This window comes from Pseudoduganella sp. SL102 (assembly GCF_027856995.1).
Lineage (GTDB): Bacteria > Pseudomonadota > Gammaproteobacteria > Burkholderiales > Burkholderiaceae_D > Rugamonas > Rugamonas albidiflava.
Genome location: NZ_CP115554.1, coordinates 7341520 through 7443147 on the forward strand (window position 1 = coordinate 7341520; position 101628 = coordinate 7443147).

A 101628-nucleotide genomic window follows, 5' to 3' on the forward strand; every position below is an offset into this window, starting at 1 on the left:
GCCCGCGCCCAGCCGGTAGCGGAACTTCAATGCGAAGTCGTTGACCTTTTCATCGCTGCCTTCGCGCCAGCCGCTGCCGTCGATGCCGGAATACAGCAGCGCGACACCGAGGCCATTGTCGAGCTGGCTGCCGACGAAGGCGCTGTACTGCGTGCTGTGGCCACCCTCGCCGAAGTGGTTATAGCGGATCGACGCGTCGCCGGCGACACCAGGGGCGTCCGGAATCGAACGGGTGGTGAAGTTGATGATGCCGCCGACGTTCTGCGGGCCATAGCGCACCGCGCCGCCGCCGCGCACCACGTCGATCGCTTCGATGTTGTTCAGGCTGACGGGGGCGAACGACAGCTGCGGCTGGCCATACGGCGCCACCGCCAGCGGCACGCCGTCGAGCAATACCGTGGAGCGCGGCGAGTAGCGGCCCGTGAGCCCGCGCACGCCGATGTTCAGCGAAATGGCGCTGCCGGCGGTGCCGGAGTTGTCCGTGCTTTGCACGCCCGGGATGCGGCGCAGCACGTCGCCGATATTGGCCGCGCCGGTGGCCTCGATATCTTCCTTCTGCACGACGGTGCGCGCGCCGGCGAAGTTCTTGACGCTGTTCTGCAGGCCCGAGCCGAGCCAGTTGCCCGTGACCGTCACGGTTTCCAGGGGCTCGCCGCCCTGTTGCGCGAAGGCGGGAGCGGAAATCGCAAAGGCCGCGCATACAGCGGCGGCGCAGCGGGACAGGCGGAAGACGTGGGAAGGCATGGCGGCTCGACGATGGACAAACGCAAATGGTAACACTTCTCATTTGCAAGTTCGAGCCATGACGCCCTGCCTGCCGCCCCTCGTCCCCTGCTTATTCTCCCTGCCGCAACGCCGCCACAGGCGTCACCCGCATTGCCACGAGGGCGTGACGCAGCGTGGCGCCGAGTGCCGTCAGCGCGCCGATCAGCAGCGCGGCCGGCAATGCCCACCACGCGTAGGCGGTGACCTCGGCAAATCCGGCCAGGTAATGGGCGATGGCGAATCCGGCCGGGGGCAGTGCCAGTGCGGCGGCGGCCAGCAACAGCAGTGCGAACTCGGTGCCGACCAGCAGGCCGATCGCCCGGCCGCCCGCGCCGTGCAGCTTGCGCAGCGCGATTTCACGGCCGCGCCGCTGCACGCTGCCGGCCGCCAGCACGTAGATGCCGAACGCGGCAATACCGGTGGTCACCGCGGTCCCCAGTGTCAGCAGGCGGGCGATGCGCCAGTCGTCGGCGCTGCCATTTTCGTAGACGGCACGGGCCGGCTGTACCCAGACGGACGGCCCGGGGAAATAGCGCGCCATCAGCGGTGCCAGGGTCTTTTCCAGCGTGCCGACGTCCAGGCGGGTGCGCAGCATGACCAGGTTCGCGTTGGCCTGCTCCACCGTGTACACCATGGCCGTCACCGGATAGCGGGAACCCTTGTGGCGCAGCGGCGGTGCGATGCCGGCCACGCGCAGCGCCTTGCTGCCCATCGTGACGACCTGGCCCACTGCGGCAGCTTCGGAAGCGAAACCAAGCGCCCGCGCGGCGGCCCCGTTCAGGATGATGTCGTCCTGTTGCGCCGCCGCCGGGCGCGTGCCATCGAAACCGCTCCCCGCCACCGGCACGATGCCGGTCACGGCGAAGAAGTTCGGGCTGACCAGGCTCATTTCAAAACGCTGCTCCACCCCGGAAGGCCCGCGGAACGCGGTGCTGTTGCGCACCATCGGATAGCCGAACGGCAGGTCGATGGCGGTTGCGCCGGCGATGCCGGGCAGGCGTTCCAGCGCTTCGCGGAACGCCTGCCGCGTGTCGGCAGTGGCTTCCTGGCGCAGGTGGAGCAGCATGAATTCGTCGACCGCGAAGCCCGGGTTGGCCTGCGCGGCGAAGCGGGCCTGCCAGCCGATGGCCAGCGCCAGCGCACACAGGCTGATCGCGGCGGCGAACTGGAATACGGTCAGCGCGCGGCGCAGCCAGGCGCTGCCCGCCGGTTCGCTGTTGGCCCGTCCGGCCAGTGCCCGTGCCGGCAGCACGCGCAGCGCCATGCGCGCCGGCCAGATACCGCATGCCAGGCCGGTCGCCAGCCCGATCGCCAGCGCGGCCAGCAGCGATGCCGGCGACAGGAACGCGGTCAGCGGCCGGTCCATCAGTTCCGAAAACATCGGCAGCAGCAGCCAGGCCAGCAGCAGGCCCAGTCCGGTGGCAGCCAGCGCCATGGCCGCCGATTCGGCCACGAACTGCGTGGCCAGGCGGCCGGCGCTGGCACCCAGCGTCTTGCGCACGGCGATCTCGCGGCCGCGCGCCAGCACGCGCAGGGTAGCCAGGTTGACGTAATTGGTGGCGGCCAGCGCGAGGATCAGCAGCGCCAGCCCGGCCAGGGCCAGCACGCGCGCCTTCGATGCGCGCGGGCCGCCGTGGAAGACCGCGACGTCGGTATCGAAATAGGCGTCGGCCAGCGGCGTGACAGCCACGTCCACCATCGTGCCGCCCACCTTGCGCATGGCCTCCTCTCCCACCATCGCGGCCACCACGCGATTCGCTTCCAGCTGCATCGGCGCGGCGAGCGCCTGCGGCGTGACGCCCGGCGCCCTGGCATACAGCTTGCCCGCCAGCGCCATCCAGTTATGGCGCTCCCGTTCGCGCTCGCCCGGCTTCCACAGCACCGTGCCTTCGCCCACCAGCGCGATATACGGCAGCGTGGTATTGGGCTGCGGTTCGGGCAGCAGCGCCGACACGCGCAACATGCGGCCGTCGACGTCGAGCGTGCGGCCCATTACCGCCGTGGTTCCGAACAGCTCGCGGGCGCCGCGCGGCGTCAGCGCGAGCCCGTCCGGGCGGGCCAGCGTGGCCGGCAGATCGCCCTCCACGGCGCGCACGCCGAACATGGCGGGGAATGTCGCGCTGACTTCGCTGAACTCGATCTCGCGCGGCTTGCCATCCACCTTGACCGTCTTCTTGTGCGGAACCACGTTGCACAGCGTGAGCGGCAAGCCGCTCTTGACCATCACATCGGCGGCCGGCAGCGGCATCTGCTCGATCCACTGCGGCTCGGCCAGCAGCTTCAGCTTGTGCTTGTAGACGTAGACGTTGCGGTTATCCGGCACCGCGCTGTCATAGCTGAACGAGTAATGGACGAACCCCAGCAGCAGGAAGGCGGCGGCCAGTCCCACCGCCAGCCCGAGCAGCATCGCGGCCGTGTGCAGGGGCTGGCGTGCCAGCACCCGCCAGCCAATGCGGAAATCAGGCAAGCGCATGATGGTCTCCATAGTGTTTGTTCCTGTCGACAGTGCAAGCAATATGCCAGGACCTTCCATGGGCAGGGAACGACAAGGCTGTCCGGCGCCGGACATTCGAGGTGTTCGCTAGTGAACAGTATCCGTTTTCTCGAAGATAACTATTCACAATTCGTATGGCTGGCATCACAAACTAAAAGTTTATTTATGGCCGGGGTGTCCCTATACTGCACTGCAACAACCCTTATTTCAGGAGCTAACATGTCTACCGCCCTCATCACCACTCCGGCCACCCGCGGCTATCTGGATAGCGTGGGCCGTGTCGCCATGAATTTCTTCGGCAAGATGCTTGCCTTCGCCCCGTTTGCCGCAGGTGCTTCGCACGGCAGCGCTTCGCAGACTTCCTCGCTGCGCGAACGCGAATCCCTGCTGCGCCTGGCCAAGAAGTTCGACACGCTGTCGCCGAGCCAGGCAGCCGAGCTGCGCAACCTCGCAGGCCGCGACTAATCTACTGCGACTGCTACGCTGCGACTGCCCTGCTCTCGCGCATGATGAAAAAGCCGGCATTGCCGGCTTTTTATTTTCCAGGATGCATTCGGCTTCGCCAATTTACTGGCCACATTGCCCCGGCAACGAATACGTCGCCATGAATTGAATCGCCGTTTTATTCCATGACCCGGCGATGAATACCCGCGGGGTAACGCCTTTCAACGTTTCCTTATTATTTCGCCCCGCGGTGGAGTGCCGCTGGTCAGTGAATTCCCCGCTAATCTCCTGTTTACCTGATCAGTCGATCGGCGGCCGCACGCGAGTATTTTCCAGTCTTCCCCCCAATGACGCTGCTCCTGCAGCAGACGCTTCTAGGGACGCGATAGCTTCGCCATTTCCATTATTACCGTTCCCGGCCACGGTCATGCCGCAGGGTGATGAAATGCCTTTATTTGTTGTGCCATTCATACGATTGGCGAATGGATCACATCACAAATCAAAAGTTCGTTTATTTCCCGGGCAGCCCTACACTGGATGCAACAACGTTAATTCAGGAGACAGCCGCGGCGATATCGCCAGGCTAACTGTCATTAACTTCAGGGGAAAATCTCATGTCCAATAAAATGTTCGCCAACAAGCATTACCTGGGTCTGGTCGCCGCGCTGCTGTTGTCCGGTGCCGCTTCCGCCATCGAAGTCCCGGCCACTCCCGACAGCCGCAATTGCAAGGCGGACTATCCGCGTGCCGCGCTGGCCAATGAAGAGCAAGGCACGGTATCGATGTCGCTGCTCGTGTCCGCCGGTGGCGAAGTCAAGGATTCGCGCATCAACAAGTCCAGCGGTTCCCGGGCGCTCGACAATGCCGCGCTGCGCAAGCTGGCTGCCTGCAAGTTCGCGCCGGGCTCGAAGGACGGCGCGCCGGCCGATACGTGGACCCGGGTCGACTACGCGTGGAAGATCGACTGAAGCGATTCGCCCCCTCTCGTCGAGAGCCGGCATATGCCGGCTTTTTTTCGTTTCATGCAAGACAACCGGGCCGACCTTTATACGATCCAGTGATGGCAGGGTATTCTCGTGCGTTATAAATAGTTGCGATATGGAAACCACAACTATATGGTTTGCGTATGGCGCTCATCACAAATGAAAAGTTTTTTTATTTCTGTGCGCGCCCTATACTGCACTGCATCAACGAACAAATCACTTCAGGAGCTTAGCCATGTCGACCGCCATCATCACCACCACCGCCACCGCAGGTTCCCTGGACAGCACCGGCCGCATCGTGATGAACTGGCTGCGCGGCCTGCTGCGCACCACGCCGGCGGCACTGGCCGAAGTCCAGGGCAGCAAGTCGAAGCCGGACGCGGAACTGCCGTCGTACTACAAGGTCGGCGTGCGCATGTCCCTGCTGCGCTGGGCCGACGAACTGGAAGCGGAAGCGCCGCACGAAGCCGCCAAGCTGCGCGCACGTGCCGCCGCGATCTGATCGTCGAATCCCGTTGCACATGAAAAAAGCCGGCATTGCCGGCTTTTTTACGTCTACATATTCAGGTATTTGTCGAACCACCCGACGATCCGCTTCTTCAGGTCCCGCTGGTGCTCGGGATTGCGGATCGCGTGACCTTCATCCTGGTACACCACGAACGTGGTCGGCACGCCGAGCGCCTTGAGCGCGTGCCAGAACTCCATCGATTGCGCGGCGGGCGTCTCGACATCGCGCTCGCCCACGTAGACCAGGGTCGGCGTCTTCGCATCCTTCACATATTCGATCGGCGACAGCTTGCGGTAGATGGCCGGATCGTCGTACATCGTGGCGCCGAAGAACGGCACCATCCACTGGTCGATGCCGTTCTGGCCGTAGTAGCTGATCCAGTTCGCCACGCCGGCACCGGCCACGGCAGCCTTGAAGCGGTCGCTGTGCGTCACGCCCCACATCGTCATGAAGCCGCCGTACGAGTGGCCCATCAGGCCCAGGCGCGCGGCATCGACCGGCGCCACCCCGGCCGCGGCATCCACGCCGGCCAGGATGTCGCGCAAGTCGCCGCCGCCGAAGTCGCGGCGGTTGGCGCGGGCGAAGTCCTGTCCCTGGCCGAAGCTGCCGCGCGGATTCGGCATGAACACGAAGTAGCCGGCGTCGACCAGCGAGCGCACCACGGAATTGCCCGCTTCGCCGGCCTGGATATAGCGCGGCGTCACGGCCGACGCGGGGCCGCCGTGCACCTGCACGATCATTGGATACCTCTTGCCGGCCACCGGATGCAGCGGGCCCACCAGCCAGCCCTGGTTGGCGAAGCCTTCGTTGGTCCACGCCACGTTCCGCACCGCGACCTGCGCGGCCAGCCGGTCGTTGTCACGCGTGACCTGCCGCGGTTGCGCCAGCGTGCCGGCCACCAGGCGCGGTGCGCTGGCGAAGTCCTCCACCGCGCCGGCAAGCACGCTGCCGTCCGCGCTGAACGACAGCCGGCCATCCGTGCCGCCGGCCGCCGTGACCGGGGCATGCCATTGCTTCGTTGTTTCACCGCTGGCCGCATCGATGGACAGCACCGTCAGCTGGTCGCCCATCAACGCGGAACCGACCAGGCCGTTCTTGCGCCAGGCCAGGCCGTGGAAGGTGCCCTTGAACCCGGGCGTGATGTTCCTGGGTTTGCCGCCGGCCAGCGGCACGGTCCAGATATCGCCGCCGATCGAGCCGAAGTCGCTCATCAGGCCGCCCACGTAGGCCACCGTCTTCCCGTCCGGCGACACGCGCGGCAGGTTCAGCTGCGTGGCCGGCGACGCGATCACGCGCAGCGCGCCGCTGGCGGCATCCACGTAGGCCAGCTTGGCCACCCACCAGTTATTGTCGCCGTTGCCTTTCGCGCCCGTGGCGACGAAGCCCTTGCCGTCCGGCGTCCAGTCGAATTCGTAGATGAAGGTATCGCCCGGCGACAGCAGTTTCACGGTGCCGCCGGCGGCCGGCACGGTGGCGATGCGCTGCGCATCGTCGTCGCTGCCGATCTCGCCGACCAGGCGGGCGCCGGCCGCGGTGGCGCCGGTTTCCTTGCGCGCGCCGACCGTGGCCAGCAGCGCCAGCGTTGCGCCGTCCGGCGACCAGCGTGCCGAATTGGCGTTGCCCTCCACGCTGGCCAGCGCCCGCGTGCCGACATACAGGGTGGCCTTGCCGCCCATGCTGCCGATGAAGGCCACGCGCTTGCCGTCCGGCGACCAGCCGGGGCGGTCGTAGCTGCAGGTCTTGCACGGATCGTATTCGTGCACGATCTTGCCGCTGGCGGCATCGCGCACCACCACCACGGCATGCGGCCGCTGGCCGGGCACGCCAGTGTCGACCGATTCGAGCGCGGCGATGCGTTCGCCGGTGGGCGACAGCGCCACCGCCTTGTAGTCGCGCATGGCCAGGTCGGCCGGCGCCGCCAGGGCAACCGCCCCGGCCGACGTGGCCGCGGCCACGAAACTTGCGAGGGCGATTGCTTTGACCTTCATGTCGATCGACTGCATATCAAACCTTGTTCAGGCGGGCTTGTTCAGCCGGGAATTGCGGATGCCGTAGGCGAAATAGGTGAGCACGGCGGCGGCCATCCAGATCGAGAAGATCACGCGGGTGGTGTGCGACAGGCCCACCATCAGGTACAGGCAGGCCGCGATCGACAGGCCAGGCACCAGGTAGGGACCGAGCGGCACGCGGAAGCCGCCTTTCTTGTAGGTGCCGGCGCGGCGCTCCTTGAGGCGCATGACGGGCACGGCGACCGATACCACGATGAATGCCGTCAGCGTGCCCATGCTGACCATGTCCCACAGGAAGGTGGCGTCCACGAACCCGGCCACGCAGCCCACCACGATGCTGACGATGATCGTGTTCAGCACTGGCGTGGCGGTGCGCTGGCTCACCTTGTGGAATCCCTTCGAGATCAGGCCGTCGCGCGAGATCGCGTAGAGGATCCGCGTCTGGCCATAGATGGTGACGAGCGTGACGGAGAACACGGAAATCACGGCCCCGGCGGACAGCACCAGCGCCGGCCACGCGTGGCCCGTCACGTTCTGCAGGATCACGGCCAGGCCGGCTTCCTGCCCTTCGAACTTGTGTGCCGGCTGCGCGCCCATCGCGGCCACCGCCACCAGCAGGTAGAACACGGTGACGATGCCCAGCGCGGCCAGGATGCCCAGCGGGACATTGCGCTTCGGGTTGTGCACTTCCTCGCCGGCGGTGGCCACGGTATCGAGCCCGATGAACGAGAAGAACACGGTGCCGGCTGCGGCCGTCACGCCCGCCATGCCGAGCAAGCCCTTCTCGCCTTCGCCCTTGAAGAAGGGCGTGAAGTTGGCGGCATCGAAGCCGGTGAAGGCGATGGCAACGAAGAACAGCAGGATCGCCAGCTTGATGATCACCATGATCGCGTTGGTGCGCGCCGATTCCTTCGCACCGCGCACCAGCAGCAGGCAGCACAGCGCCACCAGGATGATCGGCGGCAGGTTGACGTGGCCCCAGTTGAACACCACGCCTTCCGGCGAGGACACGATCATCGGCGTGCGCAGCAAGGTGGGTATCTGCCAGCCGAAGGCATTGGCCAGGAAGTTGTTCAGGTAATCGGACCAGCCGATCGCCGTGGCGCTGGCGGCCAGCCCGTATTCGAGCAGCAGGCAGGCGGCCATGATGAAGGCGAGGAATTCGCCCACCGTCGCATAGGCGAACGAATAGGAAGAACCGGAAGCGGGAATGCGGTACGCCAGTTCGGCGTAGCACAGCGCCGTGAGCCCCGCCGTCAGCGCGGCCAGCAGGAACGACAGGATCACTGCGGGGCCGGCCTTGGGCACCGCCTCGACCATCGTGAAGAAGATGCCGGTGCCGATGGTGGCGCCGACGCCGATCATCGTCAGCGAGAACAGGCCCATCGAGCGGGCCAGGCCGCCGGGAGCGTGGGGCACTTCCATGCCGATGCCCGGCGTGCTTTCCGCGCCCGTATCGGCAGTGGCGACGATCGGCTTGGTACGGGTCAGTTTCTGGACCAGCGTCTGGCTCACAGGCATTCCTTGTTCAGGGTGTCAAAGCCGCAGCGCTCGTGACGCCGGGCAAAGTCGCGATTATAGGGCCAAGTTTCGCGACTTCCCTAAAGGAATTTGGAGTGGAAAAGACAAGTGGTAATAATGTTACGTCAATGAGTTACGACACTCGATTCCGGTAGTGGTTTACGACATCGAGTTATGTCACCGTGTTATGTCACCGTGTTGCGTCATGCGTTACCCCGAGGCGGCCGCGTCAATGGCTTATCGGGTATGCGAGCCGCGCCGCCATCTCCGCCACGCTGTCGAACATCAGCTTCGGTGCGCGGGCGCGCAGCGCTTCCGGCTTGGCATATCCCCAGCCGACCGCGCCGAAGTCCAGGCCCTCGGCATGGGCCGCGTCGATGTCGCACACTTCGTCGCCCACGCACAGCACGCGCTCGCCCGCCACGCCGCTGCGCTGTACCACGCGGCGCAGCCGGCGGCGCTTGCCGAACAGCGCCGCGCCGCATTCGAAGTGGATGAACAGGCGCGCATCGTCGCCCAGCACGGCGCGCACGTTCGCTTCGGAATTGGAGCTCACGATCGCCAGCAGCACGCCATCGGCGGCCGCGCTGCGCAGCGCCTCGCGCATGCCGTCGAACAGGCGGATGCGGCCGATGCTTTGCGCCATCAGCGCGCGGAAATGCATCGCCACCGGCAGCAGCTTCCAGCGCGGCAAACCCACGTGGCGCATGATGTGCGGCAGGTCCGCACCGCGCAGCTCGTCGAGGTGCGCGCGGTCCAGGCGCCGGAAGTGGTGGGCATCCGCCAGCGTGTCGAACACTTCGAGGAAAAAGGGAAAGCTGTCGGCCAGCGTGCCGTCGAAATCGAAGATCAGCAGGTCGTAGCGCATCGTTCCCCTTGTCGTTTAACCCGCTGTCGTCGAGCCCATGTCGTCGAGCCCATGTCGTCGAGCCCTTTGTGCTCGTGCTCCTTGTCCTCGTGCCGGTCAGCGCTGGCCCAGGCGGGTCGGGCCGAACAGCTGCTTCTGGTCGTGCGGCTGGCAGCGCCAGTATTGCGGCGGCGCGTCCACCTGCGCACCCAGCTGCGCGGCGGCGTGCCACGGCCAGCGCGGATCGTACAGGATGCCGCGGGCCAGTGCCACCATGTCGGCCTGGCCGTCCGTGACGATCGCCTCGGCCTGCGCCGCCTCGGTGATCAGGCCCACGCCGATCGTCGGCAAGCCCGTCTCGCGCCGGATGCGTTCGGCAAAGCCGACCTGGTAGCCGGGGCCGACCGGGATCTTCTGCAGCGGCGACACGCCGCCGCTGGAAACATGCATGAAGTCGGTGCCCAGTTGTTTCAGTTCGTTGGCGAACACCACGCTCTGCTCGATATCCCAGCCGCCTTCTACCCAGTCCGACGCCGAGATCCGCATGCCCACCGCCACCTCGCGCGGCACGGCCTCGCGCACCGCCGCAAAGATCTCGAGCGGGAAGCGCATGCGGTTTTCCAGCGAGCCGCCGTATTGGTCGGTACGCTGGTTGGACAGCGGCGACAGGAACTGGTGCAGCAGATAGCCGTGCGCGCCGTGCAGTTCGATCCCTTCGATGCCGAGTTCGTGCACGCGGCGGGCGGCGGCCACGAAGTCTTCCTTCACTTTCGCCAGGCCCGCGTCATCCAGCGCCAGCGGCACGGTTTCATGGTCGGCATGGGGCACGGCCGAAGGCGCCACCGTTCGCCAGCCGCCCTCTTCGATGCTGATGTTGCCGCCGCCTTCCCACGGCACGGCCGACGACGCCTTGCGGCCGGCATGGGCCAGCTGCACGGCCAGCGCGATCGGCGAATGCCTGCGGATGGCCGCCACGATCGGCTGCAGCGCCCGCCGATGGTCGTCCGACCACAAGCCCAGGTCCTGCGCCGAGATGCGGCCTTTCGGCGAGACCGCGGTGGCTTCCAGGATCAGCAGCGCCGCGCCGGACAAGGCGAGATTACCCAGGTGGATCATGTGCCAGTCGGCGGGCAAGCCGTCGACGGCGGAATACTGGCACATCGGCGCGATCGCGATGCGGTTCTTCAGTTGCAGGGGGCCGAGGGTGTACGGAGAAAATAGCTGGCTCATGATGTCCTTTCATCGAAGTAGCCGCGAGTGTAGCCAAGATCGCCACCGTGCGTCGTTACATGTGCTTACTTTTGATACAGGGAAAAGGTAGATCGCTTATTGGTATAAGGATAATCTTGCACGTACCAAATATTTCCGCACAAGCCGGCAAGAACAGGAGGAAGAGATGACGCTGTACCAGAAGATTCCGACCACTTCTTCGCGCATCGATCCGATGATGCTGGTGGCTGCCGCCGGCATCGTGCTGCTCTCCGTCGTGGCGACGGCGATGATCGTGCGCTGGCTGCCGGACGAAGGCCGCACCGGCGATGCCTCGGTTGCGCCACCTGTCCCGGCCACGGCCGCGCGGGCGTCGTCCGCGTCGTCGTCGGCCGACCTGCCGGCCACGCCCGTCACGCGCAAGGTGCGCGACCAGAATTCCCAGGCGCGGGCCACTCAGTTCGCCTCCGCCTGAACCAGGTACCGGTTTCACACGCCCTCTTGAGCCACCTTCGCGGTGGCTTTTTTTACCCCCTGTGCAGGTCAGCCGATCCGCACGACCATCATGCCGGCACGCAGGCCGATACGGACGTCGGGGTTGGGAAACACGACGAATTCCTCATCGTGTTGCACCGTGTAGACGGTGTCGCCGTCGCGGGCGATTTCATCGCCTTGCCGCAGTGGCGTGAAGTTCTGCGTTTCCTTGCCGAAGGCCATCGTGAAGCGATCGGACAGCTTGATGATGTTCTGCGCCACCCGGAAGAGGTGGGGGACCGGGAATGGCGCCTGCGCAGGTGGCTGCCCGCGCAGCAGGCGGTCCAGGGCGGCGGAGGCGGCGGCGAATTGCGCCAGGTCGTTGCGGCCCAGCGTGCCGATGCGCCCCAGTTCCACCGTGCTGCCGGCGGCGCCGTGGTGCTCGGCCGTGTGGTAGCTGTAGGTGCCCGCCGTTTCCCGGTTCAGGATGACGGCGCCGATGCCCGCCTCGCCCAGCCAGCCGATCAACCGCTCGCGCGCCGTTTCCCCGATCAGTTCCGGCACGATCGCGAACGTGGGGTAGTGCGACGCGCGGATCGCCGTGTGCAGGTCGAGGTGCCAGCGCTCGGCGCCGGCATCGGCGAAGAAGGCCGCAGTGGCGGCGATCATCTCGTCCGCCCGCGCCGCCTCGGCGGTGCCGGCCAGGCTGCCCCGCTCGGCGCGGAACATCCGGTTCAGGTCGGCGTCGATGAAGCGCTTGCCGGCGCGGATCGCGCCGATGCTGCCGACGCAGACCATCAGGTCCACCGCCAGCGCGGCCGGTTCCCGCGCCAGCGCATCGAGCAGGTAGGCCGTCAACTCGATCGGCCCCGTTTCATCGCCATGCACGCCGACCGACAGCAGCACCGCCGGCTGGCCGCTGCCCGGGCGGCGGATCGTCAGGATGCCGTCCGCCGGCTCGGCAACCGAAAACCCGGCGCCGCCGAACGCCTGCGCGACGGCCGAGAAGTCCGCTTCCGCCAGGGCCCGCACGGGGGGCGGCAGGCCGTCCTGCAAGGTTTCGTTCATGTCACGCCGCCTTCTGCATGCCGTAACCGCCGGTGTTGACCGCTTCGGACAAGGTCCAGACATCCAGCATCGCCTGTTCCAGGTCGGCCGGTGCGCTGAACACCGGCAGGTTCAGCGACGCGATCACGGCATCGACCGCGCCGCTGCCGTGGCCTGCGGCGCGGGCCAGCACCTGTGCCAGCAAGCGCTGCTGCGTGCGCCGCAACGCCTGCTGCGCATAGCTGCGCAACTGCTCCTGCGAGCGGCTGGTGGCCGGCAGGTGCAGGCCGCGCTCCAGCGCATCGATGCCCGCCTTCGCGCGCAGCGTGGTACCCAGCGCCAGGAACGCCGGCAAGTCCATGCCATCCGGCCGCTGCACCGACAGTGCCGCGAACAGGAAGGCCGACACGCCTTCGATGCCTTCCAGCGCCCTCCATGCCTCGGCGAACCCCGGCTTCAGGTCCGGCACCGCATCGGCCTCGGTGGCCGTGCCGGCCGGCGCGAGGCGGCCGGCCATGCCCGGTTCGGCGAACAGGCGGGACAGTTCGTCGATGCCGCCGCTGCCCTGCAACTGGTCCTTCGGCACCGCCAGCACGCCTTCCAGCACGGCGCGCAGCGCCGAACGGCTGCGCGCATCGACGGCCATCGCCACTTCGCGCGGCACGGCCAGCGCATCGGCATCGAGCGTATCGAATACCGGGTTCAGGTTCAGCGCCGACCATGCCTTGCCCCACGCCAGGATCACGTCCGTCTCGGCCACGCCATGGTCGTGCGCCAGGTTGCGGATCATCAGCGGGCCGCAGCGGTTCACCACCTCGTTGGCCAGCACGGTGGCCAGGATCGCGTTGGCCAGCGGGTGCGCCAGCGGCGAACGGGTGGCCACCAGCAGCTCGGGGAAGTACGGCCGCAGCACGGCTTCGGCCCAGCTTTCCCCGGTCAGCGGCAGCACGCCCAGCAGGCGCTTGTAGCGGTTCTTCACATTGGCGATGACGACGGCCAGTTCCGGTGTCGTCAGGCCGCGGTTATCGCCTTTGCGGCGTGCCAGCTCGGCCACCGACGGCAGCATCTCCAGCTCGCGCGACAGCGCGCCCTCTTCTTCCAGGCTGGCGATCAGCGCCGCATAGCCCTTCTGCACCGTGACATCCGATTGCGCCTGCAGCTCGCGCACCAGCAGGCGTGTCTGCTGCGTGTTGTCGCGCAGGACCAGGCGCACGATATCGTCCGTCATGTCGTTCAGCGTGCGGTTGCGCTGTTCTTCCGTCAGCAGGCCGGCATTGACTTCCACGTCGAGCCAGATCTTCGCGTTCACTTCATGGTCCGAGCAATCCACGCCGGCCGAGTTGTCGATCGCATCGGTGAAGATGCGCCCGCCCGCCAGCGCGAACTCGATGCGGCCGGCCTGCGTGGCGCCCAGGTTGCCGCCCTCGCCCACCACCTTGCAGCGCAATTCGCCGCCATTGACGCGCAGCTGGTCGTTGGCGCGGTCCTTCACCTGCGCATTGGTTTCGGTGGAGGCCTTGATGTAGGTGCCGATGCCGCCGTTGTAGAACAGGTCCACCGGTGCCAGCAGGATGCGGTGCATCAGTTCCTCGGGCGTGAGCGAGGTTTCGGCGATCTGCAGGGCTTCGCGCACCTGCTGCGACAGCTCGATCGTGCGCAGCGAGCGGGCATACACGCCGCCGCCCTCGGAGATCAGGCTCTTGTCGTAATCCTCCCACGAGGAGCGGGGCAGCGCGAACATGCGCTGGCGCTCGGCGAACGAGCGGCCGGTGTCCGGGTTCGGGTCGAGGAAGATGTGGCGATGGTCGAACGCGGCCAGCAGGCGGATCTTGTCCGACAACAGCATGCCGTTGCCGAACACGTCGCCCGACATGTCGCCCACCCCGACCACGGTGAACGGGGTGGTGGCCATGTCGTGGCCCATCTCGTAGAAGTGGCGCTTGACAGCTTCGAACGCGCCCTTCGCCGTGATGCCCAGCTTCTTGTGGTCGTAGCCGTTCGAGCCGCCCGAGGCGAACGCATCGCCCAGCCAGAAACCGCGTTCCACGGCGATGCCGTTGGCGATGTCGGAGAACGAGGCCGTGCCCTTGTCGGCGGCCACCACCAGGTAGGGGTCGTCGTCATCGTAGCGCACGGTATCGGCCGGCGGCACGATCTTGCCCAGCACGCGGTTGTCCGTCACTTCCAGCAGGCTGGCGATGAACATGCGGTACACGGCCTCGCCCTCGGCCGCCACGACTTCGCGCGGCGCGCCGGCCGGCATCTGCTTGCACACGAAGCCGCCCTTGGCACCGGCCGGCACGATCACGGCGTTCTTCACCATCTGCGCCTTCACCAGGCCCAGCACCTCGGTGCGGTAATCCTCCATCCGGTCCGACCAGCGCAGGCCGCCGCGCGCCACCGGGCCGCCGCGCAGGTGCACGCCTTCGAAGCGGCGCGAGAACACGTAGATCTCGCGGTACGGTTTCGGCTCGGGCAGGAAGGCCAGGCGGCCCGTGTCGAACTTGAAGATGACCTTGTCGCGCACGTCCAGCACGTCCGGGTTCTGCAGCTCCGGGCTGGGCTGGAAGTAGTTGGTGCGCACGGTGGCCAGGATCAGGTCGATCAGCGCGGCCAGGATCACTTCCAGGTCGGCATGGTTCACCTGCGGCACGCGGGCCTTCAGCGCCACCAGCTGCTCGCGGGCCGCCGCGCGCTCTTCCTCGCCGCGCCGCGGATCGAAGCGGTGCTCGAACGCGTCGACGATCTCCTTCACCAGGGCAGGCTGGCGGCGCAGGCTTTCGGCGATGTAGCGCACCGAGAACTGCGTGCCGGTCTGGCGCCAGTAGCTCATGTAGGCGCGTACCAGCTGTACCTGGCGCGGATTCAGGCCGCCTTCGACCACCAGGCCGTTCAGGCGGCCATCCTCGATGTCGTCGTTGAACAGCGCGGCGAACAGGTCCTCGGCCACGGCGGCCACCCCTGGCCGCGCCAGCTTCTCGGCCGAAGTGGCATCCACCGCCAGGCTGGTCACGTAGTGGCGCTGGCCGTTGGCCGTCCGGATCGTGTGCGCGCGTTCCCGCTCGATCAGCACGCCGGCGTTGTGCAGCGCGGGCAGGATCGACGACAGCGTCGGCGTCTTGTCCAGCGTGTAGATGCGGATCGTGGCGGGATTGGCCGCCGACGCCAGCTCGATGCGCACCGTGGCGCGGTTCGAGGCGCCGTTGCGCAGGATCGTGTCCAGGTCGTGGAAGGCCACCGCCGGCGGCGTGGCGGCGACGTAGTCGACCGGCAGCGTGGCGCACAGGCGGCGCAAGTCATTGCGCAGGTATTCGTCCGGCACCGCGTCGGCCAGCTCGGAGAAACCTTCGTGCCAGCCATCCAGGATCGACAGCAGCGGGCGCTGCACGTCGCTTTCCAGGTCCAGCGGATAGCGCGCCGCGTGTGCGATCAGGTACAGGCGCGCCAGCGGGCCGTCGGCCACCAGCGTCTGCGAACTCACGTGCGCGGCGCCCGAACTGTCCTGCAGCGCGCGCGACAGGGCCTGCGCAACGCTGGCGCTGTAGCGTTCGCGGGGCAGGTAGACCAGCACGTTCAGGTGGCGCGCATAGACGTCGCGCCGCGCGAACACTTTCGTGCGCGGCTGCTTGTACAGCGAGACCACGGCGCTGCACACTTCGGCCAGCCATTCGGGGTCCGCTTCCAGCGCCTCGGTGCGCGGCAGCGATTCCAGGATCTCGATGAATTTCTCGGCGCGGAAGCCTTCCTGCCGCAGGTTGGCGATCTTCAGCACCTGGGCGATGCGGCCGCGCGCGAACGGCAGGCGTGCCAGCGGCGTGAGCAGCGCGGCACGCGTGAACAGGCCGATGAAGCAGTGTTCGCCGAGCACGTTGCCGCCGGCGTCGGCGGCGCGCACGCCGATGAAGTCCAGCTGCTGGTCGCGGTGCAGCGTGCCGCCCACGTCGGCCTTGACGATCGACAGGATGTGGCCACGGCGGTTCAGCGTATCGAGGTCGCCGGGGATGTTGGCCAGGCAGGTGCCATACACGGGGTGCGCGGTATCCTGCAGCACGCCGATGCGGCTGGGCAGGTCGCGTTCCAGTTCGTGCGTGCCCGGCTTTACGTGGTAGTAGGCATAGCCGTGTACCTCGAAGCCTTCGTCGCGCGCCCAGTGCAGGAAGGCGGCCGCCTCGGCGCCTTCGTCGCCCTGCGCCTGCACGGAATCGGCGACGGTGGTGAAGCGGTTCTTCATCGTCGGCAGGTCGCGCTTGACGACGGCGGCGTCGCGCGCCACCGTTTCGATGCCCTCCTGCAGCTCGCGCAGCGGCGCGTCGGCCAGTTCCTCGGCCAGCAGGCACAGCACGTAGGACTCCAGGTGCGCGGCCGAATCGCCGGCCGCCGTCACGGCGCCAGCGGCATCGCGGGTGACCGGCAGCACGGCATTGAGCACGCCGTTGACCTGCACCTTCTGGCGGCGCAGCACCATCACGATGGAGTCGACCAGGTACGGCATGTCGTCGTTCAGGATCAGCAGCGCCGTGGCGTTGCCGCCGCGGCCATCCGCATACCGCAGGGTGGCGATCTGCGCGCCTGGCCCGGTGCGGCGGGCCGCTGCGGTGAAGCCTTCCACCAGCACCGGCGCGAGGCTGGCGGGCAGCGTGTCGGCCAGGTCTTCATCGTCCAGGGACTTCAGCCAGAGCGCGATCAGCGCGCCGACGGGGGCATTGCCCGCCGCATGGTCCATGGCCCCGGACGTGTTCACGAGTTCCAGCGTTTCACTACGCAGTTGCTGCGGCATCTTTGTCATCTGCTTCTCCAGTTATTCCAGTGTGCGTGATGGGTACTGCGCGCCGGCTCGTGGCTGGCGCATGTGCAATGGGGCCGAGGATCGCTCAGCCCCACTCTTCATTCAATCTGCCAAACTCAATAGAGGCGTCATGTGATGTCTAGCTCAGATCATACAACCCCGGCAAGCCGAGCAGGCGCTCCAGTTCCTCCAGTGCGGCGGCGATCTCGATCGCCAGCGCGGGGTCGGCCAGGTCTTGCGGCGCGAGTTGGTCGCGGTAGTGCCGGTCGACCCACGCCACCAGCGTGTGGTACAGCTCCTCCGTCATGACCACGCCGCCGTGCATCGCGGCCGCTTCCTCGTCCGTCAGCGCCACGCGCAGGCGCAGGCACGCCGGCCCGCCGCCGTTGCGCATGCTCTGGCGCAGGTCGAAGTGCACCAGCTCGTCGATCGGGCCGCCGCTGGCCACCAGGCCTGCCAGGTACTTCGACACGGCGGGGTTTTCCTCGCATTCGCGGGGGATCACCAGGGCCATCCTGCCGTCCGGCTTGGACAGCAGCTGGCTGTTGAACAGGTAGCTCTGCACCGCGTCGGCCACCGGCACCTGGCCGGTCTCGACGCGGATCGGGCGCAGTTCGGCATCGACACCATCCAGCGCCTGGCGCAGCTTGAGCAGCGCGCCCTGCTCGTCGGCGAAGGCTTGCTCGTGGTAGAACAGCACGTCGGCATTGCCGACCGCGATCACGTCGTTGTGGAACACGCCCTGGTCGATCACGGCCGGGTTCTGCTGCACGTAGACCGTGCGCGCTTCCCGCAGCCCGTGCAGCCGCGCCACCGCTTCCGACGCTTCCAGCGTCTGCCGGGCCGGGTAGCGTGTCGGCGCCGGCGCGGCGGGGTCGAATTCGACGCGGCCGTAGACGAACAGTTCGATGGCGTCCGCGCCATGCTCGCGGCACAGGCGCGTGTGGTTGGCCGCGCCCTCGTCGCCGAACGCCGGCGTGGCCGGCAGCGCATCGTGCACGGCGAAATGGCGCTCGTCACGGAAGATCGCGCGCAGCGTGCGGCCCGACTGCACATGCTCGTGCGAGCGGTGCAGCTTGTTGTTCAGGTTGGCCGGCGTGAAGTGCACGCGGCCGTCCAGCGTGTCGCGCGACGGGCTCACGGTGGCCGCGTTGGCCGTCCACATCGGCGATGCCGAATACGCGCTGGCCAGCAGCACCGGCGCTTCCTTGTACGCCCGCGCCAGCACGTCCGCATCGCTGCCGGTGAAGCCCACGCTGCGCAGCAGCCGGAAGTTCGGCCGCGCCTGTGGGGGAAGCACACCCTGCGCGAAGCCGCGCGCGGCCAGCGCACGCATCTTGGCCAGGCCCTGCAGGGCGGCCTGCTTCGGGTTCGAGGCGCTCTTTACGTTGTTGAACGAGGCCACGTTGCCGAACGACAGGCCGGCATAGTTGTGCGACGGGCCGACCAGGCCGTCGAAGTTGAATTCACGCGTGCTCATGGTTCTTTCCCGATTGGTTCTTTCCCCACTTTTTACTCAGAACGCCAGGCCGGGCGACAGCTTGGCGGGCATTTCCAGTGCGCCGTTCTCGATCGAGGCGACCGGGTAGGCGCAGTAATCGGCCGCGTAGTAGGCGCTGGGGCGGTGGTTGCCGGACTTGCCGACCCCGCCGAACGGCGCCGTGCTGGCCGCGCCGGTGGTCGGGCGGTTCCAGTTGACGATGCCGGCGCGGGCGCGCCGCTGGAAGGTCTTCCACAGCGCTTCCTCGTTCGACAGCAGGCCGGCGGCCAGGCCGAATTCGGTGTTGTTGGCGATGCGCAGCGCCTGGTCGAAATCGTCCGTGCGGTACACCTGCAGCAGGGGGCCGAACCATTCCTCGTCCGGGATGCCCTGCGCGTCGGTGACGTCGACGATGCCGGCGGATACGAAGCCGGTGTCCGGCTTGAGCTGCTTCATTTCCAGCAGCAGCTTGCCGCCCTTGCCTACCATGTCATGCTGCGCCTGCACCAGTTTCTCGGCGACAGCGGCCGACACCACGGGGCCCATGAACGGCTGCGGCTCGGCGTGCGATTCGCCCACCTGGATCTTTGCCGCCACCTCGACCAGCCGGCGCAGGAACGCGTCGCCCTGCTCGCCCTTCTGCACCACGAGGCGGCGCGCGCAGGTGCAGCGCTGGCCGGCCGAGATGAAGGCCGACTGGATCGCCATGAACACGGCGGCGTCGATGTCCTGCACATTCCAGACCACCAGCGGGTTGTTGCCGCCCATTTCCAGCGCCAGCAGCTTGCCCGGCTGGCCGCCGAACTGGCGGTGCAGCGCGGCGCCGGTCTGGCTGCTGCCGGTGAACAGCACGCCGTCGATGTCGGCGTTCTGGCCGAGCGCCACGCCGGTATCGCGGCCGCCGTTGACCAGGTTGATGACGCCGGCCGGCACGCCGGCCTGCTCCCACAGTTCCACGGTCTTCATCGCGGTGCGCGGCGCGTATTCGCTGGGCTTGAACACCACGGTGTTCCCGGCGATCAGGGCCGGCACGATGTGACCGTTCGGCAGGTGGCCGGGGAAGTTGTACGGGCCGAACACGCCGAACACGCCATGCGGGCGGTGGCGCAGCACGGCTTCGCCATCGGCCACCTTGTTGTGCACCTCGCCGGTACGGGCGTTGTAGGCCTGGACCGAGATATCGACCTTGTTCGCCATCGTCGTCACTTCGGTGCGCGCTTCCCACATCGGCTTGCCCACTTCCTGCGCGATCAGTTCGGCCAGCGCCTCGTTGTTTTCCTTCAGCAGGTCGCGAAAGCGCGTGGCGATGGCGATGCGCTCTTCCAGCGGCCGCTCGGCCCAGGGCTCGAACGCGGCGCGGGCGGCACTGCAGGCGGCGGCCACGTCCTGCGGCGCGGCGGACTTGCCGCGCCACGTTTCGTTGCCGGTGGCCGGATCGACGGTGATCAGTTCGGCGCCGCTGCCGGCTTGCCAGCGGCCGGCGATGAAGTTGGAGAGCTGGGTGGACGAGGCGTGTTCGGTCATGGTCTTCCTCACTGGTTTTTCTTGACGTTCAGGGGCAGCGTGCGCACGGTGGCGCCGGTGCCGCAATGCAGCAGCTTCTGTTCGGCGGACGACAGGTCGATGCTGCCGTTGACGTTGACCGCCTCGGTGATGATCATCCGGAAGTCGCGCAGCGTGGTGTTCGATACCAGCGTGGGCTCGGTGTTGGCCGGCGCGCAGGCGTGCACCATGTCGTCGTCCGGCGCGATGACGGCCAGCTCGCTGTCGCGCAGCGCGCGCAGTTCCGACACGCGCGCCTGCAGCACCGGGCCGGCGTCGAAGATGTCGACATAGCCTTCGTAGTGCAGGCCTTCCTGTTCCAGCAGGCGGCGCGCCGGCGCGGTGGACTTGTGCACGGCGCCGACGACATCCTGCGCATCCTGCGGCAGGTAGGCGATATACAGCGGCTGGCGCGGCATCAGTTCGGCGATGAACGATTTCTTGCCCAGCGCGGTCAGGTCGTCCACGTGGTGGAAATCCATCTTGAAGAAATGCCGTCCCAGGCCTTCGTAGAACGGCGAGCTGCCATCGTCGGCCTGATAGCCGCGCATCTCGGCGATGATCTTTTCCGTGAACAGGTGCGGGAACTGGGCGATGAACAGGAAGCGGCTTTTCGACAGCAGCTTGCCGTTGTGGCCCACCCGGTAGTCCGGGTGCAGGAACAGCGAGCACAGTTCGGAAGATCCCGTCAGGTCGTTCGACAGGTACAGCGTTTCCATCTTCGTGAACACGTTCAGCTCGCGGCTCGAATGCACCAGCGTGCCGATCCGGTAGTTGTAGAACGGTTCGGTCAGGCCGACGGCGCCCTTGATCGCGCAGACACCGGCCAGCCGGCGGTTCGCGGTGTCTTCCATCACGAACAGGTAGTCGCGCTCTTCCGGCGGGATGGTTTCGGCAAACGAGGCGCACGCGGTGGCCAGGCGGTCGCCCAGCATCTTCATGTCGGGCTTCAGCGTGGTCATGCCGGTGCCGACCTGGCTGGCCAGGTCGAACAGGCCGTCGAGGTCGCCCTCGTGGATGGCGCGTACAACAAGCATGGGTCTCTCCTCAGATGCGTACGCAGGTCACGCTGTCGCCCTCGGCGACGCGCAGGATGTCCTGGATCTCGGGCGACAGCGCCACGGCGTCGCAGCCTTCCAGGTCCGGGCAGGGAATCGCCACGGCGCGGAATGCCGCGCTGTCGTCATTCGACACCGCGTAGTTGAACAGCGGGCCTTCCCTGGTGCGGGCCACGCCGGTGCGCACGCGCAGCTTCTGCGAACTGGTGAAGGTGCGCAGCGCATGCTTGTGGGCCTGCAGGATCGGGCCGCCGTCGAAGATGTCGATGTATTCGTCGGCCTCGAAGCCTTCGGCCGTGAGCAGGTTGAAAGCCAGCTCGCCGGAAGGATGGATCTGGCCCATCGCGGCTTGCGCATCGCCCGGCAGCAGCGGCACGTACACGGGGTAGTGCGGCATCAGCTCGACGATGAGCGTGCGGTTGCGCGCCCCGCCGATGACGCGCTCGGCGTCGAGGAAATCCATCTTGAAGAACTTGCGGCCCACCGCGTTCCAGAACGGCGACTGGCCATCGTCGTCGGTCACGCCGGCCAATGGCACGAAGAAGCGGTCGCCGAAGCGCCGCGGGTGCTGCGCCGCATACAGCAGGCGGGAGCGGGACAGCAGCGCCGCCTCAGGGCCCTTCTGCACTTCCGGCGCAACGTAGAACGACGACAGGTGCGAGTAAGCGGTCAGTTCCGAGCACAGGGTCAGCGCGTGGACACTGTGGCAGATGTTCAGGTCGCGCGAGACCTGCTGGATCACATCGTTGCGGAATGAAAAATAGGTGCCGTTCGAACCGGCCGAGGCGAAGATGGCGGCGGTGCCGCAGATGCGGCGCTCTTCCACCGATTCCAGCACGAACAGGTACGATTCCTCGCTGGGGATGTCGACTTGCGCCGCCATCGATGCCAGCGATCGCTCGACGGCCATGACGATCTTGTCGCGGCTGCGGGGCAGCGTGTGCAATCCGGGGATTGTCACCGCGGCCAGCGATTCGAGCGCGGGGATATCCGCGGTTTCCACCGGTCGGACAACGTACATAGGCACTCCTGGTTTGAATGAAAACGCCGGCACGGTGCATGATCGGCAAATGAGCGGAAATGCACCGCGCCGGCGGCATGGACGACACCGTGAAAAACGGGCTTGCGCCCGCGGAGCTGGTACTGCCGTGCCGCTGTCTTACTTCGCGGCCAGCAGCTTGTCCACGCCCTTGCGCATCAGCGCGATCGCTTCGTCGATCTGCGCGTCGGTGACGATCAGCGCCGGCGCCATGCGCACGACATCCGGGCCGGCGATCAGCACCATCAGGCCTTCGGCCTCGACGGCGCGCTGGATATCCTTCGAGCGGCCCTTGAATTCCTCGCTGACGACGAGGCCCAGCAGCAGGCCGGCGCCGCGCACGGTGGTGAACACCTGCGGGTAGTCGCGGATCAGTTCTTCCAGCTTGCCGATCAGGTACAGGCTGGCTTCCTTCACGCGTGCCAGGAAGGCCGGCTGGTTGATGGTTTCCAGCACCGTCAGCGCCACCGTGGCGGCCAGCGGGTTGCCACCGTACGTGGTGCCGTGCGTGCCGACCGACAGGTTCTTCGCCAGCTCTTCCGTGGTCAGCATCGCGGCGACCGGGAAGCCGTTGCCCAGCGCTTTCGCGGAGGTCAGCACGTCCGGCGTCACGCCATAGCCCATGTAGGCGAACAGCGAGCCGGTACGGCCCATGCCACACTGTACTTCGTCGAAGATCAGCAGGGCGCCGGTCTTGTCGCACAGCGCGCGCAGCTCCTGCAGGTATTCCGGGTTGCCCGGCATCACGCCGCCCTCGCCCTGCACCGGCTCGACGATCACCGCGCACACGTCGTCGCCGATGGCGGCGCGGGCCGCTTCGATGTCGTTGTACGGAATGTGGTCGATCGACGGCGGCAGCGGCTCGAAGCCTTCGGTGTACTTCGGCTGGCCGCCGACGGACACGGTGAACAGCGTGCGGCCGTGGAACGAGTTCAGGCACGACACGATGCGCGACTTGTGCTCGCCGAACCTGGTGTGCGCGTGCTTGCGGGCCAGCTTCAGCGCCGCCTCGTTGGCTTCGGCGCCGGAATTGCAGAAGAACGCGCGGTCGGCGAAGGTGGCTTCCGTGATCGCCAGGCCAAGGCGCAGCACCGGCTCGTTGGTGTAGCCGTTGCCCAGGTGCCAGACGGTGTTGGCCTGGCGGGTCAGCGCCTCGACCACGACCGGGTTGCAGTGGCCCAGCGCCGCGACGGCGATGCCGGAGGTGAAGTCCAGGTAGCGCTTGCCTTCCTGGTCCCACAGGTCCAGGCCCGATGCTCGCACCGGTACCATCTGCGCCGGTGCGTACGTTGGCACCAGGACTTCGTCATAAGTCTGCCGGGTGACAGGGCGAGTGGTAACAGTCGAATCAAGCTTGGCGTTCATTGGCATTCCCCAGGAAAAGAAGAGGTACGGCCGCGGCAAGTCCACGGTAAGTACGCATTTTAAAAGCGGCGATGCTAAAACTCTTTTGAAGATGCGACAAGAATTTTTCTTTTTATATGGTGTCGGACACGGTTCTGGGTGCCTGGTGTCGAAGCCGGCCACACGGCAGCATCGCGCGACAACCGGTGTCAGACACTTTTCCCAAGGGGAAAAATGTCTGACACCAATGCCTCTCACGCGGCGGCGAGTTTTCTCTGCCGCTCTTCGCGCGGGGTATTGCCGAACAGGGTGCCGAACGCGGTGGAAAAGTGCGAGCCGGACGAGAAGCCGCACATCAGCCCCACCTGCACGATGGAGTGGTTGGTTTCCAGCAGCAATTGCCGGGCGCGCTGCAGCCGCAGTTCCAGGTAATAGCGCGATGGCAGGCTGCCCAGGTATTGCTTGAACAGGCGTTCGAGCTGGCGGCGCGACAGGCCGACCAGGTTGGCGATGTCGTCGGTCGACAGCGGTTCCTCGATGTTCGCTTCCATCAACGTCACCGCTTCGGACAATTTCGGCTGCAGCACGCCGAAGCGGGCCTGCAGGGCCACGCGCTGCCGTTCGTCGGCGCTGCGCACGCGGTCGATGCACAGCGCTTCCTTGACGGCGGCACAGGTGCCGCTGCCGAGCAGGTGCTCGATCAAGGTGAGTGCGAAGTCGATGCTGGCCGCGCCGCCGCAGCAGGTAACGTGCCGGCCATCGCATTCGAACAGGTGCGGCGTGAGGATGGCCTGCTCGGCGATCTCGCCGGTATCGCCGTACAGGGCCCAGGGCAGCGCGATGCGCACGCCGGTGGCGTGGCCCGCCGCGGCCAGCCACAGCACGGCGGCGCCGACACCGCCCCAGGTTTCCGCGCTGCGGCAGCGCTCGAGCACCGCGTGCAGCAGCCGGGCGGGCAGCGCCGCCTGCTGCTCGTCCGCGACCAGCAGCGCAACGTGCCACCCGGCGGCACCGGCGGCGGCCACGGCTTCCGGTGTGCGGACATCGAGCACGAATGCCTCGCCCAGCAGGCGCTGCGCCAGCCGCAAGGGCTGGACCAGGCCGGACCAGGTCAGGCTTTCGGCATCGCCGGCATTCACGAGCAGCATGCGCAGCGGCCGTTCGCGGCCGAGCCGGGCGAGGTTAGCGAAGGACATCGGACATGCGGGTGCCAGCGGGTCGAGGGAGACGGAAGACTGCTATGGTAACAGCTCGGGCGCGGGCGCCGGCGGCGGGCGCCCGCTATAATCCGCCCATGGGTGAACGTTATCTGAAAAGTATCCGGCTGCTGGCGGAATGCATGCAGGCCTTCGAGCGCCTGTCCGGCCGCCACGTGCGCGAGAATGGCCTGACGCACGCCCAGTTCGACATCATCGCCACGCTGGGCAACACGCCCGGCATGTCGTACAAGGAGCTGGGCGAGCGCACGCTGATCACGAAAGGCACGCTGACCGGGGTCATCGAACGCCTGGAACAGAAAGGCCTGGTGGCGCGCGAGCGCAGCATGCTCGATGCGCGCAGCTGGTTCATCCGGCTCACGCCGCGCGGCGACCAGACGTTCCAGGACGTGTTCCCCCGCGTGACCTCGCGCGGCGGCGCGGTGTTCGCCCATTACACGGAGGCCGATTACGCGGAACTGGAACGGGTGCTGGCGCGCCTGAAATCCGTGATCGATGCCTCTCCCGAATCCACTCCATCCTGAAAAGACGATGCTGAAAACTACCCTGATCGACGGCTTCACGCCGGCCAAGTTCGACAAAGAGATCGCCGGCAACCTGTTGCTGGAAACCGCCACCGAGGACGAAGTGCGCGCACAGAAATTCCTGATCGGCGTGCGCAACGAGGATGGCGACATCTACCGCCTGATCGGCGCCACCAAGCACAACAGCTTCACCAATGCCGTCGAGGAACTGGAAGACCTGGAACTGACGGATGAGCTGGCGGACATGGACGGCACCACCCACGAAGGTTGCGACGCCATCTTCCGCCAGGAGTAAGGACAGCCGTCCAGGCGCGGTGCGGCGGGTGGAACGCTGCCCGCGAAGGCCTGGCGCGGCGCTTCCACGCAACACCCCGCCGCGGCGCCACCTGCCCACGTGATTTCTTATTTCCACATGGCAATATTGTGGGTATAATTTTTCGATGGACAGAATCGAAGCCTTCAACACGATCGCAGCCCAGGCCGGCCGCGGCGAGCTCGCTTTCCCCGCCAGCGTGGATGCTTCCATCAGGCTCCAGCAGGCACTCGTCGATCCCGACTGCCATGTGGACACCGCCGCGCGCCTGATCGGCGCCGATCCGCTGCTGGCCGCGCGCACCGTGGCCATCGCCAATTCCGTGGCATTCAACCGTTCCGGCACGCCGATTTCCAGCGTGCGCGCGGCCGTGCACCGGCTGGGCGTGCGCACCCTGCAATCGCTGGTGGCGGCCCTGATCGTGCGCCAGCTGGGCAGTGCGCAGCCCGACGCCGGCCTGCGCGCGAAGGCCGATCGCCTGTGGGCGCACACGGCGCACGTGGCCGCGCTGGCCCAGGTGATCGCCCGCCGCGTCACGCACGTGGATCCGGACACGGCACTGTTCGCCGGCATCGTCCACGAGGTGGGCGCGTTCTACCTGCTGTCGCGCGCGGCCGACTTCCCGGGACTGGTGGACGGCATGGTGGAAGAAGCGCCGGACGACTGGATCGCGCATGGCGAAACGACGATCGGCCGTTCCGTGTTCGGCGCGCTGATGGTGCCGGAACACGTGGTGCGCGCCATCGAGGCCATGTGGACCGGCATGCGCGCGCTGCCGCCGGAAACGCTGGGCGACACGCTGCTGCTGGCCGACGACCTGGCACCCGCCCCCTCGCCGATGCATGCGCGGCCCGGCGCGACGACGCCGCAGGCGGCCCGCACCATCGACTTCTCCGTCGGCGACGGCACGCTGCAGGCGATCCTCGACGAGTCGCGCGTCGAAGTGCAATCGCTGCATGCGGTGCTGATGCTGTAGATGCTGTAATCCGCGGCATGCCCCGGATGATGCTGTCGCCCCGCGGCACGGCCCCCTGATCCCGCATTCCGGCGAATTTCGGCGATAATCGGTTTTTTTGCCTTGCCGACAACATGAAGAACCTTCTCCGCGCGCTCGCCGCCGCGTGCTGCTTCGTGGCCGGCGGCGCGCTGGCCCAGGGCGCCTCGATCGCGCTCGAGGGCGCGCCGTATGTGCTGGAAGGAACCGAGGTGCGCACCGTGCGCGCCCGCGAACTGCAGCGCGATTACCAGATCTATGTGAGCCTGCCACCGTCGTATGCCCGCTCCGGGCGCAGCTACCCGGTGGTGTTCGTGACGGACGCTCCTTACGCCTTTCCCCTGACGCGGGCGATCGCCAGCCGGGCCGGCCGCAAGGGGCGCGCGATCGGCGAATTCATCCTGGTGGGCCTCTCCTACGCGAACGGCGATACGCCGGAATACAGCCGCCGCCGCGACTACACGCCAGGCCCGCCCGACGATCCCGACGTGCGCTCCGACATGCCGGGCCGCGAACCGAAGTTCGGCGAGGCGGCCGCGTTCGCCCGCTTCATCGCCAACGACGTGTTCCCGTTCGTGGCGAAGCACTACCGCGCCGACATGCACCGCAAGACCTTCATCGGCCATTCATATGGTTCGCTGCTGGGCCTGGAAATGCTGTTCGGCGAACGGGCGATGTTCGAGAACTATGTGCTGGGCAGCCCGTCGCTGTGGTTCGGCCGGCGCATGATGTTCGAGCGCGAGAAGGCCGTCGCGGCCAGCCGCAGGGATATCCGCGCCAACGTGCTGCTGGCCGTGGGCGAGTACGAAGCGATCCGGCCGGGGCCGCGCTTCAACAAGCGCGAAGACCTGGTGCGCGACATGCGCGCCTTCAAGGCGGCGCTGAAGTCGCGCAATTACCCGGGCCTGAAGGTCGATGCCGACGTGATTCCCGAGGAAGACCATCTCACCGTGGGCCCCGCTGTCATCACGCGCGGCCTGCGCTGGGCGCTGCCGGGCAGCGAAGAGTAGCATCGGTACCGGCGGCGGCCCAGGCATCGAGCCGCCGCCGGCGGTAACGGTTGAACAGGCGGTCCGGGCCGGCGCCATCGGCTGCTTCCCAGCCGGCTGCCTGGCGTGGCTCCGCCTTCGCATCGGTCTCCCGCTCCGCCGCCTCGTGACGCAGTTGCGGCCGCCCCAGCAAAATCTCGTACCTGTCGTTCATCCCCGGCTCCTGTTGCGCGGCGCACCGATGCGCGGGACAAAAAAAATGCCCGCTCGAAAGCGGGCCAAGTCCAAAACTAGGGATGTCCTGAAAGAGACAGTTCCATAGTACTAGTCGGGCCGGCCGCTCTCTGTGCGCCAGTTCACATAACGTACATATTCGTTGGGAAGTATCTTAGCCACGGCCGCTGTCAGTTTTTGTCAGGAGTCGTCGCGGATGCCGTGCTCGGCGCGCCAGTCGCGGATCAGGGCATGGCGCGGCGTGGGATAGCGCTCGGCCAGGGTGGTGGCGTCGCGGATGCGGTCGATGCGGAAATGGCGTTGCGCGGCGCGCAGCTCGCACCAGGCTGCCAGCAGCCGCCGGCCATCCAGGAAGGCCAGCGCGAACGGCCATACGGTACGCTCGGAAGCGCGGCCCTGTTCGTCGCTGTAGCTGATGCGCAGCTTGTGCTGGCGGCGGATCGCTTCGCGGGCCGGGCGCACGAAGGCGTCGTGCTCCGGCGCCGCCGGCGCCAGCGCCAGCGGCACCCACAGGCTGGTTTCCGCCATTTCGTCGCGCAAGTCCTTCGGCGTGGCGGTGGCGATCTTGGCCAGTGCGCTGGCGGCCGCGGCGGCAAGCGCCGCGTCCCCCTGCCGCCGCACCCAGCGCGCGCCCAGGACCAGCGCTTCCAGTTCATCGGCATCGAACATCAGCGGCGGCAGGAAGAAGCCGCTTTTCAGCAGGTAGCCCACGCCGGCGGCGCCCTGGATCGGCGCGCCCAGTTCGGCCAGCGCGGCGATGTCGCGGTAGATCGTGCGCTCGGAAACGCCCAGCCGTTCGGCCAGTACGCCCGCCGTGACAGGATGGCGATTGCCGCGCAGCGCATCCATCAGCTGGAACATCCGGCCAGTGCGGCTCATGCGGTTCTCCGTGTCAAAGCGGCAAGCTTAGCACGCCCCGGTGGCCCGCTGGAGGCCGCATCGGTCATACTACGGGGGTATCGACAGCGCAGCTTCGATTGACAGTGGTTCACGATCTATGGATAAATCCAGCCCAACAACACCATAAACAAAGTAGGATTCCAAGGGTCCTCAAGAGCCCCTCCAGATATGAGCAAATCCCCTTCTACCCGCAGCCGCGCCAGCGGCCGCGTCACGCTGAGCGACGTGGCGGCCCGTGCCGGCGTGGCGCCGATGACGGCCTCGCGCGCGATCAACCAGCCCGACCTGGTCTCTTCGCTGCTGCGCCAGCGTGTCGAGCAGGCCGTGCAGGAACTCGGCTATGTGCCGAACCGCGCCGCCCGCGCCCTCGCCTCGGCGCAATCGAACGTCATCGTGGTGCTCGTGCCCTCGCTGTCGAATACCGTGTTCACCGCCGTCCTGCAGGGGATCCAGGATGCGCTCGATGACGACAACTACCAGCTCCTGATCGGCAACACCCGCTATTCCGACGCCGAGGAGGAAAAGCTGCTCAACGTTTACATGCAGTCGAACCCGGACGGTATCCTGCTGTCCGGCCTGACGCACAGTCCGCGCGTGCAGCAGATGCTGGAAACCTCGCGCGTGCCGGTGGTGTCGATGATGGACCTGTCGTCCGATCCGGACTTGTTGTGCGTGGGCTTTTCGCAGGTGGAGGCGGGCCAGGCGATGACGCGCTACCTGATCGGCAAGGGCAAGAAACGCATCGGCTTCATCGGCGCCCAGCTCGACGAACGCACGCTGCGCCGCGCCGAAGGCTACCGCAAGGCGATGGCCGACGCCGGCCTGGCCGACTCGCGCCTGGAAATCATGGTGCCCGATCCTTCGACGATCGCGCTGGGCGCCGAACTGCTGGGCCGCATGCTGGCCCAGGTGCCCGACTGCGACGCCATCTTCTGCTGCAACGACGACCTCGCGCACGGCGCCATCTACCAGTGCCAGCGCCGCGGCATCGAAGTGCCCGGGCAGCTGGCCATCTGCGGGTTCAACGACCTGCCGGCATCGGCGTGGATGAAGCCGGCGCTGACCACGGTCGGCACGCCGCGCTACAAGATCGGCTTCGAAGCCGCCACCATGCTGCGCGCCGCGATCCGCGGCGAACGGCCCGCCCAGGCGCACCTCGATCTCGGCTTCACGCTGATGGCGCGCGAAAGCGCGTGACGCAGCCAATGGCGGTAGCGCCCTGGTGTCGGACACCGGTTTTTGCAGGAACGGCATGCATCGCCGAAAACCCGTGTCCGACACCAGGAAGCCGGTGACCGACACGGTAACGCAAGCGCTGCCGACGCATCAAATTCCGTTAACTGAACAGCGTCAGGGTAGCTGCCCGATTCGTCCTTGCCTGAGTCCTGGCAGTCGCCACGGTTGAACAATGCGGCCACGTGCAGTAAAATGAAAAATTATGTTAGCGCTATCAGAGGGCGAGATGAGTGAGATGGATGCCCCGCGCTGGGTGGTGATGGGTGTGGCCGGTTGCGGCAAGAGTTCGGTGGGAGCGGCGCTGGCGGAGCGGCTGGGCGTGCGCTATGTGGAGGGTGACAGGTACCACTCGCCGGAAAACGTGGCGAAGATGAGCGCGGGCGTACCGCTGACGGATGGCGACCGCCTGCACTGGCTGGCCAGCCTGCAGGGCGAGATCCGCGAGGCGGCGCAGCGCGGCGAAGGCATCGTGGTGGGCTGTTCGGCGCTGAAGCGCCGCTACCGCGACGTGCTGCGCGAGGGCGTGCGGGGACTGCATTTCGCCCACCTGGACGGCACGCGCGAGCTGATCGCCGAACGGATGAATGCGCGCGTGGGCCACTACATGCCGCTGTCGCTGCTGGACAGCCAGTTCGCCGCGCTGGAACCGCTGCAGCCGGACGAAGCGGGCATCGTGCTCGATATCCGCGAGGATGTGCCGCGGCTGGTCAGCCGCATCGCGCCGGCAGCCTGATTCCAGCCTGATTCCAGCCTGATTCCAGCCTGATCCCAGCCTGCTTCAGGCCATCTTCAAGCCTGATTCGAACCTGATTCAAACTTGACTCCAGCCTGACTCCAGCCTGGTTCCGGGCCGGTTCGGCGCCGGCGGCCAGGCTGGCCCATGGCCCGGCTCATGGCCGGATTCAACACTGATGCAGCCGCCGGCCGTCCGGTCACGCGGCCGGCACCGTCACTTCCAGCCGGTACCTGCGGCCCGCCTCGATGCCGGTCACGCGCGCCGCCGGCAACGGCGTGCCGTCGCAGCGCACGGTCACCTCGGCCACGTCGCCACGCTGCACGCTGACCTCGAACGTCGCGCCACGGAAGCTGCGCACGGCTTTCATGCCGGGCCATGCCGCCGGCAGTTGCGGCGCGATGCGCAGCCCTTCCGCATCGCCTACCAGGCCGCACAGGCCCTCGATCACGCAGCGATAGATCCACGACACCGTCCCGGTATTGAACAGGTGGCTCGAACGCCCGGCCGTGCGCGGATATTCGCGCCACGCGCCGCGGTAATAGTTCGGGATGAACACGGGCAGCTGGCCGCGCCGCAGGTAATCCTCCTGGTCCGGCCCGGGGATCATCTTGCGCATCAGGTCCCATGCCTGCTCGCCGTCGGCACCGTCGTACAGGCTGTAGATGTAGAACGCGGCGGCATGGTTGTAGACGGCGCCGTTCTCGGCCGAGCCGGGATGCTTCTGCGTGACGCGGCCCACGTCTTCGCGCATCTTCGAGAACGGCGGCGCGAACATCTGCACCCCGTACGGGGTATGCAATTGTTCCTCGACCGCGCTGATCATCGATGCCCGCTGCTGCGCGCTGGCCGCGCCGGAGAGCATCGACCAGGCTTGCGGATTGAGCCAGATGCGCCCTTCCCTGTCGTCGGCCACGCCGAACACCACGCCATCGTCGGTGATGCCGCGGGCGAACCAGCGGCCATCCCACAGATGTTCGTTGGCGGCATCGTTCATGGCTTGCGCGCCAGCCCGGAAATGCCGTGCTTTTTCCTCATCCTTATGCTGCGCGCACATGCCGGACCACAGGTTCAGCGCGTAGGCGGCGGCCACCGTCAGCCAGCCGGACACGCCCTTGCCCTTGTAGCCGACCATGTTCATCGGGTCGCACCAGTCGCCCTGCGCGATGTACGACAGGCCCCGCTCGTCGCGCTCCGCCAGCAGCCAGTCCATCGCGCGGCCGATGCGCTGCGCCACCGTGACGCCGTGGCCTTCGCGGTCGAATACCAGCTCGTCGAGCAGGGCCCAGTCGGCGGTCTCGTCCAGGTAAGCCTTCAGGCACACGGGCAGCCACACGCAGTGATCCGTGTGCGGTACCTGGTTGATGTATTTCAGCTCCGCGCCTTCGACGAGCAGGATCCCGTCCGGCATGGCGCCGGTTGCTTCCTGCTGCGACAGCGCATGCAGGAAGGCGCCGCGCGCGGTGGGCGGGTGCACGAAGCTCATGCCCATGTTGTCCTGCAGGTAGTTGCGGGTCTGCGGATCGGTGGTCAGCCGGTTCGAGCCGCCGTGGTAGTACACCTGGCGCGGCAGCCAGTGGTTGACGAAGTTGTCGAACTCCGGGTCCGGCGTTTCCACCGTCACGCAGCCCGCGCCGGCGCCGATGTAGGCCGCATAGGCTTCGCGGGCGGCCGCGAAGCCGGCGGCGGACAGGTACCGCTCGCGCAGCGCGGCGATCTCCGCATCGTCGAACGCGGGACCGAACAGGAAGCGGAACGCTTCGCTGGCATCGGGCCCCAGCGCCAGCCGGTACTGCACGGCGGCCACCGGCGTTTCATAGCGCGCGTCGCCGCCCGCCAGCTCCTCTTCGCGCAAGGCGGATGGCGCATGCAGGCCGCCCTCGCCTTCGAACGCCTCCTGCGCCACTTCCCACGCATCGGGCGTGCGCTCGCACAGGAAGAACGTGCGGTCCTTGAAATCCTTCTGCTTGAAGTAGTCGGCCACCTTCTGGTACGGCGTGACGGACGATGCCACGATGCCGCCGAGGTCGGGGCGGTACTCGGCCGACTGGTTCATCCAGCTCATGTAGCCGATCGTGAAATACGGGTAGATCGACAGGCGGCGCGGCCGCCCGGAAAGGTTGGTGACTTTCAGCGACCACAGCTCGGCCACGTCGTCCACCGGCAGGCCCATGGCCAGCTCGATGCGGATGCCCAGGTTTTCCACGGTCCAGGCCATGTCGCTCTTGCCGGCCGAGAACTCGAAGCGGTCCGGCGCCGCGCGCACCGGTTCGTGCGGCGCGGAGAACAGCTCGCCCGTTTCCTCGTCCTTCACATAGAAGAAGCGGCCCGGGTGGTGCGCGTAGTAGCCCTGCTCCGGCTGCATGAAGGTGCGCGCCTCCAGGTTGGGCGCATACGAATACTTGGCCGGTTCCGGCTGCATGTACTGGGCCACCGCGTAGCCGCGGCAGTTCACCTGGACCATCATCTTCCGGTTCCACAGGAAGCCGGCCGCGCGCGGCATGGCCGTCGGCGACAGCAGGTCGTAGCGCTGGCCGTCAGCGGACGGGCGAAGGGTTTGGGTGTACGGGTGCGTCTGAGGGTGCATCGGGTTCTTCTCCGGAATTGCGGGATGCCGGCTTGCGCGCGGCGAGGTCGGACTGGATGGTGCGCAGCGTGGCGGCATCGAGGTGGTAGCAGCACATCACGCCTACGGCAAGCAGCGCGAAGGCGGCGGGAATCAGCGACATCAGCCACACGATGCCGGCCGTGGAATCCGGGCTTTGCGCGGCGTTCGGTACATAGCCCAGCGTGGTGAACAGCGCGCCGATCACGGCGACCGCCAGCGCGGTGCCCAGCTTCTGCGAGAACGTGGCGGCGGCGAAGGTCATGGCCGTGGCGCGGCGGCCGGTACGCCATTCGTTGTAGTCGGCCGTGTCGGCGTACATCGAGAACGCCAGCGGGGATTTCGGCCCCAGCACCAGGCCCATGCAGGCCTGCAGCACGAACATCAGCCATACCTGGTCCGGCGGAATGAAGAAGTAGGCGGCGGACAGCACGGCCGTGGCGCTCATCAGGATGATCATCAGCTTCTTCTTGTCGATGAAGCGCGTCAGCAGCGGCGACGCGGCGGCGCCCACGGCCGCGGCGAACATGTAGACCGACACGAAAGTGCCCATCTGCTCGGGCTGGCCGACCACATACTTGAAGTAGTAGGCCGCGGTGGTTGTGCGCAGCGTGATCGTGACCATGATGATCAGCGCCAGGAAGAACAGCACCACCCACGGGCCGTTGCGCGACAAATCGCGTACGTCCTGCATCACGTTGGTCTTCTGCTGCGGCGGCGGAGCGATACGCTCGCGCGTGTTGGCGAAGGTGATCACGAACATCACGCAGGCCGCGATGGCCCAAGCCGCCATGGTCAGTTGCCAGCCCCGTTCATCGTCGCCGGCGCCCAAGGCCTTCACCATCGCCGGCGTGGCCGCGGTGACCAGCATGCTGCCACCGAATGCGCAGATGAAGCGCAGGCCGTTGATGGTGGAGCGTTCCTGCGGATCGGCCGACATCACGCCGGACAGCGCGTTGTACGGGATGTTGATGGCCGTGTAGCAGACCATCATCAGCAGGTAGGTGCCATACGCCCAGAACAGGCGGCCATCGCCATCGAGGTCGGGCGTGGTGTAGGTGAGCACCGCGGCGCAGCCGAGCGGTACCGCCATCCACATCAGGTAAGGACGGAACTTGCCGAAGCGGGTCGTGGTGCGGTCGGCCACGGCACCGATCAGGGGATCGGTGAAGGCGTTGATCAGCTTGATCGAGAACATCATCGACGCCGCGGCGGCGGCCGAAATACCGAATACTTCGGTATAGAAAAACAGCAGGAACGTGGCGATGTTGGTCCAGTAAAAATTGAACCCCATGTCGGCGATGCCGTAGCTGATCTTTTCACGCCATGGCAGCGGCGCGCTGGCGGGTTGGCTGGCGGACTGGCTGGCAGGTTTGCCGGCGGATTTGCTGGGGAGATCGTTCATTCGGGAGGCCTGCGAAAAAAAACTGCGCGGGCGGACCGATGTCCACCCGCACAGAAAAAACAGACCGGGAAAGTGTAACCCGGTCCGCCCATCGGACCTTCCTTCATGCTGCCCGGGATGCGCGCGGCGCGGTGGCCGCGGCGGCATTGGCGGGTGGCTCGGTGTGCAGCATGTCGTCTCCTCCTGCATCGCGCGCTGCCTGCATCTCTGCGGATGATCTGGCAGCGCTAACATTATCTTGTCGTAGTCAGCTCGGCGGCGGATTTCGTGATTTCACTTCCCGCTCTGATAGCGCTAACAGATGCAATTAGTGTAATCACGGCGATTTGCGAAGTCAACATATTCGTGCGGCGATTACCGGTGCGACAGAACCGCATCGGCCACGCCTCCTGGCGCGGGTGGCGCGCGCCCACGTGGCATGCATGGTGCCATTGCCACACTTTGACAAACTTTCCGGACACTGAATGCGTATCATTCTCAGTTGCACGCGATTTCGATGTTGCCTATAGTCACGTTCGGAAGGCAGCGGTCGCGGAACAAGTCACCACAACTGGACCAAGAAGATGAATCACACCCTGCAACGCACCCCGCTCGCGGCCGCCCTGTGCCTGGCCTTCCTGACCTCTCCCGCGCTGGCCCAGCAAGCCGCTCCCGAACAGCAGCTCGCCGAGGTGCAGGTCACCGCCACCGCAGAAGAGGAACTGAAACAGGCGCCCGGCGTATCGACGATCACCGCCGCCGACATCGCGGCGCGCCCGCCCGCCAACGACCTTTCCGACATCATCCGCACCATGCCGGGCGTGAACCTGACCGGCAACAGCTCCACCGGCCAGTACGGCAACCACCGCCAGATCGACCTGCGCGGCATGGGCCCGGAAAACACGCTGATCCTGGTGGACGGCAAGCCGGTCACGTCCCGCAACTCGGTGCGGATGGGCCGCAGCGGCGAGCGCAATTCGCGTGGCGACACGAACTGGGTGCCGGCCGAACTGGTCGAGCGCATCGAGGTGCTGCGCGGCCCGGCCGCGGCGCGCTACGGGTCCGGCGCGGCCGGCGGGGTAGTCAACATCATCACGAAGGCGCCGGGCGACAAGCTGTCCGGCTCCGTGACCGCCTATGCGCTGGCGCCCGAACACGGCGAGGAAAGCTCGACGAAGCGGCTCGGCTTCAACCTGTCCGGCCCGCTGGCCGGCAAGTTCTCGTTCCGCGTGTTCGGCAACGTGAACAAGACCGATGCGGACGACCTGTCGATCAACGCCACGCCGGAAAACACGGCCGACGGCGCGATCCCGCCGGCTGGCCGCGAAGGCGTACGCAATCGCGACGTGGGCGGCCTGCTGCGCTGGGACCTGGCGCCGGGCCAGGTGCTGGAACTGGAATCGGGCTTCTCCCGCCAGGGCAACATCTATGCGGGCGACCGCGCGGTGAACAGCACCGGCACCCCGCTGCTGGGCGAGCTGGCCAATGCCGGCGCGGAAACCAATGTGATGATCCGCCGCACCGCCGCGCTGACGCACCGCGGCAAGTGGGACTTCGGCACCTCGAAGCTGTCGCTGCAATGGGAAAACACCGACAATACGCGCCTGAACGAAGGCCTGGCCGGCGGCCCGGAAGGCAGCATCTCGAACGCCACGTCGTGGTCCACGTCGGCGCTGGAGAACTACGTCGTCAATGGTGAAGTGAACATGCCGGGCAAGCTGTTCGGCCTGTCGCAGATGATGACCGTCGGCTTCGACCTGCGCCAGGAAAAGCTGAACGACCCGTACTCGATGACGCAGACGGCCACCGCCATCCCCGGCCTGGCCGCGACGAACCGCGACGGCAAGGCCGATGCCGAAACCTATGCCGTGTACTTGGAAGACAATATCGGCGTGACCAATGAGCTGATGCTGACGCCGGGCCTGCGCTTCGACAAGCACAGCCAGTTCGGCAGCAACTGGAGCCCGAGCCTCAATGCTTCTTATGCGCTGACGCCGACCGTCACGCTCAAGGGCGGCGTGGCGCGCGCGTTCAAGGCGCCGAACCTGTACCAGTCGAATCCGAACTACCTGTACTACACGCGTGGCAACGGCTGCCCCGTCAACAACCCGAACCTGGGCGGCGGCTGCTACCTGCGCGGCAACGACAGCCTGGCAGCGGAAACCTCGGTGAACAAGGAAATCGGCATCGGCTGGAACGATGCCGGCCATAGCGCCAGCGCCACGTACTTCCACAACGACTACCGCAACAAGATCGTCGGCGGCATGGACAGCCTGCTGGGCAACACGTCGGCGAACGGCCGCCTGTTCCAGTGGGAGAACGCGCCGAAGGCGGTGGTGCAAGGTATCGAGGGCAACGTGACGATCCCGTTCGGCACGGGCGTGAAGTTCATCAACAACCTCACGTACATGATCGAGAACGAGAACAAGACCACCGGCGAGCCGCTGTCGGTGATCCCCGAGTTCACGCTGAACACGTCGCTCGACTGGCAGGTGAACGACAAGGTGTCGCTGCTGTTTACCGGCACCTGGTACGGCAAGCAGGAGCCGCGCAAGCTGACCACGCAGGGCGCGCAGGCCACCGGCGACGCGCTGAACACGCTGGACCCGTACAGCGTGTGGGGCGTCAGCGCCGGCTATGCGTTCACGAAGAACCTGCGCCTGCGCGCCGGCATCAACAACCTGTTCGACGAACGCCTGTTCCGCCAGAGCACCAACGGAACGTCCGGCGCGGCGTCGTACAACGAAGCGGGCCGTTCGCTGTTCGTCAGCCTGACTTCTTCGTTCTGATCCCGCATGGCCGCCTCGCCCGCGCACCGGACGTGCGCGGGCGCTTTCGTCGAGAAGGAACTTTCGTGAACAAGAAAACACCCCTGCCGGCTTCGTACCGATGGCTGGTCGCGTCGCGCAGCGTGGCGGCGATTTTCGGCGGCTACCTGCTGGCCGCCGCCTGGGCCGCGAGCATGAGCCTGTGGCTGCAGAAAACCGGCATGGCCCGCGTGGATGCCGTCAGCACCGCCACCATGTCCTCGTTCGTGGTGCACCTGTGCGCGGCGATCTGGGTGTTCGCCGTGGCGAGCACGCGGCGCGCGTGGCTCGGCGTCGCGCTGCCCGCCGGCTTGCTGGCCGCGCTGGCGTGGCTTGCCAGGGCCGCCGCGGGAGGTGCGGCCTGCGGCCCGACAGCAAGCCGGAAGGCATCCGCCAGTCGATGTCGTGGCTGCACACGTGGACCGGCGTCGTGCTGGGCTGGCTGCTGTACGCGGTCTTCTTCACCGGCACGCTGAGCTACTTCCTCGACGAGGTCAACCTGTGGATGAAGCCGGAGCTGCATGCCTCGGTGCCTGGTGCGGATGCCGCGCAGACCGCGGCGGTGGCGCTGGCCGGCATGCAGAAGCTGGCGCCAAACGCCAATACGTGGACGCTGGAATTGCCGAACGAGCGGCAGACCACCGTCTCGGCCAGCTGGCGCGACAGGAATGCCGCGGCCGGCCGCGCCGGCACCAGGCGCGCCGAACTCGATGCGGCCACCGGCGCGAAGATCGAGGCGCGCGAAACCCGCGGCGGCAGCTTCCTGTACCGCTTCCACTTCGAACTGCATGCGATGGACCGCGTGACGGGCCGCTGGATCGTGGGCATCGCCACCATGTTCATGTTCGTGGCGATCATCAGCGGCGTCATTACGCACAAGAAGATCTTCGCGGAGTTCTTCACCTTCCGGCCGAGGAAGGGCCAGCGCTCGTGGCTGGACGCGCACAATGCGACGGCCGTGCTGGCGCTGCCGTTCCACATCATGATCACCTTCTCCGGCCTGCTGTTGCTGATGGGGACGCTGATGCCATGGGGTGCGGAAAGCGCCTATGGAGGCGACCGGCAAGCCTACAACATGGAGCGCCGCGGCATGGTGCCGGGTGGGCAGCAGGGGCAGCAGGGGCAGGGTGGCGGCGCCGGCCGTGAAGGGAGAGAAGGCGGCGGACGCGAAGGCCGTGGCGGCCGTTCGCGCGATGGCGCCGGCGCTCCCCCCGTCGACCTGGCGGCTGCGATCGTTCCGATGATGGCGCAGGCGCGCGCCGAGTGGCCGGATCACGCGGTGGGCCGCATCACCGTCAACCGTCCGAACAAGCCGGGAACCACGGTGGAACTGCGTGCGCACGGCAGCGACAGCCTGACCACGCGCGGCGCTTCGGCGCGGCTGGTCTTCGATGCCGCCACGGGCAAGATCAGGGAACGCCCGCCGCTGCCCACGCCATCGGCCGCGAGTGCGTTCGGCAACGTGTTCACCAGCGCGCACATGGGCCGCTTCGCCGGGCCGACGGTGCGCTGGCTGCTGTTCCTGTCCGGCGTGGTCGGTACCGCGATGGTGGCGACGGGCCTCGTGCTGTGGGTCGTCAAGCGGGCGCCGGAGCGCAGGAAGCTGGGCCGCACGCCGTTCGGCCACCGGCTGGTGGAAGTGACCAATATCGGCGTCGTCACCGGCCTGGCGCTGGCGACCGGCGCCTACTTCTGGCTGAACCGCCTGCTGCCGGTGGCGATGGCGGAACGGGCGGCGTGGGAGATCGACGGCTTTTTCCTGGCCTGGCTGGCCGCGCTGGTGCATGCGGCGGTGCGGCCACCGCGCGCCGCGTGGAAGGAGCAGTGCATCGCCGTCGCCGCGCTGTTCGTGCTGCTGCCGGTCCTCAACCCGCTGACCGGCGGCCATGGCCTGTCCACCAGCATTCCGCTCGGCCAGGCGGGCATCGTCGGCTTCGACTTCGCCATGCTGGCGATCGCCGCGCTGTTCGGCTGGATCGCCCGGCACCTGGTCCGCAAGGATCGTCCGGCCGCGCAGGCTGCGCAGCCGGCGCAGCCCGTGCTGAAGGAGGTGACGCCATGAATGCACTGGTCGTACTGGCGCTGAGCTACGCGGCGATGGCGGCCGTGTCGCTGTCGATGGAACGCCACCAGGAACAGGTGTACGGCAAGGCATTCCCGGCCATGCCGCTGCGGCTGGGCGGCTGGGCGCTGCTGGCCGTGGCGCTGGTGCCGGCGGTCGCGGCCTGGGGCATGTCGGTCGGCATCCTGGCGTGGCTGGGCTTCCTGACCTTCGGCGCGCTGGGCATCGGCCTCCAGATGACCTACGCGCCCCGGCCGGTGCGGTGGACGGCGCCGGCCGGGGCACTGCTGGGCGCCGTGGCATGGCTGCTGGCATAAGGAGTTTCCGCCCCTGCCGGCAAGCGGCGGCGCTGCTACAATGCTGGTTTGTAAATGAGAATCATCCGCATTGCGGAACAACCCGATGACAGCAGCCGACCATATCCTCGTCGTCGACGACCACCCCGAGATCCGCAGTTCCCTGGCCGCCTACCTGCGGCGCCAGGGGCTGGCGGTAACCACCGCAGAGGATGCGGCGCAGGCCGGCGCGCTGCTGCTGAAGGAGCGCTTCGACTTGATCGTGCTGGACGTGATGATGCCGGGCGAGGATGGCCTGTCGCTGTGCCGGCGCGTCAGCGGCACGCTGGATACGCCGGTGATCCTGCTGACGGCCATGCACACGTCCGCCGACAAGGTGGCGGGCCTGGACAGCGGCGCCGACGATTACGTCGTCAAGCCGTTCGATCCGCCGGAACTGGTGGCGCGGATCCGCACGGTGCTGCGGCGCTGGCGGCGCGCCGCCGGCCCGGTCGGCCATGCCGGCGGCGGCTATGCGTTCGGCGGCTGGTTCCTCGATACCGGCAAGCGCGAACTGTTCGATCCGGAGGGCCAGCCGGCCGTGCTGTCCAGCTCCGAGTACCGCCTGCTGCGGGTACTGGTCGAGCATCCCGGCACGGTGCTGTCGCGCGACCGGCTGATGGACCTGATCGGCGGCGGCGATGCGCTGGCGTTCGACCGGAGCATCGACAGCCAGGTGAGCCGCCTGCGCAAGAAGCTGGAAGCGGATCCGCGCCGCCCCAGCCTGCTCAAGACGGTCTGGGGCAATGGCTACCTGTTCACCGCCACGGTGACCGCCTGCCAGGGCCTGGCGCTGTCGTGACCTGACATGACGGGGATGCTACGGCGCCTGCTGCCGCAGACCATGGCGGGCCAGCTGGTCGGCCTGCTGTTCTGCGGGCTGCTGGCCGCGCACCTGATCGCGCTGCTGGCCACGGCCAGCAATGGTGGCAACGGCACGCTGCACCGGATGTCGCGGCGCTACGTGATGGAAAACGTCACGTCCGCCTACCGGCTCGCGCTGGTGCAGCGCGACGCCGCCTCCGGCAATGCCATGCTGGCGGCGCTGGACACGGCAACGTCGCGCCATCGCATCGGCCCGCGCAGCGCCGTCGCCGATCCCTTGCTGGACGAGGAGGAGCGCTCGCTGCAGGCGGCGCTGCAACGCGAGCTGCGGCTGCCGGCCGACGCCGTGCACGTCTCGCTGGCGCCCGGCACACGGACGGACCAGGACCCCGGCCTGGCCATCGCGCTGCGGCTGCCCGCGGGCTGGTTCAACAGCGCCCAGCGGCCCTTGGCCAACACCCAGTGGTGGTGGAAACCGCTGCGCTTCTCGATCCCCGTCAGTACCTTGCCCGTGCTGGTGATCTGCATCGTCTTCGTGCGGCGCATCGTGCGGCCGATCAAGGCGCTGTCGCAAGGCGCGGAACGGGTCAGCCGGGGGGAATACGAGCCACTGGCGCTGTCCGGCCCGCGCGAGGCGCGCGAGGTGACGGCGTCGTTCAACCTGATGCAGGAACGCCTGACGCGCTACCTGGAAGACCACAAGCGCATGCTCGCCTCGATCAGCCATGACCTGCGCTCGATGGTGACGTCGCTGCGGCTGCGCGCCGAACTGGTCGACGACGACGAGGTGCGCGCCGGCATGCAGCGCACGCTGCGCGACATGGCGGCGATGATCGAGGAAACGCTGCGCTTTTCCCGGGACGACGCCTACGACGAACCGACGATCGGTATCGACCTGGGCGCCATGGCCGGCGAGATCGCGGCCGACCAGGCGGCGCAGGGCCGCGACGTGGCGCTGGTTGGTGCGGCTGCTTCCCCTGCTTCTTCTGCTTCTGCTTCTGCTGCTTCCGATGCTGCTTCCGCCGCCGGGCTGCCCGCCCTGCCCTGCCGCTGCCGGCCGCTGGCGATCCGGCGCGCCCTGACGAACCTCGTCGACAACGCCGTGCGCTATGGCGGCCGCGCGCGCATCGGCGTCTCGCGCACGCAGATCGACGGCGGCCGCGACGCCATCCGCATCACGATCGACGACGACGGTCCGGGCATCCCCGCCGCCCGGCTGGACGACGTGTTCAAGCCGTTCTACCGGCTCGACACCGCGCGCCATCCGGAACTGGGCGGCGTGGGCCTCGGCCTCGCCATCGCCCGCTCCTGCATCGACGCGCACGGCGGCAACGTCACCCTGTCCAACCGCCCCACCGGCGGCCTGCGCGCCACCATCCTGCTGCCCGCCTGACGTATCAAAAGCACCACAAAATGTGTTGTAAAACTTCTGGGGACTGTCCCTCTGGGAGGGACAGTCCCCAGAAGTTTTACAACAGGCGAAAAAAATGCCGCCCGGAGGCGGCATTCGTGGAGCGGCGACGCTTAGACGACGGCGCCGTCGGTCTCGTCCTTTTCCTTGACCGGCTTGATCAGGTCTTCGCGCTTGACGCCCAGCTTCATGGCGACGGCGGCGGCGACGAACACCGAGGAGTAGATGCCGAACAGGATGCCGATGGTCAGCGCGACGGCGAAGTAGTGCAGCGTGGGGCCGCCGAAGAGCAGCATCGACAGCACCATCATCTCCGTGCAGCCGTGGGTGATGATCGTGCGCGACATCGTGCTCGTGATCGCGTTGTCGATCACTTCCTGCACGCTCATCTTGCGCTGCTTGCGGAAGTTCTCGCGGATCCGGTCGAAGATCACCACCGATTCGTTGACCGAGTAGCCCAGCACGGCCAGGATCGCCGCCAGCACCGTCAGCGAGAATTCCCACTGGAAGAAGGCGAAGAAGCCCATGATGATGACCACGTCGTGCAGGTTGGCGATGATCGCCGCCACGGCGTATTTCCACTCGAACCGCACGGCCAGGTAGAGCATCACGCCGACCACCACCATGATCAGCGCGTTGACGCCGTTCTGCGCCAGTTCCTCGCCGACCATCGGGCCGACGAATTCCACGCGCTGCAGCGAGACGAGTTCCTTGCCGGCCGCGTCCACGCAGGACGTGCGGGCATGGTGCTCGCCCTGCGGCGACACCTGGTCGAACTGGCGTACCGCGCCCTTTTCGGCGCGGCACAGTGCCTCGAAGGCGCGTGCCGACGTGGTGTCCGAGCTGGAACCCGGCGTGATCGGCAGGCGGATCAGCACGTCGCTTGCGGTGCCGAACGTGCTGGCTTCGGGATGCTCGAAGCCGGCGCCGCGCAGCGATTCGCGCATGCGTTCCAGGTTGGCCGCCTGCGGGTACTTCACCTCCACCACGGTGCCGCCCTTGAACTCGATCGACAGGTGCAGGCCCTTGGTGACCAGGAAGAACACGGCCGCCACGAACGTCAGCGCCGACACGACGTTGAAGATCGTCGCGTAGCGCATGAACGGGATGTCTCTATGAATGCGGAAAAATTCCATGAAATCCTCTTATTGACCGATGGCCGTTACTTGGCTTCTTTCGGTACCCAGACGGTACCGATCGACAGCGACTGCAGTTTCTTCTTGCGGCCGTACCACAGGTTGACCACGCCGCGCGACACGAAGACGGCGGAGAACATCGAGGTCAGGATGCCCAGGCCGTGCACGATGGCGAAGCCGCGGATCGCACCGGAACCGAACACCAGCAGCGCCAGCGCCACGATCAGCGTCGTCACGTTCGAGTCGAAGATGGTGGCCCAGGCGCGGTCGAAGCCGGCCGAGATGGCGGCCTGCGGCGAAACGCCGGCGCGCAGCTCCTCGCGCACCCGCTCGTTGATCAGCACGTTCGCATCGATCGCCATGCCCAGTGCCAGCGCGATGGCGGCGATACCCGGCAAGGTCAGCGTGATGCCCATCAGCGACAGGATCGCCACCAGCAGCAGCACGTTGATGGCCAGTGCCAGCACGGAGAACACGCCGAACACCATGTAGTAGATGATCATGAAGACGGCGATCGCCAGGAAGCCGTACAGCGTGGCATTGAAGCCCTTGGCGATGTTCTCGGCGCCCAGCTGCGGGCCGACCAGGCGTTCCTCGATGACCTGCATCGGGGCATACAGCGCGCCGGCGCGCAGGAGCAGCGCCAGTTCGGTGGAGTTCTCGACGCTGCCCATGCCGGTGATGCGGAAACGGCTGCCCAGTTCATCCTGGATCGTGGCGACCGACAGGACCTCCGGCTTGCCCTTTTCGAACAGCACGATGGCCATGCCCTTGCCGACGTTGTCGCGGGTGGCTTCGCGCATGCGGCGGCCGCCGTCGCCGTTCAGGTCGAGCGATACGGCCGGCTGCTGGTTTTCATCGAAGGTGGCCGTGGCCGACGAGATGTAGTCGCCGGTGATGATCACATCCTTGTACAGCACCACGGGCACGTTCTTGCCGACGGTGAACAGCTCGGAATTGAACGGGATCGCCGCGCTCAGCTCGGTGCCGCGCGTGACCGACTGGTCTACCAGGCGCACTTCCAGCGTGGCGGTGCGGCCGATGATCGACTTGGCACGGGCCACGTCCTGCACGCCCGGCAGCTGGACGACGATGCGGTCCGCGCCCTGCTGCTGGATGATCGGCTCGGAAACGCCCAGTTCATTGACGCGCTTGGACAGCGTGGCGATGTTCTGCTTCACGCCGTTGTCCAGCGTGGCCTTCAGGGCGGCCGGCTTCATCGACGCGGTCAGCGTCAGGTCGGCGCCGCTGGTGCCGTCGGCGAACTGCAGCTCGTTCATTTCGCCGAGTGCCTTGCGGGCGGCCTGGCGGGTGGCGTCGTCGCGGAATTTCACGATGATCGCGTCGCCCACGCGCTCGATGCCGGCGTGGCGCACGTTCTTGTCGCGCAGCTCGCCGCGGATGGCGGCCTGGAAGCCCTGGATGCGCTTGTTCAGCGCGGCCTTCGTATCCACCTGCATCAGGAAGTGCACGCCGCCGCGCAGGTCGAGGCCCAGGTACATCGGGTGGGCGCCGAGCTTCTGCATCCATGCCGGCGTATTGGCCATCAGGTTGTTGGTGACGATGTAGGCCGGATCTTCCGGGTCGGTATTCAGGCCGCGTTCCAGCGCGAGCCTGGCCTTGAACTGCGTGTCGATATCGGTGAAGCGGGCGCGCACGGAGGGGCTGCTCGAGCCGGCATCGAAGGTGACGCCGGACGTGGGCAGCTTCGCCTCGGCCAGCAGCTGCTCGACGCGGGTGACGATATCGCTATCCACCTTCACCGTGGATTTTCCGCTGGTGATCTGCAGCGCAGGCGATTCGCCCATGTAGTTGGGAGCCGTGTACAGTGCCCCCAGCAGCACGACGATGGCAATGAGGATGTATTTCCAGATGGGATAACGATTCATGATCTTCAGCGTGGTTGGCCGATAACAAAAGCGGGCGGTGATGCCGCCCGCTTCCTGTGCGAGGCTTACAGCCCCTTCAGCGTGCCTTTCGGCAGCAGCGTGGTAACCGAGGCTTTCTGCACCACGATCTCGGTGTTCGGCGCCACTTCCACCGTCACGTAGGCATCGGTCACGCGGGAGACCCGGCCCAGGATGCCGCCGACCGTCACGACTTCGTCGCCCTTGGCGAGTGCGTCCATCATGGCTTTCTGTTCCTTGGCGCGCTTCTGCTGGGGACGGATCATGAGGAAGTACATGACCACGAACATCAGGATCAGCGGAACGAACGTCGAGAGGTTGCTCATCATCGACGCATCGGCGGCGCCGGCGGTTTGAGCATAAGCGTTGGAAATGAACACGGGTGACTCCAATGTAATTAAAAAAAACAGCGCTGTATTCTAGCACTGGCCAAAGTCGCACAGATTGGGGACTTTTACACTAATGCAAGAAGTTCTTGCAGGTTTTGTTTTGGCAGTTTGCAGACTGGCGTTGCTGTTACCCCAACTGCAGATACTGGGGTCAGACCCGCCGGGCCTGACCCCGGGGCTCGCTTTGGGGTGCTGCTTGAACTACCTACACCCCCCTGCTGCGATCGGCATGGAACTGCTTCACCCACTCGGGGAAGCGGTCTTCGTCCAGCGCATCGCGCATCTGCTGCATGATGTCCAGGTAGAAGTGCAGGTTGTGGATGGTGTTCAGCCGTGCCCCCAGGATTTCCTGCGCGCGGTGCAGGTGGTGCAGGTAGGCGCGCGAGAAGTTCCGGCAGGCGTAGCACGAGCAGGTGGCATCGAACGGCTCGGTGTCTTCCTTGTAGCGGGCGTTCTTGATCTTGATGTCGCCGAAGCGGGTGAAGATCCAGCCATTGCGCGCATTGCGGGTCGGCATGACGCAGTCGAACATGTCGACGCCGTTGCTGACGCCGGCCACCAGGTCTTCCGGCGTGCCCACGCCCATCAGGTAGTGCGGCTTGTTGGCCGGCAGGCGCGGGCCGATGTGCTCGAGCACGCGCATCATGTCTTCCTTCGGCTCGCCGACGGACAGGCCGCCGATCGCCAGGCCGGGAAAATCGATCTCTTCCAGGCCGGCCAGCGATTCGTCGCGCAGCGACTCGAACATGCCGCCCTGGACGATGCCGAACAGCGCGTTGGGATTCTCGCCCGCCTTGAACTCGTTCATCGAGCGCTGGGCCCAGCGCAGCGACATGCGCATCGACTTCGCCGCTTCTTCCAGCGTGGCCGGGCGGCCGTCGATTTCATACGGCGTGCATTCGTCGAACTGCATCACGATGTCCGAATTCAGCACGCGCTGGATCTGCATCGAGATCTCGGGTGACAGGAACAGCTTGTCGCCATTGATGGGCGAGTTGAAGTGCACGCCCTCTTCCGTGATCTTGCGCATCTCGCCCAGCGAGAACACCTGGAAGCCGCCGGAGTCGGTCAGGATCGGCTTGTCCCAGCCCATGAACTTGTGCAGGCCGCCGAACTTGCCCGTCACGGCATTGCCGGGCCGCAGCCACAGGTGGAAGGTATTGCCCAGGATGATCTGGGCGCCGATTTCCTTCAGTTCCAGCGGCGACATCGCCTTCACGGAACCGTAGGTGCCGACCGGCATGAAGATCGGCGTCTGCACCACGCCATGGTTCAGTTTCAGCGTGCCGCGGCGCGCCTTCGTCAGACCCGTGGTATCGGTCTTGATCAGTTTGAATTCCAGCATCGTTGGGGTATCCGTTCAGGTATCCGTTGGTTTTCCGTCAGGCCCGGTTGGGCGTCGTCAGCAGCATGGCGTCGCCATAGCTGAAGAAGCGGTATTCGCTGGCGATCGCGTGCGCATAGGCGGCGCGGATCTCGTCGTAACCGGCGAACGCCGAGACCAGCATCAGCAGCGTGGACTTCGGCAGGTGGAAGTTGGTGATCAGGCGCGTGACGGACTTGAAGCGGTAGCCCGGCGTGATGAACAGCGCCGTGTCGGCGCTGCCCGCCTCGATCGTGCCCGACTGCGACGCCGATTCCAGCGCGCGCAGGCTGGTGGTGCCGACGGCGATCACGTCGCGGCCCGCGGCGCGCGCGGCTTTCACCGCGTCGACGGTGGCCTGTGGCATCGTGTACCACTCGGTGTGCATCTTGTGCTCGGCCAGGTTCTCGGTGCGCACCGGCTGGAACGTGCCGGCGCCCACGTGCAGCGTGACATAGGCGAAATTAACGCCCTTGTCCTTCAGTTTCTGCAGCAGCGCCTCATCGAAGTGCAGCCCGGCGGTGGGCGCCGCGACGGCGCCCGGCACCTTGTTGAACACCGTCTGGTAGCGCGTTTCATCCACCTCGCCGGGCGCATGCTCGATGTAGGGCGGCAGCGGCAGGCGGCCGTACTGCTCGATCAGGTCGAACACGTCGGCATCGAACTTCAACGTGAAGAACTCGCCGGCACGCTCGCCCACCGTCACGTCGAAGGCGTCGGCCAGGCGGATCCTCACGCCGGGGCCGGGCGACTTCGACGCGCGGACCTGGGCCAGCACGGTGCGCGTATCGAGCACGCGCTCGACCAGCACCTCGACCTTGCCGCCGCTGTCCTTCACGCCGAAGAAGCGCGCCTTCAGCACGCGCGTATCGTTCATCACCAGCAGGTCGCCGGGCTGCAGCAGGTCGAGGATGTCGGTGAACCTGCGGTCGTGCAGGCGGGTCTCATCCACGTGCAGCAGGCGGGAAGCGCTGCGGTCCGGCAGCGGAAACTGAGCAATGCGCTCGGGGGGCAAGTTAAAATCGAAGTCGGAAAGCGAATACATATCGTGTTCTGGCGGTAGCGCGCACGGATGACGCTGCGCGGGCAATTCCGCTGAAAAAGCATTGGGCAACCTTCTATTGTACGCTACTGCTCCGTAGCCGAGAAAAACGCATCACCCAACCATGGCCGAAACGAAGCAAAGCAAGCCCCCCGTCAAGAAAGCCGCCGCATCCCGGGCTGCCACCGCCGAAAGCAAGCTGGCCAAGCTCGGCCTGCGTACCGACATGGACCTGGTGCTGCACCTGCCCATGCGCTACGAGGACGAGACCGAGGTAATCGACATCCGCACGGCCTGCCTGCGCGGCGGCCAGACGTCGCAGGTCGAGGGCATCGTCACCAAGAACGAGATCACGTACAAGCCGCGCAAGCAGATGATCGTCCACATCGCCGACGACACGGGCGAACTGATGCTGCGCTTCATGAATTTCTATGGCAGCCAGTCCAGGCAGCTGGCGGAAGGCACCCGGGTGCGTGCCCGCGGCGAGCTGAAACACGGCTTCTTCGGCGCCGAGATGGTGCACCCCACGTACAAGGTGGTCAACGCGGGAGCACCGCTGCCGACTTCCCTTACCCCTGTCTATCCATCCGGCGAAGGCCTGTCGCAGTACGTGCTGCGCCGCGCGATCGCCGACGCGATGGGGCGCGTGGACTGGACCGACACGCTGCCGCCGCGGCTGCTGGACAGGCTGCAGCTGCAAGCCTTCGAGCCGGCGGTGAAGCTGCTGCACCACCCGCCCTCGCAGGTGGACGAGTACGCGCTGGCGGAGCGCTCGCATCCGGCCTGGATCCGCATGAAGTTCGACGAGCTGCTGGCCCAGCAGCTGTCGCTGAAGCGCGCACAGGACGCGCGCCGCCAGAAGGGCGCGGCGCCGCTCGAGGCGGTGGGCGCGCTGACCGCGGCATTCCAGAAGGCGCTGCCGTTCCGGCTGACGGGCGCGCAGGCGCGCGTGCTGGAGGAAATCCGCGCCGACCTGCGCCAGCCCTACCCGATGCAGCGCCTGCTGCAGGGCGACGTGGGCAGCGGCAAGACCGTCGTCGCGGCGCTGGCCGCGACGCAGGCCATCGACAGCGGCTTCCAGGCCGCGCTGATGGCGCCCACCGAGATCCTGGCCGAGCAGCACTTCCGCAAGATCGCCGCGTGGATGGAACCGCTGGGCGTGAAGGTGGCGTGGCTGACCGGCAGCCTGAAGAAAAAAGACAAGGCGGCGGCTTCGGCACTGGCCGAGTCGGGCGAGGCGCGGCTGGTGATCGGCACGCACGCGCTGATCCAGGAAACGGTGCAATTCGCCCGGCTGGGCCTCGTCATCGTCGACGAGCAGCACCGCTTCGGCGTGGGCCAGCGCCTCACGCTGCGCAACAAGGGCGCCGACGGGCTGGTGCCGCACCAGCTGATGATGTCCGCCACGCCGATCCCGCGCACGCTGGCGATGACGTACTACGCCGACCTGGAGGTGTCCGTGATCGACGAGCTGCCGCCGGGCCGCACGCCGATCGTCACGCGCGTGATCGACCAGAACCGGCGCGACGAGGTGATCGCGCGGGTGCACGCGGCCGCGCTGGACGGCCGCCAGGTGTACTGGGTATGCCCGCTCATCGAGGAATCGGAAGCGCTGCAATTGCAGACCGCGACGGAAACCTATGAAACGCTGGCCGCGGCGCTGCCGGACCTGCAGGTAGGCCTGGTGCATGGCCGCATGAAGCCGGCCGAGAAGCAGGAGGTGATGGATGCCTTCAGCGCCGGCCGGGTGCACGTGCTGGTGGCCACCACGGTGATCGAAGTGGGCGTGGACGTGCCGAATGCGTCGCTGATGGTGATCGAGCATGCGGAGCGCTTCGGCCTGTCGCAGCTGCACCAGCTGCGCGGGCGCGTGGGCCGTGGCTCGGCGGCCAGCGTGTGCCTGCTGCTGTATCAAAGCCCGCTGGGCCCCGTGGCCAAGCAGCGGCTGGCCACGATGCGGGAAACCACCGACGGCTTCGAGATCGCCCGGCGCGACCTGGAAATCCGCGGCCCCGGCGAATTCCTCGGCGCGCGCCAGTCCGGCCAGGCGATGCTGCGCTTCGCCGACCTGGAAACGGATGGCTGGCTAGTCGACCAGGCGCGCGACGTGGCGCACGCGCTGCTGCACGATCCGGCCGGGCAGCCGGTGGTGGAAGCGCACCTGGAACGGTGGCTGGGCGGGCGCGAAGAGTTCCTGAAGGTGTAGCGGCGCTTCCCGGTCACGCAGGTGGCGCGCAAGCATGCGCGGATAAGTCTTGCAGCTTGCAATCCCTGGCCTATGCTGGATGCAGCGGTGCCAGGAATTTATCCGGAACTCTTCAAGGGGGTCGCGATGCTTCGATTGCCGGTTTCATCGCCACTGAATTCATCGCCACTGAATTCATCTTCACTGAATTCATCACCACTGAATTCGCCACTGGGCTCATCGTCACTGGGCTCATTGTCACTGGGCTCATCGTCACTGGGCTCATTGTCCCTTCGCTCGTTGTCCCTCTGCTGCTCCCTTGCCATGGCCCTGCTGTTTGCCGCCACGGGCGTGCTCGCCGCCCCCGTGATGGTATTCAACGCCAGGTCGGCCACCACGGGCATCGACAATCTCGAACAATGGGTATGGGTCACCACATCGCTGTGGGAAACGGGCGACCACTACAACTTCGGTTACCAGCCGCGCGACGAGGTCGTCATCGATGACGATAACGGCCTCCGGATCACCTACCATTACCTCGACATTACCTATGACGTGGATGCGCACTGGCGCGATTGGGCGATGATCAGTCTCGTCGGCCAGGCGAACGGCGTCCACACCGTGCAGTTCACGGTCGACGGCGTGCTCGATCCCGCACAGGCCTCGCGCCTGGTCGACGGCGAGCTGGCTTTCCAGGCCAGCGTGTTCCTGTCGGGCTTCTACGAGCCCGAGCCGATACCGGGCTATCCCGGCCACATGCAGCCACCACTGCCGCCGGTGTTCACGAACACTTCATCCGCGACGCCCGCCATGCCGCCCATGACAACGCACTTCGGCAGCGGCCGGGAATTTTATGCTGTCGCGGAGGACCTCTTTACCGCCCCGCGCGACCTCGCCGCATACGACTTCTCATACCTGCTTTACGGGAACGAGGATCTGTTGACCAATCAAGTCGATTTCATGCTGTTCGGGCCCGGCTACGACAAGGAAGTCCGCCACAAGTCGTATACCGAACTGATGAGCGTGGAGATCGTCGCGATTCCCGAGCCCGGTATCTGGATGATGCTGCTTGCCGGAGCCGGCGTGCTGACACTGTCGCGCCATTCCCGGTCGGTCATCTTCCGGAACGGCGCGCCGTTCAAGAGCCCATGGCGCTCCGCCTCTTCATCATGCCGGGAATGAATGCCCGAATGAATGCCGGGCATGATTACAACACCCGAGTGCAGGACAGGAAACCGGTCGTGGCCGACCGGAACGTGGGGCCGGCACAACAAAGCACCGATTGTCCTTGCAGGCTGCAACTCATGGCCTATGCTGGTTGACGCAATATAAAAAAAACAATCGACAATCCAGGGGGAAACATGTTTCGACCGATGCGCTCATTGTTCGTGTCACTACCCCTGCTGTTCGCCGCCGCGGGCGCATCCGCCGCCCCGGTGATGACATTTACCGCCGTTTACGCCACCACCGGCATCGACGACACCAGCGCCTCGGTCTACAGCAACGCCAGCTTCCGGGAAACCGGCGAGCGTTTCAATGTCGTCCATACACTGCGCGACGAAGTCGTCATCGAAAACGGCCTGCAGACCACTTCCCACTACCGTGACGTGACCTATGATGTGGCGGGTCACTGGCGCGATGCGGCGCACGTCGATCTCGACGTGACGGCCATCGGCGAGCATACCGCGCAATTCTGGATCATCGGCACGCTGCTTCCCGCGCAGGTGCCGCGCCTGATCGATGGCGCGCCCGGATTCGAGGCCGGCGTGTACCTGAGCGGCGACCATGTCTCCACCGAGGTACCGGAATACCCCGGCCTGCTGCAGCCGCCGCCTCCGCCCGTCTTTGCGGACATGTCGTCCGGCACGCCCGCCGCGCTGCCGGTCTGGGCGAACTACGATCCCTCGGGATCGTTCGACAGCGGCGCAACGCATGCCTTCACAGGCTTGCCCGGCCACTTCCGTTTCGAGTACGAGTACCTGCTGTATGCGAATGCCGGGCTGCAGACCAGCCGCATCGACTTCGCCCTGTTCGGTCCGGGCTATGACCACCAGGTTCTCAACCAGGGTTATACGGAACTGCTGGGCGTCGAGGTGATCGCCGTGCCCGAACCGGCCATCTGGATGCTGCTGCTGGCCGGCGCCGGGGTACTGACACTGTCGCGCCATTCGCGCTCGCAGATTTTCCGGAACGACGAGCTCAAAAACACATGACGATGCGCGTCGCCATGTCGAACATGAACGCCGGTTGCAGGTAGGCGGCAAAGCACGCCGCCAGCACCAGGGCGACCAGGCACCACGCGAGCAGCCGGCGCCAACGCGGATTCCTCATTCCACCTCCTCGTTACATCGGTCACGCAACCACATTTACACAACCACATTCACGCAAGCACATTCACGCAAGCACATTCACGCATCCACGCTCAGGCAACCACGTTCAGGCAACCTTCAGTTGCGGTCGAACCAGCGCCCGCTCGTCGATGGGCAGGTTGGCCAGGCCGGCCAGCACGCCCAGGCCGATCGAAATGGTCCACACCACGTCGTAACTGCCTTGCAGGTCGAACAGGTAGCCGCCCAGCCAGACGCCGAGGAAACTGCCGACCTGGTGCGAGAAGAACACCACGCCGGCCAGCATCGACATGTGGGACAGGCCGAACACGCCGGCGATGATGCCGTTCGTCAGCGGCACCGTGGACAGCCACAGCACGCCCATTGCCGCCGCGAACAAGTACACGGACAGCGGCGACAGCGGCAGCGCGACGAACAGCGTGATCACCGCGGCACGGGCGAAGTAGATGAACGACAGCAGGTAGCGCTTCGGCAGCCGGCCACCCAGCTTGCCCGCCCAGTAAGAGCCGAAGATGTTGAACAGGCCGATCAGCGCCAGTGCCACCACGGCCACCTTGGGATCGGCCACGCCCTTGTCCCTCAGGTACGCCGGCATGTGCACGCCGATGAACACGAGCTGGAAGCCGCACACGAAATAACCGGCCACCAGCAGCAGGAACGAGCGGTTGCCCAGGGCTTCGCCCAGCGCTTCGCGAATCCCTTGCCGATGGCCGGTAGCCGCCGGCGCCACCGGTTCGCGCAGCCGGAATGCCATGGGCACCATCAGGAACACCACGATGGCGGCCAGCAGATACAGCGCGTTTTGCCAGCCGGCCTGCGAGATCAGGGTCTGCTCGATGGGCATCAGCAGGAACTGGCCGAACGAGCTGGCGGCACCGGAAATGCCGAATGCCCACGAGCGTTTTTCTGGCGGTGCAGCACGGCCGATGATGCCGCTGACGGCGCCGAACGCGGTGCAGGCCAGGCCCAGCCCGATCAGCACGCCGGAGCCGGCGATGAACAGGAAAGGATCGGACACCGTGGCCATCCAGACCAGGCCGGCCATGTACGCAAATGCGCCGGCCAGCACGACCCGCATGGTGCCCCAACGGTCGGCCACCATGCCGGCGAACGGCCCGAACGCTCCCCACAGCAGGTTCTGCAGGGCCATCGCCAGCGAATAGGTTTCGCGGCTCCAGCCATTTTCCTGGGAGATGGGCTGCATCCAGAAGCCGAAACCATGGCGCACGCCCATGGCCAGCGTCAGCACGACGCCGGTGGCAAGCAAGATCGTTTTAAGGTCGAGGGAGCGCTGGCTGGTGGACATGGATAAGCCTTTCTGGGTCACCAAAGCAGTGTAACGCAGGATGTTCGTGCTGCATTGCAACACCTTGCATATGCTTCAATGAATAAAGTCGTTGTATTGAATCGAATGCAACATTAGAATGCGAATCAATCTGGACTAATCGTTAAATAAATGCTATCTATCAAAAAATATTTCTTCGTTGCATCTTTAGCGTTTGCCACCCAGGCGCTTGCGGCACCTGCCGCGGAAAACACCGCTTCCACGGCCGCCAGCACCACCCCGGCAATGGCCAGCACCAAGGCGTCGCCGGCAACCGTGCGCCAGGCCCACAAGGCCGCCGACCCGGCCGGGCAATTGCTGGCCGATCGCCCATCCAGCTGGTCCATGCTGCTGGTCGGCGCCGGCGTGCTGCTGCTGCCACGCAAGCGCCGCGTGGACAACAGCGTTCGCTGATCAGCGGTCGGCGTCGTACACGACGCCGATCTGCCGCCGCATCTCGTCCAGCACGCCCATCAGCGCCAGCGTTTCATCGAGCGGCATCACGGGGCTTTCAGTCAGGCCTGCGCGCAGGCAGCGGTTCACTTCGATGATCTCGTGCGCATAGCCGTTGCCGATGCGCGGCAGGCACTGCGTACGCCGGCTCCCGTCGTGCAATTCCACCGTCAATTCTTCCGTGTTGTGGAAGCGGCCGTGCAGGCGCACGAAGCCCTGGCTGCCGCACACCGTGAACTCGGCCGGCGTTCGCGCGGCCAGGCTGGCCGTACCGGCGGCCAGGCAACCGTTCTCGTGCTGCAGCGCGAAGGTGCATTGCAGGTCGACGCCTGTCGGGCCCACCTGGCCCACGGCCTGCACTGCCTTCACGGGCCCGAGGAAGTATGCCGCGATCGACAGCGGATAGATGCCCAGGTCCAGCAATGAGCCGCCGCCCAGCGCGCGATTGAACAACCGGTGCTCGGGGCCGGCGTCGGAGTAGAAGCCCAGGTCGCCCTGCGCGGTGGCCACGGTGCCGATTTCGCCGCTGTCCACGATGCGCTTCGCTTCCAGCACCGCGGGCTGGAAGCGCGTCCACATCGCTTCCATCGCGAACAGCTTTTTCTCGCGCGCCAATGCCACGATGTCTTCCGCTTCGCGGCGGTTGACGGTGAAGGCCTTTTCGACCAGGACGTGCTTGCCGCCGTTCAGGCACATCAGCGCGTTCTCGCGGTGCATCGGATGGGGCGTGGCAACATAGATCGCATCGACATCCGGATCGTCCGCCAGCGCCTGGTAACTGCCGTGGCTCTTCGTCAATTCATGCGAGCCATGCTCGGTGGCGAAACTGGTAGCGCTATCAACACTTCTCGACGCAACGGCCGCGAGCACGGCATCGGGCGTATCCTTCAGCGCGGCGGCAAAGTCCTTGGCAATCCTGCCGGTGCCGAGGATGCCCCAGCGGATGGTTCGTACAGTCATGGTTTCTCCAGGGTGGGTGCGCTCCGCTTGGCGCGGAACACGGTGGTGTCATCATAGAATGCATCGTCCTGCCCGCCCCACCAGCCCGGAATGCCCAGTACCGGCAGCGGCGTGAAATCGGCCTTGCACAAGCCGGTCGTGCGCAGGCGCTCCGCCAGGTGCGCATCGAGCCATGCCTGCTGTGCATTGCGCGGCAACGCGAACCAGCTGGCTGGCGCGGCCACCACCAGTGTATGCGCGGTGATCGCCTTGTAGGGTGCCACCAGCTTTTCCATCAGCGCATGGCCGAACAGCCAGACCTGCGCCTCGCTGCCGAACGCGCCGGCGCGCGCGACGAAGGCTTCGCGCCAGTGGTGGTTGCGCAGCGCGTCGGCCAGCGCGTGGCCTGGTGCGGTATCCGGCACGACGAGCAGGGCCGCATTCTCGTCGAACAGCGTGGCCGCGTCGCGTGCCGGGCCGCGCTCGCCACGGATGCCGTCGCGCGCGATCTGTGCCGCCTGCAAGGCGTTGAGCTCGCGCTTGATGAGCGGGAAACTCAGCCACACCAGGCCGTTGAAGAAATCGTGCATGTTGTCGCGCGTGGGCACGCAGCCGGTGGCGCCGATATGTTCTTCATACGCCGTCCCTTCGGGCAGCGCGGCCTGTGGCACGAAGCGGATCGGCAGGCCGGCGTGGTTGACCAGCTCCAGCGCAGCGGCGCGCGCGCTGAAGGTCCCGATGACGTCGCGCGGATCGACCGCCCCGGCGGCCGCGCGCACCGCGTCATACCATGGCCGGGACCAGTCGACCGCGGGCAGCACCGATGTTACGCCATCCGCCAGTTGATGGTTTCGCCGGCGTTCAGCGGCACCACTTCCTGTTCGCCGAACGGCAGCGACTGCGGCAGCGTCCATTCTTCGCGATTCAGCGTGATCGTGCCCTCGTTCGGCGGCAGGCCATAGAAGGCCGGGCCGTTCAGGCTGGCGAAGGCTTCCAGCTTGTCCAGCGCGCCGGCGCGTTCGAATGCCTCGGCGTACAGCTCCATCGCGTGCAGCGCGGTATAGCAGCCGGCGCAGCCGCAAGCCGACTCCTTGGCGCCCTGCGCGTGCGGTGCCGAGTCGGTGCCGAGGAAGAAGCGCTCGTCGCCGCTGGTGGCGGCCGTGACGAGCGCCAGGCGGTGCTCTTCGCGCTTGAGCACGGGCAGGCAATAGTAATGGGGCCGGATGCCGCCCTTGAAGATCTCGTTGCGGTTGTACAGCAGGTGGTGCGCGGTGATCGTGGCGGCGATCGGGCCTTCGGCCTCGGCCACGTATTGCGCGGCATCCTTGGTGGTGATGTGCTCGAACACCACGTTCAGCGCCGGGAAGCTCTTGCGCAGCGGGCGCATGACGCGCTCGATGAACACGGCTTCGCGGTCGAACAGGTCGATGTCGCCATCCGTCACTTCGCCATGCACGAGGAACGGCAGGCCGGTTTCCTGCATCACTTCCAGCACCTTGTAGCAGTTGGCCAGGTCCGTGACGCCGGCATCGGAATTGGTGGTGGCACCGGCCGGGTACAGCTTCACCGCATGCACGAAATCGGACTCCGCGGCGCGGCGGATCTCGTCCGGCGACGTGTTGTTGGTGAGGTACAGCGTCATCAGCGGCTCGAACGACAGCTCGGCCGGCAGCGCCGCCAGGATGCGGTCGCGGTAGGCGGCTGCCTGGGCAACGGTGGTGACGGGCGGCTTCAGGTTCGGCATCACGATGGCGCGGCCGAACTGGCGCGCGCTGTGCGGCAGCACGCTGGCCATGGTGGCGCCGTCGCGCAGGTGAAGGTGCCAGTCGTCCGGGCGGATGATGGTCAGGGAAGATGGGGTGTCGAAGGTGGTGGACATGACTAGCCTGGAAGTGCGGTCTCGAAATGCGGCCCGGGGAAGCGATCGCAAAAAATGGAACAGGAATGCGCCATTTTACCTTCTTGCACGCTGCAAGCGCCGCACCAGGGCCGACAAGGCACAGCACATCACGAAGTAGACCACCGCGACGAAGCTGTACATTTCCACCAGCCGCCCGTCGCGCTGGGCGACGCGGGCCGCGGCGCCGACGAAATCGGGCACCGACAGCACGTACACCAGCGACACGTCCTGGAACAGCACGATGGTCTGCGTCAGCAGCACCGGCAGCATGTTGCGCAGGGCCTGCGGCAGCACCACGTAGCCCATGCACTGCCAGTAGCGCATGCCCAGCGCCTGCGCGGCATGCACCTGGCCGCGCGAGATGGCACCGATGCCGCCGCGCATGATCTCGCAGTAGTAGGCTGCCTGGAACAGGGTGAACGTGATCAGCGCGGACCAGAACGCGCCGACGCGCACGGGTTCGTCGGCACCAATCACCCAGGCGGCCAGGTACGGCACGAGAAAATAAAACCAGAAGATCACCAGCACCAGCGGCACCGCGCGGATCAGGTTGACGTAGCCGGCGGCCAGCAGCGCCAGGGGGCGAAAGCCGGACAGCCGGGCCAGCGCCAGCAGCGTGCCGAGCACCACCCCGCCGGCCATGGCCAGTACCGTCAGCCGCAGGGTGAAGGTCATGCCGGTCAGCAGCACGTCCGCCCAGGACCGCCGGATCACGTCGAAGTCGAACTCCATCAGCGCGCTCCCAGCGAACCGGGCAAGGCCAGCCGGCGCTCGAGGACGTTCATGCCGGCGGTGACGGCCAGGTTCACCGCCACGTACAGCACGGTGGCCGCCGCATAGGCTTCGAACACCTGGAACGAGAATTCCTGGATCGCGCGGGCGCTGGCCGTCAGCTCCACCAGGCCGATGGTCAGCGCCACCGAACTGTTCTTGATGATGTTGAGGAATTCGCTCGCCAGCGGGGGAAGAACGATCCGGACTGCCAGCGGCAGCAGCACGTACCGGTACGCTTGCGGACGCGTGAGCCCCAGGGCCAGGGCGGCCTGGGCCTGGCCGCCCGCCAGCGCGTCGACGCCGGCGGCGACCTGCACGGCCACCCGCGCGGACGTGAAGAAACCCAGGCAGATCACGGCGGTGACGAACGGCGCCTGCGGCAGCGCCTTCAGCCAGTCGCCCGCGGCGCGCGGCAGCAGCTCGGGCACCACGAAGAACCACAGGAACATCTGCACCAGCAGCGGCACGTTGCGGAACAGTTCGATATAGGCGCCGGCCGCCATGCGCAGCGGGCGCTGCGGCAGGGTGCGGGCAATGCCGGCCAGCGCGCCCAGCGCCAGCGCCATCACCCAGCCGGCCAGCGACGTGGCCAGCGTCCAGCCCAGGCCGGACAGCAGCATCTGCCAGTAGGTGTTTACGCCATCCGGCGACAGCTCGCCGAATATCGCCCAGTTCCAGTGATAGTCCATCGGACGCCGCGGGGTCAGCCGGTCAGCCGCTCAGCCACTGGCCGGTCAGCGATAGGCGGCGGGGTCGGACGAATCGGTGGGATTGGCCAGCACCTTCTGCAGCTGCGGCGAGATCGGCACGTTCAGGTTGATGCCTTTCGGCGGGACCGGGCTGGTGAACCATTTCGCATACAGGCGCGGAAAATCGGGCGACGCGAAGGCGGCACGCAGTGCCGCATCGACCGCTTCCTTGAACGGTGCGTCGCCGCGGCGCAGCATGATGGCGTACGGCTCGAGCGACAGCGCCTCGGTGCCGATCGCGTAGTCGGCCGGCTGCTTCGAACCGGCCACCTGGGCCGCCAGCAGGATATCGTCGTTCGCCTCGGCATTGGCGCGATTCGTTTCCAGCATCAGGAAGGACTCGGGATGATCCTTGCCGACCACGATGCGCATGCCGAGGTTGCGCTCGCGGTTCAGCGCCGTCATCTGCTTCAGCGTGGTGGTGCCGGCGGTGGCCACCAGCGTCTTGCCCTTCATGTCCGCCAGCGTGCGGATATTGGCCGTCTTGCGCGTCAACAGCCGGTTGGCGATCACGAAGATGGTGGGCGAGAAGGCCACCTGCCGCGCGCGCTCGGCATTGTTGGTGGTGGAGCCGCATTCGAGGTCGATGGTGCCGTTCGCCATCAGCGGGATGCGGTTGCTGGCGGATACCGGCGTTATCTTCACTTCCACCGGCTTGTTCAGGCGCTTCTTCACTTCGTCGACGATCTTCATGCACAGGTCGACCGAGTAGCCGATGAAGCGGCCCTTGTCGTCCAGGTAGGAGAACGGCACCGACCCTTCGCGCACGCCCAGCGTGATGTAGCCATCGCGCGCGATCTTGGCCAGCGTGCCGTTACGCGGTGGCTCCGCCTGCTGCGCGTGCAGCAAGCCGGGTAACGCCAGGAGCAGCAGGACAAACAGCCGGATCGATGCCATGATTTCCTCCCTGGAGAAATACACGTCGCAAAAGAACCAACAGCAAGACCGAACACAGATCGAAGACAGACCGAACACAGGCCGAACACAGGCCGAAACCTTGAAAACTGGCAGGCTGAGCTGACGGGCTGCCGCACGCCCGTGCCGGGACTCAGTGGATGATCCGGGCCAGGAAATCGCGCGCGCGCTCCGAGCGGGGCGCGCCGAAGAATTCTTCCTTGCCGCAATCCTCGACGATGCGGCCCGCATCCATGAACACCACGCGGTTGGCCACGCGGCGCGCGAAACCCATTTCATGGGTGACGACCATCATCGTCATGCCATCCTGCGCCAGGCCGACCATTACGTCCAGCACTTCATTGATCATTTCCGGATCCAGCGCGGAGGTGGGTTCATCGAACAACATCGCGATGGGATCCATCGACAGCGCGCGGGCGATCGCCACGCGCTGCTGCTGGCCGCCGGACAACTGGGCCGGGTATTTGTCCTGCTGCGGCAGCAGGCCGACGCGATCGAGGTATTTCAGGCCCCGTTCATCGGCTTCGTCGCGCGTTCGCTTGAGCACCTTGACCTGGCCAAGCGCCAGGTTTTCGCGCACCGACAGGTGGGGGAACAGTTCGAAATTCTGGAACACCATGCCGATCCTGGCGCGCAATCGCGGCAGGCTGGTATCGGGCGCCGTCACGGACGTGCCATCGACGACGATCTCGCCCCGCTGTATGGGTTCGAGGCCGTTGACGGTCTTGATCAGGGTGGATTTACCGGAGCCGGAAGGGCCGCAGATCACCATCACGTCGCCCCTGTCCACCCGCGTAGTGCAATCGGTGAGCACCTGGAATTGCCCATACCACTTACTGATGTTCTGGATTTCTATCATCGCCATTCGTGCGCTCACAGCCTGCTTGACAGTGTCGGAAGCCCCAAGGATACTGCGCGAAACTTTTCAATTAAATGCCTGATAATTAATCATTTTACGGCAAACCCCGGCCACGGCGCGCACCCCGCGCCGCAAGGCCCAGCATGGAGAGACACAGCTCATGGAGAAAAAGAACCGCCTGACCACCTGGATCCTGGTGGCGCTGGCCCTGGGGATCGTGGCCGGCTACATCCTGAACAGCACGATGCCTGCGTACACGGCGTCGTACTCGGAAACGATGTCGCTGCTCACGACCATGTTCCTCCGCCTGATCAAGATGATCATCGCGCCGCTGGTGTTCTCCACGCTGGTGGTGGGCATCGCGCGCATGGGCGATGCCAGCGAAGTCGGCCGCGTGGGCCTGAAGTCGCTGGCATGGTTCTTCGCCGCCTCGGTGGTGTCGCTGGCGCTGGGCCTCGTGCTGGTCAACATCTTCCGCCCCGGCGATGCGCTGGCGGGCACGCTGGCCAACACAGCCACATCGACCGCCAACCTGGCCACCAGCAGCCTGACGCTGAAGGACTTCATCACCCACCTGATTCCCGTGTCGATCGTGGATGGCATGGCGAAGAACGAGATCCTGCAGATCGTGGTGTTCTCGCTGTTCTTCGGCCTGGGCGCCGCCGCCGTGGGCAAGAAGGCCGAACCGATGGTCGATGCGATCGACGGCGTGGCCCACGTGATGTTGAAGGTGACGGGCTACGTGATGCAGTTCGCGCCGATCGCCGTGTTCGCGGCCGTCTCCGGCATCATCGCCAAGGAAGGCCTGGTCGTGCTGAAGACCTACGGCGTGTTCATGGCCGAGTTCTATTTCGGCATCGCCTTGCTGTGGGGCCTGCTGATGTTCGCCGGCTTCCTCTTCCTCGGCAAGCGCATCTTCGACCTGATGAGGGAAGTGCGCGGCCCGACGATCCTGGCGTTTTCCTGCGCCTCGTCGGAAGCGGCGTTCCCGAAGACGCTGGAAGGGCTGGAACGCTTCGGCGTGCGCAACCGGATCGCCGCGTTCGTGCTGCCGATCGGCTACTCGTTCAACCTCGATGGCTCGATGATGTATTGCACCTTCGCCGCGGTGTTCATCGCCCAGGCTTACGGCATCGAACTGTCGCTGGGCACGCAGATGGCGATGATGGCCGTGCTGATGCTGACGTCGAAAGGCATGGCCGGCGTGCCGCGCGCCTCGCTGGTGGTGATCGCCGCCACGCTGTCGCAATTCAATATCCCGGAAGCGGGCCTGGTGCTGCTGCTGTCGATCGACCACTTCCTGGACATGGCCCGTTCGGCCACCAACGTGATCGGCAACAGCATCGCCACCGCCGTGGTGGCCAAGTGGGAAGGCGAATTGACCCATCCTGCGAAGGACAAGGACCCGGCGCTGGAACCACTGACCTGATTCGCGGCGACCTGATTCGCGGCGAGATGATCAAGGCCGGGCTCGACAGCCCGGCTTTTTTTTGCCTGGTTTTTTCCCTGTGCATCGCCGATGCGTGCGAACGAATACCTTGACAGCCGGGGCAAGACCCGGCGTCGTGCATCCGGGCTTGCCTTGCCGCTCATGGCAGCCTCCGTTGCAGCAGGGATTCGCTATCGCCCAGGCGCGACCAGCGCACGGCCCAGGCACCCGGCACCATCATCAGCAGGCCACAGGCCAGCATCAGCACGGATACCGGTTCCGGCACCGGCATCGGCGCGGCGGCCATGACGGCGGGCGGCGGAAATTCGGCAGGCAGCGGCAGGTCGGTCAGTACGGCGCTCCATGCCAGGTCCGCCCAATCCTCGGCGGGGATGTAGCGGACCGGCTGCGCGGACAGGTGGTGCGGGAAATACTGGGCGAAATACGGTGTGGAGCGAGGCGGGGAATAAGTGGAGGAATAAGCAGAGAAATAAGCGGAGGAATAAGCGGAGAAATAAGCGGGAAGGTAGGCTGTGAAATACGCCAGCTGGTGCGCGGGTACCTGTCCGGGTGGCTGGCCCGGCGCCTGCGCAGTGGCCTGGAGATCGATCAGTTCCACCGCCCGCCCCGGCTGGCAAGCCAGCAGCACCGCAAGCGCAACGACAGTCAGCGCAACGACAGAATGCGCAACTACGGGTCTGGATCGCATGGCGCCTCTCCCATCGGGCCGCGCGCGGTGCGGCCCCGTCCATGCCGAGGCAAGTTATGGGCCAGGCAAATAAAGCTTCTGTGAATCAGCCACTTGCTGCGAAGTCGTCGGTATGCCTCGCAAGGCTGTCAATAGCGCCGACAGTTCATGCCGCGGCATCGGCCGGAGCGTCGGCGCGGGCTTGCTGGCGCGCCCACATCTGCGCATACAGCCCGCCCGCGGCCAGCAAGGCGGGATGATTGCCGCGCTCGACGATGCGGCCATGGTCCAGCACCAGGATCTGGTGCGCATCGGCCACGGTGGACAGGCGGTGGGCGATCACCATCGTCGTGCGGTTTTTCGCGATCTCCTTCAGCTGAGCCTGGATCGCCTGCTCCGCCTTGGAATCGAGCGCGGAGGTGGCTTCGTCGAAGATCAGGATCGCCGGGTTCTTCAGCAGCGTGCGGGCGATGGCCACGCGCTGCTTTTCGCCGCCGGACAGTTTCAGCCCCCGTTCGCCCACCATCGTGCGGTAGCCGTCGGGCAGGCTGTCGATGAAGTCGTGGATCGATGCCGCCCGGGCCGCGGCCACGATCTCGTCATGCGTGGCGCCCGGCTTGCCGTAGGCGATGTTGTATTCGATCGTGTCGTTGAACAGCACGGTATCCTGCGGCACGATGCCGATCGCGTGGCGCAGCGAATCCTGGGTGACCGCACGGATATCCTGGCCGTCGATCGTGATCGCGCCGCCGCCGACTTCGTAGAAGCGGAACAGCAGGCGCGACAGCGTGGACTTGCCGGAACCGCTATGGCCGACGACGGCGGTGGTGGTGCCCGCCTGGATCGTGAAGTCGACGTCGAACAGGATCTGCCGCTTGGCTTCGTAGCTGAAGTCGACATGCGAGAATTTCACCTGAGCGCCGTGCGTGACGAGGGGCCGGGCATCCTTCGCATCGGCCACTTCGCGGTTCTCGTCGAGCAGCGAGAACAGGCGTTCCATGTCGGCCAGGCTCTGCTTGATCTCGCGGTAGATCACGCCCAGGAAATTGAGCGGGATGTACAGCTGGATCATGAAGGCGTTGACCAGCACCAGGTCGCCCAGGGTCATCGTGCCGTCGACGACGCCGACCGTGGCGCGCCACAGGATCAGCGTGACGGCGGTGGCGATGATCGCCGACTGGCCCGTGTTGAGGAAGGACAGCGAGGTTTGCGAGCGCACCGCCGCCGCCTCGTAGTGCTTCAATCCTTCGTCATAGCGCTTGGCTTCGTATTCCTCGTTGCCGAAATACTTGACGGTTTCATAATTGAGCAGCGAATCGATGGCCTTCGTGTTGGCCTTCGAATCCAGGTCGTTCATGGTGCGGCGGAAATGCGTGCGCCAGTTGGTGACGATCACCGTGAAGGCGATGTACAGCACCAGCGCACTGAACGTGATCACCGAGAACCACACGTCGTAGTGCGTGACGAGGTAGGCCAGCACCAGCGTGATCTCGACCAGCGTGGGCAGGATGTTGAACAGCGTGTACGAGATCAGCGAGCCGACGCCGCGCGTGCCCCGCTCGATGTCGCGCGTCATCCCGCCGGTCTGCCGGTTCAGGTGGAAGCGCAGCGACAGCGCGTGCAGGTGGCGGAACACCTGCAGTGCGATGGTGCGTACGGCACGCTGCGTGACGCGGGCGAACAGGAACTCGCGCAGCTCGGTAAACACGGTGGTGGACAGCCGCAGCGCGCCATAGGCGAGCAGCAGCCCGACCGGCAGGATCAGCAGCGCGCGGGGATCGCCGGGCTTCAGCGTCATCGCGTCGACCAGGTGTTTCAGCACGACCGGCACGCCGACGTTGGCCAGCTTGGCGCCCACCAGCGCCAGCAGGGCCAGCAGCACGCGCCATTTGTAGACCAGCAGGTAAGGCAGCAGGGTTTTCAGGGTGGCAAGATCGCTGCGGCCGGGGCGGGCGGGCGGAGGTGGCTCGGAGGAGTAGGCGGAACGGCGCATGACTGGCGGACGGGCTGGTTTACAATCGGAACCCATTGTATCCCCCAACGAGTTTTCATGATGACCACGCCCGACGCCGCTCCCGCTCCTGCTCCTGCTCCTGCTCCCGCCGCCACCTCCGCGCCAAACTGCCTGCCTGTTGGCAAGATGCCGGAACTGCGGGTCATGCCCGCCCCCTCCGATGCGAATGTCTATGGGGACGTGTTCGGCGGCTGGATCATGGCCCAGGTGGACATCGCCGGTTCGCTGCCCGCCACCCGCCGCGCCAACGGCCGCGTGGCGACCATCGCCGTCAATTCCTTTGTATTCAAGAATCCCGTGTTTGTCGGGGACCTGCTGTCCTTCTACGCCGATATCGTGCGGGTAGGCACCACGTCGATCACGGTCAATGTCGAGGTCTACGCGGAACGCAACCGCCTGCAGGCGGACATCGTCAAGGTGACGGAAGCCACGCTCACCTACGTGGCCACCGGCCCGGACCGCAAGCCGCGTCCGGTACCGCCGATCGAATCGCTGATGCACAAGTAAGCGTGGAGCACAGCCGCCGGCAATTGCTGCTGACGGGCGCGCGCGTGGCCGGCCTGGCCGCGCTCGGCCCGGCGCTCGCGTGCGCGGCGGCACCGCGCAACGCGCCCTATCCGTTCACGCTCGGTGTCGCCTCGGGCGCCCCGCTGCCCGACAGCGTGGTGCTGTGGACCCGCATCCTGTTCGACCCGCTCGATGCCCGCAGCACGCCGCCGGTGGCGTTCGCGGTGCGCTGGGAAATCGCCGAGGACGAAGCGTTCCGCCGCATTGCCGCCAGCGGCAGCGCCACCGCCAATCCGGCGCTGGCGCACAGCGTGCACGTGGACGTGAAAGGCCTGCGGCCGGACCGCTGGTACTGGTACCGCTTCATGCTGGACGGTGCCGTGAGCCCCGTTGCGCGCACCCGCACGGCGCCGGCGCCGGGCACCCTGCCCCGCTCGCTGAAAGTGGCCGTGGCCTCGTGCCAGCACTGGGAATTCGGCCACTACGCGGCGCTGCGCCACCTGGCGCAAGCCGTGCCGGACCTGGTCGCCTTCCTGGGCGACTATATCTACGAATGGGGCCAATACAGGCTCGAGCATCCAGACCGGGCCGTGCGCCGCGACGAAAGCTTCACGCTGGACCAGTACCGCGCCCGCTATGCGCAGTACAAGAGCGACCGCGACCTGCAGGCCGCGCACCACGCGGCGCCATGGATCATGACGTGGGACGACCATGAAGTGGCCAACGACTACGGCGCGCTGCGGGATGAATTGCTGACGCCCGATTTCGCGGCGCGCCGCGCGGCCGCCTACCAGGCTTACTGCGAACACCAGCCGCTGCGCTTCACCGCCAGCGGCTTCCGTAACGTGCGGATGTACCAGCGCTACGACTGGGGCGTGCTGGCGCGCTTCCACGTGCTGGACAACCGGCAGTACCGCTCGCCGCAGGCCTGTGCGCGGCCGAACCGCGGCGGCTCCAATTCCGTCTACCGCAACGCCTGCGCGATGCTGGCCGATGGCGGGCGCACGATGCTGGGTTCCGCGCAGGAGAGCTGGCTCCAGGATGGACTGAAGAGCTCCAGGGCGCGCTGGAACGTACTGGCCCAGCAAACCCTGATGGCGCAGTCGTCGCAGGTGGAGATCCGCCGCGCCAGCGACGGCCGCTTCTGGACCGATGGCTGGGATGGCTACCCGGCGGCGCGCCAGCGGCTGCTGGACTCCGTGCGCGCCAGCGGCGCCGCCAATCCGCTGGTGCTGTCGGGCGACGTGCACACCTTCTATGCGGCCGAGCTGCGGCGCGACCCGACCCGGCCCCGCTCCTCGGGCAACCCGGTGGTGGCGACAGAATTCTGCGGCACGTCGGTCACGTCGAGCTCGCGGCCGCAGGCGCGCACCGCGCAGTACGTGGCGATGAACCCGCACATCAAGTACGGGCGCAGCGACCGGCGCGGCTACATGCTGATGGAGATCACGCCGGAACGGACGTCCGTGCTGTTCCAGGGGCTCGACGATGTGCGGAACAAGGCCAGCGGGGTGCAGACGCTGGCCCGGTTCGCGGTGGAGGGTGGCAAGGCGGGGGTGGTGGCGGCCTGAGAAACGTTACCCGACACATTGAAAGCGCATGCATTCACCCCAGCAGCGAAGGGCTAGGGTCAGGGAGGAGTACCGGCATGCATGCCGGTACCGCTACGCAGGCAAGGAGCAGTGCTCCTCGAAACCCCTGCTCCGCCCCGGCGGGGTGCAGCAGGGGTTTCGCGAAGCCTGCTTCGCGCCTGCGGAACGATGCTGGCATGCATGCCAGCATTCCCCCCTGACCCCGGAATTTGCACTTGGGTGGGCTTTATCTAAGCGGCATAGGGGTAGGTCCTCAGGCCGCTTTCTTCTCGTCCCGCAACTGCCGCCGCAGGATCTTGCCCACGTTGGTCTTCGGCAGGTCGTCGCGGAACTCGATGTACTTCGGCTTCTTGTACGCCGTCAGCTCGTGCTTGCAGAATTCCATCAGCGATTCGGCCGTCAGGTTCGGGTCCTTGCGCACCACGAACAGCTTCACGGCTTCGCCGGAATTCTTGTCCGGCACGCCGATGCAGGCGCATTCCAGCACGCCGGGATGCGCGGCCACCACGCCTTCGACTTCGTTCGGATACACGTTGAAGCCCGAGACGATGATCATGTCCTTCTTGCGGTCGACAATCTTCGTGTAGCCCCGCTCGTCCATGATGCCCACGTCGCCGGTCTTGAAGAAGCCGCTGGCCGTCATCGAGCGGGCCGTTTCATCGGGGCGCTGCCAGTAGCCGGCCATCACCTGCGGGCCGCGGATGGCGATTTCGCCGGCCGTGCCGAGCGGCACTTCATTGCCGTCGTCGTCCAGGATGGCCACTTCGGTGGACGGGATCGGCAGGCCGATCGTGCCGGTGAATTCCTTGATGTCGACCCGGTTGGCGGTGGCCACCGGCGACGTTTCGGACAGGCCGTAGCCCTCGATGATCGGCGTGCCGGTCAGCTTCAGCCACTTGTCGGCCACGGCCTTCTGCACGGCCATGCCGCCGCCGTTGCACACCTTGTAGCTGGAAAAGTCGAGTTTCGCGAAATCGGGATTGTTCAGCAGCGCGTTGTACAGCGTGTTCACGGCCGGCAGCACCGTGACGCGGTATTTCGCCAGTTCCTTGACGAAGCCGGGAATGTCGCGCGGATTCGGGATCAGCACGTTCAGGCCGCCCAGGCGCATGCCCATGAAGGCGGAAATCGTCAGCGAATAGATGTGGTACAGCGGCAGCGCGCATACGAAGACCACCTGCTCCTGCTGCGGCCCCATGTGCAGCCACGCCTCGTTCTGCAGCACGTTGGCGACCACGTTTCGGTGCAGCAGCACGGCGCCCTTCGAGACGCCGGTGGTGCCGCCGGTGTACTGCAGGAAGGCGATGTCCTCGTGGCCGATCCGGGCCGGATGCAGCGTCATGCGGCCGCCCTCGGCCAGCACCTGCTTGAAGGTCACGGCGCGCGGCAGCGAGAAGGCCGGCACCATCTTCTTCACGCGGCGCACCACGAAGTTGACGATGGCGCCCTTCACGGTGCCCAGCAGGTCGCCCATGGTGGCCACGATCACGTGCTGCACCGGGGTTTCATGCAGCACCTGCTGCACCGTGTTGGCGAAGTTTTCCAGCACGATGATCGCTTCGGCGCCGGAATCCTTCAGCTGGTGCGCCAGCTCGCGCGGCGTGTACAGCGGGTTGACGTTGACCACCGTGTAGCCGGCGCGCAGGATGCCGGCCATCGCCACCGGATATTGCAGCACGTTGGGCAGCATGATCGCCACGCGGGCACCCTTCTGCAGCCCCTTGCCCTGCAGCCAGGCGCCGAACTTGCGGGACATCTGGTCGACCTGCGCATAGGTGAGGAACTTGTCCATGCAGACGTAGGCCTTGTCATCGGCATACTTGCGGAACGACTCCTCCAGCAGATGCGTCACCGAGGTGTACTGCGAGACGTCGATCTCGGCGGGTACGCCTTCGGGATAGGATTTCAACCAGATTTTTTCCATGCAATGCCTCTTTCGTGTTATTCGGGAATCCCTGATGGGCATTCCTCATGCAGCTTCCTTGGAGCCGGCCAGGACTTCGTCGCGCAGTACGCGCCGCAGGATCTTGCCGACATTGGTCTTCGGGAGTTCGTCGCGGAACTCGATGTATTTCGGCTTCTTGTAGCCGGTCAGGTTTTCCTTGCAGTAGGCCATCAGGACGTCGGCGGTCAGCGCCGGATCCTTGCGCACCACATACAGCTTGACCGCCTCGCCGGAGTGCGCGTCCGGCACGCCGATGCAGGCTACTTCGAGCACGCCGGGATGCGCCGCCACCACCGCCTCGAGTTCGTTCGGATAGACGTTGAAGCCGGAGACGAGGATCATGTCCTTCTTGCGGTCGACAATTTTTACATAACCGCGCTCGTCCATGATGCCCACGTCGCCGGTCTTGAAGTAGCCGCCGGCCGTCATCACCTTGGCGGTCTCCTCCGGCCGGTTCCAGTAGCCGGCCATCACCTGCGGACCGCGGATGGCGATCTCGCCGGGCTGGCCCAGCGGCACTTCGTTGCCGTCGTCATCGAGGATGGTCACCTCCGTCGACGGAATGGGCAAGCCGATCGTGCCGGAAAACGCCGTGCTGTCGGAGCGGTTGCAGGTAGCTACAGGCGCCGTTTCGGACAGGCCGTAGCCTTCGATGATCGCCACGCCGGTGGCCTTCAGCCACTTGTCGTTGACGGCCTGCTGCACCGCCATGCCGCCGCCGTTGGCGATTTTCAGGCCGGAAAAATCGAGATGGTGGAAATCGGGGTGATTGACCAGCGCGTTGTACAGCGTGTTTACCGCCGGCAGCATGTTGAACTTGTACTTGGCCAGTTCCTTGATGAAGCCGCCGATATCGCGCGGGTTCGGGATCAGGATGTTCAGCGCGCCCATGCGCATGCCCCACATCGCGCATGCCGTCAGCGCGAAGATGTGATACAGCGGCAGCGCGCACACGATCGACAGTTCCGCGACGCGCGGTTCCTTGGCCAGGCCCGGCTGCGACCAGGCTTCCACCTGCAGCACGTTGGCGATCACGTTCTTGTGCGTCAGCGTGGCGCCTTTCGAGACCCCGGTGGTGCCGCCGGTGTACTGCAGGAAGGCGGCATCGTCGTGCGCGATGTCGACCGGCGTCAGTTTCATGCCGGACGCGTGCGACAGCGCTTCCTTGAAGCGCACCGCGTTCGGCAGCGAATACGCCGGCACCATCTTCTTCACGCTGCGCACCACGAAGTCGACGACCAGGCCCTTGGCCATGCCCAGCATTTCGCCCATGCTGGCCACGATGATGTGCTTCACGGCCGTGCGGCCCAGCACCTGCTCGAGCGTGTGGGCGAAGTTTTCCAGGATGATGATCGCTTCCGCGCCCGAATCGGCCAGCTGGTGTTCCAGCTCGCGCGGCGTGTACAGCGGATTGACGTTGACCACCGTGTAGCCGGCACGCAGCACGGCGGCCAGCGCGACCGGGTATTGCAGCACGTTCGGCATCATCAGCGCCACGCGCGCGCCCGGCTTCATGCCGCGGCTTTGCAGCCAGGCGCCGATGCGTTTCGAATACGTGTCGAGTTCACCATAGGTGATGAACTTGTCCATGCACACGAAGGCCTTGCGGTCCGCGTATTTCTGGAACGATTCCTCCAGCAGGTGTACCAGCGAGCGGTACTGGTTCGGATCGATTTCGGCGGGAACGCCGGATGGGTACGACTTCAACCAGATCTTGTCCATGCTGTGCCTCTTGTCTCCGTTTTATTGCAGGGCGACCGTGGAACGCCCCGCTGTCATGGGCCGCCGGTTGCACAGGGCCGGTGGGCTGTCGCGGTGTCGACTTCCAGAAAAAAACGAACGCTCGTACTATCTGTGAGCTAAGATGCTATCGACAGGCTGGGCCGTATGCAAGCGCTTTTTGCGCCTCGCCGTGGCGGATCTCCAGCACCGTGCAGCGAACCAGCCTGTGGCGGCGCAGCATCGCAAGGCGGTCCGCCACGCGAGGCTGGCGTCAATGACCGCCGGCCGTTTCAGCCTTTTTTTCTGCCACGACAGTCACCGCGGCGGCGGGCGCCGCGGAACGCGCAAGCTCGGCCAGCCGCTCGCTGCGCTCGACGGACGGCAGGTTGCTCATGCGTTGCACCGCAGCATAAAAACGCGGGAACGTCTTTTCCTTGGCCAGCAACGCCTTGAAGCCAGGCAGGAGATCATTATAGGTGGCGACGGCTGCCAGGTGTGCGTTGGTGAGCTTCTCGGCGAAGAAGCGGTCATAGCCGGCATAGCCGCCCCAGCTTTCCTTCAGCACGGCATATTCCTGGTGCAGGGATGCGAAGATGCGTGCCTTGCCCTCGCGCTTTTTCTTCACGCTGGCCTTGCTGGCATACAGCTCGGCGAGCATCTGGCGATGCTTGACCAGCAGCGCCAGGAACTCCTTGCGGCGCATGCTGTAGCGGACATACGCTTCGCGCATGGCTTCGTTGCCATACAACTCCAGCCAGCGGTCGACGCCCGCTTCCTCGACGGCCGAGGCGAAGGCTTCGTTGAAGCGCGAATCGCCGGGAACATAGACCACCTGGTGGGCCAGTTCATGGAACACCATGCGGGCCAGCTCGGCGTCCGAATAATTGATGAAGGTGGACAGCAGCGGATCGCTGAACCAGCCCAGCGTGGAATACGCGGGCACGCCGCCGACCTGCACGTCGTCGCCTTCCTTGCGCAGTTCCTCCGCATACGCCTGCGCGTCGTCCTTGCTGTAGTAGCCGCGGTAGGCCACGCAGCCGGCGATCGGGAAACACCACTGGATGGGACGCAGGGAAAGTTCGGGCGTGGCGACCACGTTCCACACCACGAAGGGACGGTTCAGGGCCGCGTATTGCTTGTAGCTGGCGTTGTCGGGCAAGCCCAGTTCGCGCACGGCGAACTTGCGGATCGTGACAGCCTTTTCGAGCCGCGCACGCAGTTTCGGTTCTGTGTTGGGGTCGCCCAGCCAGTCATCGATGGGGCGCGAATCGGACCAGAGCGAATACTGGCCTTGCGCCGCCTGGAAGTAATACTTGACCTGGGCGCAACCGGCCAGCAAGGCGGCGCACGAAAGCCCTGCCACGAGGTACCTGGCACGTATGTTTAAACGGGCAATCTTGCGCATGCTTCCTACTCATGAGACACGTTCGACTTGAACCAGTGTATCGTAAAAAGTCGGCGCGCGGCCCATGTCGGTCAGGCGCTGGCTGGTCACCTCATTGGCATTCTTGCCATCGCGCGCGAGCTTTTTCCACCAGATCGACAGGCCCACCACGAGCCCCTTGCGGGCCTTTTCCGTGACCCGCGCCTTGCATACGAACGAGCCACGATCGTTGAAGATGCGCACCATATCGCCGTGGTTGATGGCACGTGTTGCCGCATCGTCAGGATGGATGTCGAGCTGCGGCTCGCCCTCGGTCGCACGCAGGCTTTGCACATTGACGAAGGTGGAGTTCAGGAAATTGCGTGCCGGCGGAGATATCATCGCCAGCGGGTATTTTGCTGCGTGATCGGGGGTAGATGCCGCCGATTCATAGTTTTCGATGTAGGTCGGCAGGGGCTCCAGGCCATCCGCCTGCATCGCTGCCGAAAAGAACTCGCATTTGCCTGAAGGTGTGGGGAATTTGCCATAGGCAAATGGTGCATCCGGCATTTCCAGCTTTTGCCAGCCCTTTTTCTTCAACGACTCCCAGTCGAAATGAACAGCCCTTGCATCATCTTTCCGGAATGCCCGGGATGCCAGTTCGTCATCCGTCTCCGCGAAGCAGGGATCGGTGAAGCCCATGCGGGCCGCCAGCAGCCGGAAGATTTCCGTGTTCGGTTTTGCTTCGCCCAGCGGCGCGATGGCCGGATTGTTGGCCATCATGTACAGGTGGCCGTAAGCCAGGTGCGCATCGGCGTGCTCCAGCTGCGTGGTGGCCGGCAGAACGATGTCGGCGTAGTCGACGGTATCGGTCTGGAACTGTTCCAGCACCACCGTGAACAGGTCTTCGCGCGCGAATCCAGCCTGCACTTTCGACGAGTCCGGCGCCACCGCCACCGGGTTCGAGTTGTAGACGATGACGGCGTCCACGCGCGGGCCGAACGCCGGCGACGCGGGGCGCAGCAGGTCGTCCCCGATGGTCGTCATGTTGATCGTGCGGGGCAGCTTCTTCAGCAGGTCCGGGCGCTGCAGCGCGGGCTTGTTGGTCGGGAACGAACCGGATGTCGACAGCTGGATGCCGCCCGCGGCGTGCCGCCACGCGCCCACCAGGGCCGGCAGGCAGGCGATGTTCCGTACCGCCATGCCACCGCCGCGCACGCGCTGCACGCCGTAGTTGACGCGGATCGCCACGGGCTCGCCGGCCTTCGCCGTCTGGCCGTACAGGCGCGCCAGCTCCAGCACCTGTTCTTCCGGAATGCCGCACGTGGCGGCCGTGCGCGCCGGCGTCCACTCGGCGGCGCGCTCCTTCAGTTGCTCGTAGCCCAGCGTGTACTGCGCGATGTAGTCGCCGTCGACCAGGTTTTCGGCGATCAGCACGTGCATCATGCCCAGCGCCAGCGCGGCATCCGTGCCCGGCATCGGCGCGATGTGCAGGTGGCACTTCTCGGCCGTCAGCGAGCGGTAGGGATCGATCGCCACCAGCTTCGCGCCGCGCCGCTTGGCTTCCTGCGCGCGCATCCAGAAGTGCAGGTTCGAGGCGATCGGGTTGCCGCCCCAGATCAGGATCAGCCTGGCATCCTGGAAGTGTTCGAGATCGGTGCCGATCGAACCGCCGATCGTGTACTTGTAGCCGGTAGCCCCGGCCATCGCGCAGATCGTGCGGTCCAGCAGCGAGGCGCCCAGCTGGTGGAAGAAGCGCGACGACATGGATTCGCCCTGCAGCAGGCCCATCGTGCCGCAGTAGCTGTACGGCAGGATGGCTTCCGGCGCACTCTCCGCCAGCGGTTTCAGGCGCGCGGCGATCTCGTCGAGCGCGGTATCCCAGCTGATGCGCTCGAACTTGCCCTCGCCCTTCCTGCCGACACGGCGCAGCGGGTACAGCAGGCGGTCCGGCGAGTAGGTGCGCTCGGCATAGCGGGACACCTTGGTGCACAGCACGCCGGCCGTGGTCGGGTGATCGGGATCGCCCTTGATCTCGGTGGCGACGCCGTTTTCGACGGTGACGAGGATGGCGCAGGTATCGGGGCAGTCGTGCGGGCAGGCTGCGCGCACTTGGGTGGCGGTCATGGCGGCGATGAAACGGAGAGGAACAATCCGCTATCGTAAACCATCCGGGCGCTCTTGCGGGCCCGCCGCGCGGGTGGCCGCGAAGCCGTTACAAAGGCTACAATGTTCCTTCGCTCATTGGCATGTTACCGGCGTGTTTGGCGTACGCGCCCCTATCCGGGGCGGCAAGAGAATAACTGGAGAGCCAGATGAAACTTGTAGAACCGATCATTGCATTTCAGTCCGAGCTGCAGGACATCCGCCGCGACCTGCATGCCCATCCCGAACTCTCCTACGAGGAAGTGCGCACCGCCGACGTGGTTGCCGCGAAACTGGGCGAATGGGGCATTCCCGTGGTGCGCGGCCTTGGCGTAACGGGCCTGGTGGGCATCATCAAGAACGGCACCTCGGACCGCGCGATCGGCCTGCGCGCCGACATGGATGCGTTGCCGATGCAGGAAGTGAACACCTTCCCGCACGCCTCGCGCCACCCCGGCAAGATGCACGCCTGCGGGCATGACGGCCACACGGCGATGCTGCTGGGCGCGGCCTACCACCTGGCGCGGCAGCGCGATTTCGACGGCACCGTGTATCTCGTGTTCCAGCCGGCCGAGGAAGGCGGCGCCGGCGCCCGCAAGATGATCGAGGATGGCCTGTTCGAACGCTTCCCGATGGAAGCCATCTACGGCATGCACAACTGGCCCGGCTACGCGGCCGGCACGATGAATGTGTGCACGGGGCCGATGATGGCGTCGTCGAACGAATTCCACGTGACGGTGCGCGGCAAGGGCGCGCACGCGGCCCAGCCGCACAAGGGCATCGACCCGGTGATGATCGCCGTGCAGATCGCCCAGGCATGGCAGACCATCATCACGCGCAACAAGAGTCCGCTGGATACGGCCGTGCTGTCGATCACGCAGATCCATGCCGGCAGCGCCACCAACGTGATTCCCGACACGGCGCAGCTGGTGGGCACCGTGCGCACCTTCACCACGCCGGTGCTGGACCTGATCGAGCAGCGCATGCGCACGCTGGCGGAGGGCATTGCCGGCGCATTCGAGGCGGAGGTCGATTTCGCGTTCAAGCGCAACTATCCGCCGCTGGTGAACCACGAGAAGGAAACTGCCTTCGCCGTCGAGGTGATGAAGGCCGTGGTGGGCGAACAGAACGTGGATGCCGATGCCGAGCCGACGATGGGTGCCGAGGACTTCGCCTTCTTCCTGCAGGAAAAGCCCGGCTGCTACATTTTCATCGGCAACGGCGACGGCGATCACCGCACCGGCGGCCACGGCCTGGGCCCGTGCGTGCTGCACAACGGCAGCTACGACTTCAACGACAACCTGCTGCCAGTCGGTGCCAGCTTCTGGGTGCGGCTGGTGGAAACGGCGTTACCGCTGCGCTAGGAACCGGGCTCAGGCCGGCAACTGGTCCGGCGCGTCGCCCACGCGCTGGCCCGGATTCAGGCGCTCCAGCGCCAGCAGCGCGGCCGCATGGTCCGCTTGCGGATACTCGTCCCCGATCGATTCGTAGCGCTCCGTCACCAGGCTGGTGACCGGCAGCGCGATGCCGGCCGCCGCCGCCGCGGCCAGGATGTTGTGCTGGTCTTTCAGTTGCGTGGCGACCTGGCCGCCCGGCAGGAAATTGCGCTCCAGCATGCGCTGGCCGTGCACCTCCAGGATGCGGCTTTCCGCAAAACCACCACGTATCGCCGCCCGCACTGCGGCGGGATCGGCGCCCGCCGCCTGGGCCAGCAATAACGCTTCCGCGACAATATTGATCGTGCCGCCCACGATCAGCTGGTTGCACAGCTTCGAGACCTGGCCCGCGCCGGCCGGGCCGACCCGGGTGACGCGGCCCATCGCTTCGAAGACCGGACGGGCGTATTCGATGTCCGCCTCGGCACCACCGGCCATGATCGCCAGCGTTCCCGCCTGGGCTCCGCCGACGCCGCCGGATACGGGCGCATCCACGAAGCGGCAGCCGGCCGCCACCAGGCGGGCATGGAATTGCTGCGCTTCGGACTGGCGGGTGGAGCTCATGTCGATCCACAGCGTGCCCTGGCGCAGTGCGGGCAATGCGTCATCGATGACGGCACCGACCACCGGGCCGGCTTCCAGCATGGAAATGACGATATCCGCGTCGCGCACGGCATCGGCCAGATGCGGCACGGCAATGGCGCCGTCCGGTGCGAGGCGTTCGGCCTTGCTGAAGGTACGATTCCACGCGCTGACGGGTAAGCCGGCGTGCAGCAACCGGCGGACCATCGGCTCTCCCATCAAGCCGATACCGAGAAAAGTTATTTTCGTAAAGAATGCCACTTTATTATCGCTCCATGTCGTTGCGTATTTATCAAGCAAGATGGCGTCGATTCTACCCTTTAGGTGCCCTTCAGCTTAAATCTGCCGAGCCCGCTACAATATTTGGATTGCCGTATCGCTACGGATACAGCATGTCACTTGAGAGAACAGGCACATGAAAAAAACAATCGCGGCCGTGGCCGCACTGATGGCGGCCCATGCCGCATTCGCGGCCGATGGCCAACTGATCGACGGCGTGTATGGCGAAGCCGCCACCGCCTCGAAAATCCGCATGGCACGCGTGGGCGTGACCAAGGACTGGAACCCGAACTGGAGCTGGTTCGACTCCGGCAACACGCACCTGACCGGCTACTGGGATGCCAGCGCCGGCTACTGGCAGGGCCGCCAGTACAAGAACGTCCCGGGCGACAAGCAGCACATCGTCGATATCGGCTTCACGCCGGTATTCCGCTTCGAGAACAAGAACAAGCTGGGCTTCTATGCCGAAATCGGCATCGGCGCGCACTTGATGTCCGAAACCTATAACAACAACGATGACCGCCTGTCGACGGCATTCCAGTTCGGCGACCACATCGGCATCGGCTATGTGTTCAACAAGAACTGGGAAGTGGCGGTGAAGATGCAGCACTTCTCGAACGGCAGCATCAAGAAGCCGAACAGCGGCGTCGATTACGGCGTGGTGAAGCTGGCTTACCGGTTCTGATCCGGAACCGCCCGGAAGAAGCCCGCCTCGGCGGGCTTTTATTTTTGGCGCAGGCGTTGCAGGAACCCTGGCAGCAGGTTGAACAGCCTGACTTGCAGGTGCAGCTGCCACGGGAAGACGCAGCATGCTTCGCGCCGCGCGATGGCCGCCACGATGCGCCGCACGGCTTGCGCTTCGGTTTGCAGGAACGGCTTGCGGTGCGCATCGCCGCCGTTCAGTTCGCGCAGGCGGGCGGTGTCGACATAACCGGGCACGATGACGGTGACGGCGATGCCGAACGGTTCCAGCGCCTTGCGGAAGGTATCGCAGATCGCGATCGCGGCGCGCTTGCTGGCGCTGTACAGCGAGGCGCCCGGATAGTCCTGCAACAGGCCGGCGATGGAGGCTACGGCGGCCAGGTGCCCATGGCCTTGCCGCCGCATGTGCCGGGCGGCGATATCGAACGCATCGTACAGGCCGCCGACGTTGGTGGCCAGCACCGGCAGCGTGGCTTCCGGATTGGCGGCGATGCCTGCCGCGTCGGTGTACTGGCCGGCGGTAACGACCAGCAGGTCGACCGGGCTGAAAGCGCCGATGGCGCGTTCGAGCGCCGCGCGGTCGGTGATGTCCACGGCCTCGATCCGCACTTGCGGATGACTTGCAAGCGGGTGCCCGTCCAGGCGCGAGGCATCGCGTCCGCACAGGGCCAGCGTGGCGCCCTGCCCGGCATAGTGTTCGGCCAGCGCCTGGCCGATGCCGCGCGTGCCGCCGATGATCATGATCCTTTTCATGGCAGGTGGCGTCCTGTGTAGGCCGCGTGCCCTTTCCGGTAGCCGTACTGCCACTGGGCTTCGACCTGGGCGCGGTAATCGTCGTAGCTGGCGGGCGCGATCAGGCGGAAGCGGTTCTCCCGCCAGCGGACCCGCTTTTTCAAGCCGTGGCCGCGCAGCGCCTGCGCCATGTCCTGTGTATCGATCCACACGTCCGCAGCCTGCCCGTGCACCGCGCGCAGCCGCGCATCGCCATCGATGCCCAGCACCGCGCGCCATGCCGGCGCCACCAGCCAGGGGTCCGGCCGGCCCTTGCGTTCCATCGCCACGCTGGCCGCCAGGCGCCGCGCCAGCTCGATCGGAAACAGGTCGATCACGCCGCCGGTGTAGTGGCTGGCCGCATGCTGGTGGCAGCGGAAGTAAAACATGTCCGACAGCGAGGTGCGGACCGCGTCCTCCAGCGGCATCGCGCTGTCCACTTGCAGGACGGGTGCGATGGCGCCGTCGCTCCAGCGCGGGTCGGCCACGGCAGCGGGAGTTCCATCGGCCAGGGCGGCCACGCGGACATCGCCGAACACGGTTTCCACGAAGAGCGCGCGGGCGCTGCGCGGCTGGCCCACCTCTTCACGGTTGAACAGCAGCTTGCCGCCGACGATCGCCACCGCGGGCGCCGCGTGGCCGGACGCGGGTGGCAATGGCAAGCCGGCAGGCAGCTCGAACAGGTAGTCGTCGAACAGGTCGGGGATGAGCGGCACGGGAGACCGGCGCATCCAGCGCCGCGCCGCGCCGGCCAGCATCGGCAACGGTGCCGCGCGCGCGGTCGATTGCAGGCCGGCGAGGAATGCGTGCACTTGCCGCGACGCCAGCCATTCCTTGCGCGCCGCCGCATCGGGCAGGCGTGCAATAGTGGCAGCCGCCACGGCGCCTCCGCACGTTGCCAGCAGCAGGTCCGGCGCATGGCCGGTGTCCTCGGCTGCCGCGTGGATGCCGAGGTAATAGCCGAAGCGGAAACCGCCACCGGCCAGGACCAGGCAACGCGCGTATTGATGCGTTTTCTCCATGCCCTGCATAATGCCCAAATGCGATTACCACGACAAGGCAAGGCGCCATCGGCGCGGGCACGCGCCGTCCACCTGCTGGGCAACTGGCTGGTGTTCGGCCTGTGCTACCCGCTCAGCCATACGATTGCCGCGCGCCTGCCGGCGCAGCACAGCGTGGCGCTGCCGCTCGATGCCGCCGTGCCGTTCTGGCCATGGATGATCGTTCCCTATGCCAGTTCCTCGCTGTTTTTCGTGCTGGTTTTCCTGCTCGTGCGCAGCGCCGAGGAGCTACGCGTGGCGAGCCGGCGCATGCTGCTGGCAACGGTGACGGCAGCACTGGCGTTCGCTGTCTACCCGGCCCGCTTTACTTCGGCACGCCCTGCCCTCGACAACCCGTTCCTGGCCGCGGCCTACGGCTTTCTCGATATCGTGGACCAGCCCTACAACCAGCTGCCTTCGCTGCACGTGGCTTACTGCCTGCTGTTCTGGCTGGCGTTGCGGCCGCTGGTGCGGGGCTGGCGGCGCCTCGCGCTGGCGGCGTGGCTGATGCTGGTGGCCGCGAGCACGCTGTTCACCTGGCAGCACCATGCGGCCGACGTGCTGGGGGGACTGGCGCTGGGCGCGGCCGTGGCCTGGCTCGTGCGCCCCGGCGCGACCCGTCGTTCGACGGTCGCCTTTTACTACACGATCGCGGCCGGCATCACGCTGCATGCCGGCTGGTTCGTGCTGGGCAGCTGGCTCGCCCTGTATGCCGCCGCATGCTTGCTGCTGGTGGCACTGGCATACGCCCGGCGCGACGCGCGCTTTCTCCGCAAGGACGGTGGGCGCCATTCGCTGGCCGCTTGGCTGCTGTACTGGCCTTACCTGGCCGGGTATCTGCTCACATGGGCGCTGGTTCGCTACCGCGAGCGCGGCCGCGCCGCGTTCACCGAGCTGGCGCCAGGCCTGTTCGTCGGGCGGCGCCTGTCCGCCGCGGAAGCGCGGCGCCTGCCAGACGGTTGCAGCGTGATCGACCTGTCGCCGGAGCTGCCGGAAGCCGCGGCCTTGCGCGGCGCGTGCTATCACCATGCGCCGCTGCTCGACCTGCACGCGCCGCGCCCGTCGCAGGTGCGCGCCGTGCTGGCATTGCTGGCCGAGCAGCACCGGCCCGGCCGCGCAGTGTTCCTTCACTGCGCAATGGGTTACAGTCGCAGCCGTTTCATCGCCCGTCTCTATGCAAGGAAAAACCAACGATGGCTTTCTCGATCTACCAGTTGAAACCGTGCTTCCAGCAATTGCTGCGGCCATTGCTGTCGTCGCTCGCCCGCATCGGCGTGACGCCGAACCAGGTAACGCTGGCGGCGATGTTCCTCTCCTGCGCCTATGGCGCGGCGCTTGTCGCCGCCCCGGATAGCGCGGCCCTGTGGTATGGCTTGCCGGCCTTCCTGCTGTTCCGGATGGCGCTGAACGCCATCGATGGCATGCTCGCCACCGCGACCGGCAACAAGACCAGCCTGGGCGCGGTGCTCAACGAGATGGGTGACCAGGTGTCCGACGCCGCCCTGTATCTGCCGTTCGCGCTGGCGGCCGGGATATCGGCCCCGCTGGTGGTCGGGGTGGTGGTGGCGGCGCTGCTTGCCGAATTTGCCGGCGTGCTGGCGCAGGGCATCGGCGTGGCGCGCCGTTTCGACGGGCCGATGGGCAAGAGCGACCGCGCCTTTGCCCTGGGCGTGATCGCGCTGCTGATCGGTTCGGGCGTGACGCCCGCCTGGAGCAATGGCCTGCTGTGCGTGGTGCTGCTGCTGTGCGCGCTGACGATCGTCAACCGGCTGCGCCAGGCGCTGCGGCTTTGCGTGCCACCGACACGGTGAAGATGCCGTCCACGCCGATCATTGTGGCGATCTTCTCGCCACCGGCCACGCGAACCAGGGCATCCATTTCCGCCTGGGGGCGGGGCCGCATGCGCCACGGTTCGCCACGGTGGCTGGTCAGCGTGCCAGCAATCATTTCCAGCTGCGGGTGCCACGGCTGCGCCGTATAGATCAGGTGCCCTCCCGCACGCAGGCTGGCGAAGACGCCTTCCAGCGAGCGCAGCACCATGGCATTGTCGCTGAACAGTTCATACAGGCCGGACACCACGGCAATATCGTAAGTGCCCTCTTCGCCCGCATAGCTGGCACTGTCAAATGCATCGCGCCGGCGGCAATCCACTTTCGCCTGCAGCTGCAGGCTCGCGGCCAGCGCGCGTGCGCGGTCGACGTTATGCTGCGCATAGTCGCACAGCGTGACTTCGATAGGGCGGTCCTGGAATCGCTTGACGGTTTCCAGCACATAGCGCGCGGAACCGGACGCGATGTCGAGGATACGCAGCGGAGGTTGGGCGCGGTTTGCGGCATGAGCCGGGCCAATAGTCGTGGCGAGGTTCTCGGCCGGATGCGGGACCGGATGCGCGGCGATGCGCTGTGCCAGCAGGTGCTGCAGCTGCACCTTGCGCACGCGGATACCGCGCCAGCCCACCGCGTCGAGATAGCCGCGGTCCATCACCGCGCCGAATATCACCTTCCCGCCAGCGTGGTTGCGATACACATAGTCCAGCGACTCGCCGGAATCGAAGCCGTGCGTAAGCCCCACGCGCATGCCGTCGCTCAGCGGTCCGAGCGCCTTGAGCATGCGGCGCTGCAGGGCATACGACGCACGGGTGAGCGGATTACCGTATTCATTGCGCTGCAGTGCCGCGTAGGCCCGGGCGCTGGCGCTCGCGCTGTCCGCCTGCACGTAATGCGTGGGCGGCAGCGGCTCGCGTGCGTAGCATCCGGCGATGAACTCGCGGCATGCGGCCAGGGCCGCCGACATGTCGCGCTCATAGAGCACGGCGTGATAGCAGTCGCGCAGCTGGACATAGCGTTTCAGCGGCGAGGACAGCCGCTCGAAAAACACTTTTTGCGGCGCTTCATGGACCACGTAATCCTTGTCCGCCGCCAGCATCAGGACGGGAGTGTCGATCGCGGCCGCGTCTTTCACGATGCGCTCCGCGGTATCGGCGAGCTCCAGCAGGATCTGGGCGGAGATGCTCTTGGCGATCAGGGGATCGGCCGCGTAGGCATCGGCTTCCTGCTTCGAATGGGTGAGCATCCCCGGGCGGATATAGCTGGTGACGAACAGGTCGGGCTTGAAGCGGCGCGCGAACCGGAGCGCCGGTCTGGCCAGCGGCACGTACAGCTTGATCTTGAACGCGGCGGCGGCCATGACCAGCCCGCGGATGCGCGGCGCATAGTCATGCAGCCACGTTGCCGCCACTACCGCACCGACGCTGTTCGCGACGACCAGCATGTCTTCGCGCGCGATGCCGTAGCGCTGCGCGATGTGGGCGACGAAAGCATCCAGGTCATCGACCAGCGTGGTGAATCCGGGCGCCGCACCCCGTTCTCCCGGCGAATGGCCGTGGCCACGCGCATCATAGGCGAAAGCCCAGTCATCCCCATGACCGAACTGCTCGACCAGGGGCCCGATGCGTCCCGAATGCTCGTGGCCCCGGTGCAGGAACACGAGGGCGCGCTGGGGGCCGTCGGTGCGCGGCGACTTCGGTTGCCACGCGCGGTAAAACAGGCGGGTGCCATCGCCGGCATCGAAGCCCGCTTCGGACGTGGTCCACGCTGCCGGATGTTCGCTTTTCATGAGGTTGTGCCTTCCATGGTAATGACCAGAATGTACAGCAGTGGCGCGGTGACGACGAGGCTGTCGATCCGGTCGAGAATGCCGCCGTGCCCGGGGATCAGTTGTGAAAAATCCTTGATGCCGAGATAGCGCTTCGCGGCGGAAAACATCAGGTCGCCGGCGAAGCCCCCAACGGACAGGAGCAAGGCATACGCGGCCATCCTGGCGGGTGAGCCAAGCTGGAGGTAGCTGCCCAGGACCAGTGTCAGCAATTGCGAAACGGCCACGCCGCCGGCAAGGCCCTGCCATGTCTTGTTCGGGCTGATCGTGGGCGCGATCTTGTGGCTGCCGAACAGTTTGCCGCCGATGAACTGGCCGATATCGTTGAGGGCGGTAACGATGAACAGGTAAAACAGCCATGCAAGGCTGGCTGCGGGGCCGGCCGGGATGTCGATGAACCGCACGATCGACCACGCTGCCGCGATCGTCAGCCACAATAAAAGATAGACGAGTGACGGTTTGACTGGACGAGCCCGAAAGAAGAGGAATTGCGCAACGATGAGCGCAGGCAGGACGACCGGAAACACCGCGGGTACGAGCAGTTGAAGGGCGGTCGCCGCACTGACGACCAGCGCGGCATTGCGACGGAAATGCGATGACGCCTCATCGGCATACGGCGCCAGTTCACGCACTGCCAGCAGGCAGATCAGCCCTGCCAGCAACCAGGGGCCAAGTGGATACAGCAGCAGTGCGATCGTGACGACAGGGAAGATGCGCCACCATGCGTTGACCTGGTTGCGCAAGCTGCCGGTGGGGGCGGCCAGCCGCTGCACCAGCAGCGAAGTAATGCCGAGCAAGCCATACAGGGCGGTCATGGCGATGCCGATTTGTGAACCGGACGAAAGGAACGGGAGCATGGCGACGCTTATGGGATGACAACCCTTCATTATAGTAAGCGTACGCGTGAGACCGGTTGTCGGCAATCAGGAGCGAGGCCGTGCAGCGCCCGGCGGAGGCATCAGTGAGGTAGCCGGGACTTCGAAGAGCATTAAAACCGGTGACAGGCTCCGATTCTTTTCGAAAGCTTCCAGGAAACCGGTGACAGGCTCCGATTATGTTCGAAAGGTTCTCGAAATCGGAGCCTGTCACTGGTTTCGATAGTGTCCCCAGGAGTGGTGTATGAGAAGTGATTCTCAAGGGGCTGGGTCCCCGATCAGTTAATCACGGCGGAGAGCCGTGCGGGCTGATTGTCGCTCAAGGACAATAATCCTTCAAGCTGCATGTATCGGCGCTGCAAGGACCACTCGTCATTCTGTTCGAGCATCATGGCCCCGACCAAGCGGATGATGGCGGCATCGTTAGGGAATATACCGATGACGTTGGTTCTACGCTTCACCTCGGCGTTCAATCTTTCAAGCGGATTGGTGCTGTGAATTTGGGTCCGATGCGCTTTCGGGAAGGTCATAAACGTCAGTACCTCGTGCTCAGCATCGTCCATCATCGCAGCCAGTTTCGGAAATTTGGCCCGCAGCTGATCGGCAACGATGCGCCACTGTGCACTGGCCGCTTCCGCAGTTTCCTGCACGAAGATCGTGTTGATCATGGCGAGTACGGCTTGTCGCTGGCCCTTTCCAGCATGGGCCAGGGCATTGCGGATGAAGTGGACGCGGCAGCGCTGCCAGCTCGTTTTGAGTACTTTGCTGGCAGCGGCTTTGAGGCCTTCGTGGGCGTCGGAAATGACCAGCTTCACGCCACGTAGGCCGCGACGCGTCAGACCGCGCAGGAAGTCGGTCCAGAAAGGCTCTGCCTCCGAAGGCCCAGTTGCTACGCCAAGAATCTCACGCACACCATCGGTATTGACGGCCACGGCGATTATCACGGCCACGGAAACGACCCGCCCGGCCTGGCGCGACTTCACGTATGTCGCGTCGATCCACAGGTAAGGCCAATCGCCTTCGATCGGCCGATTCAAGAACGTTTGTACGCGCTCGTCGATCTCTTCGCACAGCCGGGAAACCTGACTTTTCGATACCCCGCTCATGCCCATTGCCTTGACCAGCTCATCGACTGAGCGCGTCGAGATCCCCTGGATGTAGGCTTCTTGGATGACTGCAGTGAGCGCCTTTTCGGCAGTGCGCCTTGGCTCGAGAAAGCCGGGGAAGTAGCTGCCACTGCGCAGCTTCGGGATTTTCAGATCAACCTTGCCGGCCCGGGTTTCGTAAGCCCGGTCACGGTAGCCGTTGCGGCTGTTAATGCGCTCATCGCTGCGTTGGCCGTATGCAGCTTGGCAGAGCGCTTCGACATCCATCTCCATAAGCCGCTGCAGGGCGTGCTGCAGCGTTTGACGGATGAAATCTGCTTCTGCCCCCTTTTCGGCGAGCTCGGATAATGCGATAGTGGCGTCGGTCATTGTGGCTCCTACTGTGGTTTTGTTAAGGTCTTCGCAAACCCAACATTACCTCAAGAATCACAATGGCCGCCCTCAAGCTGCCTTCCTAAACGCCAACTCTGGCGAAGTCTTCATACACCACGCTGCGGGACACAATCCTGGTTTCGTTGCAGGTTTCGCCACGAAATCGGAGCCTGTCCCCGGTTTCGCTACAGCTTTCGCGGCGGTTTCGTGGTGAAACCGGAGCCTGTCCCCGGTTTTTTTGGTAACAATCTGGGTGGCCAAAAGCAAAAAACCCCGCCAGCACACGCTAGCGGGGTTTTTCTATGTAACAGCCTGAAGATAACCTACTTTCACACTGGTTGCAGCACTATCATCGGCGCAAAGTCGTTTCACGGTCCTGTTCGGGATGGGAAGGGGTGGGACCGACTTGCTATGGTCATCAGGCATGACTTGTACGCAGTGCCGTCCCCTATGGGGCAACGTCACTGCTCAATCCGGAAGAAGTAAAGCGAGGGTAACTCTCATCAAAGAGTAAATGCGAGGAATCATCATTGATTCATAACCGTCAAGGTTATAGGGACAAGCCGTACGGGCAATTAGTATCAGTTAGCTTAATGCATTACTGCACTTCCACACCTGACCTATCAACGTCCTGGTCTCGAACGACCCTTCAAGGAGCTCAAGGCTCCGGGAAATCTCATCTCAAGGCAAGTTTCCCGCTTAGATGCTTTCAGCGGTTATCTCTTCCGAACTTAGCTACCCGGCAATGCCACTGGCGTGACAACCGGTACACCAGAGGTTCGTCCACTCCGGTCCTCTCGTACTAGGAGCAGCCCCCTTCAAATTTCCAACGCCCACGGCAGATAGGGACCAAACTGTCTCACGACGTTTTAAACCCAGCTCACGTACCACTTTAAATGGCGAACAGCCATACCCTTGGGACCGGCTACAGCCCCAGGATGTGATGAGCCGACATCGAGGTGCCAAACTCCCCCGTCGATATGAACTCTTGGGAGGAATCAGCCTGTTATCCCCAGAGTACCTTTTATCCGTTGAGCGATGGCCCTTCCATACAGAACCACCGGATCACTATGTCCTACTTTCGTACCTGCTCGACTTGTCGGTCTCGCAGTTAAGCACGCTTATGCCATTGCACTATTAGCACGATGTCCGACCGTACCTAGCGTACCTTCGAACTCCTCCGTTACACTTTAGGAGGAGACCGCCCCAGTCAAACTGCCTACCATGCACTGTCCCCGATCCGGATAACGGACCAAGGTTAGAACCTCAAACAAACCAGGGTGGTATTTCAAGGTTGGCTCCACGAGAACTGGCGTCCCCGCTTCAAAGCCTCCCACCTATCCTACACAGATTGGTTCAAAGTCCAATGCAAAGCTACAGTAAAGGTTCATGGGGTCTTTCCGTCTAGCCGCGGGTAGATTGCATCATCACAAACACTTCAACTTCGCTGAGTCTCGGGAGGAGACAGTGTGGCCATCGTTACGCCATTCGTGCAGGTCGGAACTTACCCGACAAGGAATTTCGCTACCTTAGGACCGTTATAGTTACGGCCGCCGTTTACTGGGACTTCAATCAAGAGCTTGCACCCCATCATTTAATCTTCCAGCACCGGGCAGGCGTCACACCCTATACGTCCACTTTCGTGTTTGCAGAGTGCTGTGTTTTTATTAAACAGTCGCAGCCACCATTTTATTGCAACCCTGTCACCCTTCCACAGTAAAGTGGTCAAGCTACTGGGGCGTACCTTTTCCCGAAGTTACGGTACCAATTTGCCGAGTTCCTTCTCCCGAGTTCTCTCAAGCGCCTTAGAATACTCATCTCGCCCACCTGTGTCGGTTTGCGGTACGGTCTCGTATGACTGAAGCTTAGAGGCTTTTCTTGGAACCACTTCCGATTGCTTCGCACCACGTGGGCGCTCGTCCCAGTCCCTTGAATTATGTGCCCGGATTTGCCTAAGCACCTTCTATGAACCAGAAACTGACTATTCCAACAGTCAGACAACCTTCCGCGATCCGTCCCCCCATCGCATCATACGACGGTGCAGGAATATTAACCTGCTTTCCATCAGCTACGCATCTCTGCCTCGCCTTAGGGGCCGACTCACCCTGCTCCGATGAACGTTGAACAGGAAACCTTGGGCTTACGGCGTGCGGGCTTTTCACCCGCATTATCGCTACTCATGTCAGCATTCGCACTTCTGATACCTCCAGCATCCTTTACAAGACACCTTCGCAGGCTTACAGAACGCTCTCCTACCATATGCATAAATGCATATCCGCAGCTTCGGTGACTGGCTTAGCCCCGTTACATCTTCCGCGCAGGACGACTCGATCAGTGAGCTATTACGCTTTCTTTAAATGATGGCTGCTTCTAAGCCAACATCCTGACTGTTTTAGCCTTCCCACTTCGTTTTCCACTTAGCCAATCTTTGGGACCTTAGCTGGCGGTCTGGGTTGTTTCCCTCTTGACACCGGACGTTAGCACCCGATGTCTGTCTCCCAAGCTCGCACTCATCGGTATTCGGAGTTTGCAATGGTTTGGTAAGTCGCGATGACCCCCTAGCCATAACAGTGCTCTACCCCCGATGGTGATACTTGAGGCACTACCTAAATAGTTTTCGGAGAGAACCAGCTATTTCCAAGTTTGTTTAGCCTTTCACCCCTATCCACAGCTCATCCCCTAATTTTTCAACATTAGTGGGTTCGGTCCTCCAGTGCGTGTTACCGCACCTTCAACCTGGCCATGGATAGATCACTTGGTTTCGGGTCTACACCCAGCAACTAGCGCCCTGTTCGGACTCGATTTCTCTGCGGCTCCCCTATTCGGTTAACCTCGCTACTGAATGTAAGTCGCTGACCCATTATACAAAAGGTACGCCGTCACGGAACAAGTCCGCTCCGACTGTTTGTATGCACACGGTTTCAGGATCTATTTCACTCCCCTCCCGGGGTTCTTTTCGCCTTTCCCTCACGGTACTGGTTCACTATCGGTCGATTACGAGTATTTAGCCTTGGAGGATGGTCCCCCCATATTCAGACAGGATTTCTCGTGTCCCGCCCTACTTGTCGCATACTTAGTACCACCGGTCTGATTTCGCGTACGGGGCTATCACCCACTATGGCGCCTATTTCCAGAGGCTTCCACTACCAGTCCGACTATCATATGCAGGCTCTTCCCATTTCGCTCGCCACTACTTTGGGAATCTCGGTTGATTTCTTTTCCTGCAGCTACTTAGATGTTTCAGTTCGCCGCGTTCGCTTCACACACCTATGTATTCAGTGAGTGATGACCTATAAGGCCGGGTTTCCCCATTCGGAAATCTTCGGATCAATGCTCGTTTGTCAGCTCCCCGAAGCTTATCGCAGACTTCTACGTCCTTCATCGCCTGTAATCGCCAAGGCATCCACCATGTGCACTTATTCACTTGTCCCTATAACCTTGACGGCTATAGCGCAAGCATTTACTACTGTGTTTGATGAGTTTTTGTATGCGTTCCTTTCGGAACACTACCCTAAGTGTATTCATTGCTGAATACGCTTAATAAAACTTTACTTCTTCCAGATTGTTAAAGAGCGAAACAGCAGTGATCTCTAAAAGATCAAATTTAAACCGCAGGGCTTAGATTTGATTTCTTAACAGAAGCGATGGTGGAGGATGACGGGATCGAACCGACGACCCCCTGCTTGCAAAGCAGGTGCTCTCCCAGCTGAGCTAATCCCCCGTGTTCGTGGTGGGTCTGGTTGGGCTCGAACCAACGACCCCCGCGTTATCAACACGGTGCTCTAACCAGCTGAGCTACAGACCCGCGCGCTTCTACTGTTTCTCTAACAACAGCCGATAAGTGTGAGCGTTTGATGCACGATCTTGCGATCAGTGCCGACTCTAGAAAGGAGGTGATCCAGCCGCACCTTCCGATACGGCTACCTTGTTACGACTTCACCCCAGTCACGAATCCTACCGTGGTAAGCGCCCTCCTTGCGGTTAAGCTACCTACTTCTGGTAAAACCCGCTCCCATGGTGTGACGGGCGGTGTGTACAAGACCCGGGAACGTATTCACCGCGACATGCTGATCCGCGATTACTAGCGATTCCAACTTCATGCAGTCGAGTTGCAGACTACAATCCGGACTACGATACACTTTCTGGGATTAGCTCCCCCTCGCGGGTTGGCGGCCCTCTGTATGTACCATTGTATGACGTGTGAAGCCCTACCCATAAGGGCCATGAGGACTTGACGTCATCCCCACCTTCCTCCGGTTTGTCACCGGCAGTCTCATTAGAGTGCCCTTTCGTAGCAACTAATGACAAGGGTTGCGCTCGTTGCGGGACTTAACCCAACATCTCACGACACGAGCTGACGACAGCCATGCAGCACCTGTGTTCAGGTTCCCTTTCGGGCACTCCCAGATCTCTCCAGGATTCCTGACATGTCAAGGGTAGGTAAGGTTTTTCGCGTTGCATCGAATTAATCCACATCATCCACCGCTTGTGCGGGTCCCCGTCAATTCCTTTGAGTTTTAATCTTGCGACCGTACTCCCCAGGCGGTCTACTTCACGCGTTAGCTGCGTTACTAAGTCAATTAAGACCCAACAACTAGTAGACATCGTTTAGGGCGTGGACTACCAGGGTATCTAATCCTGTTTGCTCCCCACGCTTTCGTGCATGAGCGTCAGTCTTGACCCAGGGGGCTGCCTTCGCCATCGGTGTTCCTCCACATCTCTACGCATTTCACTGCTACACGTGGAATTCTACCCCCCTCTGCCAAACTCTAGCCTTGCAGTCTCCATCGCCATTCCCAGGTTAAGCCCGGGGATTTCACGACAGACTTACAAAACCGCCTGCGCACGCTTTACGCCCAGTAATTCCGATTAACGCTTGCACCCTACGTATTACCGCGGCTGCTGGCACGTAGTTAGCCGGTGCTTATTCTTCAGGTACCGTCATGAGGCACGGATATTAGCCGTACCCTTTTCTTCCCTGACAAAAGAGCTTTACAACCCGAAGGCCTTCTTCACTCACGCGGCATTGCTGGATCAGGGTTGCCCCCATTGTCCAAAATTCCCCACTGCTGCCTCCCGTAGGAGTCTGGACCGTGTCTCAGTTCCAGTGTGGCTGGTCGTCCTCTCAGACCAGCTACTGATCGTCGCCTTGGTGAGCCTTTACCTCACCAACTAGCTAATCAGATATCGGCCGCTCCAGGAGCACAAGGCCTTGCGGTCCCCTGCTTTCATCCTTGGATCGTATGCGGTATTAGCGTAACTTTCGCTACGTTATCCCCCACTCTTGGGCACGTTCCGATATATTACTCACCCGTTCGCCACTCGCCACCAGGCCGAAGCCCGTGCTGCCGTTCGACTTGCATGTGTAAAGCATGCCGCCAGCGTTCAATCTGAGCCAGGATCAAACTCTTCAGTTTAATCTCTGTTTTCCGATACTGCTATCGGAGGTCACTCACTCAAATAACTGACGAATCATCCGAAGATGATCACGTTTTATTACTTGTGTAAGCGTTTGATGCTATATTTTGAGCATTCCGGACCGAAGTCCGGGAGGCACATCACATCAAACGCCCACACTTATCGACTGTTGATTGTTAAAGAATTCTGCCCTCAGGCGCTTGCTGCAGTTATCGACAAATCGTTGTGTTTGTCAGCAGCAGAGAGATGAGATTATGCGGTGTTTCGTGCAGCTCGTCAACCCCTCGGTTTGTATCGCAATGTTGCGTGAACGATTCAAACTTACCTGCCGCAGCGTTTCGTTTTCACTAGTGCGTTGCGGCAGGGACGGAACTATAGCAAACAGAGAATCTCTTCGCAAGCCCAGCGACGCGATTTTTATCCGCGCGGTATAGTGCTCGACAATCAATGCGAGCCCATCCATGCGACCACCTTCCCTACTGAAGCTTACCGCCGCGTTGTGCGCGGCCTATTCCGCATCCGCCACGGCGACTGAACCATTGGCCGACGTGGTCGTCATTACCGCCAGCCGGATCGAGCATGCCAGCTTTGAATTGCCGGCGGCGATCGACGTCATCGATACCAGCCGTATCCGCGATGCCCAATTGCGGGTCAACGCGTCGGAATCCCTGGTAGCGGTACCTGGCCTGGTGGTGCAGAACCGCCAGAACTATGCACAGGACCTGCAAATCTCCTCGCGCGGCTTCGGCGCCCGCTCGGCCTTTGGTGTACGCGGTGTACGCCTGATTGCGGACGGCATTCCGGCCACCATGCCGGATGGCCAGGGCCAGGCCGCCACCTTCAACCTGGATCGCGCCCAGCGCATCGAAGTACTGCGCGGGCCGTTCTCCGTCTTATACGGAAACCATTCCGGCGGCGTCGTGCAGCTCTTCACGGAAGATGGCAGGGAACCGGCTTCGGCCGAGATGTCGGTCATGGCCGGCAGCGACGGCCAGCGCAAGGTCGACTTGAGCGCGCAGGGGCGCGACGGCAAGATCGGCTATGTTGTCGACGCCTCCCGCTTCGAGACCGACGGCTATCGCGATCACAGCGCGGCACGCCGCGACCAGCAGTTCGCCAAGCTGACCGTGACTCCGGACTCGCGCAGCAAGCTGACCCTGGTGGCCAGCAGCCTTCGCCAGAAGGATACGGAAGACCCGCTCGGCGTGCAGTGGGCGACCTACCAGCGCGATCCGCGCGCCGGCGAGATCGATCCGACCGATACCGAGACACCGAAGCGCACCTACGCAGACCGCTATAACACCCGCAAGAGCATCGACCACCAGCAGGCCGGCGCCAGCTACGACATCTATTTCGGCGAGAACCGGCTGCACCTGATGGCATATGGCGGCAATCGCGAAGTGGTGCAGTACCAATCCTTCTCGCGCGGCTTCCAGGCGCCGGCAACCCATTCCGGCGGCGTGATCGATTTCGACCGCAACTTCCACGGCGTGGCCATCAACTGGACGGACGTCCGGCGCTTCGACCACGGCGTGCTGCGCACCACCGTCGGCCTTGACTACGACCGCTCGACGGACGACCGCAAGGGTTATGAAAACTTCGCCGGCACTCAGCTCGGCGTGAAGGGCGCGTTGCGCCGCGACGAGGAAGATGAGGTCTCGAACGTCGACCCTTATGTGCAAGCTGAATGGCAAAGCGGCCCCTGGCGCCTTACCGCTGGCGTGCGGCACAGCCGCGTAAAGGTGGAGGTCGACGACCGCTTCCTCGACAATGGCAATGACAGCGGCGATCTCACGTTCACCCGCACGACGCCGGTGCTGGGTGCGCTGTACAAGCTCACGCCCGACCTCAACGTCTACGTCAGCGCGGCGCGCGGCTTTGAAACGCCGACATTGAATGAACTGTTCTACTCCGGCACCGGCGACGGGTTCAACTACCAACTGCGCCCGGCGCGCAGCACTCACCTGGAAGCCGGTACCAAGATCCGGGTGACGGAGAACACCCGCGTGGATGCGGCGCTGTTCGAAGTCCGCACACGCGATGAAGTGGTGGTGGACGCTTCCAGCGGCGGGCGCACGAGCTACCGCAACGCCAGCAAGACACTGCGCCAGGGCATCGAGGTATCCGTCGACTCATCCTGGACCGGTGGATTCTCCGCCCGCGCCGCGCTCACCGGCCTGCGTGCCGTCTACGACCAGGCCTTCGGCAACGTGGCCGAGGGCAGCCGGCTGCCAGGTGTCGCGCGCACCACCGCTTACGGCGAACTGGCATGGAAGGACGCCCGCGGCCGCTACGGCGCGGCGCTCGAAGCGCTCGCCAACGGCAAGGTCTATGCCGAGGACACGAACCGGGAAAAAGCCGCGCCGGGTTACGGCCTGCTGAACTTGCGCTTCACGGCCACGCAACCGGTCGGCGGCTGGCGATTGAAGGAATTCGTCCGCCTGAACAACCTGCTCGACAAGGACTACGTGGGGTCGGTCATCGTCGGGGACACGAACAAGCGCTATTACGAGGCAGCACCCGGTCGCAACTGGCAGGCCGGCTTCAGCGCGCAGTATCTGTTCTGACGCCGGACGCAGTGCCAGCCGCGGCACCGCGTCAGGCGCGCCGCTCCACCGTGCAAACGGCATGGCGCTCGCGCTGTTCGAACCTGAACGTCACCGGCAGGAACAGGCTGATGATGTCCGCGTTGGTCCGCGCATGCTGGGATACCCGCTCAACACTGAAGCTGCCGCCGCCGGCCAGGGCCATTGGCAGCATCAGCTGGTCACCCAGGTATTCCCCCACGGCGGCGCCTGAAGCCGGGTAGCGGCGAGCTTCCTGCACCGCGCGCTTGGCCACCGCTTCGGCGCGCAGCATCTTCTCGCCGAAAGCGGTAAACACCTCGGTGACATGGTCATGTTCGACGGTCAGCAGCAATACGTTGCCCGGGCCGTGGCTATCGGGCAGGGCCACGGGCTTCATCTGCTCTTCGGTCCAGCCCATCGCCGTACGCACGCATTCCAGCTCCCGCGTCAGCACACTGTGGTGCACGCCGGCGATCACGCTTTCCGCGTAGCCGCCCTTGCGATCGCCCCGCTCCAGCAAATCGACAGGCCGCCAGGCCGCGACCGGGCTTACCCGCGCTTCCACCATACCGCCACCTGCCGGATAGAAGCCATGCCGCCGCAAGTCGATGGCGAAGTGCGCCCCCATCCTTTCCAGCAAGGGCCGATAGGCTCGCTGCAGGAATTCCACCGGCGGTGCCATCGGATTGTGCGTGCCGCCGGTAATCCTGATGCTCGACGGTTCCCCGGCGTGCAGCAGGGCCGGCAGCAGCGTCTGCAACACGAGCGAACTGCTGCCCGCGCTGCCGATCGCGAATTCGTAATCGCCGCCGCGCAGCCTGCGCGGCACGAAGCACAGCTCGTTCCCTCCGACCGCGACAGGGCCGGTTTCGGCGGCAGCCACCTTGGCGGCGGCATTCACGGCCGCCACGTGTTGCCGCATCAGGCCGGGCCTGGGCCGGCCGGCGCGAATATTCCTGATCCGGAACGGCTGCCCCGTCACCATCGACAACGTCAATGCACTGCGCACGATCTGGCCGCCGCCCTCGCCCAGCGAACCATCTATCTCGATCATCGCTTCATCCTTTCAACCATTAACCCAGTGCTCAGCCCTCGGCATCCAGCTCTCGGCATTCAGCCCTTCACGCATACGACCTGCTTCAGCGTGTGCACCACTTCGACCAGTTCATCCTGGGCCCGCATCACGGCGTCGATATCCTTGTAGGCCATCGGGATCTCATCGATCACACCGCTATCCTTGCGGCATTCGACGCCCTCGGTGGCGCGCTCCTGGTCCGCCAGCGTGAAACGCCGCTTCGCTTCGTTGCGGCTCATCGTGCGGCCGGCGCCGTGGCTGCAGCTGTGGAAGCTTTCCGCATTCCCCTTGCCCCGCACGATGAAGCTGCGCGCGCCCATCGAGCCCGGGATGATACCCAGTTCGCCCGCGCGTGCGGACACCGCGCCCTTGCGGGTGACCAGTACCTCCTTGCCGAAGTGCGTTTCTTTCTGCACGTAGTTGTGGTGGCAGTTGACCGCTTCCACGTGCGTTTCAAACGGCTTCGCGATCACGGTGCGCACCGCGGCGATCAGGTTGCGCATCATGACTTCGCGGTTCATGCGGGCGAACTTTTGCGCCCACCCCACCGCATCCACGTAATCGTCGTAGTGGCTCGTGCCCTCGCGCAGGTAGGCCAGGTCGCTGTCGGGCAGGTTCGCCATGTGCGTGCGCATCTCCCGCTGCGCCAGCTCGATGAAGTGGGTGCCGATGGCATTGCCTACGCCGCGCGAACCGGAGTGCAGCATGAACCATACGGCGCCTTCCTCGTCCAGGCATACCTCGATGAAGTGATTGCCGCCGCCCAGCGTGCCGAGGTGGCGGTGATTGTTCGTGTTCTTCAGCTTCGGCGTTTTCTCGCAGATCGCATCGAATTCGTCCTTCAGCTGCATCCAGCCGGCATCGACCGTGGATGGCGCATCGTGCCAGGATCCCACGTCGCGTCCGCGGTAACCACGCGTCTTCGGCGACATGCCGTGCGGGATGGCCTTTTCGATCGCGCTGCGCAGCGGTCCCAGGTTGTCCGGCAGGTCGCGCGCGTTCAGCGTGGTCTTCGCGGCCATCATCCCGCAACCGATATCGACCCCGACGGCTGCCGGGATGATCGCACCCAGCGTGGGAATCACGCTCCCGATCGTCGATCCCTTGCCCAGGTGGACGTCCGGCATCACCGCGATGTGCTTGTAGATGAACGGCATCCTTGCGGTATTGGCGAGCTGCTCGCGCGCCGCCTGCTCGACAGGCACGCCCTTCGTCCACATTTTCACCGGGCTGCCGCCCTCCACGTCCATCATGTCGTATTGTCCGGTTTTCATTGATTCTCCTTGTTCGGTGCGGGGTTCGATGCGCACAGCTCGGCGAGAACCTGCCGTGCCACGCTGGCCTGCCAGCGCGGGCCGTGCACATGGAAGCGCCATGCGCCACCGTTCGTGCCCCGGCCGACTACCGTCAGCCCGGGCGATTGCCGATCCGGCGCCATGCCGGTCACACTGATCACCCAATCCATGAGTTTCCCCTGTCGTGGCCAGCCACCTCGGCCAGCCTTCTTCCATCTCTTCTGCAATTGGCGTGCCATGCGTGATGAAAATCGCAAGTGGTTGATTTTCCGAGTATTAAGGCTGGCAACGAAAACAGCCAACCGTTAGAATTTATCTTTTCGTATAATGGTTTATAAAATGAAGAAGACGGTCATCATCGGCTTCCTGGGCACCCAGCTGGACGGCGGCAAGGGCAGCGCACGCTGGGAAAAGTGGCGGCCCAGCGTGGCCCTGGCCCAGCATGAAGACCTGGTCGTCGACCGCTTCGAGCTGCTTTACAGCACGCCCGCCCAGGCGCTCGCCAGGCAGCTGAAGGAAGACATCGGCACGGTGTCGCCGGAGACCGTCGTGCAGGCGCACGAACTGCCGCTGCGCGACGCGTGGGATTTCGAAGAGGTCTATGGCTGCCTGTTCGATTTTGCCCGCAGCTATCCTTTCGACACCGACAAGGAGGACTACTGGATCCATATCACCACCGGCACGCACGTGGTCCAGATCTGCCTGTTCCTGATGACCGAGGCACGCTATTTTCCCGGCTGCCTGCTGCAATCCTCGCCACCGCGCCGCCACGGCCTCGGCAGCCCCGGGGAGTACACGCTGATCGACCTGGACCTGTCCCGTTATGACCTGATCGCGCAACGCTTTTCCCATGCCCGTACGGAAGGGGTGGAGCTGTTGAAATCCGGCATTGCCACGCGCAATGCACGCTTCAATCGCATGATCGATGAAATCGAACACGTGGCGGTCCGCTCGCGCGCACCCATGCTGCTGATGGGTCCCACCGGAGCCGGCAAATCCTTCCTGGCACGCCGGATTTTCGAGCTGAAGAAAATCCGCCACCAGCTCAACGGCCGCTTCGTGGAAATCAACTGCGCCACCCTGCATGGCGATGGCGCCGCGTCGACACTGTTCGGCCATGTGAAGGGGGCATTCACCGGGGCCGCGACCGAGCGGCCCGGCTTGCTGCGCACGGCGCACAAGGGCCTGCTGTTCCTCGACGAAATCGGTGAACTGGGATTGGATGAGCAAGCCATGCTGCTCAAGGCGGTGGAGGAGAAACGCTTCCTGCCGGTAGGCGGCGATCTCGAAGTGCAAAGCGATTTCCAGCTCATCGCCGGTACCAACCGCAACCTGGCGCACGAGGTGGCAGCCGGCCGTTTTCGCGAAGACCTGTTCGCCCGCATCAACCTGTGGACCTACTCGCTGCCCAGCCTGGCCGAGCGCCCGGAAGACATCGAACCCAACCTGGATTACCTGCTGGAGCAAGCCGGTGTCGAGATCGGCCAGGTGGCCCGTTTCAACAAGGAGTCGCGTGCCGGGTTCCTGCGCTTCGCGACCTCACCCGGCGCGCGGTGGAAGGGGAATTTCCGTGACCTGTATGCGTCGGTGACACGCATGGCTACCCTGGCCGAGGGTGGCCGTATCACGACATCGGTGGCCGATGCCGAGATCGGCCGCCTGCGTCAGGCATGGCGCGAGCCGGAAGCGCCGGGATGCGGTGTCGTCGACCTGGAGACGCTGCTCGGCCGCGAGCGGATCGCGGCGCTGGACCTGTTCGACAGGCTGCAGCTGGAGGCGGTGGTAGCAGTCTGCGCGGATTGCGCAAGCCTGTCCGATGCCGGCCGCAAGCTGTTTGGCGTGTCGCGCATGGACAAGGCCAAGCCGAACGATGCCGACCGGTTGAAGAAGTACCTGGCACGCCATGGGCTGGCGTGGGACGATGTGCGCGGCCTGCGCGGCCTGCCTTAGGCCGCCATCGTTCTCAGGCCGCCCTTGGCGCTATCGTGCACGTGCTGTACCGCTCCCCGGCCTCGAATGTCACGTGCACCGGCAGGAATTGCGCGATCACTTCCGCATTCGTGATCGCATGCTGCGACACATGATCCAGCGTGTAGCTGCCGCCGCCGGCCAGCGCGAGCGGCAGCATCAGCTGGTCGCCCAGATGTTCGCCCACCGCGGCACCGGAGATCAGGTAACGCCGCGCCTCGAGCACCGCGTCGCCGGCCACGTCCTCGGCGCGCCGGCGCTTCTCGCCCACCGACGAGAACACTTCCGTCACGTGTTCGCTCTCCAGCACGATCACGATCGCATTGCCCGGCCCCTGGTCGTTGGACAGCGGATGCGCGGACAACTGGTCGTCCCGCCAGTGCAGCGCCTTGCCGATGCATTCGAGTTCGCGTTGCGCGACCGAGAGCGGGATCGCCGCCACATAGGCTTCCGCACGTCCCTGATGCAGCGTGCCCCGCTCGGGCAGGTGCAGTTGGCGCAATTGCGCGCAAGGCCAGATGGCGGCGCAGACTTCGCCCCCGCCGTTGGGATAGAACCCGAAGCGCTTCAGCTCGAAGTCGACCTGGGCGCCCATGGCCTGCAACAGGCGCACATAGGCACGTTCGATGAAGTGCGCCGGCGGCGCTTTCGGGTTGTGGGTGCCACCGCTGACCTTCACCACCGAGGGCACATCCGCATGCAGCAGGGCGGGAATCAATGTCTGCATGACCAGCGTGGCGCTGCCGGCGGTACCGATGGCGAATTCGTAGACGCCGCCCTTGATGCAGCGCGGCGTGAATGCCAGTTCGGTGGAGCCCACCTCCGCCTGGCTGACGTCCGCGTTGCATACGGCAACGGCGGCCCGCACCGCCATCAGGTGTTGCCGCATCAAGCCGGGTTTCGGCCGATTGGCGCGGATGTTCCTGATCCGGAACGGCTGCCCCGTGATCATCGACAGCGTCAGCGACGAACGCAGGATCTGTCCGCCGCCCTCTCCTGTTGAGCCATCCAGCTCGATCATCGCATCAGCCCTTCACACAGACGACCTGCTTCAATGTATGCACCACCTCGACCAGGTCGCGCTGGGCGTGCATCACGGCGTCGATATCCTTGTACGCCATCGGGATCTCGTCCACCACGCCTTCGTCCTTGCGGCACTCCACACCCTGGGTGGCGCGCACCTGGTCTTCGCGCGTGAAGCGGCGCTTGGCCTCGCTGCGGCTCATGGTGCGGCCGGCGCCATGGCTGCAGCTGGTGAAGCTGTCTTCATTCCCTTTGCCGCGCACGATGTAGCTGCGCGCGCCCATCGAGCCCGGGATGATGCCCAGCTCCCCGGCCTTGGCCGACACGGCGCCCTTGCGCGTCACCAGCACATCCTGGCCGAAGTGGCGTTCCTTCTGTACGTAGTTGTGGTGGCAGTTGACGGCTTCCACGTGTGTTTCAAAAGGTTTCCTGATGACGCTGCGGACAGCCTTGACCAGGTTCTGCATCATGACCTCGCGGTTCATGCGGGCGAACTTCTGCGCCCAGCCCACCGCTTCCACATAATCGTCGTAATGCTGCGTGCCTTCCTTCAGGTACGCGAGATCGCGGTCCGGCAGGTTGGCCAGGTGGGTGCGCATGTCCTGTTGCGCCAGTTCGATGAAATGCGTGCCGATGGCATTGCCCACGCCGCGCGAACCGGAGTGCAGCATCAGCCAGACGGTGCCTTCCTCGTCGAGGCAGACTTCGATGAAGTGGTTGCCGGTACCGAGCGTGCCGAGGTGCTTGTAGTTGTTGGTATGCCGCAGCTTCGGCGTCTTGGCGCAGATGACATCGAACTCGTCCTTCAACTGCGACCAAGCGATATCGACGGCGGACGGCGGATTCTGCCATGAGCCTTCGTCGCGCCCCTTGAAGCCGCGCGTCTTCGGCGACAGGCCGTGCGGAATCGCCTTCTCGATCGCGCTGCGCAGCGGCCCCAGGTTATCGGGCAGGTCGCTGGCCGTCAGCGTGGTCTTTGCGGCCATCATCCCGCAGCCGATGTCGACGCCCACCGCGGCCGGAATGACGGCGCCCAGCGTGGGGATCACGCTGCCGATCGTCGATCCCTTGCCCAGGTGGACATCGGGCATTACGGCGATGTGCTTGTAAATGAAGGGCATCTTCGCCGTGTTCGCCAGTTGCTCCTTTGCCTCCGGCTCCACAGGCACGCCGTGCGTCCACATCTTGACGGGGCGGCCGCCCTTCACCTCCATGGTGTCGTAATCTGCGCTCATGCTGGTCTCCTGCCGGCATTATGTGCGATCCGGCAGGAGCGGCGCACACGATCAGTAACTGCTGAGCGGCTTGCCGAATTTGAGGAGCCACAGCCGGCTCGGCCGTTCCGGATCGGTGCCGCGCGCCACATGGATCGTATTCGCGGCGTTGCAGCCAGGCGCACTGGCGGTGGCGATCGTGCCGGCGGCATCGACATTGCACTTGGTGACATCGGCATCGGCCACCGCTTCGCCGGATGGAGCGAAGACCCGGGTTTTCAGGCCGAAGTCGTTGTCGTTGACGATCGCCAGCGTATTGCCGTCGACGACGGCAAGGCCTTCGGCCTTCTCGGCCAGCCAGCCGATCGCATTCAGGTCGAGCAACTGTGTTTTCTTCAGCGGCATCACCTTCGACCAGTCGGCGCCATTGACGGCGGCGCCGGCCATCGAGCTCTTTTCGAGATCCGACGTATCGGCGTTGAACGCGGCGGCGGCGATATCGGTGGCATTGCCGATTTCAACCAGCATCAGTTTGTTGAATACTTTGCCTGACGGATCAGCGCCCTGCTCGATGACGATGAACTTGCCGTTGCCCAGCGCGGCCACGTCGCCCAGCTTGGCGTTGCCGGTACGGCCATCCTGGTAATCGGCGGCCGCGATCGGGTAGGCGTACATCTTCGTTGCCGCGCCGGTTTTCGGATCGAATTCCACCCAGCGGGTGAAGCGCGCGAAGCGCTCGACCTGCTCGTTCTTGCCGGTGACGGCATACAGGGCGCTGCCGTCGCTCAGCGGGCTTTGCAGAAAACCATGCAGCTTGTCCGTGCCGCTGTCCAGCGTCAGGCCTTCCATGCCGCGGTTGGCGCGGCGCCTGGCGAAGATCTTCGGCAAGCCGGTGCCCGGGGCATATTTCGCCAGGATGACGCCGCTGCCTGCGTCGACCTTGACGATGAAGGGGCCGTATTCGTCGGAAACCCACAGCGCATTGCGGGCCTTGTCGAACACCACGGCTTCGCTGTCGATACCGTTCACGTCGAATTTCGCCTTGCCGGCGGCGTCGAACTTCATCGTGTCCATGACCGGAATTTCCGCTGAATTGCCGAGCGAGCCTTCCGGAATCGGCAGGCCGCTGGTGTTCACCGCGGCGGAAGCCTTGAGCGGCATGGACGAGCTCAGCACCGCACCGGATTTGCCGACGGTGATCAGGCCGATCGAGGGCGTGAACGACGGCGACGGGAATATCTTGCTGCCCATCGTTCCGGAACCGCTGAGAGACGGCACGTTAGGCCCATCGCCGTTGGGGCCGCGGTCGGTCAGGCCATAGAACTCCAGGTCGCCGTTGGCGCTGGCGCCCTTGAACGCCAGCGCGGAGCCATACGAGGGCAGGAAACCCAGCGGGAAGTCCTGCTTCACTTTGCCGTTGCCGCCTTCATAGGGAATATGGAACTTGCCGTGGGCCTGGATCTGATAGCGGGTCACGCTGACGTCGACCGTGCCTTGCGTGAATTTTTCGACGACCGGCGCGTTCAGCTTCGATGCCAGCGTATCCTCGAAGTGCTCGCGCACCAGCATGCGGCGGGCGTCGTCGATGGTGCGGGCGGCGTATTTCGTTCCGGCGGAGGCCAGCAGCGCGGCGAGTGCCTTGTCGAAGGCCGCGGGCGCGGCGGTGAAGTCGAGGTTCTTGCCTGCCAGCGCGGTCCGGGCGTCGGCCGTGATCCTGATGCCGTTGGCGGGATCGCCATCGTCGTCCAGCAGTTGCAGTGCCAGCAGGCGGTTGGTGACCTTGCTGTCCTTGACGTCGTCGGCGCCGGCCAGTTGCAGCGGCGTGATCGTTGCGGCGCATGGTGCGCTGCCCAGTGAAACGCCGCCAAGCGTGAAGGCGACCGTGTCGCCTTCGGCGCAAGTGAACTCCCCCTTGCTGCCCGTCATTGCCCGCGCCGCTGTCCCCGCCACGTATTCCGCTCCCTCGACCGCTCCATCGAGGAACAAACCGCTGACCTGGGGTTTGACGGGCGCGGCGGCAGGCGGCGAATCGTTATCGCCACCACAGGCGGCCAGGATGACAGCGAGCGATAACAGGGAAAGACGGGGGAGCTTCATGCGGGCCTCTTCGAATGAAAAGGAGCAGTCTATAAGGATGACGTGACCTGGCGATGACAGGCAGGTGCAGCGGAATCGATGGCGTAGCCGGGACCTCGGAAAGCATCAAAACCGGTGACAGGCTCCGATTATGTTCGAAAGCTTCCTGAAAACCAGTGACAGGCTCCGATTGTTTTCGAAAGCTTTCTGAAAACCAGTGACAGGCTCCGATTGTTTTCGAAAGGTTTCCCGAAATCGGAGCCTGTCACTGGTTTTGCTATCGGTTTCCAGACGAAATCGGAGCCTGTCCCCGGTTTTTGTTTATAACCAAAACAGGTGCTGGAAAGCAAAAAACCCCCGCCAGATCA

Annotated in this window: 80 protein-coding genes, 2 tRNA genes and 3 rRNA genes (1 of these 85 only partly in view); 29 read left to right on the forward strand and 56 right to left on the reverse strand. The window is 65.0% G+C overall.

Annotated features, from left to right (window positions below; genetic code table 11):
• Together OU994_RS31210 and OU994_RS31215 are read right to left on the reverse strand one after the other, a co-directional pair.
• Nucleotides 1-744 carry the 5' portion of a TonB-dependent siderophore receptor gene (locus OU994_RS31210; RefSeq protein ID WP_281609058.1) on the reverse strand. The gene continues 1335 nt to the left of window position 1, outside the view, so the window shows 744 of its 2079 coding nt (coding positions 1-744); it begins with the start codon at nt 742-744; its stop codon lies beyond the left edge, outside the window.
• 91 nt (nt 745-835) lie between these two features.
• Nucleotides 836-3238 (reverse strand): ABC transporter permease, encoded by a 2403-nt coding sequence (locus tag OU994_RS31215; protein WP_281609059.1) that lies wholly within the window; start codon nt 3236-3238, stop codon nt 836-838.
• Nucleotides 3239-3478: 240 nt separating this feature from the next.
• Between OU994_RS31215 and OU994_RS31220 the strand changes: the two genes are divergently transcribed.
• From OU994_RS31220 to OU994_RS31230, 3 genes are all read left to right on the forward strand, one after another.
• Nucleotides 3479-3724, forward strand: coding sequence for a hypothetical protein (locus tag OU994_RS31220; RefSeq protein WP_281609060.1), 246 nt, complete (start codon nt 3479-3481; stop codon nt 3722-3724).
• A gap of 593 nt (nt 3725-4317) precedes the next feature.
• Nucleotides 4318-4671 carry an energy transducer TonB gene (locus tag OU994_RS31225; protein WP_229420638.1) on the forward strand — a complete coding sequence of 118 codons (354 nt, stop codon included), beginning with the start codon at nt 4318-4320 and terminating at the stop codon, nt 4669-4671.
• A gap of 250 nt (nt 4672-4921) precedes the next feature.
• A complete protein-coding gene (locus OU994_RS31230; RefSeq protein WP_131143559.1) occupies nt 4922-5188 on the forward strand; it encodes a hypothetical protein in 267 nt (88 codons plus the stop codon).
• Nucleotides 5189-5241: 53 nt separating this feature from the next.
• Here the strand turns inward: OU994_RS31230 and OU994_RS31235 are convergent, their stop codons facing one another.
• From OU994_RS31235 to OU994_RS31250, 4 genes are all read right to left on the reverse strand, one after another.
• Nucleotides 5242-7182, reverse strand: coding sequence for a S9 family peptidase (locus tag OU994_RS31235; protein WP_281609061.1), 1941 nt, complete (start codon nt 7180-7182; stop codon nt 5242-5244).
• Between the two features lie 27 nt (nt 7183-7209).
• Nucleotides 7210-8718 (reverse strand): APC family permease, encoded by a 1509-nt coding sequence (locus OU994_RS31240; protein WP_281609062.1) that lies wholly within the window; start codon nt 8716-8718, stop codon nt 7210-7212.
• Nucleotides 8719-8953: 235 nt separating this feature from the next.
• Nucleotides 8954-9592 carry an HAD hydrolase-like protein gene (locus OU994_RS31245; protein ID WP_281609063.1) on the reverse strand — a complete coding sequence of 213 codons (639 nt, stop codon included), beginning with the start codon at nt 9590-9592 and terminating at the stop codon, nt 8954-8956.
• Between the two features lie 96 nt (nt 9593-9688).
• A complete protein-coding gene (locus tag OU994_RS31250) occupies nt 9689-10801 on the reverse strand; it encodes an NADH:flavin oxidoreductase/NADH oxidase (RefSeq protein ID WP_281609064.1) in 1113 nt (370 codons plus the stop codon).
• 166 nt (nt 10802-10967) lie between these two features.
• Here OU994_RS31250 and OU994_RS31255 point away from each other — a divergent pair, with 166 nt between their 5' ends.
• Nucleotides 10968-11255: a hypothetical protein gene (locus tag OU994_RS31255; RefSeq protein WP_281609065.1), complete on the forward strand. Its 288-nt coding sequence runs from the start codon at nt 10968-10970 to the stop codon at nt 11253-11255.
• Between the two features lie 68 nt (nt 11256-11323).
• On the opposite strand, the gene OU994_RS31260 is transcribed toward OU994_RS31255, so the two are convergent.
• The 8 genes from OU994_RS31260 to OU994_RS31295 form a co-directional block, all read right to left on the reverse strand.
• Complete coding sequence (locus tag OU994_RS31260) at nt 11324-12322, reverse strand: succinylglutamate desuccinylase (RefSeq protein WP_281609066.1); 999 nt, start codon at nt 12320-12322, stop codon at nt 11324-11326.
• Between the two features lies 1 nt (nt 12323).
• Nucleotides 12324-17087: an NAD-glutamate dehydrogenase domain-containing protein gene (locus tag OU994_RS31265; protein WP_281609067.1), complete on the reverse strand. Its 4764-nt coding sequence runs from the start codon at nt 17085-17087 to the stop codon at nt 12324-12326.
• A 139-nt stretch (nt 17088-17226) separates the two neighbouring features.
• Nucleotides 17227-18567: an N-succinylarginine dihydrolase gene (gene astB, locus OU994_RS31270; protein ID WP_281609068.1), complete on the reverse strand. Its 1341-nt coding sequence runs from the start codon at nt 18565-18567 to the stop codon at nt 17227-17229.
• 36 nt (nt 18568-18603) lie between these two features.
• Nucleotides 18604-20091 carry a succinylglutamate-semialdehyde dehydrogenase gene (astD, locus tag OU994_RS31275; RefSeq protein ID WP_281609069.1) on the reverse strand — a complete coding sequence of 496 codons (1488 nt, stop codon included), beginning with the start codon at nt 20089-20091 and terminating at the stop codon, nt 18604-18606.
• An 8-nt stretch (nt 20092-20099) separates the two neighbouring features.
• Nucleotides 20100-21146, reverse strand: coding sequence for an arginine N-succinyltransferase (gene astA, locus OU994_RS31280; protein WP_281609070.1), 1047 nt, complete (start codon nt 21144-21146; stop codon nt 20100-20102).
• Nucleotides 21147-21156: 10 nt separating this feature from the next.
• Nucleotides 21157-22188, reverse strand: a complete 1032-nt coding sequence (locus OU994_RS31285; RefSeq protein ID WP_131143548.1) for an arginine N-succinyltransferase — start codon at nt 22186-22188, stop codon at nt 21157-21159.
• A 138-nt stretch (nt 22189-22326) separates the two neighbouring features.
• Nucleotides 22327-23571, reverse strand: coding sequence for an acetylornithine/succinylornithine family transaminase (gene astC / locus OU994_RS31290; RefSeq protein WP_281609071.1), 1245 nt, complete (start codon nt 23569-23571; stop codon nt 22327-22329).
• A gap of 233 nt (nt 23572-23804) precedes the next feature.
• A complete protein-coding gene (locus tag OU994_RS31295; RefSeq protein WP_131148805.1) occupies nt 23805-24746 on the reverse strand; it encodes a GlxA family transcriptional regulator in 942 nt (313 codons plus the stop codon).
• Nucleotides 24747-24844: 98 nt separating this feature from the next.
• On the opposite strand from OU994_RS31295, the gene OU994_RS31300 reads away from it, so the two are divergent.
• The 4 genes from OU994_RS31300 to OU994_RS31315 all read left to right on the forward strand — a co-directional run bounded on the left by OU994_RS31300 (nt 24845) and on the right by OU994_RS31315 (nt 27608).
• Entirely contained in the window at nt 24845-25291 is a 447-nt protein-coding gene (locus OU994_RS31300; protein WP_131148804.1) for a MarR family winged helix-turn-helix transcriptional regulator, read from the forward strand.
• Between the two features lie 10 nt (nt 25292-25301).
• Nucleotides 25302-25586, forward strand: coding sequence for a hypothetical protein (locus OU994_RS31305; protein ID WP_281611765.1), 285 nt, complete (start codon nt 25302-25304; stop codon nt 25584-25586).
• A gap of 145 nt (nt 25587-25731) precedes the next feature.
• Complete coding sequence (locus OU994_RS31310) at nt 25732-26580, forward strand: HDOD domain-containing protein (protein ID WP_281609072.1); 849 nt, start codon at nt 25732-25734, stop codon at nt 26578-26580.
• A gap of 113 nt (nt 26581-26693) precedes the next feature.
• The gene (locus OU994_RS31315) at nt 26694-27608 is read left to right on the forward strand and encodes an alpha/beta hydrolase (protein WP_281609073.1); all 915 of its coding nucleotides are present in this window, start codon (nt 26694-26696) and stop codon (nt 27606-27608) included.
• Here OU994_RS31315 and OU994_RS31320 read toward each other — a convergent pair.
• Complete coding sequence (locus tag OU994_RS31320; RefSeq protein ID WP_281609074.1) at nt 27565-27801, reverse strand: hypothetical protein; 237 nt, start codon at nt 27799-27801, stop codon at nt 27565-27567. The two genes, OU994_RS31315 and OU994_RS31320, sit on opposite strands and share 44 nt — an antisense overlap.
• A 200-nt stretch (nt 27802-28001) precedes the next feature.
• On the reverse strand, nt 28002-28700 hold the full coding sequence (locus OU994_RS31325) for a YafY family protein (protein WP_281609075.1): 699 nt from the start codon (nt 28698-28700) through the stop codon (nt 28002-28004).
• 189 nt (nt 28701-28889) lie between these two features.
• Here OU994_RS31325 and OU994_RS31330 point away from each other — a divergent pair, with 189 nt between their 5' ends.
• Both OU994_RS31330 and OU994_RS31335 read left to right on the forward strand, forming a co-directional pair.
• Nucleotides 28890-29918, forward strand: coding sequence for a LacI family DNA-binding transcriptional regulator (locus tag OU994_RS31330; RefSeq protein ID WP_131148800.1), 1029 nt, complete (start codon nt 28890-28892; stop codon nt 29916-29918).
• 274 nt (nt 29919-30192) lie between these two features.
• Nucleotides 30193-30690, forward strand: coding sequence for a gluconokinase (locus OU994_RS31335; RefSeq protein ID WP_281611766.1), 498 nt, complete (start codon nt 30193-30195; stop codon nt 30688-30690).
• 199 nt (nt 30691-30889) lie between these two features.
• On the opposite strand, the gene OU994_RS31340 is transcribed toward OU994_RS31335, so the two are convergent.
• On the reverse strand, nt 30890-33277 hold the full coding sequence (locus OU994_RS31340; RefSeq protein ID WP_281609076.1) for a GH36-type glycosyl hydrolase domain-containing protein: 2388 nt from the start codon (nt 33275-33277) through the stop codon (nt 30890-30892).
• Nucleotides 33228-34700, reverse strand: a complete 1473-nt coding sequence (locus OU994_RS31345) for an MFS transporter (protein ID WP_281609077.1) — start codon at nt 34698-34700, stop codon at nt 33228-33230. Before OU994_RS31345 ends, OU994_RS31340 begins: the two co-directional genes overlap by 50 nt.
• Nucleotides 34701-35263: 563 nt before the next feature.
• On the opposite strand from OU994_RS31345, the gene OU994_RS31350 reads away from it, so the two are divergent.
• The 6 genes from OU994_RS31350 (at nt 35264) to OU994_RS31375 (ending at nt 42101) form a co-directional block, all read left to right on the forward strand.
• Nucleotides 35264-37468 carry a TonB-dependent siderophore receptor gene (locus OU994_RS31350; protein WP_281609078.1) on the forward strand — a complete coding sequence of 735 codons (2205 nt, stop codon included), beginning with the start codon at nt 35264-35266 and terminating at the stop codon, nt 37466-37468.
• Between the two features lie 65 nt (nt 37469-37533).
• Entirely contained in the window at nt 37534-37962 is a 429-nt protein-coding gene (locus OU994_RS31355) for a DUF3649 domain-containing protein (protein WP_373922522.1), read from the forward strand.
• Entirely contained in the window at nt 37887-39548 is a 1662-nt protein-coding gene (locus OU994_RS31360; protein WP_281609079.1) for a PepSY domain-containing protein, read from the forward strand. The genes OU994_RS31355 and OU994_RS31360 overlap by 76 nt, the downstream gene beginning before the upstream one ends.
• A complete protein-coding gene (locus OU994_RS31365; protein ID WP_281609080.1) occupies nt 39545-39865 on the forward strand; it encodes a DUF3325 domain-containing protein in 321 nt (106 codons plus the stop codon). Before OU994_RS31360 ends, OU994_RS31365 begins: the two co-directional genes overlap by 4 nt.
• Before the next feature lie 85 nt (nt 39866-39950).
• Nucleotides 39951-40685 (forward strand): response regulator, encoded by a 735-nt coding sequence (locus tag OU994_RS31370; protein WP_281609081.1) that lies wholly within the window; start codon nt 39951-39953, stop codon nt 40683-40685.
• Nucleotides 40686-40691: 6 nt separating this feature from the next.
• Entirely contained in the window at nt 40692-42101 is a 1410-nt protein-coding gene (locus OU994_RS31375) for an ATP-binding protein (protein ID WP_281609082.1), read from the forward strand.
• 131 nt (nt 42102-42232) lie between these two features.
• On the opposite strand, the gene secF is transcribed toward OU994_RS31375, so the two are convergent.
• The 5 genes from secF to queA all read right to left on the reverse strand — a co-directional run bounded on the left by secF (nt 42233) and on the right by queA (nt 47959).
• Nucleotides 42233-43255 carry a protein translocase subunit SecF gene (gene secF / locus OU994_RS31380; RefSeq protein ID WP_281609083.1) on the reverse strand — a complete coding sequence of 341 codons (1023 nt, stop codon included), beginning with the start codon at nt 43253-43255 and terminating at the stop codon, nt 42233-42235.
• Between the two features lie 26 nt (nt 43256-43281).
• The gene (gene secD, locus OU994_RS31385; RefSeq protein WP_281609084.1) at nt 43282-45144 is read right to left on the reverse strand and encodes a protein translocase subunit SecD; all 1863 of its coding nucleotides are present in this window, start codon (nt 45142-45144) and stop codon (nt 43282-43284) included.
• A 65-nt stretch (nt 45145-45209) separates the two neighbouring features.
• Nucleotides 45210-45542, reverse strand: a complete 333-nt coding sequence (gene yajC / locus OU994_RS31390; protein ID WP_131148792.1) for a preprotein translocase subunit YajC — start codon at nt 45540-45542, stop codon at nt 45210-45212.
• Nucleotides 45543-45756: 214 nt separating this feature from the next.
• Complete coding sequence (tgt, locus tag OU994_RS31395) at nt 45757-46896, reverse strand: tRNA guanosine(34) transglycosylase Tgt (protein ID WP_281609085.1); 1140 nt, start codon at nt 46894-46896, stop codon at nt 45757-45759.
• A gap of 37 nt (nt 46897-46933) precedes the next feature.
• Nucleotides 46934-47959, reverse strand: coding sequence for a tRNA preQ1(34) S-adenosylmethionine ribosyltransferase-isomerase QueA (gene queA, locus OU994_RS31400; RefSeq protein ID WP_281609086.1), 1026 nt, complete (start codon nt 47957-47959; stop codon nt 46934-46936).
• A gap of 121 nt (nt 47960-48080) precedes the next feature.
• Between queA and recG the strand changes: the two genes are divergently transcribed.
• The 3 genes from recG (at nt 48081) to OU994_RS31415 (ending at nt 52354) form a co-directional block, all read left to right on the forward strand.
• The gene (recG, locus tag OU994_RS31405) at nt 48081-50162 is read left to right on the forward strand and encodes an ATP-dependent DNA helicase RecG (RefSeq protein WP_131148789.1); all 2082 of its coding nucleotides are present in this window, start codon (nt 48081-48083) and stop codon (nt 50160-50162) included.
• A 303-nt stretch (nt 50163-50465) separates the two neighbouring features.
• Nucleotides 50466-51323: a PEP-CTERM sorting domain-containing protein gene (locus OU994_RS31410; protein WP_281609087.1), complete on the forward strand. Its 858-nt coding sequence runs from the start codon at nt 50466-50468 to the stop codon at nt 51321-51323.
• Nucleotides 51324-51502: 179 nt separating this feature from the next.
• A complete protein-coding gene (locus OU994_RS31415; protein ID WP_281609088.1) occupies nt 51503-52354 on the forward strand; it encodes a PEP-CTERM sorting domain-containing protein in 852 nt (283 codons plus the stop codon).
• Here the strand turns inward: OU994_RS31415 and OU994_RS31420 are convergent.
• From OU994_RS31420 to OU994_RS31430, 3 genes are all read right to left on the reverse strand, one after another.
• Nucleotides 52341-52472: a hypothetical protein gene (locus OU994_RS31420; protein WP_281609089.1), complete on the reverse strand. Its 132-nt coding sequence runs from the start codon at nt 52470-52472 to the stop codon at nt 52341-52343. The two genes, OU994_RS31415 and OU994_RS31420, sit on opposite strands and share 14 nt — an antisense overlap.
• Before the next feature lie 105 nt (nt 52473-52577).
• A complete protein-coding gene (locus OU994_RS31425) occupies nt 52578-53795 on the reverse strand; it encodes an MFS transporter (protein WP_281609090.1) in 1218 nt (405 codons plus the stop codon).
• Nucleotides 53796-53920: 125 nt separating this feature from the next.
• A complete protein-coding gene (locus OU994_RS31430) occupies nt 53921-54070 on the reverse strand; it encodes a hypothetical protein (protein ID WP_281609091.1) in 150 nt (49 codons plus the stop codon).
• On the opposite strand from OU994_RS31430, the gene OU994_RS31435 reads away from it, so the two are divergent.
• Nucleotides 54060-54227 carry a hypothetical protein gene (locus OU994_RS31435; RefSeq protein ID WP_281609092.1) on the forward strand — a complete coding sequence of 56 codons (168 nt, stop codon included), beginning with the start codon at nt 54060-54062 and terminating at the stop codon, nt 54225-54227. The two genes, OU994_RS31430 and OU994_RS31435, sit on opposite strands and share 11 nt — an antisense overlap.
• Here OU994_RS31435 and OU994_RS31440 read toward each other — a convergent pair whose 3' ends face one another.
• The 7 genes from OU994_RS31440 to OU994_RS31470 all read right to left on the reverse strand — a co-directional run bounded on the left by OU994_RS31440 (nt 54228) and on the right by OU994_RS31470 (nt 60402).
• Nucleotides 54228-55226, reverse strand: a complete 999-nt coding sequence (locus OU994_RS31440; protein ID WP_281609093.1) for a Gfo/Idh/MocA family protein — start codon at nt 55224-55226, stop codon at nt 54228-54230.
• A complete protein-coding gene (locus OU994_RS31445; RefSeq protein WP_281609094.1) occupies nt 55223-56026 on the reverse strand; it encodes a DUF3025 domain-containing protein in 804 nt (267 codons plus the stop codon). Before OU994_RS31445 ends, OU994_RS31440 begins: the two co-directional genes overlap by 4 nt.
• Nucleotides 56027-56031: 5 nt before the next feature.
• Nucleotides 56032-57084 carry a dihydroorotase gene (gene pyrC, locus OU994_RS31450; RefSeq protein ID WP_281609095.1) on the reverse strand — a complete coding sequence of 351 codons (1053 nt, stop codon included), beginning with the start codon at nt 57082-57084 and terminating at the stop codon, nt 56032-56034.
• Nucleotides 57085-57159: 75 nt separating this feature from the next.
• A complete protein-coding gene (locus OU994_RS31455; protein WP_131148783.1) occupies nt 57160-57837 on the reverse strand; it encodes an amino acid ABC transporter permease in 678 nt (225 codons plus the stop codon).
• Nucleotides 57837-58568, reverse strand: a complete 732-nt coding sequence (locus tag OU994_RS31460) for an amino acid ABC transporter permease (protein WP_281609096.1) — start codon at nt 58566-58568, stop codon at nt 57837-57839. The genes OU994_RS31455 and OU994_RS31460 overlap by 1 nt, the downstream gene beginning before the upstream one ends.
• 45 nt (nt 58569-58613) lie before the next feature.
• Entirely contained in the window at nt 58614-59525 is a 912-nt protein-coding gene (locus tag OU994_RS31465) for an amino acid ABC transporter substrate-binding protein (protein ID WP_281609097.1), read from the reverse strand.
• Between the two features lie 151 nt (nt 59526-59676).
• A complete protein-coding gene (locus tag OU994_RS31470; protein WP_281611767.1) occupies nt 59677-60402 on the reverse strand; it encodes an amino acid ABC transporter ATP-binding protein in 726 nt (241 codons plus the stop codon).
• Between the two features lie 160 nt (nt 60403-60562).
• Between OU994_RS31470 and OU994_RS31475 the strand changes: the two genes are divergently transcribed.
• Nucleotides 60563-61831, forward strand: coding sequence for a dicarboxylate/amino acid:cation symporter (locus tag OU994_RS31475; RefSeq protein WP_281609098.1), 1269 nt, complete (start codon nt 60563-60565; stop codon nt 61829-61831).
• Between the two features lie 160 nt (nt 61832-61991).
• On the opposite strand, the gene OU994_RS31480 is transcribed toward OU994_RS31475, so the two are convergent.
• Together OU994_RS31480 and OU994_RS31485 are read right to left on the reverse strand one after the other, a co-directional pair.
• On the reverse strand, nt 61992-62540 hold the full coding sequence (locus OU994_RS31480; RefSeq protein ID WP_281609099.1) for a hypothetical protein: 549 nt from the start codon (nt 62538-62540) through the stop codon (nt 61992-61994).
• 145 nt (nt 62541-62685) lie between these two features.
• Nucleotides 62686-64512 carry an ABC transporter ATP-binding protein/permease gene (locus OU994_RS31485; RefSeq protein ID WP_131148778.1) on the reverse strand — a complete coding sequence of 609 codons (1827 nt, stop codon included), beginning with the start codon at nt 64510-64512 and terminating at the stop codon, nt 62686-62688.
• Between the two features lie 60 nt (nt 64513-64572).
• Here OU994_RS31485 and OU994_RS31490 point away from each other — a divergent pair, with 60 nt between their 5' ends.
• Nucleotides 64573-65040, forward strand: a complete 468-nt coding sequence (locus tag OU994_RS31490; protein ID WP_373922640.1) for an acyl-CoA thioesterase — start codon at nt 64573-64575, stop codon at nt 65038-65040.
• A 2-nt stretch (nt 65041-65042) separates the two neighbouring features.
• A complete protein-coding gene (locus OU994_RS31495) occupies nt 65043-66611 on the forward strand; it encodes an alkaline phosphatase (protein WP_281609100.1) in 1569 nt (522 codons plus the stop codon).
• Between the two features lie 274 nt (nt 66612-66885).
• Here OU994_RS31495 and OU994_RS31500 read toward each other — a convergent pair whose 3' ends face one another.
• From OU994_RS31500 to OU994_RS31515, 4 genes are all read right to left on the reverse strand, one after another.
• On the reverse strand, nt 66886-68556 hold the full coding sequence (locus tag OU994_RS31500; protein ID WP_131148776.1) for a long-chain fatty acid--CoA ligase: 1671 nt from the start codon (nt 68554-68556) through the stop codon (nt 66886-66888).
• 45 nt (nt 68557-68601) lie between these two features.
• Complete coding sequence (locus OU994_RS31505; RefSeq protein WP_281609101.1) at nt 68602-70299, reverse strand: long-chain fatty acid--CoA ligase; 1698 nt, start codon at nt 70297-70299, stop codon at nt 68602-68604.
• 271 nt (nt 70300-70570) lie between these two features.
• Nucleotides 70571-71704, reverse strand: coding sequence for an aminopeptidase (locus tag OU994_RS31510; protein WP_131148774.1), 1134 nt, complete (start codon nt 71702-71704; stop codon nt 70571-70573).
• A gap of 9 nt (nt 71705-71713) precedes the next feature.
• Nucleotides 71714-73789 carry a molybdopterin-dependent oxidoreductase gene (locus OU994_RS31515; RefSeq protein ID WP_281609102.1) on the reverse strand — a complete coding sequence of 692 codons (2076 nt, stop codon included), beginning with the start codon at nt 73787-73789 and terminating at the stop codon, nt 71714-71716.
• Nucleotides 73790-73977: 188 nt separating this feature from the next.
• Here OU994_RS31515 and OU994_RS31520 point away from each other — a divergent pair, with 188 nt between their 5' ends.
• A complete protein-coding gene (locus tag OU994_RS31520; RefSeq protein WP_281609103.1) occupies nt 73978-75171 on the forward strand; it encodes a M20 aminoacylase family protein in 1194 nt (397 codons plus the stop codon).
• Between the two features lie 9 nt (nt 75172-75180).
• Here the strand turns inward: OU994_RS31520 and OU994_RS31525 are convergent, their stop codons facing one another.
• Entirely contained in the window at nt 75181-76086 is a 906-nt protein-coding gene (locus OU994_RS31525; protein WP_281609104.1) for an NAD(P)-dependent oxidoreductase, read from the reverse strand.
• A gap of 154 nt (nt 76087-76240) precedes the next feature.
• On the opposite strand from OU994_RS31525, the gene OU994_RS31530 reads away from it, so the two are divergent.
• Nucleotides 76241-76789, forward strand: a complete 549-nt coding sequence (locus OU994_RS31530) for an acyloxyacyl hydrolase (protein WP_131148770.1) — start codon at nt 76241-76243, stop codon at nt 76787-76789.
• A gap of 38 nt (nt 76790-76827) precedes the next feature.
• Here OU994_RS31530 and OU994_RS31535 read toward each other — a convergent pair whose 3' ends face one another.
• On the reverse strand, nt 76828-77559 hold the full coding sequence (locus OU994_RS31535) for an SDR family oxidoreductase (RefSeq protein WP_281609105.1): 732 nt from the start codon (nt 77557-77559) through the stop codon (nt 76828-76830).
• Nucleotides 77556-78599: a patatin-like phospholipase family protein gene (locus OU994_RS31540; RefSeq protein ID WP_281609106.1), complete on the reverse strand. Its 1044-nt coding sequence runs from the start codon at nt 78597-78599 to the stop codon at nt 77556-77558. Before OU994_RS31540 ends, OU994_RS31535 begins: the two co-directional genes overlap by 4 nt.
• An 18-nt stretch (nt 78600-78617) precedes the next feature.
• Here OU994_RS31540 and OU994_RS31545 point away from each other — a divergent pair, with 18 nt between their 5' ends.
• Nucleotides 78618-79835: a phosphatase PAP2 family protein gene (locus tag OU994_RS31545; protein ID WP_281609107.1), complete on the forward strand. Its 1218-nt coding sequence runs from the start codon at nt 78618-78620 to the stop codon at nt 79833-79835.
• Nucleotides 79811-80428 (forward strand): CDP-alcohol phosphatidyltransferase family protein, encoded by a 618-nt coding sequence (locus OU994_RS31550; protein ID WP_281609108.1) that lies wholly within the window; start codon nt 79811-79813, stop codon nt 80426-80428. The genes OU994_RS31545 and OU994_RS31550 overlap by 25 nt, the downstream gene beginning before the upstream one ends.
• Here the strand turns inward: OU994_RS31550 and OU994_RS31555 are convergent.
• The 8 genes from OU994_RS31555 to OU994_RS31590 form a co-directional block, all read right to left on the reverse strand.
• Complete coding sequence (locus tag OU994_RS31555; protein ID WP_281609109.1) at nt 80379-82232, reverse strand: bifunctional alpha/beta hydrolase/class I SAM-dependent methyltransferase; 1854 nt, start codon at nt 82230-82232, stop codon at nt 80379-80381. The genes OU994_RS31550 and OU994_RS31555 overlap by 50 nt on opposite strands.
• Nucleotides 82229-83128 (reverse strand): phosphatidate cytidylyltransferase, encoded by a 900-nt coding sequence (locus tag OU994_RS31560; RefSeq protein ID WP_281609110.1) that lies wholly within the window; start codon nt 83126-83128, stop codon nt 82229-82231. The genes OU994_RS31555 and OU994_RS31560 overlap by 4 nt, the downstream gene beginning before the upstream one ends.
• A 296-nt stretch (nt 83129-83424) precedes the next feature.
• Nucleotides 83425-84621, reverse strand: a complete 1197-nt coding sequence (locus OU994_RS31565; protein ID WP_281608671.1) for an IS256 family transposase — start codon at nt 84619-84621, stop codon at nt 83425-83427.
• Nucleotides 84622-84934: 313 nt separating this feature from the next.
• Nucleotides 84935-85047: ribosomal RNA gene (rrf, locus tag OU994_RS31570) — 5S ribosomal RNA — on the reverse strand.
• Between the two features lie 131 nt (nt 85048-85178).
• A 23S ribosomal RNA gene (locus OU994_RS31575) occupies nt 85179-88054 on the reverse strand.
• Between the two features lie 215 nt (nt 88055-88269).
• Nucleotides 88270-88345, reverse strand: a tRNA-Ala gene (locus OU994_RS31580).
• 7 nt (nt 88346-88352) lie between these two features.
• Nucleotides 88353-88429 (reverse strand) — tRNA-Ile (locus OU994_RS31585).
• Nucleotides 88430-88510: 81 nt separating this feature from the next.
• A 16S ribosomal RNA gene (locus OU994_RS31590) occupies nt 88511-90041 on the reverse strand.
• The 16S, 23S and 5S rRNA genes sit together here with 2 tRNA genes alongside, the layout of an rRNA operon.
• Nucleotides 90042-90503: 462 nt before the next feature.
• Here OU994_RS31590 and OU994_RS31595 point away from each other — a divergent pair.
• Nucleotides 90504-92609, forward strand: a complete 2106-nt coding sequence (locus tag OU994_RS31595) for a TonB-dependent receptor (protein ID WP_281609111.1) — start codon at nt 90504-90506, stop codon at nt 92607-92609.
• A gap of 31 nt (nt 92610-92640) precedes the next feature.
• Here OU994_RS31595 and rtcA (OU994_RS31600) read toward each other — a convergent pair whose 3' ends face one another.
• From rtcA (OU994_RS31600) to OU994_RS31610, 3 genes are read right to left on the reverse strand one after another with little or no spacing between them, the layout of a single operon-like run.
• Nucleotides 92641-93663: an RNA 3'-terminal phosphate cyclase gene (gene rtcA / locus OU994_RS31600; protein WP_281609112.1), complete on the reverse strand. Its 1023-nt coding sequence runs from the start codon at nt 93661-93663 to the stop codon at nt 92641-92643.
• A gap of 59 nt (nt 93664-93722) precedes the next feature.
• A complete protein-coding gene (locus tag OU994_RS31605; protein WP_281609113.1) occupies nt 93723-94958 on the reverse strand; it encodes an RtcB family protein in 1236 nt (411 codons plus the stop codon).
• Nucleotides 94955-95149, reverse strand: coding sequence for a hypothetical protein (locus OU994_RS31610; protein WP_281609114.1), 195 nt, complete (start codon nt 95147-95149; stop codon nt 94955-94957). The genes OU994_RS31605 and OU994_RS31610 overlap by 4 nt, the downstream gene beginning before the upstream one ends.
• A 169-nt stretch (nt 95150-95318) precedes the next feature.
• Here OU994_RS31610 and rtcR point away from each other — a divergent pair, with 169 nt between their 5' ends.
• Entirely contained in the window at nt 95319-96929 is a 1611-nt protein-coding gene (gene rtcR / locus OU994_RS31615; RefSeq protein ID WP_281609115.1) for an RNA repair transcriptional activator RtcR, read from the forward strand.
• Nucleotides 96930-96942: 13 nt separating this feature from the next.
• On the opposite strand, the gene rtcA (OU994_RS31620) is transcribed toward rtcR, so the two are convergent.
• Genes rtcA (OU994_RS31620) through OU994_RS31630 form a run of 3 tightly spaced genes read right to left on the reverse strand, consistent with a single transcriptional unit; the run spans nt 96943 to nt 101281 of the window.
• A complete protein-coding gene (gene rtcA, locus OU994_RS31620) occupies nt 96943-97968 on the reverse strand; it encodes an RNA 3'-terminal phosphate cyclase (protein WP_281609116.1) in 1026 nt (341 codons plus the stop codon).
• A 4-nt stretch (nt 97969-97972) separates the two neighbouring features.
• Nucleotides 97973-99205, reverse strand: coding sequence for an RtcB family protein (locus OU994_RS31625; protein ID WP_281609117.1), 1233 nt, complete (start codon nt 99203-99205; stop codon nt 97973-97975).
• Between the two features lie 51 nt (nt 99206-99256).
• The gene (locus OU994_RS31630; RefSeq protein ID WP_281609118.1) at nt 99257-101281 is read right to left on the reverse strand and encodes an esterase-like activity of phytase family protein; all 2025 of its coding nucleotides are present in this window, start codon (nt 101279-101281) and stop codon (nt 99257-99259) included.
• Between the last annotated feature and the right edge of the window lie 347 nt (nt 101282-101628).

Coding starts and splice junctions, on each gene's coding strand:
- OU994_RS31285 (WP_131143548.1), bottom strand. CDS start 22,188: ATGTACGTTGTCCGACCGGTGGAAACCGCGGATATCCCCGCGCTCGAA.
- tgt (WP_281609085.1), bottom strand. CDS start 46,896: ATGCTGGAATTCAAACTGATCAAGACCGATACCACGGGTCTGACGAAG.
- OU994_RS31340 (WP_281609076.1), bottom strand. CDS start 33,277: ATGCACCCTCAGACGCACCCGTACACCCAAACCCTTCGCCCGTCCGCT.
- OU994_RS31360 (WP_281609079.1), top strand. CDS start 37,887: ATGTCGTGGCTGCACACGTGGACCGGCGTCGTGCTGGGCTGGCTGCTG.
- OU994_RS31335 (WP_281611766.1), top strand. CDS start 30,193: ATGGATGCCCCGCGCTGGGTGGTGATGGGTGTGGCCGGTTGCGGCAAG.
- OU994_RS31595 (WP_281609111.1), top strand. CDS start 90,504: ATGCGACCACCTTCCCTACTGAAGCTTACCGCCGCGTTGTGCGCGGCC.
- queA (WP_281609086.1), bottom strand. CDS start 47,959: ATGTATTCGCTTTCCGACTTCGATTTTAACTTGCCCCCCGAGCGCATT.
- OU994_RS31510 (WP_131148774.1), bottom strand. CDS start 71,704: ATGCGCAAGATTGCCCGTTTAAACATACGTGCCAGGTACCTCGTGGCA.
- OU994_RS31550 (WP_281609108.1), top strand. CDS start 79,811: ATGGCTTTCTCGATCTACCAGTTGAAACCGTGCTTCCAGCAATTGCTG.
- recG (WP_131148789.1), top strand. CDS start 48,081: ATGGCCGAAACGAAGCAAAGCAAGCCCCCCGTCAAGAAAGCCGCCGCA.
- OU994_RS31630 (WP_281609118.1), bottom strand. CDS start 101,281: ATGAAGCTCCCCCGTCTTTCCCTGTTATCGCTCGCTGTCATCCTGGCC.
- OU994_RS31515 (WP_281609102.1), bottom strand. CDS start 73,789: ATGACCGCCACCCAAGTGCGCGCAGCCTGCCCGCACGACTGCCCCGAT.
- OU994_RS31535 (WP_281609105.1), bottom strand. CDS start 77,559: ATGAAAAGGATCATGATCATCGGCGGCACGCGCGGCATCGGCCAGGCG.
- OU994_RS31605 (WP_281609113.1), bottom strand. CDS start 94,958: ATGAAAACCGGACAATACGACATGATGGACGTGGAGGGCGGCAGCCCG.
- OU994_RS31255 (WP_281609065.1), top strand. CDS start 10,968: ATGACGCTGTACCAGAAGATTCCGACCACTTCTTCGCGCATCGATCCG.
- pyrC (WP_281609095.1), bottom strand. CDS start 57,084: ATGTCCACCACCTTCGACACCCCATCTTCCCTGACCATCATCCGCCCG.
- OU994_RS31490 (WP_373922640.1), top strand. CDS start 64,573: ATGACCACGCCCGACGCCGCTCCCGCTCCTGCTCCTGCTCCTGCTCCC.
- OU994_RS31345 (WP_281609077.1), bottom strand. CDS start 34,700: ATGAACGATCTCCCCAGCAAATCCGCCGGCAAACCTGCCAGCCAGTCC.
- rtcA (WP_281609116.1), bottom strand. CDS start 97,968: ATGATCGAGCTGGATGGCTCAACAGGAGAGGGCGGCGGACAGATCCTG.
- OU994_RS31545 (WP_281609107.1), top strand. CDS start 78,618: ATGCGATTACCACGACAAGGCAAGGCGCCATCGGCGCGGGCACGCGCC.
- OU994_RS31215 (WP_281609059.1), bottom strand. CDS start 3,238: ATGCGCTTGCCTGATTTCCGCATTGGCTGGCGGGTGCTGGCACGCCAG.
- OU994_RS31320 (WP_281609074.1), bottom strand. CDS start 27,801: ATGAACGACAGGTACGAGATTTTGCTGGGGCGGCCGCAACTGCGTCAC.
- OU994_RS31300 (WP_131148804.1), top strand. CDS start 24,845: ATGGGTGAACGTTATCTGAAAAGTATCCGGCTGCTGGCGGAATGCATG.
- secD (WP_281609084.1), bottom strand. CDS start 45,144: ATGAATCGTTATCCCATCTGGAAATACATCCTCATTGCCATCGTCGTG.
- OU994_RS31250 (WP_281609064.1), bottom strand. CDS start 10,801: ATGAGCCAGCTATTTTCTCCGTACACCCTCGGCCCCCTGCAACTGAAG.
- OU994_RS31565 (WP_281608671.1), bottom strand. CDS start 84,621: ATGACCGACGCCACTATCGCATTATCCGAGCTCGCCGAAAAGGGGGCA.
- OU994_RS31365 (WP_281609080.1), top strand. CDS start 39,545: ATGAATGCACTGGTCGTACTGGCGCTGAGCTACGCGGCGATGGCGGCC.
- OU994_RS31625 (WP_281609117.1), bottom strand. CDS start 99,205: ATGAGCGCAGATTACGACACCATGGAGGTGAAGGGCGGCCGCCCCGTC.
- OU994_RS31415 (WP_281609088.1), top strand. CDS start 51,503: ATGTTTCGACCGATGCGCTCATTGTTCGTGTCACTACCCCTGCTGTTC.
- OU994_RS31435 (WP_281609092.1), top strand. CDS start 54,060: ATGGCCAGCACCAAGGCGTCGCCGGCAACCGTGCGCCAGGCCCACAAG.
- OU994_RS31245 (WP_281609063.1), bottom strand. CDS start 9,592: ATGCGCTACGACCTGCTGATCTTCGATTTCGACGGCACGCTGGCCGAC.
- OU994_RS31465 (WP_281609097.1), bottom strand. CDS start 59,525: ATGGCATCGATCCGGCTGTTTGTCCTGCTGCTCCTGGCGTTACCCGGC.
- astD (WP_281609069.1), bottom strand. CDS start 20,091: ATGACCGAACACGCCTCGTCCACCCAGCTCTCCAACTTCATCGCCGGC.
- astC (WP_281609071.1), bottom strand. CDS start 23,571: ATGAACGCCAAGCTTGATTCGACTGTTACCACTCGCCCTGTCACCCGG.
- OU994_RS31410 (WP_281609087.1), top strand. CDS start 50,466: ATGGCCCTGCTGTTTGCCGCCACGGGCGTGCTCGCCGCCCCCGTGATG.
- OU994_RS31265 (WP_281609067.1), bottom strand. CDS start 17,087: ATGACAAAGATGCCGCAGCAACTGCGTAGTGAAACGCTGGAACTCGTG.
- OU994_RS31505 (WP_281609101.1), bottom strand. CDS start 70,299: ATGGACAAGATCTGGTTGAAGTCGTACCCATCCGGCGTTCCCGCCGAA.
- OU994_RS31330 (WP_131148800.1), top strand. CDS start 28,890: ATGAGCAAATCCCCTTCTACCCGCAGCCGCGCCAGCGGCCGCGTCACG.
- OU994_RS31375 (WP_281609082.1), top strand. CDS start 40,692: ATGACGGGGATGCTACGGCGCCTGCTGCCGCAGACCATGGCGGGCCAG.
- rtcA (WP_281609112.1), bottom strand. CDS start 93,663: ATGATCGAGATAGATGGTTCGCTGGGCGAGGGCGGCGGCCAGATCGTG.
- OU994_RS31455 (WP_131148783.1), bottom strand. CDS start 57,837: ATGGAGTTCGACTTCGACGTGATCCGGCGGTCCTGGGCGGACGTGCTG.
- OU994_RS31220 (WP_281609060.1), top strand. CDS start 3,479: ATGTCTACCGCCCTCATCACCACTCCGGCCACCCGCGGCTATCTGGAT.
- OU994_RS31235 (WP_281609061.1), bottom strand. CDS start 7,182: ATGAAGGTCAAAGCAATCGCCCTCGCAAGTTTCGTGGCCGCGGCCACG.
- OU994_RS31225 (WP_229420638.1), top strand. CDS start 4,318: ATGTCCAATAAAATGTTCGCCAACAAGCATTACCTGGGTCTGGTCGCC.
- OU994_RS31610 (WP_281609114.1), bottom strand. CDS start 95,149: ATGGATTGGGTGATCAGTGTGACCGGCATGGCGCCGGATCGGCAATCG.
- astA (WP_281609070.1), bottom strand. CDS start 21,146: ATGCTTGTTGTACGCGCCATCCACGAGGGCGACCTCGACGGCCTGTTC.
- OU994_RS31485 (WP_131148778.1), bottom strand. CDS start 64,512: ATGCGCCGTTCCGCCTACTCCTCCGAGCCACCTCCGCCCGCCCGCCCC.
- OU994_RS31530 (WP_131148770.1), top strand. CDS start 76,241: ATGAAAAAAACAATCGCGGCCGTGGCCGCACTGATGGCGGCCCATGCC.
- OU994_RS31230 (WP_131143559.1), top strand. CDS start 4,922: ATGTCGACCGCCATCATCACCACCACCGCCACCGCAGGTTCCCTGGAC.
- OU994_RS31560 (WP_281609110.1), bottom strand. CDS start 83,128: ATGCTCCCGTTCCTTTCGTCCGGTTCACAAATCGGCATCGCCATGACC.
- OU994_RS31420 (WP_281609089.1), bottom strand. CDS start 52,472: ATGAGGAATCCGCGTTGGCGCCGGCTGCTCGCGTGGTGCCTGGTCGCC.
- OU994_RS31480 (WP_281609099.1), bottom strand. CDS start 62,540: ATGCGATCCAGACCCGTAGTTGCGCATTCTGTCGTTGCGCTGACTGTC.
- OU994_RS31540 (WP_281609106.1), bottom strand. CDS start 78,599: ATGGAGAAAACGCATCAATACGCGCGTTGCCTGGTCCTGGCCGGTGGC.
- astB (WP_281609068.1), bottom strand. CDS start 18,567: ATGAGCACGCGTGAATTCAACTTCGACGGCCTGGTCGGCCCGTCGCAC.
- OU994_RS31470 (WP_281611767.1), bottom strand. CDS start 60,402: ATGATAGAAATCCAGAACATCAGTAAGTGGTATGGGCAATTCCAGGTG.
- OU994_RS31440 (WP_281609093.1), bottom strand. CDS start 55,226: ATGACTGTACGAACCATCCGCTGGGGCATCCTCGGCACCGGCAGGATT.
- OU994_RS31315 (WP_281609073.1), top strand. CDS start 26,694: ATGAAGAACCTTCTCCGCGCGCTCGCCGCCGCGTGCTGCTTCGTGGCC.
- OU994_RS31520 (WP_281609103.1), top strand. CDS start 73,978: ATGAAACTTGTAGAACCGATCATTGCATTTCAGTCCGAGCTGCAGGAC.
- OU994_RS31425 (WP_281609090.1), bottom strand. CDS start 53,795: ATGTCCACCAGCCAGCGCTCCCTCGACCTTAAAACGATCTTGCTTGCC.
- rtcR (WP_281609115.1), top strand. CDS start 95,319: ATGAAGAAGACGGTCATCATCGGCTTCCTGGGCACCCAGCTGGACGGC.
- OU994_RS31460 (WP_281609096.1), bottom strand. CDS start 58,568: ATGGACTATCACTGGAACTGGGCGATATTCGGCGAGCTGTCGCCGGAT.
- OU994_RS31295 (WP_131148805.1), bottom strand. CDS start 24,746: ATGTCCTTCGCTAACCTCGCCCGGCTCGGCCGCGAACGGCCGCTGCGC.
- OU994_RS31325 (WP_281609075.1), bottom strand. CDS start 28,700: ATGAGCCGCACTGGCCGGATGTTCCAGCTGATGGATGCGCTGCGCGGC.
- OU994_RS31260 (WP_281609066.1), bottom strand. CDS start 12,322: ATGAACGAAACCTTGCAGGACGGCCTGCCGCCCCCCGTGCGGGCCCTG.
- OU994_RS31310 (WP_281609072.1), top strand. CDS start 25,732: ATGGACAGAATCGAAGCCTTCAACACGATCGCAGCCCAGGCCGGCCGC.
- secF (WP_281609083.1), bottom strand. CDS start 43,255: ATGGAATTTTTCCGCATTCATAGAGACATCCCGTTCATGCGCTACGCG.
- OU994_RS31475 (WP_281609098.1), top strand. CDS start 60,563: ATGGAGAAAAAGAACCGCCTGACCACCTGGATCCTGGTGGCGCTGGCC.
- OU994_RS31350 (WP_281609078.1), top strand. CDS start 35,264: ATGAATCACACCCTGCAACGCACCCCGCTCGCGGCCGCCCTGTGCCTG.
- OU994_RS31555 (WP_281609109.1), bottom strand. CDS start 82,232: ATGAAAAGCGAACATCCGGCAGCGTGGACCACGTCCGAAGCGGGCTTC.
- OU994_RS31370 (WP_281609081.1), top strand. CDS start 39,951: ATGACAGCAGCCGACCATATCCTCGTCGTCGACGACCACCCCGAGATC.
- OU994_RS31500 (WP_131148776.1), bottom strand. CDS start 68,556: ATGGAAAAAATCTGGTTGAAATCCTATCCCGAAGGCGTACCCGCCGAG.